Annotated in this window: 102 protein-coding genes and 2 tRNA genes (1 of these 104 running past the window's edge); 60 read left to right on the forward strand and 44 right to left on the reverse strand. The window is 66.6% G+C overall.

From position 1 onward, the window contains the following. The first annotated feature begins 344 nt into the window (after positions 1–344). The 3 genes from metG to DB354_RS10480 all read left to right on the forward strand — a co-directional run bounded on the left by metG (position 345) and on the right by DB354_RS10480 (position 4663). On the forward strand, positions 345–1979 hold the full coding sequence (gene metG / locus DB354_RS10470) for a methionine--tRNA ligase (protein ID WP_233256608.1): 1635 nt from the start codon (positions 345–347) through the stop codon (positions 1977–1979). Positions 1980–2158: 179 nt separating this feature from the next. Then, positions 2159–3589 (forward strand): isochorismate synthase, encoded by a 1431-nt coding sequence (locus tag DB354_RS10475; RefSeq protein WP_107835582.1) that lies wholly within the window; start codon positions 2159–2161, stop codon positions 3587–3589. 537 nt (positions 3590–4126) lie between these two features. Beyond that, the gene (locus DB354_RS10480) at positions 4127–4663 is read left to right on the forward strand and encodes a hypothetical protein (protein WP_146180187.1); all 537 of its coding nucleotides are present in this window, start codon (positions 4127–4129) and stop codon (positions 4661–4663) included. A gap of 313 nt (positions 4664–4976) precedes the next feature. On the opposite strand, the gene DB354_RS10485 is transcribed toward DB354_RS10480, so the two are convergent. The 7 genes from DB354_RS10485 to DB354_RS10515 form a co-directional block, all read right to left on the reverse strand. Then, entirely contained in the window at positions 4977–5837 is an 861-nt protein-coding gene (locus DB354_RS10485; RefSeq protein WP_146180188.1) for a hypothetical protein, read from the reverse strand. Beyond that, a complete protein-coding gene (locus DB354_RS10490) occupies positions 5830–6042 on the reverse strand; it encodes a hypothetical protein (protein WP_107835585.1) in 213 nt (70 codons plus the stop codon). Before DB354_RS10490 ends, DB354_RS10485 begins: the two co-directional genes overlap by 8 nt. 72 nt (positions 6043–6114) lie before the next feature. Then, entirely contained in the window at positions 6115–7155 is a 1041-nt protein-coding gene (locus DB354_RS10495) for a thioredoxin-like domain-containing protein (protein WP_107835586.1), read from the reverse strand. Positions 7156–7450: 295 nt separating this feature from the next. Beyond that, entirely contained in the window at positions 7451–8359 is a 909-nt protein-coding gene (locus DB354_RS10500) for a DUF1573 domain-containing protein (protein ID WP_107835587.1), read from the reverse strand. A gap of 223 nt (positions 8360–8582) precedes the next feature. Beyond that, positions 8583–9572 carry a DNA polymerase III subunit gamma/tau gene (locus tag DB354_RS10505; RefSeq protein ID WP_107835588.1) on the reverse strand — a complete coding sequence of 330 codons (990 nt, stop codon included), beginning with the start codon at positions 9570–9572 and terminating at the stop codon, positions 8583–8585. An 87-nt stretch (positions 9573–9659) separates the two neighbouring features. After that, positions 9660–10307 (reverse strand): dTMP kinase, encoded by a 648-nt coding sequence (tmk, locus tag DB354_RS10510; RefSeq protein ID WP_107835589.1) that lies wholly within the window; start codon positions 10305–10307, stop codon positions 9660–9662. A gap of 19 nt (positions 10308–10326) precedes the next feature. Further along, the gene (locus DB354_RS10515) at positions 10327–11436 is read right to left on the reverse strand and encodes a PfkB family carbohydrate kinase (RefSeq protein WP_107836039.1); all 1110 of its coding nucleotides are present in this window, start codon (positions 11434–11436) and stop codon (positions 10327–10329) included. Between the two features lie 123 nt (positions 11437–11559). Between DB354_RS10515 and DB354_RS10520 the strand changes: the two genes are divergently transcribed. The 4 genes from DB354_RS10520 to DB354_RS10535 all read left to right on the forward strand — a co-directional run bounded on the left by DB354_RS10520 (position 11560) and on the right by DB354_RS10535 (position 13862). Then, positions 11560–12261: a MotA/TolQ/ExbB proton channel family protein gene (locus tag DB354_RS10520; RefSeq protein ID WP_107835590.1), complete on the forward strand. Its 702-nt coding sequence runs from the start codon at positions 11560–11562 to the stop codon at positions 12259–12261. Positions 12262–12273: 12 nt separating this feature from the next. Further along, a complete protein-coding gene (locus tag DB354_RS10525) occupies positions 12274–12711 on the forward strand; it encodes a biopolymer transporter ExbD (protein ID WP_107835591.1) in 438 nt (145 codons plus the stop codon). A gap of 85 nt (positions 12712–12796) precedes the next feature. Next, positions 12797–13729, forward strand: coding sequence for a cell envelope integrity protein TolA (locus tag DB354_RS10530; RefSeq protein ID WP_107835592.1), 933 nt, complete (start codon positions 12797–12799; stop codon positions 13727–13729). Between the two features lie 57 nt (positions 13730–13786). After that, a tRNA-Ala gene (locus tag DB354_RS10535) sits at positions 13787–13862 on the forward strand. A gap of 61 nt (positions 13863–13923) precedes the next feature. Here the strand turns inward: DB354_RS10535 and DB354_RS10540 are convergent. Further along, complete coding sequence (locus tag DB354_RS10540) at positions 13924–14157, reverse strand: hypothetical protein (RefSeq protein ID WP_107835593.1); 234 nt, start codon at positions 14155–14157, stop codon at positions 13924–13926. Positions 14158–14295: 138 nt separating this feature from the next. On the opposite strand from DB354_RS10540, the gene DB354_RS10545 reads away from it, so the two are divergent. The 6 genes from DB354_RS10545 to DB354_RS10570 all read left to right on the forward strand — a co-directional run bounded on the left by DB354_RS10545 (position 14296) and on the right by DB354_RS10570 (position 22018). Then, positions 14296–14937: a hypothetical protein gene (locus tag DB354_RS10545; RefSeq protein WP_107835594.1), complete on the forward strand. Its 642-nt coding sequence runs from the start codon at positions 14296–14298 to the stop codon at positions 14935–14937. A 319-nt stretch (positions 14938–15256) separates the two neighbouring features. Further along, a complete protein-coding gene (locus tag DB354_RS10550; RefSeq protein WP_107835595.1) occupies positions 15257–18004 on the forward strand; it encodes a Tat pathway signal sequence domain protein in 2748 nt (915 codons plus the stop codon). 202 nt (positions 18005–18206) lie between these two features. Then, positions 18207–19259: a hydroxyacid dehydrogenase gene (locus DB354_RS10555; protein WP_107835596.1), complete on the forward strand. Its 1053-nt coding sequence runs from the start codon at positions 18207–18209 to the stop codon at positions 19257–19259. A 13-nt stretch (positions 19260–19272) separates the two neighbouring features. Then, the gene (locus DB354_RS10560; protein WP_107835597.1) at positions 19273–20298 is read left to right on the forward strand and encodes an SDR family oxidoreductase; all 1026 of its coding nucleotides are present in this window, start codon (positions 19273–19275) and stop codon (positions 20296–20298) included. 128 nt (positions 20299–20426) lie between these two features. Then, complete coding sequence (locus tag DB354_RS23000; protein ID WP_107835598.1) at positions 20427–20759, forward strand: helix-turn-helix transcriptional regulator; 333 nt, start codon at positions 20427–20429, stop codon at positions 20757–20759. Next, positions 20756–22018 (forward strand): type II toxin-antitoxin system HipA family toxin, encoded by a 1263-nt coding sequence (locus DB354_RS10570; protein ID WP_107835599.1) that lies wholly within the window; start codon positions 20756–20758, stop codon positions 22016–22018. Before DB354_RS23000 ends, DB354_RS10570 begins: the two co-directional genes overlap by 4 nt. Before the next feature lie 53 nt (positions 22019–22071). On the opposite strand, the gene DB354_RS10575 is transcribed toward DB354_RS10570, so the two are convergent. Beyond that, positions 22072–23487, reverse strand: coding sequence for a PQQ-dependent sugar dehydrogenase (locus tag DB354_RS10575; RefSeq protein ID WP_107835600.1), 1416 nt, complete (start codon positions 23485–23487; stop codon positions 22072–22074). Positions 23488–23788: 301 nt separating this feature from the next. Between DB354_RS10575 and DB354_RS10580 the strand changes: the two genes are divergently transcribed. Further along, the gene (locus DB354_RS10580; protein WP_107835601.1) at positions 23789–24490 is read left to right on the forward strand and encodes a DUF2293 domain-containing protein; all 702 of its coding nucleotides are present in this window, start codon (positions 23789–23791) and stop codon (positions 24488–24490) included. Between the two features lie 20 nt (positions 24491–24510). Here DB354_RS10580 and DB354_RS10585 read toward each other — a convergent pair whose 3' ends face one another. Continuing rightward, entirely contained in the window at positions 24511–24966 is a 456-nt protein-coding gene (locus tag DB354_RS10585) for a response regulator (protein WP_107836040.1), read from the reverse strand. Positions 24967–25139: 173 nt separating this feature from the next. Continuing rightward, positions 25140–25913 carry a site-2 protease family protein gene (locus DB354_RS10590; RefSeq protein WP_233256609.1) on the reverse strand — a complete coding sequence of 258 codons (774 nt, stop codon included), beginning with the start codon at positions 25911–25913 and terminating at the stop codon, positions 25140–25142. Positions 25914–26204: 291 nt separating this feature from the next. On the opposite strand from DB354_RS10590, the gene DB354_RS10595 reads away from it, so the two are divergent. Beyond that, a complete protein-coding gene (locus DB354_RS10595; protein ID WP_107835603.1) occupies positions 26205–27683 on the forward strand; it encodes a sigma-54 dependent transcriptional regulator in 1479 nt (492 codons plus the stop codon). An 8-nt stretch (positions 27684–27691) separates the two neighbouring features. Here the strand turns inward: DB354_RS10595 and DB354_RS10600 are convergent, their stop codons facing one another. From DB354_RS10600 to DB354_RS10630, 7 genes are all read right to left on the reverse strand, one after another. Beyond that, entirely contained in the window at positions 27692–28558 is an 867-nt protein-coding gene (locus DB354_RS10600) for an HDOD domain-containing protein (RefSeq protein ID WP_158277480.1), read from the reverse strand. Continuing rightward, on the reverse strand, positions 28555–28977 hold the full coding sequence (locus DB354_RS10605) for a chemotaxis protein CheD (protein ID WP_158277481.1): 423 nt from the start codon (positions 28975–28977) through the stop codon (positions 28555–28557). Before DB354_RS10605 ends, DB354_RS10600 begins: the two co-directional genes overlap by 4 nt. A 216-nt stretch (positions 28978–29193) precedes the next feature. Continuing rightward, positions 29194–29724 carry a methylated-DNA--[protein]-cysteine S-methyltransferase gene (locus DB354_RS10610; protein ID WP_107835606.1) on the reverse strand — a complete coding sequence of 177 codons (531 nt, stop codon included), beginning with the start codon at positions 29722–29724 and terminating at the stop codon, positions 29194–29196. Next, positions 29721–31142: an Ada metal-binding domain-containing protein gene (locus tag DB354_RS10615; RefSeq protein ID WP_107835607.1), complete on the reverse strand. Its 1422-nt coding sequence runs from the start codon at positions 31140–31142 to the stop codon at positions 29721–29723. Before DB354_RS10615 ends, DB354_RS10610 begins: the two co-directional genes overlap by 4 nt. A gap of 124 nt (positions 31143–31266) precedes the next feature. Next, positions 31267–33183, reverse strand: a complete 1917-nt coding sequence (locus tag DB354_RS10620; RefSeq protein ID WP_107835608.1) for an AI-2E family transporter — start codon at positions 33181–33183, stop codon at positions 31267–31269. Between the two features lies 1 nt (position 33184). Continuing rightward, positions 33185–33343 (reverse strand): DUF3309 family protein, encoded by a 159-nt coding sequence (locus tag DB354_RS10625; protein WP_107835609.1) that lies wholly within the window; start codon positions 33341–33343, stop codon positions 33185–33187. 85 nt (positions 33344–33428) lie between these two features. Beyond that, positions 33429–34769 carry an acetylxylan esterase gene (locus DB354_RS10630; RefSeq protein ID WP_107835610.1) on the reverse strand — a complete coding sequence of 447 codons (1341 nt, stop codon included), beginning with the start codon at positions 34767–34769 and terminating at the stop codon, positions 33429–33431. A gap of 151 nt (positions 34770–34920) precedes the next feature. Here DB354_RS10630 and DB354_RS10635 point away from each other — a divergent pair, with 151 nt between their 5' ends. Together DB354_RS10635 and DB354_RS10640 are read left to right on the forward strand one after the other, a co-directional pair. Next, positions 34921–35370, forward strand: a complete 450-nt coding sequence (locus DB354_RS10635; RefSeq protein WP_107835611.1) for a GatB/YqeY domain-containing protein — start codon at positions 34921–34923, stop codon at positions 35368–35370. Between the two features lie 306 nt (positions 35371–35676). Then, positions 35677–35907, forward strand: a complete 231-nt coding sequence (locus DB354_RS10640; RefSeq protein ID WP_107835612.1) for a ferredoxin — start codon at positions 35677–35679, stop codon at positions 35905–35907. 278 nt (positions 35908–36185) lie between these two features. Here DB354_RS10640 and DB354_RS10645 read toward each other — a convergent pair whose 3' ends face one another. After that, positions 36186–36761, reverse strand: coding sequence for an RQC domain-containing protein (locus DB354_RS10645; RefSeq protein WP_158277482.1), 576 nt, complete (start codon positions 36759–36761; stop codon positions 36186–36188). Here DB354_RS10645 and DB354_RS22315 point away from each other — a divergent pair. From DB354_RS22315 to DB354_RS21970, 6 genes are all read left to right on the forward strand, one after another. Then, entirely contained in the window at positions 36735–38267 is a 1533-nt protein-coding gene (locus tag DB354_RS22315; protein WP_158277483.1) for a colicin D domain-containing protein, read from the forward strand. The two genes, DB354_RS10645 and DB354_RS22315, sit on opposite strands and share 27 nt — an antisense overlap. Position 38268: 1 nt before the next feature. Next, the gene (locus DB354_RS10655) at positions 38269–38562 is read left to right on the forward strand and encodes a colicin immunity domain-containing protein (protein WP_158277484.1); all 294 of its coding nucleotides are present in this window, start codon (positions 38269–38271) and stop codon (positions 38560–38562) included. A 164-nt stretch (positions 38563–38726) separates the two neighbouring features. After that, complete coding sequence (locus DB354_RS10660; RefSeq protein ID WP_107835615.1) at positions 38727–39707, forward strand: transposase; 981 nt, start codon at positions 38727–38729, stop codon at positions 39705–39707. A 396-nt stretch (positions 39708–40103) separates the two neighbouring features. Further along, on the forward strand, positions 40104–42095 hold the full coding sequence (locus tag DB354_RS10665; RefSeq protein ID WP_107835616.1) for an RHS repeat-associated core domain-containing protein: 1992 nt from the start codon (positions 40104–40106) through the stop codon (positions 42093–42095). 432 nt (positions 42096–42527) lie between these two features. Further along, positions 42528–43238, forward strand: coding sequence for a hypothetical protein (locus tag DB354_RS10675; protein WP_146180189.1), 711 nt, complete (start codon positions 42528–42530; stop codon positions 43236–43238). A gap of 50 nt (positions 43239–43288) precedes the next feature. Further along, a complete protein-coding gene (locus DB354_RS21970; RefSeq protein WP_146180190.1) occupies positions 43289–43822 on the forward strand; it encodes a hypothetical protein in 534 nt (177 codons plus the stop codon). A 199-nt stretch (positions 43823–44021) separates the two neighbouring features. On the opposite strand, the gene ffh is transcribed toward DB354_RS21970, so the two are convergent. Together ffh and DB354_RS10690 are read right to left on the reverse strand one after the other, a co-directional pair. Next, positions 44022–45365, reverse strand: a complete 1344-nt coding sequence (gene ffh, locus DB354_RS10685) for a signal recognition particle protein (protein ID WP_107835620.1) — start codon at positions 45363–45365, stop codon at positions 44022–44024. A gap of 583 nt (positions 45366–45948) precedes the next feature. Continuing rightward, positions 45949–46338, reverse strand: a complete 390-nt coding sequence (locus tag DB354_RS10690) for a response regulator (protein WP_107835621.1) — start codon at positions 46336–46338, stop codon at positions 45949–45951. Between the two features lie 308 nt (positions 46339–46646). On the opposite strand from DB354_RS10690, the gene DB354_RS10695 reads away from it, so the two are divergent. The 8 genes from DB354_RS10695 (at position 46647) to DB354_RS10730 (ending at position 56102) form a co-directional block, all read left to right on the forward strand. Then, entirely contained in the window at positions 46647–47135 is a 489-nt protein-coding gene (locus tag DB354_RS10695) for an Lrp/AsnC family transcriptional regulator (protein ID WP_107835622.1), read from the forward strand. 18 nt (positions 47136–47153) lie between these two features. Further along, positions 47154–48335, forward strand: a complete 1182-nt coding sequence (locus DB354_RS10700; RefSeq protein ID WP_107835623.1) for an aminotransferase class I/II-fold pyridoxal phosphate-dependent enzyme — start codon at positions 47154–47156, stop codon at positions 48333–48335. Positions 48336–48437: 102 nt separating this feature from the next. Beyond that, complete coding sequence (gene der, locus DB354_RS10705) at positions 48438–49982, forward strand: ribosome biogenesis GTPase Der (RefSeq protein WP_107835624.1); 1545 nt, start codon at positions 48438–48440, stop codon at positions 49980–49982. A gap of 15 nt (positions 49983–49997) precedes the next feature. After that, complete coding sequence (gene fmt, locus DB354_RS10710; RefSeq protein WP_233256610.1) at positions 49998–51017, forward strand: methionyl-tRNA formyltransferase; 1020 nt, start codon at positions 49998–50000, stop codon at positions 51015–51017. Positions 51018–51117: 100 nt separating this feature from the next. Then, positions 51118–51702 (forward strand): LysM peptidoglycan-binding domain-containing protein, encoded by a 585-nt coding sequence (locus DB354_RS10715; RefSeq protein ID WP_107835626.1) that lies wholly within the window; start codon positions 51118–51120, stop codon positions 51700–51702. Positions 51703–51704: 2 nt separating this feature from the next. Beyond that, complete coding sequence (locus DB354_RS10720; RefSeq protein ID WP_107835627.1) at positions 51705–52664, forward strand: ParB/RepB/Spo0J family partition protein; 960 nt, start codon at positions 51705–51707, stop codon at positions 52662–52664. 183 nt (positions 52665–52847) lie between these two features. Continuing rightward, positions 52848–54632, forward strand: a complete 1785-nt coding sequence (locus tag DB354_RS10725; RefSeq protein ID WP_107835628.1) for a histidine kinase N-terminal 7TM domain-containing protein — start codon at positions 52848–52850, stop codon at positions 54630–54632. A gap of 141 nt (positions 54633–54773) precedes the next feature. Beyond that, positions 54774–56102 (forward strand): hypothetical protein, encoded by a 1329-nt coding sequence (locus DB354_RS10730; protein WP_199226834.1) that lies wholly within the window; start codon positions 54774–54776, stop codon positions 56100–56102. A gap of 100 nt (positions 56103–56202) precedes the next feature. Here the strand turns inward: DB354_RS10730 and DB354_RS10735 are convergent, their stop codons facing one another. The 4 genes from DB354_RS10735 to DB354_RS10750 all read right to left on the reverse strand — a co-directional run bounded on the left by DB354_RS10735 (position 56203) and on the right by DB354_RS10750 (position 58221). Next, the gene (locus DB354_RS10735) at positions 56203–56691 is read right to left on the reverse strand and encodes a zf-HC2 domain-containing protein (RefSeq protein WP_107835630.1); all 489 of its coding nucleotides are present in this window, start codon (positions 56689–56691) and stop codon (positions 56203–56205) included. A 55-nt stretch (positions 56692–56746) separates the two neighbouring features. After that, a complete protein-coding gene (locus tag DB354_RS10740) occupies positions 56747–57124 on the reverse strand; it encodes a hypothetical protein (protein ID WP_107835631.1) in 378 nt (125 codons plus the stop codon). Between the two features lie 93 nt (positions 57125–57217). Continuing rightward, complete coding sequence (locus tag DB354_RS10745; RefSeq protein WP_146180191.1) at positions 57218–57628, reverse strand: hypothetical protein; 411 nt, start codon at positions 57626–57628, stop codon at positions 57218–57220. Then, positions 57619–58221 (reverse strand): sigma-70 family RNA polymerase sigma factor, encoded by a 603-nt coding sequence (locus tag DB354_RS10750; protein WP_158277485.1) that lies wholly within the window; start codon positions 58219–58221, stop codon positions 57619–57621. Before DB354_RS10750 ends, DB354_RS10745 begins: the two co-directional genes overlap by 10 nt. A 194-nt stretch (positions 58222–58415) precedes the next feature. On the opposite strand from DB354_RS10750, the gene DB354_RS10755 reads away from it, so the two are divergent. The 4 genes from DB354_RS10755 to mdoH are packed head-to-tail and all read left to right on the forward strand — an operon-like array spanning position 58416 to position 63661. Beyond that, a complete protein-coding gene (locus tag DB354_RS10755) occupies positions 58416–59366 on the forward strand; it encodes a uracil-DNA glycosylase (RefSeq protein WP_107835634.1) in 951 nt (316 codons plus the stop codon). Further along, a complete protein-coding gene (locus DB354_RS10760) occupies positions 59363–60859 on the forward strand; it encodes a glucan biosynthesis protein (RefSeq protein WP_107835635.1) in 1497 nt (498 codons plus the stop codon). The genes DB354_RS10755 and DB354_RS10760 overlap by 4 nt, the downstream gene beginning before the upstream one ends. Further along, positions 60856–61515: a hypothetical protein gene (locus DB354_RS10765; RefSeq protein ID WP_107835636.1), complete on the forward strand. Its 660-nt coding sequence runs from the start codon at positions 60856–60858 to the stop codon at positions 61513–61515. Before DB354_RS10760 ends, DB354_RS10765 begins: the two co-directional genes overlap by 4 nt. Before the next feature lie 10 nt (positions 61516–61525). Continuing rightward, entirely contained in the window at positions 61526–63661 is a 2136-nt protein-coding gene (gene mdoH, locus DB354_RS10770) for a glucans biosynthesis glucosyltransferase MdoH (protein WP_107835637.1), read from the forward strand. A gap of 82 nt (positions 63662–63743) precedes the next feature. On the opposite strand, the gene DB354_RS10775 is transcribed toward mdoH, so the two are convergent. The 5 genes from DB354_RS10775 to DB354_RS10795 are packed head-to-tail and all read right to left on the reverse strand — an operon-like array spanning position 63744 to position 67575. Continuing rightward, positions 63744–64103, reverse strand: a complete 360-nt coding sequence (locus DB354_RS10775; RefSeq protein ID WP_107835638.1) for an Hpt domain-containing protein — start codon at positions 64101–64103, stop codon at positions 63744–63746. A gap of 44 nt (positions 64104–64147) precedes the next feature. Continuing rightward, positions 64148–65878 carry a GspE/PulE family protein gene (locus DB354_RS10780; RefSeq protein ID WP_107835639.1) on the reverse strand — a complete coding sequence of 577 codons (1731 nt, stop codon included), beginning with the start codon at positions 65876–65878 and terminating at the stop codon, positions 64148–64150. After that, positions 65859–66044, reverse strand: a complete 186-nt coding sequence (locus DB354_RS10785) for a hypothetical protein (protein ID WP_107835640.1) — start codon at positions 66042–66044, stop codon at positions 65859–65861. The genes DB354_RS10780 and DB354_RS10785 overlap by 20 nt, the downstream gene beginning before the upstream one ends. Then, complete coding sequence (locus tag DB354_RS10790) at positions 66041–66436, reverse strand: response regulator transcription factor (protein ID WP_107835641.1); 396 nt, start codon at positions 66434–66436, stop codon at positions 66041–66043. The genes DB354_RS10785 and DB354_RS10790 overlap by 4 nt, the downstream gene beginning before the upstream one ends. After that, a complete protein-coding gene (locus DB354_RS10795) occupies positions 66433–67575 on the reverse strand; it encodes a hybrid sensor histidine kinase/response regulator (protein ID WP_107835642.1) in 1143 nt (380 codons plus the stop codon). The genes DB354_RS10790 and DB354_RS10795 overlap by 4 nt, the downstream gene beginning before the upstream one ends. A 214-nt stretch (positions 67576–67789) precedes the next feature. On the opposite strand from DB354_RS10795, the gene metK reads away from it, so the two are divergent. Next, on the forward strand, positions 67790–68956 hold the full coding sequence (gene metK, locus DB354_RS10800; protein WP_107835643.1) for a methionine adenosyltransferase: 1167 nt from the start codon (positions 67790–67792) through the stop codon (positions 68954–68956). Positions 68957–68989: 33 nt separating this feature from the next. Then, positions 68990–70417 (forward strand): adenosylhomocysteinase, encoded by a 1428-nt coding sequence (ahcY, locus tag DB354_RS10805; protein WP_107835644.1) that lies wholly within the window; start codon positions 68990–68992, stop codon positions 70415–70417. Between the two features lie 41 nt (positions 70418–70458). On the opposite strand, the gene DB354_RS10810 is transcribed toward ahcY, so the two are convergent. The 3 genes from DB354_RS10810 to DB354_RS10820 all read right to left on the reverse strand — a co-directional run bounded on the left by DB354_RS10810 (position 70459) and on the right by DB354_RS10820 (position 75910). After that, entirely contained in the window at positions 70459–71910 is a 1452-nt protein-coding gene (locus DB354_RS10810) for an ATP-binding protein (RefSeq protein WP_107835645.1), read from the reverse strand. A gap of 55 nt (positions 71911–71965) precedes the next feature. Further along, a complete protein-coding gene (locus tag DB354_RS10815; protein WP_107835646.1) occupies positions 71966–72769 on the reverse strand; it encodes an AraC family transcriptional regulator in 804 nt (267 codons plus the stop codon). 144 nt (positions 72770–72913) lie between these two features. Beyond that, entirely contained in the window at positions 72914–75910 is a 2997-nt protein-coding gene (locus DB354_RS10820) for a hypothetical protein (RefSeq protein ID WP_146180192.1), read from the reverse strand. Between the two features lie 173 nt (positions 75911–76083). Between DB354_RS10820 and DB354_RS10825 the strand changes: the two genes are divergently transcribed. Next, a complete protein-coding gene (locus tag DB354_RS10825; RefSeq protein WP_107835648.1) occupies positions 76084–76275 on the forward strand; it encodes a hypothetical protein in 192 nt (63 codons plus the stop codon). An 89-nt stretch (positions 76276–76364) separates the two neighbouring features. Here the strand turns inward: DB354_RS10825 and DB354_RS10830 are convergent, their stop codons facing one another. Together DB354_RS10830 and DB354_RS10835 are read right to left on the reverse strand one after the other, a co-directional pair. Further along, positions 76365–77087: a PP2C family serine/threonine-protein phosphatase gene (locus DB354_RS10830; RefSeq protein ID WP_107835649.1), complete on the reverse strand. Its 723-nt coding sequence runs from the start codon at positions 77085–77087 to the stop codon at positions 76365–76367. Positions 77088–77117: 30 nt separating this feature from the next. Further along, positions 77118–79193 carry a helicase C-terminal domain-containing protein gene (locus DB354_RS10835; protein WP_107835650.1) on the reverse strand — a complete coding sequence of 692 codons (2076 nt, stop codon included), beginning with the start codon at positions 79191–79193 and terminating at the stop codon, positions 77118–77120. Between the two features lie 265 nt (positions 79194–79458). Between DB354_RS10835 and DB354_RS10840 the strand changes: the two genes are divergently transcribed. Next, positions 79459–80271, forward strand: coding sequence for an endonuclease/exonuclease/phosphatase family protein (locus tag DB354_RS10840; protein ID WP_107835651.1), 813 nt, complete (start codon positions 79459–79461; stop codon positions 80269–80271). Positions 80272–80308: 37 nt separating this feature from the next. Here DB354_RS10840 and DB354_RS10845 read toward each other — a convergent pair whose 3' ends face one another. Further along, complete coding sequence (locus tag DB354_RS10845; protein WP_107835652.1) at positions 80309–81316, reverse strand: alpha/beta hydrolase; 1008 nt, start codon at positions 81314–81316, stop codon at positions 80309–80311. Between the two features lie 161 nt (positions 81317–81477). On the opposite strand from DB354_RS10845, the gene DB354_RS10850 reads away from it, so the two are divergent. Next, on the forward strand, positions 81478–83715 hold the full coding sequence (locus DB354_RS10850; RefSeq protein ID WP_107835653.1) for a cation-translocating P-type ATPase: 2238 nt from the start codon (positions 81478–81480) through the stop codon (positions 83713–83715). A 157-nt stretch (positions 83716–83872) separates the two neighbouring features. On the opposite strand, the gene DB354_RS10855 is transcribed toward DB354_RS10850, so the two are convergent. Then, positions 83873–84394: a L,D-transpeptidase gene (locus DB354_RS10855; RefSeq protein WP_107835654.1), complete on the reverse strand. Its 522-nt coding sequence runs from the start codon at positions 84392–84394 to the stop codon at positions 83873–83875. A 13-nt stretch (positions 84395–84407) separates the two neighbouring features. On the opposite strand from DB354_RS10855, the gene DB354_RS10860 reads away from it, so the two are divergent. The 5 genes from DB354_RS10860 to hemC all read left to right on the forward strand — a co-directional run bounded on the left by DB354_RS10860 (position 84408) and on the right by hemC (position 88414). Next, positions 84408–85445, forward strand: a complete 1038-nt coding sequence (locus tag DB354_RS10860; protein ID WP_233256611.1) for an aspartate-semialdehyde dehydrogenase — start codon at positions 84408–84410, stop codon at positions 85443–85445. Positions 85446–85645: 200 nt separating this feature from the next. After that, positions 85646–85719, forward strand: a tRNA-Val gene (locus tag DB354_RS10865). A gap of 134 nt (positions 85720–85853) precedes the next feature. Beyond that, positions 85854–86324 (forward strand): acetolactate synthase small subunit, encoded by a 471-nt coding sequence (ilvN, locus tag DB354_RS10870; RefSeq protein ID WP_107835655.1) that lies wholly within the window; start codon positions 85854–85856, stop codon positions 86322–86324. A 64-nt stretch (positions 86325–86388) separates the two neighbouring features. Then, positions 86389–87417 carry a ketol-acid reductoisomerase gene (gene ilvC / locus DB354_RS10875; RefSeq protein ID WP_107835656.1) on the forward strand — a complete coding sequence of 343 codons (1029 nt, stop codon included), beginning with the start codon at positions 86389–86391 and terminating at the stop codon, positions 87415–87417. A gap of 142 nt (positions 87418–87559) precedes the next feature. Continuing rightward, positions 87560–88414: a hydroxymethylbilane synthase gene (hemC, locus tag DB354_RS10880; RefSeq protein WP_107835657.1), complete on the forward strand. Its 855-nt coding sequence runs from the start codon at positions 87560–87562 to the stop codon at positions 88412–88414. 61 nt (positions 88415–88475) lie between these two features. Here hemC and DB354_RS10885 read toward each other — a convergent pair whose 3' ends face one another. Beyond that, on the reverse strand, positions 88476–89210 hold the full coding sequence (locus DB354_RS10885; RefSeq protein WP_107835658.1) for a hypothetical protein: 735 nt from the start codon (positions 89208–89210) through the stop codon (positions 88476–88478). 302 nt (positions 89211–89512) lie between these two features. Here DB354_RS10885 and DB354_RS10890 point away from each other — a divergent pair, with 302 nt between their 5' ends. The 6 genes from DB354_RS10890 (at position 89513) to DB354_RS10915 (ending at position 94487) form a co-directional block, all read left to right on the forward strand. After that, positions 89513–90292, forward strand: coding sequence for a uroporphyrinogen-III synthase (locus DB354_RS10890; RefSeq protein WP_107835659.1), 780 nt, complete (start codon positions 89513–89515; stop codon positions 90290–90292). A 224-nt stretch (positions 90293–90516) separates the two neighbouring features. Further along, positions 90517–91626 carry a DegT/DnrJ/EryC1/StrS family aminotransferase gene (locus DB354_RS10895; RefSeq protein WP_107835660.1) on the forward strand — a complete coding sequence of 370 codons (1110 nt, stop codon included), beginning with the start codon at positions 90517–90519 and terminating at the stop codon, positions 91624–91626. Between the two features lie 137 nt (positions 91627–91763). Continuing rightward, entirely contained in the window at positions 91764–92879 is a 1116-nt protein-coding gene (locus tag DB354_RS10900; RefSeq protein WP_107835661.1) for an ATP-dependent 6-phosphofructokinase, read from the forward strand. A gap of 33 nt (positions 92880–92912) precedes the next feature. Beyond that, positions 92913–93575 carry a phosphoribosylanthranilate isomerase gene (locus DB354_RS10905; protein ID WP_107835662.1) on the forward strand — a complete coding sequence of 221 codons (663 nt, stop codon included), beginning with the start codon at positions 92913–92915 and terminating at the stop codon, positions 93573–93575. 107 nt (positions 93576–93682) lie between these two features. Then, positions 93683–93913 (forward strand): hypothetical protein, encoded by a 231-nt coding sequence (locus tag DB354_RS10910; protein ID WP_146180193.1) that lies wholly within the window; start codon positions 93683–93685, stop codon positions 93911–93913. Positions 93914–94001: 88 nt separating this feature from the next. Then, positions 94002–94487 carry a response regulator gene (locus DB354_RS10915; protein WP_107835664.1) on the forward strand — a complete coding sequence of 162 codons (486 nt, stop codon included), beginning with the start codon at positions 94002–94004 and terminating at the stop codon, positions 94485–94487. A gap of 123 nt (positions 94488–94610) precedes the next feature. Here DB354_RS10915 and pelA read toward each other — a convergent pair whose 3' ends face one another. Further along, entirely contained in the window at positions 94611–95930 is a 1320-nt protein-coding gene (gene pelA, locus DB354_RS10920; RefSeq protein ID WP_107835665.1) for a pectate lyase, read from the reverse strand. Positions 95931–96172: 242 nt separating this feature from the next. Here pelA and DB354_RS10925 point away from each other — a divergent pair, with 242 nt between their 5' ends. From DB354_RS10925 to DB354_RS10940, 4 genes are all read left to right on the forward strand, one after another. Continuing rightward, positions 96173–96619 carry a response regulator gene (locus tag DB354_RS10925; protein WP_158277486.1) on the forward strand — a complete coding sequence of 149 codons (447 nt, stop codon included), beginning with the start codon at positions 96173–96175 and terminating at the stop codon, positions 96617–96619. A 744-nt stretch (positions 96620–97363) separates the two neighbouring features. After that, positions 97364–99151, forward strand: coding sequence for an aspartate--tRNA ligase (gene aspS, locus DB354_RS10930; protein WP_107835667.1), 1788 nt, complete (start codon positions 97364–97366; stop codon positions 99149–99151). A 289-nt stretch (positions 99152–99440) separates the two neighbouring features. Next, entirely contained in the window at positions 99441–100964 is a 1524-nt protein-coding gene (locus tag DB354_RS10935) for an ATP-binding cassette domain-containing protein (protein WP_107835668.1), read from the forward strand. 144 nt (positions 100965–101108) lie between these two features. Then, entirely contained in the window at positions 101109–101435 is a 327-nt protein-coding gene (locus DB354_RS10940) for a hypothetical protein (protein WP_146180194.1), read from the forward strand. A 72-nt stretch (positions 101436–101507) separates the two neighbouring features. On the opposite strand, the gene DB354_RS10945 is transcribed toward DB354_RS10940, so the two are convergent. Then, positions 101508–101969: a hypothetical protein gene (locus tag DB354_RS10945; RefSeq protein ID WP_107835670.1), complete on the reverse strand. Its 462-nt coding sequence runs from the start codon at positions 101967–101969 to the stop codon at positions 101508–101510. Positions 101970–102136: 167 nt separating this feature from the next. Between DB354_RS10945 and DB354_RS10950 the strand changes: the two genes are divergently transcribed. Continuing rightward, a complete protein-coding gene (locus DB354_RS10950; RefSeq protein ID WP_158277487.1) occupies positions 102137–103111 on the forward strand; it encodes a type II secretion system F family protein in 975 nt (324 codons plus the stop codon). Between the two features lie 83 nt (positions 103112–103194). Here the strand turns inward: DB354_RS10950 and DB354_RS10955 are convergent, their stop codons facing one another. Both DB354_RS10955 and DB354_RS10960 read right to left on the reverse strand, forming a co-directional pair. Further along, entirely contained in the window at positions 103195–104730 is a 1536-nt protein-coding gene (locus DB354_RS10955) for a TonB-dependent receptor (protein ID WP_233256612.1), read from the reverse strand. A 204-nt stretch (positions 104731–104934) separates the two neighbouring features. Continuing rightward, the gene (locus DB354_RS10960; RefSeq protein ID WP_107835672.1) at positions 104935–106209 is read right to left on the reverse strand and encodes a Glu/Leu/Phe/Val dehydrogenase; all 1275 of its coding nucleotides are present in this window, start codon (positions 106207–106209) and stop codon (positions 104935–104937) included. A 242-nt stretch (positions 106210–106451) separates the two neighbouring features. On the opposite strand from DB354_RS10960, the gene DB354_RS10965 reads away from it, so the two are divergent. Then, complete coding sequence (locus DB354_RS10965) at positions 106452–107348, forward strand: DMT family transporter (RefSeq protein WP_107835673.1); 897 nt, start codon at positions 106452–106454, stop codon at positions 107346–107348. A gap of 152 nt (positions 107349–107500) precedes the next feature. Here the strand turns inward: DB354_RS10965 and DB354_RS10970 are convergent, their stop codons facing one another. Further along, on the reverse strand, positions 107501–108598 hold the full coding sequence (locus DB354_RS10970) for a sugar kinase (RefSeq protein WP_107835674.1): 1098 nt from the start codon (positions 108596–108598) through the stop codon (positions 107501–107503). 193 nt (positions 108599–108791) lie between these two features. After that, the gene (locus DB354_RS10975; RefSeq protein ID WP_107835675.1) at positions 108792–110915 is read right to left on the reverse strand and encodes a helicase-related protein; all 2124 of its coding nucleotides are present in this window, start codon (positions 110913–110915) and stop codon (positions 108792–108794) included. Positions 110916–111023: 108 nt separating this feature from the next. Here DB354_RS10975 and DB354_RS10980 point away from each other — a divergent pair, with 108 nt between their 5' ends. The 3 genes from DB354_RS10980 to rapA form a co-directional block, all read left to right on the forward strand. Further along, positions 111024–112385 carry a TAXI family TRAP transporter solute-binding subunit gene (locus DB354_RS10980; RefSeq protein WP_107835676.1) on the forward strand — a complete coding sequence of 454 codons (1362 nt, stop codon included), beginning with the start codon at positions 111024–111026 and terminating at the stop codon, positions 112383–112385. A 155-nt stretch (positions 112386–112540) separates the two neighbouring features. Next, positions 112541–113326 (forward strand): alpha/beta hydrolase, encoded by a 786-nt coding sequence (locus DB354_RS10985; RefSeq protein WP_107835677.1) that lies wholly within the window; start codon positions 112541–112543, stop codon positions 113324–113326. Positions 113327–113531: 205 nt separating this feature from the next. Continuing rightward, positions 113532–113633, forward strand: the beginning of a protein-coding gene (gene rapA, locus DB354_RS10990; RefSeq protein WP_107835678.1) for an RNA polymerase-associated protein RapA. It continues 2739 nt past the right edge of the window; only the first 102 of its 2841 coding nucleotides appear in the window; it begins with the start codon at positions 113532–113534; its stop codon lies beyond the right edge, outside the window.

The following is a 113633-nucleotide window of genomic DNA, read 5'->3' on the forward strand; positions in this document are numbered from 1 at the left end:
TCTTTTTCATTCAACCCCAATCACTTCTCAGACGGTGGCTCCCTTTCAACCGCATCGTTTCGGCTTACTCTTCCTCTTTCTCTTTCTCTCAAACCCCGGCCGGGTGCCATTGGCGCCCGAGCCCAGACCGACGTGTGCAGTGCCCTGCGGTGCTGCGAGGATTGTCCCCACTTCAGTTTTCGCGGAGCGAAAACTGCGCGGAGCGAAGACTGCTCAATCCCTCAATCCGGAGAGTAAGAGGAAGAGAAAGAGTAAGAGGAAGAGGCGGCGGGCCCCGGCCAGGGGCCCGCGGAGCCACGCCTCGACATTTTCCCGGGGGCGCGCTTTCTTGGCGGGCTCGCATCATGAAGAGGTTCTACATCACCACCGCCATCGACTACGTGAACGGTTCGCCGCACCTGGGCCATGCCTATGAGAAGGTGCTGACCGATGTCATCGCCCGGTTCCGGCGGCAGATGGGCGACCAGGTGCATTACCTCACCGGCACCGACGAGCACGGCCAGAAGGTCCAGGCGAGCGCCCGCAAGCTCGGCATCGAGCCGCAGCAGTTCGCCGATCAGGTGAGCGCGGAGTTCCGCAAGCTCATCACGCGGCTCGAAATCTCGAACGACGACTTCATCCGCACCACCGAGGAGCGGCACAAGACGGTCGTCCGCCAGGTGCTTCAGCAGCTCTTCGACAAGGGCGAGATCTACAAGGCCGAGTACAAGGGGTTCTACTCCACGCGGCAGGAGCAGTTCCTGCAGGAGAAGGACCGGCTGCCGGGCGGCGCGTGGCCCGAGATCTACGGCGAAGTGACCGAGATCACGGAGTCGAACTACTTCTTCAAGCTGCGGAATTACCAGGAATGGCTCGTCGAGTTCCTGACGAAGAACGAGAACTTCGTCTTCCCGCGCTACCGGCAGAAGCAGGTGCTCGAGTTCCTCAAGGAGCCGCTCAACGACCTCTGCATCTCGCGGCCGCGCGAGCGGCTGGAGTGGGGCATCCCGCTGCCGTTCGACGAGGGCTACGTGACCTACGTGTGGTTCGACGCGCTGCTGAACTACTACTCGGCGGTGGCCGACAAGCCGGGGGTCTGGCCCGCGACCTACCACGTCATCGGCAAGGACATCCTCGTCCCGCCGCACGCCGTGTACTGGCCGATCATGCTGCACGCGGCCGGCATCCCGCTGCCCGAGGGCATCATCGCGCACGGCTGGTGGCTGCAGAGCGGCGCCAAGATGTCCAAGAGCACGGGCAACGCGCTCAACCCGCTCGACCTGGTCGACGAGTTCGGCGCCGATGCCTTCCGCTACTTCCTGATCCGCGAGATGAACGTCGGCCAGGATAGCGAGTTCACGCGCGAGCAGTTCCTCGTGCGCTACAACAGCGAGCTCGCGAACAACCTCGGCAACCTCGTGAACCGCACGCTCAACATGACCACCCGTTTCGCGGGCGGCGTGCTGCCGGCGGCGGAGATCACCGAGGACCTCGAACGCTCGCTCCAGGAACTCTGGGCGAAGACGCGCGAGGAGGTCATCACTCTTTGCGAAGGCTTCCAGTTCCACACCGCGCTGGAGCGCACGATGGCGTTCCTCACCGAGACCAATGCGTACGTCGAGAAGCGCGCGCCGTGGAAGCTCGGCAAGTCGGCTGAGGCAAAGGATCAGGCTTTGTTGCGCACCTCCCTCGCCACCATGGCCGAGGCGCTTCGGCTGGCGGTCGCGGTGATGCAGCACGTGACGCCGACGGCCACACAGAAGATCAACGCCGTGCTCGGCTACACCCCGGGCGCGCGTTGGCAGGACGAACTCGTCTGGGGCGCCAAGCTCAACGGCGCCAAGGTCGAGGCCGCGCTCGTGCTCTTCCCGCGTCCCACGCCGCCCGCCACGCCCGCGCCGGCCGCCGGCGCGAAGCCGGCGGCGCCCAAGGCGAAAGCCCCGAAGCCGCCCAAGCCTGGCAAACCTGACACCGGCGCCGCGCCGACGGCGGGGCGCTGAGCCGAGACGATCCGCGGCCACGAGGGTGAACCACGAATGGACACGAAGGGACACGAAGGATCGGGCGCAGCGTCGACGATCAGCCGCGGAATGCGGACTAATGTTCGTCGCTCGGCGGCTCGCCGTGTGAGTCGTGGGTCACCTGCGCGCCGCGGACTGGGTTCGGCGGCGACGCACCCATGAAGATCCTGCCGCTGCATCCGGCCGACAACGCGTCGCCCGACGCGCTGCGCGCGTTTCTCGCGCAGTGCCGGGAGGCGGCGCGCCGGGCCGGCCGGCCGCAGTTGGTGAGTATCTCGCTGGCGGTCGAGGCGCTGGATCCGCTGGCGGTGCTGGAGTCGATCTTCGAGTCCACCGAGCCGCACTTCTACGCCGAGCGTCCCTCGACCGAGACGGCCATCGCCGGCGCCGAGGTTGCGCTCCGTTGCGAGGCCGCGGGACCCGAGCGCTTCGCGACCGTGCAGCGCTGGGTGACCGAAACGCTGGAGCACACGATCGCGGTCGGCGACGTCGACGCGCCGTTTGGCGGGCCGCATTTCTTCGCTGGGTTTGGCTTTGCGGACGACGCGGAGCCGGGCCAGCCGTTCGGACCGGCATCGGTGTTCGTGCCGCGCTGGCAGGTCTCGCTCGCAGGGGCGACGACGACCGCGGTGGCGAATCTCGTGGTCGGGCCCGACGAGGCGATCGATCCGCTGACCGAGCGGGTCTGGCGGGCGCACGGCAAGTTTCGCCGCTTCGACTACGCGGCTCCGAGTCCGGCCGGCGCGACGGTGCGATCGCGGTCGCGCAGTGCGCGGCAGAGCACAGAGGTGGGCGATTACCGGGCGGCGGTGGCGAAGGCTCTGACGAGGATCGAGGCCGGTGGGTTGAACAAGATCGTGCTGGCGCGCGCGCGCGACGTGGAGGCCGACCAGCCGTTTCACCCGCTGGAGATGCTGAACGGCCTGCGGCAGCGATTCCCGGACTGCTATGCGTTTTCGTTCACGAACGGCCGCGGCCCGAGCTTCATCGGCGCCACGCCGGAGCGCCTGGTGCGCGTGAGTCAGGGTGTGCTCGAGACCGAGGCGCTCGCGGGCTCGGCGGCGCGCGGGCAGACCGCGACGGAAGACGCCGCGCTCGGGGCGGCGCTGGCGCGGAGCGAGAAGGACCTGCGCGAGCAGCGCCAGGTGCTCGACGACATCGTGGCGCGGCTGAGCGCGCTGGGATTGAAGCCGACCTTTCCGGCGCAGCCGCAAGTGCGGCGGCTGGCGAACGTGCAGCATTTGCAGACACCGATCCGCGCCGAGCTGCCGACGCAGGTGCGGTTGCTCGACGTGGTGGCGGCGATGCACCCGACGCCGGCCGTCGGCGGCAACCCGCGACCCGTGGCGGTGCCGCTCATCCGCGAGCTGGAGGGTTTTCCGCGGGGCCTGTACGCCGGCGCGCTGGGCTGGATGAACGCGCGCGGCGGCGGGGAGTTTTTCGTTGGCATTCGGTCCGCCCTGGTCGAGGGCCCGCATGCCCGGGTCTATGCCGGCGCGGGCATCGTGGCCGGCTCGACTCCGGAAAAGGAATACGCCGAGACCGACCTGAAATTCCGCGCCATGCTCGACGCCTTCGGGCTGACGTAAACGGCAGCCGCGCGCCGCGGCGGCCTAATGGAGAATTAAGAATGCAGAATGTAGAATTCTGCGGGGGGCGGCGCTGCAGCCTAGGACGAAGGGAAGAGGCGGACGTGGGCTGTCGCGGGCCAGGGGGAAGTCAGCTGCCAGTGAAGAAAGTTGGGATGATCGATTTCTTTGGCTCTTCGCTGAAGCGAAGTGTCTAGGAAGCATTTGATATAATTGGATAGAGTCACATCCGCTGCCTTTCACCTTTCGCGGCATCGACCTTTACATCTGTCATAGACCCGGCAGGGTTTCCTAACGGTGCTGAAGGCAATGAGATCAATCGTGGCTAGCGGACTGGTTATCGCAGCATGCGTGGGCGCGGCCATTTGGTGGCTATACGCGCATAGGGCGTCCAAGATTATCCCTGCTGCGAAGGCTCCATCGGTTGCGGTAATTTCAAGCCGACAAACCCCGTCAGGCAAGCCCACCGCTACAACCATCGATGAACTCGTACAGCGGCGGCAAGGCGCAGCCGCTACGGATACGTCGGAACTGCGGATGTACAGCTTCTCAGGATATTCAATACTTGAGAAATTGGGAGGTGAGTTTCCATACGCCGAGAAAGAAGCCTTTGCAGCGACTATCTCCAGGTTTCTTGAAATCAAAGGCGAGTGGGAGGCTACGCTTATTCAACGCGCGTCCTTCGATGGTACGACTCTGAAACTGGTGATTCCTGCGTATGCCGAAGTGGGGCAGAGATTCCGGGAAATGTTGTTCGCGAAGATTCGAGGGAAAGTCTCCCCTGAAAACTATTCGAGGATAGTAAAGGAGGCCTCCGCGGATATCACGGCTCTCTTTGATTCGTTCGGCAAGGTGCCGCAGACTTTTGAGGTTCAACCCACCTCGCCCCAGGCCGGGACCGGGAAGAAGCAATATATGTCAAACCGGGTTGTCTGGGACGTAGATGCAGAGGGGCACTCGGCGGGATGGGGCGGCTGGGAAGTGTTCACTGCCCCTGACGGACGAACCGTGGTGGGCCCCTACTGTGGCGTCGCGCGCGAGATCGCGAAGGCGTATGGAATTGCAGCGCAATGAACCACGCCTACCGGGGTGATCGCATACCTTTATCCTTCGTCGGGGGCCGATCCTCACGCCTCACGGTCTCTTCGTGTTCGCGCAAAGAGGGGGCGGTCGTGCAACGCGGGGGGCATTCGGCCGGCGTCAGTGGCGATCAGCATTTGCGCAGCGGCCAAAGATAAGGCGGCGTGGGCCGCGGCTGCGTCGGAAAGGTGAAAGGTAAGCGATGGCCCTCTGGAACGGGCTCCGGCGGACGGGCTGGGCGGCCGGCAGAGGGCGGCTAGTCCACGCCGGCCTGGGGGTGGCTCGAGGCGGTTGTGTTCGCGGTCGCCTATTCCTGCCTGATCCACGGCACGTCCAGGCGGCGCTTGTCGGGGCCAAGGTTCGCCTCGATCCATGAACGGCATTCGCGGGTCTGTTCGGGCGAGAAGCGGTACACCCGCTTGACCACGCCAACATAGTCATGGCCCGGCGGCAGACCGCGGAACCGGTGCGGCAAAAAGACCACGCCGTGCTCTCCGGCCTTGGGCCAGCCTCCCTTCTGGATGAACCGCTCGTTGGGTTTGATGTACCAGCGGTACGCTTCCTCGACGTACGAAATCGCCAGGTCGCTGAGGGGAACCTCGTGGCCATTCCCATCCCGGACGACCTCGTTGCTCTGCACCGCGCGCAAGATTTCCGCGTAGGGCTGGTAATCGAACTGGCGGTAGCGGTCGTTGATCGCTGCACCCAGGCACGAGCTGAATTCGTCGACAGCGATGTCGCCGTTGAAATCTCCCATCAGGTAGTTGTCGCCCGGGAATGCGACCCGGACTTGGGCGTGATCGGCCGCAAGGAGCAGTGTTCCCGTGAACGGGTACTGTGGGATAATCCACATGTCGTCGCCGTCGGACGCGTAGGGAATCCAGTCCCGCTCGTCGGCCGTCACCCGGCGATCGTGCTTCCGCAGGTACACCCAGCTCTGCTTCTGGTACTTGCCGAGCGGACCGATCTTCTCGTCGGCGTACGCGTTGAGGTGCACGCCTTCCCAGTGCAGCAGCACCGCGTAACCCGGTTCGGTCTGGTACAGCGTGGCGGCGGGTCCGCGGACGGGAATCGGGGCGCACGCGCCGCAGAGCATGGCTGACAACAGCGCCAGCCACAGCTGTAGAGCGGCGTGCAGCCCACGCGTCGGAGCGGTCGCATCACTCATACTCGTACGGCTCACTCCAGTCCCAGAGGTCGTAGTCCCAGTAATCATAATCGTCATCCGGCTGATCATGGGAGTTGTGGTACAGTTCGTTCAGTTCCGCCTGCTTGGCGTACTGTTCGTCGAAGCGCGACAGGTCGTCGTCGGGTGTTTGGATAATATCAAATCCGAAGATCGTCCCGAGAATTCCGTCGGAGCACGCGGACACAACGAGGGGCCGAACGGGTGCAGGCCGCGGCGGCGCAACCGGGTTCGGTCAGCTTTGCTGGCAACCAGATCCTCAGCGGTGGATTGCCAGCGGAACCTGCAGGCGGGTCGCGACCGCGACGCCGTTCTTCACCCTCGGGAGAAAGAGCCAGCGGGAAGTGTCATCGACCAGCTTCTGGTTGATCACTGCGCCTTGGGGCGGGGCGAAGCTGGCATCCGTGACCCGGCCGGCGGCATCCACCTGCAGGGTGGCGGTCAGCGTGCTGGCTTCGAGCGTCTGGTACTCGTCCAGGTTCAGACCCATCGCATAGGGCTTCGGGCTCGCGTTGCCGCCTGCGGCACCCTGCACGTGGTTGTACACGGCGAAGCGGTGCATCGAGCGCTGGTTCTCGGCGGCGTTGGCCATGCTTCGCGCCAGGATCACGAACGAATCCAGCACCTTCTGCGGCCCGACATAGGTCTCGCCTTTATAGCTGTGGAACAGCATCTCGCCGTCCCGATTGAGCAGCACCACGCAGGGGATACCTGGGCCGGCCCAGCGTTCGATGGCAGCGACGGACTCGAGGCGCCGGAACTTCACGGCCGGCCACGGCATTTTGGCCTCCCGCATGTAGGTCAGCTGGTCTTTGTCCGTCTCGTCGCTGCTCACGAAGATGACCTCGAACAGGTCGGGAATGGATTGTTTGAGTGCGTGGTATTGGCGCACGAAGTCGGGACTGAATTGCCGGCAGGGGCCGCACCAGTGAGCGCCGAAATAGATGAGGTAGAACTCGGGTTCCACGCGATTGCCCGGTTCGAAATCCACGAGCCTCTCGCCGGCGAGCACGGCGAGCTTGCCTTTCAAGGTCGCTGCCACCCGGGACTGCGAGTCCGCCCAGCTGACGGTCTGCGGCGGGTGCGCCGCAATGTACGTTGCCACGCGGGGGACCTCGGCCTCTGCCAGCTCATCGAGCGGAATCAGCAGATTGTCTTTCGCGTCGGCGAAGAGGGCGACGCGGCCATAGATGCCGGCGAGTTGACCCTTCACGGTCCCATCCGTGCGCGTTTGCCAAGTCTCGGTGGTGGCGGCGCCGGCGCTGACCGCGAGCAGGAGCAGGAGAGCAATGTGCTTCATGGCAGCGACGATGGATTTTCGCCGCCGAGCGACAAGCCGTGTTTCGGCCGCGCTGCAGCCGCCGCGCGGCCTGATGGAGAAGGAAGAATGCAGAATGTAGAATTTTGCAGGGCTCCTGCCGTCTCCGCGGACGACACTCGGTGGATTGGCCGCGCTACGCGGGCTCTGACTTCCCAGCTCTGGGGCCTCCAAGGTCGGGTCTGATTGCTGACACTGCTTCTGGCTTCTGGCCTCAGGCTTCCGGCCTCTGCCTCTGACCTCCGCCCGCCGGCTTCAGCTTTCCGCGTTCAGTCCTTCAGCCTTTGTCTTCCACGCGCGGTGCCGTCGGCAGCGTGCGGAGCGCGAACTGGATGAGGGACTCGATTTGCTCGTCGGTGAGGGGGCCACCTTGGGCCTTTGACCAGCCGGGCATCATCGTGCCGGGCCTGCCCTCGGTGATCCAGCGGCGCCAGTACGCGTCATCGCGGTGCTGGCGGGCGGTGAGGAGATCGGGAACGGCGGGATCGCGGCGGGTGGCGAAGTGGCACACGCCGCACGCGGCGAGGAAGAGTTGGCCGCCGGAGAGGCCGGTGGCGGGCGTGACGTGGCAGGAGACACAGTCGCCGCGGAACACGGCCTGGCGGTCGGCGCGGGCGATCTCGCGGTGGCGGCGACGGGCGGCTTCCTCGACCACGGGAATGGTGGCGGTGACGCGCAGCACCTGCGTGCCGGCGGTGGAATCGACGTAGATGGCTTTGGTGACTTTACCGTCCATGCCGCGAACGTTCAGCTCGCCGGAGAAGGAGCCGCTGGCGCCAGGTTCGAGCCGCCATGGCAGCGCGGGCAGACTGGGGACGGTGCAATGGCAAGTCGGGCGAACCTCGCGGATCGTCACGACGGCGTCGCTGGCGTTCACGACGGTGAACTGGAAATCAGCGGTCGTCTGGCCCGGGGCGAGGGTGAGCACCTGCTCCATGGCGTCCCAGACCAGCGGATGCGGTGTGGAAGAGACCGCGCCGGCGGCCGGGGCGGGCACGGCAGGCTCGGACGCGGCGGGGGCGTCGGCGGGCAGAAGCGTCACGAAGAACGCGATACAGGCGCACGCTAGGCCGCGCAGCGAGAGGTGCGGCGCGAGGCGGGGCACGTGCAGGTTGGAAAGTGGCAGGTACGCCGATGCGGCGGTTGCAGGTTTGAAAGTTGGAAAGTGGCAGGTTGGGCGAGCCATGGAGGGCGGAGAGACGGAGTCCCGAGAGAACAATTACGAGAATGAGAACGATTTGGGGAGGACCCGGCCGGACCTCAACTTGCCAACTTGTGAACTTGGAACCTGTCAACGTGGCGGTTTCCCAACCTGGAACCTGCCCAACTTGGCGGTGTGCCGGCCCTGAAGTTTGACAACCTGAAACTTTCCAACCTGCGACTTTCAACTCCGCCGGCGCCGCCGCCGGTCAGCGGCGGGTCCAAATGCGGAGGGAGGAGAGTAGAAACTTTTCGAGCGCGGCGGACTCGTTGAGGTTGAGCCGGAGGAGGCTCACGTCGTGTTCGAGTTCCTCGACGGCGGCGGCGATCGCGCGGCGGGCGGTTTCATCACCGGCGTTGAGCCGCGGCAGCGCGAACTCGCGGGTGGAGAGCTCGATCTCGGCGAAGAGGCGGGCGCGGAGGCCGTTGGCGATGCCGGTCTCGATCGCGACCTGTTCGTCGTCGCTCAGATCGGCGGGGAGCTTCTCCTTCTGCTGTTCCCAGACGGCAGTCGTGGCGGCCTCGAGGACGGCGGCGAACCGGGCGACGAGTCCATAGGCCGTGAATACGTGGTCGGCGATGACGTGCTTGTCGCTCGCGGCGGCGTCGCAGAGCCGGCCAAGCCAGGCGCGGTAGTCGTCGCGCCACGGCGCCCAGCCGTCGGCGTTCATGGTCGCGGCGAGCGAGGGAAAACGGAAATGGAGCACGCGGCTGCGGATCGTGGGCAGGAGCGCGTACGGGCGCGTCGTGAGGAGCAGCAGGGTGGTGTGCGCCGGCGGCTCCTCGAGGGTCTTGAGGAAGACGTTGGCGGCGGTGAGGTGCATCCGATCCACCTCGTGGATGATGGCGACCTTGCGCGGGGCGACGGCGGGCGAGACCTGGATCTTGTTGATCAGCGCGCGGGTGGCGTCGGCCGAGATCTGCCGCATCTTGCCGGCGGGCCGCAGGAAGAAGCAGTCGGGGTGCTGCTCGGGGGCGAAGCTCCCCTCGCCGCGGCGCGTTTGGGCTCCGGTCTGCGGATCGATCGTCACGTTGAGCAACCGGTCGGCGATCGCGAGGGCGATGGCGGCGAGCGTGTCATGGTCGTCGCCGTGCAGCAGGACGCTGTGTGACAGCCGCTGGCGGGCGATGGCCTGCTCAATGACGACGATTGCCGGGGTGCCGACGAGGGCTTCGGGCCAGGGAGCGACGGGGGACATGGACGGTGGGATGGGCGCAGGAGCAGCGACGGCGAGAAGGGGTGGAAAAGAACCGCCCCCTCGTGCCGCGCGGACCTGCGGGGCGGGCTACTTGAGCCGCTCCTCGATGGTGCTCCAGATCTTCTTCTCGATGATCTCGGGCGTCTTGGTGCCGTCGACGACGACGAAGCGTTCCGGCATGCCCTTGGCGAGCACGAGATAGCCCTCGCGCACCTTCTTGTAGAAATCGATGTTCTCGCGCTCCATGCGGTCCGGCAGATCGGAGGCGCGCTGCTTCAGGCGGGCGATGCTGACCTCCTCGGGGACGTCGAGCACGATCGTGAGGTCGGGCATGACATTGCCGACGGCGAAGCGGTTGATCTGGGCGACGGGATCGGAGGCCAGGTTGCGGCCGATGCCCTGGTACACGGTGGAGGAATCCAGATACCGGTCGGTGAGCACGATCGCGCCGCGGGTGAGGGCGGGCACGATGACCTCGCGCACGAGTTGGGCGCGGGCGGCGGTGAAGAGCAGGAGTTCGGTCTCGGCGCACATCTCGTCGCCCTTGGAATTGTGGACGATGATGTTGCGGATCTGTTCGCCGATCTCGGTGCCACCCGGCTCGCGGGTCGTGAGCACTTCGCGATTTGCCTTCTGGAGGCGGGCCGCGAGACGCGCGATCTGGGTGGACTTTCCGGCGCCCTCAGATCCCTCGAACGAGATCAATTTGCCGGTCGGTTTCTGTTTCAGAGGCATGGATGGGAGCATGGAGAAATTAGCGCCAGTTGGCGAGGAAGGTTTCGACGGCAGCGAGACTCGGGCTTTCCCCGGTACGCACGTAATGGCCGCTCGTGCAGACGCCTACGCCGAGGCATGCCTCGGGTGACAGGCCGAGGAGCTGGCCGGTGGAGAAGCCGGCGTTGAAGTGGTCGCCGGCGCCCGTGGTGATCTTCGGCGTGGCGGTGTAGGGGCCGGGGACCCACCAGGCGCCCTCGGCGGTGGCGCAGGCGGCGGACTCGCGCGGGTGGATAACGACCGTGGCGACCTCGAGCCGCGCGCGGAGGGTGGTGCAGGCGGCGCGCAGGCTGGCTTCGTCGACGCCCGGAGCCTGGCACCCAACGGCGGCGGCGACCTGCTGGGCCTCCTTGAGGTTCAGGCCGAGGGTGACGCGGCCGAACTGGCCGAAGCGGGCGATCACGGCGAGGGCCTGCTTGAGATCGGCGACGGAGCGCTTTTCCGGATCCGCGAGGTCGAAGAAGAACACGCGCTCGGGGCTGGCGGGTAGGCGCGGCAGGACGCGATCCACGAGCTCGGTGAAGATCGCGGTCATGTTGGGAATCATCGTCCAGTTGACGAGGCCCACGAGGTGGGCGCCGGCAAGTTCGGCCTCGAAGGCGGCGGTGCCCATCACCTCGACGATGCGGTCGTAGGTGATCTCGTCGAAGCTTCGCATCATGCCGAGCATGAGTTTGCCGTCGCCGAACTCGACCGCGGTGGTGTGCGCCGGAGCGCAAAGGGTGAACGCGCGGGCGCGGGCGGCCATGGGACCGAAGACCGGGTGAACCTGGTCGCGGCCGAGAGCGCCGACGTAGGTCACGCGGGCGCCGGAGGCGAGGAGCGAGTTGGCCATGATCGGGCCGTTGCCGCCGAGCTTTTCGATGCGCGGGAACAGCTCGAGGTTGGTGCTCTTGCCGGCGGCGCCGAGGATGCGCTGGCCGAACTCGGTGATCGTGGCGATGGGCTCGAAGTTTTCGCCCTGGCCATTCCGCAACCGGACGGGGGTGACGATCGTGTCGACGAAGCCGTCGAAACCCAGGAGCGCGCTGCGGGCGCCGATGTGTTCACGACGCGCAGCGAGTTGTTGGAGCGTGGTTTGGCGGAACATGAGGGGAGGCCCGAGCAAAAATCCGCAACCGACGACAGCAACCAGAATCAGCAGGTTGGTTGCGGAGGCCTCATTTCCGTTGATCGGCCGCGCCAAACCGGCCAACTGTTGCGCGCATTGCCCATGCCTGCGCTGCCTTTCGCTTCCGTCTTCCTGGCTGCCAACATCGTCGAGATCTTCGAACGCTGCGGCACCATTGATAAAACCATCGTTCTCGGCCTTGGGGTCGCGAGCCTCTTCGCCTGGACGGTGATGTTCGGAAAGTACTTCGAACTGAAGCGACTGCGCATGCTGAACTACAGCTTCGAGTCGCATCTGCAGGACCAGCGCTCGCTGCTGGACCTGCCGGAGTCCTTCCGCAACAAGCGCGCGATCCCGTATGCGGACGTGTTTGCTGACGCGGTCGAGGGGTACTGGCGCGCGGCGGCGATCGAGAAGGAGCAGGGGCTTTCGAACCCCCGCGCCCGGGTCGAGCACGCCGAGAACGCCATTCAGCGCGCGCTCTCGCGGCAGACGCTGCGGTACGAATCCTCGATGATCTTTCTGGCCTCGATCGTCTCGGGCGCGCCGTTCGTCGGCCTGCTCGGCACGGTCTGGGGCGTGATGGAGGCGTTCAGCTCGGTGGCCGGCCAGCAGAGCGCCGGCATCACCCAGCTCGCGCCTGGGGTGTCGGGCGCCATGCTCGCGACCATCGCGGGCCTGATCGTGGCGATTCCGTCCGTGTTCGGCTACAACCTGCTGTTGGGCCACACGAAGGCGATGATCATGGAGCTCGAGAACTACTCCAGTTCGCTGGCGGATCGGATCGAACTGGAAACGCACTAACGCGCGATCTCCATGGCCCGCAATTTTCGCCGCACGCGGTCGGTCCAGCCAATAGCGGACCTGAACGTCACGAACCTGATCGATCTCGGGTTCATGCTGCTGATCATCTTCATGATCGTGGCGAATCCGACGATCCAGAAGGAGCAGACGATCCCGGTGAACCTGCCCGAGGTGTCGAAGGCGCCCGAGCAGAAGAGCGATCCCAACGATGTGTTCATGGCCGTCGGCGTCGATGCACAGGGTCGTTTCTACATCGAGAACAAGAACGCGCCGATCGGGATGGCCGAGCTGCGCAGCCAGTTGCGCGCCTATGCGCTGCAGTCGAAACCGCCGGTGATCCGGATCCGGGGTGACAGCCGCGTGCCGTACCAGAAGGTCGCCGAGCTCTTCAACGAAGTGCAGAAGGCGGGTCTGACGCGTTTCACGATCGACGCGCAGTCGCAGGACTGATCCCACCGTCATGCTCCGGGCCAAGAAAACGCGTCGTGCTGCGTTTAGCCTCGGCTTCGGCCGCGGTCAGCCGCGCTGAGCAACCATGACCGCACGCTCTCCAGGCGCATTCCTCCTCTCCGCGACGTTCCACGCGCTGATCATCGGCGTGGCGGTGTTCTTCGCGATGATGACGGACCAGCGGCTGAAGAAGCCGCCGCAGGTGCTCGAGCTGGTGGCGGGTGAGGGCGATAACTTTGCCGCGACCGAAGCGCCGAAACTGGGCACGCCCGGCGGACTGAAAATCGACGTCCAGCCGATGCCCACTCCGAAGGCGGCGCCGGAGCCCGAGCCTGCGCCGGTCGAGGTCGCACCGGTGCCACCCGCGCCCGTGGTCGAGCCGGCACCGACGCCCAAAGTCACTCCTGCCCCGAAGGAAAAGGCGCCGACGCCGAAACCGACGGAGACAGTGCCCAACTTCAAGAAACAGCTATTGCGCAAAGTTTGGGCAGCCGATGCGAAGGCGAAGAAGGAGGTCGCCAAGCAGCGCGCCGAGGAGGCCAAGCGGCTCAAGAAGGAGGAGTTCGACCGGATGCAGCGCGAGAAGTCGGCCAAGGCGGCGTCGGCCAAAAAGTCGGGCAGCGGCTCCGGCAAGGTTTCGCACATCGACACCGAAGGCATTGCCAAGGGCGTTATCGGCGGCTCGGCGAACAACAAGATTGGTGGCGCTGGCGGCAAGGCGCTGACGTCCAACGGCGGGGCCTTGACCGACCGTTACTTCGCCATGCTGAAGCAGCGCGTGCTCAACGCGCTCGAGAAGCCGCCGGGCGTCAGCGACGACCTGGAGGTTGAGGTGGTCGTGACGATTTCGGCGAGCGGCCGACTGTCGGGTGCGCGCGTGATCAAGTCTTCGGGCAGCGACGAGTTCGATCGCGCGGTCATCGCGGCCTTCGGGCGCGTGACCATGCCGGAGCATCCGGAGAAGCGCACGGAGGAGCTCGAATTGACGTTTCGCACCAAGGATGCCGGAGGAGGTTAAAAAAGGCCTTGCCTTCGGCGCGGGAAGAATGATTTTTCACGACCTCGCACACGCGAAGGGCTCTTAGCTCAGTTGGTAGAGCGCCTCAATGGCATTGAGGAGGTCACCAGTTCGAACCTGGTAGGGTCCACCAATTTACAAAAGCCGTCCCGCAAGGGACGGCTTCTTGTTTTTAGCCCCGGGGGCGGCCTGGTTCAGGCCTGCGGCTGGTCGATGCAGACGACGTAATAGCCGTTGTCGCGCACGACCGGAAAAAGGACCAATCCGCTGCGCAGCTTCTCGTCCGCGGTGCGGGTGCCGGCCCGGACAAGCACCTTGTTTTCGGCGCCATCGATCGGCACGGCCTCGACCTTTGAGGCGGCGAGGCGGGCGGCGGCCTGTGCAATGCAATCATCCAGAAGCGGCAAGACGCGGACATCCATGCTCATAGGCGGGGCGGGGGCTGGAGCGCCCGGGCGGGGCGCAGGGGTGGCCCGGAGTATCCGCGATGCTCGCGCCATTGCAGGCATAAAAATGCGGTGTACCGCGGACTGGCGGCCGGGCGGCGAAGGGGTTCAATGCGTCGCATGAAGGTCCTGGCGTGCGTGGCGTTGCTGGCGGTGGCTGCGGTGGTGAGCGCGGCGGAGACGGAGCCGGCGGAGACGCCGCGGCGGCCGCGGGCGCGGCTGGCGGGCGAGACCGTCCACGTGCGACTGGTGGGGACGACGGCGTATGTGCAGGTGGCGCTGCAGTTCGACGCCTGGCTGACCTCCGACCCCAAGTATGCGTACGTCTGCCTCTTCTCGACGCTGCCGACCGCGGAGGAGGCGCTCAGCAACGCGGGTTTCGAGCTGCGGGCGGGCGGGCGCGTGGTCAGCACGGCCGAGCGCTGCGCACCCCCGCGGCGCGTCGCCAATCTGCCCCGCAACGCGCGCGCCTTCTGGTTTCGCGTCAACCTCGACGAACTCGCCGACGAGACCGACCGGGCGGCGTCCGAGGGGCCGTTCGTCGTGAAGTTTGGCTACTCGGTGTCCCTCGTGGATGGACGTTTCCACTACGTGCCCGTGATCGCCGGCTTCGGCGATGCGCCCGGGCGACGCTGGGAGTATCAGATGCACGCGCGCTCGATCACGCGTCCGGTGAAGGTCGTTTCGGACTCCGACTACGAGCCGCTGGGCGACGCGGTGACCGTGTACCTGCGCGACGCCGCGATCGTGACGCTCGAATAACGCGACACCGCGCGACGGACCGCGCGTCGCGCCGCACGGGGCGCGGGCAAAGTTGCAGGTTGAAGGTTGGAAGGTTGCAGGTTGCGCGCCGGCCATGCCGGCGGCCTGTCGGCCTGTTGCAGGTTGGCAGGTTTGAAGGTTGCGGTTCAGGCCGGACGTGGCGCGACTTCGCGTCGGCAGGCCCGGGCGTTGGCATGTTGGAGGTTGAAGGTGGAAAAGTTCTAGATTGCGGCCCGGAAGTGCCGAACTGTCCGCGCGCGGCGCGGGTCGTGTCGGCGGATCGCCGGCGTACCCTGTGCGTCTTCCCCCAAAACACATCATGTCGAATCTCACCCGTCGGGAATTCGTGCGTCGTACCGCCTTGGCCGCCGCGGCCGCGCAGATCGCCTCCTCGCTGGCGGCGCAACCTTCGGCTCCCGCGGCGGCGCCGACCCCGAAGCGGCAGGCGCGTCCGGGCGTGGCCGAACTGCGCTGGCTCGACGGCAAGGCCCCACGCGTGCAGCCCGGCGCCACGTGTGGCGTGCCGTGGCCGCAGGGTGTGCACCCGGCGGGTACGACCTTCACGCTGCGTGCGGCCAACGGCGCCGAGCTGCCGGTGCAGAGCTGGCCGTTGGCCACCTGGCCGGATGGCTCGCTGAAGTGGACCGCGCACGCGCTGCCGGCGGACGTGAGCGGCGCGCCGGAGTTCGAGCTCGCAGCCGGAAAGCCGATCGCGCCGGCCAAGACGGTGCGCGCGGTCGAGGCGGGCGATGCCATCGAAGTGGATACCGGCGTGATCCAGGTCCGGATCGCGCGCACCGGCCGGGTGCTGGTGCCGCAGATCACGCGTAGCGGTCTGCCGATCCTACAGAATGGCCGGCTGGTGCTGCTGCGGCAGGATACCGCTGAGGCCGAGGCGAAGCCCGAGCCGTTCACTGGCGCGGTCGATCGCGTGACGCTCGAGCAGGCGGGACCCGTCCGCGCGGTGGTGAAGCTCGAGGGCCGGCACGCGGCCGACGGCGGCACGCGCGCGTGGCTGCCCTTCATCGTGCGCCTGTACTTTTATGCCGGCGGCGATGCGGTGCGCGTGCTGCACACGATCGTGCACGACGGCGACGAGAAGAAGGATTTCATTCGCGGGCTCGGCCTGCGGTTCAATGTTCCGCTCCGGGGCGAGCTGTACGATCGCCACGTGCGGTTCTCGGGCCAGGACGACGGCCTGTTCAGCGAGGCGGTGCGCGGGCTGACCGGACTGCGGCGCGACCCGGGCCGGGAGGTCAAGGCGGCGCAACGGGCCGGGCAGCGGACGCCGGCGATCGCGACCTGGCCGGCCGCGGTGAGTGACCGGCTGCAGTACGTCCCGGCGTTTGCGGACTGGACGCTGTTCCAGGCGAACGCGGACGGGTTCGAGATTCGGAAACGCACCAAGCCGGGCTACACCTGGCTGAGCGCCGCGCGCGGGCAGCGGGCGGGCGGCCTGGGTTACGTGGGCACGCCGGAAGGCGGCGTGGCGTTCGGCATTCGCAACTTCTGGCAGAGCCATCCGGCGCAGCTCGATATTCGCGGCGCGACGGGAGAGCAGGCGGAGGTGACGGCGTGGCTTTGGGCACCCAATGCCGGGGCGATGGACCTGCGTGGCTACCATGATGACATGGGACAGGACACCTATCCTGAGCAGCTCGAGGCGATGCAGATCACGTACGAGGACTACGAGCCCGGCTATGATCGTCCCGACGGCGTGGCGCGCACGAGCGAGCTGTACCTCTGGGCGCTGGCGGCGACGCCGAGCCCGGCGCAGTTGGTGACGCTGGCCGAAGTGGTGCGGACGCCCCCGGTGGTCATGGTGCGGCAGGAAACGATCCACGCGGCCGGGGTATTTGGGCGGCTGTGGTCGCCGGCCGATCGATCCACGCCGGAACGCGCTGCGATCGAGGACCAACTGGACTGGTATTTCGATTTCTACCAGCGGCAGCGCGAGGACCGCCGCTGGTATGGGTTCTGGAACTACGGCGACGTGATGCACAGCTACGACGACGACCGTCACGAGTGGAAATACGACGTGGGCGGCTTCGCGTGGGACAACTCGGAGCTTTCGACCGACATCTGGATCTGGCTCTACTTCCTGCACTCCGGCCGGCCAGAGGTGTTCCGCTTTGCCGAGGCGATGACGCGCCACACCGGCGAGGTCGACGTGCACCACCAGGGGCGTTTCGCGCCGCTGGGGTCGCGTCACAACGTCCTGCACTGGGGCTGCAGCGCGAAGCAGCTGCGGATCAGCACCGCGGTCAACCGCCGGTACTACTACTATCTCACCGGCGACGAGCGGGTGGGCGACCTCATGCGCGAGCAGGTGGAGGCGGCGCGGGCGCTGGCGATGATCCAGGCCAACCGCAAGGTGGCCGCGGAGCGGGTGACGCCGCCCGATCCGCACGCGACCGAGGTTTATGCCGGGTTCGGTACCGATTGGGGTTCCATCGCCGGGGCGTGGCTGACCGAGTGGGAGCGGACCGGTGACCCGCGGATGCGGGATCGGCTGGTCGCGAGCATGCGCGGCATCGCCGGGCAGCCGCAGGGCTTCTTCACGGGCGGCGCGCGGCTGCAGTTGGCAAGCGGCGGGTTTGCGCGCAGCGCGGACGACAAGCCGCAGGTGTCGCACCTGAGCGCGGTGTTCGGCCTCGTCGAGGTTTGCGCCGAACTCATCGAGCTGATCGACGTGCCCGAGTTCAAGCAGGCCTGGCTGGAGTACTGCTCGCTCTACAACGCCTCACCCGAGGAGCAGAAGCGCCGCTTCGGCGCGCCGCTGCGGGGCATCAGCCTCACGCAAGGCCACTCGCGCCTCACGGCGTACGCCGCCCGACAAAAGCAGGATCCGACCTTGGCGAAGCGGGCCTGGGCCGAGTTCGTGCGGCCCGAGGGCCCCTGGAGCCGGCGCCGGCCGGAAGAGAAACTCGTGAGCGGTCCGGAGGTGCTCCGGCCGGTGCACGAGGCGACCTTCGTGTCGACCAACGGCACCGCGCAGTGGGGCCTCGCCGCCATCGAGTGCCTCGCGCTCGTGGGCGAGGCGCTACCCGCTGACAGCGGGAAGTAGCGCGGGGATTGGAAGCGCGATTTCGCAGTTCTCGGCCGGTGGTAGCCGGCCGAGAACGAGAACGAGAACGAAGCCCTCGAGAGTAAGAGAAAGAGGAAGAGTAAGAGAAAGAGGAGGGGGGCAGAGCCTAAGATTCGGGTGGCAAAGGGGGAGGGGCTGGGGGCATACACTGGGCGCTTCTTTCGTCACGCTGCACCGCCTCATGGAACCCAACGAAGGCATCATCCTGCTCGACCCGTTTCCGCGCCGCATTGACCGCATCTTCGACGAGCCGACGAAACGCCGGCTCGAGAAACTCGGCCGGGTGCTCTGGCACGACGGTTCGCCGGCGGCGGCCGAGCACATTGACCGGCATCTGCCGCAGACCATCGCGCTGATCGGGCAGTCGCCGCTCGACAAGGCGCGCCTCGACCGCGCGCCGCATCTCCGCGCGGTGTTCAACGTCGAGAGCAACTTTCTGCCCAACGTCGACTACGCCGAGTGCCACCGCCGAGGAATCCCGGTGCTGTCAACGGGGCCGGTGTACGCGCGGCCGGTGGCCGAGATGGTCCTCGGCATGGCGCTGTCGCTGGCGCGGCGCATTCACGAAGCGGATGCGGCGGTCCGGGCCGGACGGGAGTTCAAGGGCGACAACCACGACTCGTTCCTTCTGCACGGGAAGCCGCTCGCGATCGTCGGCTTCGGCAATCTCGGCCGCGCGCTGCTGCCGCTCCTGCGGCCGTTTTCGCGCGAGATCCTCATCCATGATCCGTGGGTGCATCCGTCGGTGCTCCGGGAGAATGACGTCATCCCGGCATCGCTCGACGAGTGTTTTGCCCGGGCGCGCGTGGTCTTCCTCCTGGCGGCGAACACGAGCGAGAACACGGGCCGGATCGGCGCGCGGCATTTCGCGAGCATGCAGCGGGGAAGCGTGGTGATCCTGGCGAGCCGGGCGGAGCTCGTGAACTTCCCGGAACTCCTGGCGGCAGCGGCGAGCGGGCACATCCGCGCGGGCATCGACGTTTGGCCGACCGAGCCGATCCCGAAGGACGAGCTCGGCCGCAACACGCCGAACACGCTCGTGGCGGCCCATCGCGCCGGCAGCATTCCGGAAATCCAGCCGCTCATCGGGCAGCTCGTGGCCGACGATCTCGAAGCCATCCTGGCGGGCCTGCCGCCACAGCGCTGCCAGCGCGCGGCACTCGAGACGGTGGGCAAGTTGCGCAGCAAACCGGTCGGCGCATGGTCGCTGTCCGACACCACGCGAAAACCCTGAGCCTCCTCCTCCCATGAAAATCCTCTTTATCGGCGGCTCGGGCGTGATCAGCCGGGCGGCCACCGAGCTCACGCTCGCGCAGGGCCACGAGCTCTGGTTGCTGAACCGCGGCCAACGCCGGCCGATTCCGGGCGTGCGCTCGCTGGTGGCGGACATAGCGAACCCGGAGGCGGCGCGCGCCGCGCTGCGCGGGCACAGCTGGGATGTCGTGGTGGAGTGGATCGGCTTCACGCCGGCGGACGTCCGGCGCGACCTGGGGCTGTTCCGCGACTGCACGCGGCAGTATGTCTTCATCAGCTCGGCGAGCGTGTACCAGAAGCCCCTCGGGCACTACCTGATCACGGAGTCCACCCCGCGGGCGAATCCGCATTGGGAATACTCGCGCCAGAAGATCGCGTGTGAGCTCGAACTCGAGGCGGCGTACCGTGACACCGGCTTTCCCGCCGTGATCGTCCGTCCCTCGCTGACCTACGGCGAGGACCAGGTGCCGCTCGTGCTCAATGCGTGGAACCAGAGCTGGACGACGATTGACCGGATGCGCCGCGGCGCGCCGGTGATCATTCCGGGCGATGGCTCGTCGCTGTGGACGATCACGCACAACACCGATTTCGCGGCGGGCATCGTGGGGCTCTTCGGCAATCCGGCTACGCTCGGCCACGCGTTTCACATCACCTCGGACGAGGTGCTCACGTGGAACCAGATTTTCCAGCAGGCGGCGGAGGCGGCCGGGGTGAAGACGCCGCGCTTCGTCCACATTCCGTCGGACTTCATCATTTCCTGCGTGCCGGCGGTGGAAGGTACGCTGCTCGGCGACAAGGCGGTGTCGGCGGTGTTCGATAACACGAAGATCAAGCGCTTCGTGCCCGGCTTCACCGCGAAGACGCGCTTTGCGGACGGGATTCGGAAGACGATTGCCTGGTTCGACGCCGATCCCGCGCGGCAGCAGATCGACGCCGCGACCAATGCACGCTGGGACAAACTCGTCGCCGCCTACGAAGCCGGCTGCGCCCTCGCGCGCGAGCGGTTCGCCGCGGCGTAGTTGGTCAGAGCGAGGCCCCGGCGCGCGGCCGCAGAGTACATTGAGGAGGCGTCGAGACGGCCGCTCGCGTCGAAATGTATTATAAAATGGACAAAGAGGCCACGAAATGGCCATTTTATGGCCATTCTATGGCCCGGATCGTGCCCATTCTCTTCCCCGCCCAAGCCCGCCAACTCGAGGCTTTGGGGGAGCGGTTGCGCCTTGCGCGGTTGCGACGGCGGTATTCCGCAGCTGCGGTGGCAACCCGGGCCGGAGTGACGCGGACGACGCTGCACCGAGCCGAACGGGGTGACCCCGGTGTTTCGCTCGGAACCTACGGGGCTGTGCTGCGCGTGCTAGGGCTGCATGGCGATCTGGACACGGTGGCGCGAGATGACGAACTCGGGCGGAAACTACAGGACCTAAACCTGCCGGCGCGTCGGACGGCACCTCGCCGGGCCCAACCCCGTCCGCCATCGTGAAAGCGCGAAATCGCGAGGAAGTTGAGGTTCTGCTTGAGGCCGACTTCCTCGGCGCGGCCTTCCGGGTTGGGACGTTGTTCCACGCCGCGGCGCACGGTCGGGAGATCTTCTCGTTCGCCTATGAGCGGTCCTGGCTCGATCGAGGCGACGCTTTCGCCATCGATCCTGACCTTCAATTGCACGCAGGGGAGAGCTATGCGGCGAACGACACGGGCGTATTCCGCATCTTCTTGGATTCCGCACCGGACCGTTGGGGGCGGTTGCTGCTGGACAGACGTGAAGTCTTGCGGGCGCGTGAAGCCAAGCGTCCGGTGCGGACGCTGGGTGAGTGGGATTACCTGCTCGGCGTTCACGATAGCTGTCGCATGGGCGCATTGCGCTTCCGGACGGGGCCGGACCAACCCTTCCTCGACGATGACGACGGCCTCGCTGCCCCGCCGCTCGCGTCGTTGCGGGAGTTGGAGGCTGCGTCTCTCGCGTTGGAAGCCCCGGGTGCGCCTGAGCGGAAGGAGTTTTCCCGCTGGCTCATGGCACTGCTGGCCCCGGGTAGCTCGCTGGGTGGGGCCCGGCCGAAAGCAAACTTCACCCATCGGGATGGATCGCTGTGGATCGCGAAGTTTCCCAGCCGGGATGATCGGCGTGACATGGGGGCGTGGGAGTTGCTTGTGCACGAATTGGCGGTTGCGGCCGGGGTGGACGTGGCCCGGGCGGAGCTGTTGTCGCTCTCAGGTCGGCACCGCACCTTCGCCACGAGGCGATTCGACCGGGTTTCGGGTGGCAGGCGGTTCTTCGTCTCGGCCATGACGCTGTTGGGGCGGACTGATGGCCAGGGAGGCAGCTATCTCGACCTCGCTGAGTTCCTCACGACGCGGGGCAGCGTGCGGCATCGGGCGGATGATCTTCGCCAGCTTTGGACGCGGGTGGCGTTCAGTGTCTGCGCTGGCAACACCGACGATCATCTTCGCAACCACGGGTTCATCCTGGAGGCGGATGGCTGGCGGCTTGCGCCAGCCTACGATCTCAACGCCAATCCCGAGCGGCGATTGCACACGCTCGCGATCGACGAACGTGACCCGACCCCAGATCCAGCCATCGTGCTTGCAACTGCGCCGTATTATGGGCTGAAGCCGCAGGTTGCCGACGGCATCATGGCCAAAGTTCGCGGCGCGGTGGCGCAGTGGCGCGACGTGGCGCGCCGGCTGCGAATTCCCCGGGACGAAATCGAACTGCTGGCGCCGGCATTCGCCGAGCGGCGTTAAGCGGCGCGGGTTCGGCTGCTCGGCCGCGCCGTTTTCGCGGCAGCGAAAACGGGCTAGTCGGCCGGGACGAGGCGGGCGATCTGGTCGGGATCGTTGAAGGCGATGTAGAGGTAGCCGTCGGGACCGTTGGCGACGTCGCGAATCCGGCCGAGGTCCTTCACGATCAGCTCCTGGCCGGTCACGCGATTGTCCTCGATGACCACGCGCCGGAGTTCCTCGGCGGCGAGCGAGCCGACGAACAGGTTGCCGGTCCAGCGCGGGAACCGGGTGCCGGTGTAGAAATCGAGTCCGCACACCGCGATGGAGGGCGTCCAGTGGATCACCGGCTGCTCCATGCCCTCGTGGGCGGTCTCGCCGGTGATCGGCGTGCCGTCGTAGTTCATGCCGTAGGTGATCACGGGCCAGCCGTAGTTCCGGCCGCGCTCGATCAGGTTGAGTTCGTCGCCGCCGCGCGGCCCGTGCTCGGTTTCCCACAGCCGGCCGGTGCGCGGGTCGAAATCGAGGCCCTGGGGGTTGCGGTTGCCGTAGGCCCAGATCGAGCCGATCGCGCCGGCCTGGCCGGCGAAGGGGTTGTCGGAGGGAATCCGGCCGTCGTCGTGGATGCGATGGATCTTGCCGTTGGGCCGGTGGACGTCCTGCGCGTGCTCCTTCCGACCGCGTTCGCCATGGCTAAAGAAGAGGTAACCCTTGCCATCGAAGGCGAGCCGGCAGCCGTAGTGGACGCCGCCCGCGGGGAGATACGTCTCAAGCGGGGCGGCCCAGATCGGGTGTTCGTCGACCCACGCGCCGTCGCGAATCCGGCCCCGGACGATCTTGGTCATGCTGACGGCCTCGCCGCTGGCGTTGCGGGTCGGATGGCTGAACGAGAGGTAGATCCAGCCGTTGCGGGCAAAGTCGGGATGCACCGCGACGTCGAGGAGTCCGCCCTGGCCGTTCGCGGTCACCTCGGGCGTACCCGAAATCGCGTTACGCTGCAGCCTGCCGTCGCGGGCAATCCGGAGGTGCCCGGCCTTTTCGGTGATCAGCATCTGGCCGTCGGGCAGCCAATCGACGGACCACGGCGTGCGCACGCCATCGACCACGGGCTCAACGCGAAACGAGTGCTGGGAGGACTTAATGACGCGGTTGCGGCTGACGCTCGGGCGGGCGGGCTGGGCCTTGGCGCGGCTTTCGTGAATGAAGATGACGAGCGAGCGGATCTCGGCGTCGGAGAGGCCCGCCTTGAAACTGGGCATTCCGGCGTCGCCGGTGCCGTCGCGAATGATGCGGGCAAGCATGGCGTCCTCGGGGCCGTAGCGCCACTGGTCGTCGAGCATGCTCGGCGCGCTGTCGCTGCCCTGCAGCGCTCGGCCGTGGCACGAAGCGCAGAGCTGGGCGTACAGCGAGGGCGCGTCGCGGCGCTGCGCCAGGCCGAGGGAGACAAACGTGAGTGAGCCGAGGAGGGCGACCGTCAGGTGGGCGGGTTTCATGGGAGCAGTGCGGAGGGGCGGGGGCGCGCGCACCGTTCCATCGCCTGCGCGCAGGGTCAAATGGGGGGCGGGGGGGCCCTGGCCTTTCTCATACTCTTCCTCTTTCTCTTACTCTCATTCGTTCATCCCGGTTCTCGGTCTCGCGCCGCGCATCGCGCGGCGCGAACGGATGAGAGTAAGAGAAAGAGGAAGAGGAAGAGTATGAGAAAGAGTGTCGGGGCGGCCCCCTCTTTGGCCCAAAAACCCGCGCTTGAGGTCATCGGGGGGCGCTGATTGTCGTATCGGCCCCCTCTGATCTTCCATGTCCATTTACGCTCGTGAGGTTCGCCCGGCGCCGATGCCGCGGCACGTCATCAATGAACGCGCCGCACTCGAGCGCGTGCCGGACGATTGGGACCTTCTGCCGCCGGGCGACGCGGCGCTGAGCCGACGGATCAAGGAGGACGGGCCGACGATCACCGTGATCGAGATGAAGGGGCGGAAACGCTTCTCGCGCGGGATCTGGGCGCCGGCGAATCGGATCGCGGCGCTGCGAGCGGAGCGACAGGTGGAGCTGCAGGATCCGAGTTACCAGAAGCGCCTCGATGCCGGACGGGCGCGGCGCGCGGCGGCGGAGGAGGACTACGCGGTGGATTTCACGACGGCGGTATTCCGGTACCTGGCGTTTCACGCCCGGCACGAAGCGGCGGCGCGGGCCCTGGCCGGGCTCATCGCGGCTCACGCCACGCCGGTGGGCAGTGGGACGGTGGCGCGCACGAAACGCATTCCGGTCGAAGCGCGCGCCGAAGCGGCAACCATCGCCTGGCTGCGCCACCAGACCACGGGCTACGATGACATGGTGATCCCGCGCGAGAAGGGGCGCCGCCGCGAGGTCCGCCGCATGCTGGCGCAGCGCTCAGTGCGACTCCTGGAAAAGTACCGATCCGGCGCGCCGTTTGACCCGGCGCAGTGTCCGCTCCACACGGCGCTGGCCCCGCACCTGGCAGTGCGCACGATCGGCTGACCCACCGCGCGCGGCGGGCGTCACTCGGGCTTGGTCATGCCCTCGAACACGACGCCGTCGGCAGGCTGGCCGGCGGGACGAGCCGAGACGGTTTGGACAATGTCACGAAAGACCGGGGCGGCGGGATACTTCACCAAATAGCCGTGGGCGCCGAGTTCGTACGCCCGGCGCACGTCACGGGCCTCGGCCGAGGAGGAGAGCACGATGACGGCGGTGCCGCGCAACGCGGGTTGCGCGCGGATCCACTCCAGCACCTCGAAGCCGCTGCGCAGCGGCAGCTTCAGGTCGAGAAAGACGACGCGCGGCAGCAGCTCGGCCGGCCCTTGCGCCAGTTCCGCGAGCTGGTCGATCGCCGCCTGTCCGTTGGTGGCCACGCCCAGCGGGTTCCGAATGTCCGCTTTCATGAGCAGCCGGCGGAAGAGGAACAGGTCGTCGTCCGAATCCTCGACGACGAAGATGGGAAAGCGGTCAGGCATGGACGACGCGGGCACCTCCATCCGCGCCGGGGAACGGGCGGAAGGCGGAGCGGCCGGAAAGGGTGCGAGGGAAGAGGACAAAGCGGCGTGGAGTGGCGGTTTGAAAGGACGGCGCGATGGACCGCCGAACCGGGCGAAGGCTCCCCGTCAGATGAAAATCCCGTAGGGCGGGCTCAGGAGCGGAGCAGGGGCGGCTCATCGGTCGGTGGGGTTGATTCCGCCTGGTGGATCCGCGCGATGGTCTCGCGCCAGTGGGCGTCGTCGCGCTCGCGGCGGATGGCGGCCCGGTACTCGAGTTCGCCGGCGATCAGGATGAACCCGAGCAGGGCGGCGGTGAGATAAAGCGGGGACTCGCCGTAGAAGAGCGGCACCGCGATCACGCCGATGATGCCGATTCCCGCGAGTACCTTGGCGATGTTGGCGGCGATGCGGGTGGCGCGCAGGTAGGGCAGACGCGAAGCGAGGGCCGCGCGCAGGATACGGCCGCCGTCCATCGGAAATACCGGGACGAGGTTGAACAGGCCCATGATGAGGTTCCAGTGGGCGAGCAGTTGCGCGAAGCCTCTGGCATCGGCGGTGAAACCGTACTGTCCCCACGGCCAGCCGGCGGGGGCGCCGATGAACAGGAAGATCAGGCCGGCGATGGCGAAGTTCACCGCCGGGCCGGCGACGGTGATAAGGAGCTCGCGGGCCGGTTGGCGCGGGATGGTGTCGAACTCCGCCATGCCACCGATCGGCATCAAGAGGATGCGGCGGACGCCCACGCCGAACTGCATCGCGGTCAGGGAATGGCCCAGCTCGTGGAGGACGACGCAGGTGAAGAATGCGAGCAGGATGCCGACGTTCCACGCCATATCCACCCATCCGCCGCCTTGACCCGTTTTCGGATCCGCCTGCCAGCCCTCCCACGCCACGAACCCGAGCAGCAGGAAGAACGAGGAATGCACCGCCAACTGAATCCCGCGCACCCGGAAAAGTTTAAGCGACCAGTTCAGCATCAGGACGTGGCAGGGTCTCGGAGATAGAAGGGAAACGGGCTGGAGACGCCGGCGCGAGCGGCGGTTTCACGGTGCCGTCAAACCGACCGAAAACAAGCCATTGCATCGATTTACTGGCCCGAAGTTTGCTACGGAACCCGTGGACGGCCGCCTTCCGGTCAGGAGCCGAACGCCCGCAGTTCGCGCTTTGCGGCTGCGGCAATCGGTTCCAGTGTGGGCGCTCCGTCCCGAACCTCTCGCATGCCCGACACCACCGCCAAGTCACCCACGATCCTGGTCATCGATGACGATGCCGAGATCCGCTACTCGCTCTCCCGCGTCCTGTCCTCGCGCCATTTCCAGGTGCTCGAGGCGGCGAGCGGCGAGCAGGGCGTGGCAGCGGTGAAGAAGGGCCCGGCGCCAGACCTGATTTTCCTCGATGTGCGCATGGGCGGGATGAGCGGCATCGAGGCGCTGCAGCACATCCGCTCCGCCAATCCGCGGCAGCTCGTGATCCTGATGACGGCCTTTGGCACGGCGCAGACCGCGATCGAAGCGATGAAGTATGGCGCCTTCGACTACGTCATGAAGCCCTTCGACCCCGCGAAGGTGCTGGCGCTCGCGGACAAGGCGCTCAAGGCCCACGCCGACCTGCGCGCGGTGAGCGACTACAAGCCGAGCATCAACCTCGAGGACTACCGCGAAGGCATCGTCGGTAGTTCGCCGGTGATGCAGGACGTCTTCAAGATCATCGGCCAGGTCACGGCGAGCGACGTCACGGTGATGATCACGGGCGAGAGCGGCACCGGCAAGGAACTGGTCGCCCGCTCGATTTGGAAGCACAGCCACCGCGCCGGGAAGCCTTTCATCGCGGTCAACTGCGCGGCGATTCCCGACAACCTCATCGAGAGCGAGCTGTTCGGCCATGAGAAGGGCTCGTTCACGGGCGCGACGGCGCAGCGCATCGGCAAGTTCGAGCTGTGCGACGGCGGCACCATCTTCCTCGACGAAATCGGCGACATGGCGCTGCAGACGCAGACGAAGATCCTGCGGGTGCTGCAGGTGGGCGAGATCCAGCGCGTCGGCGGCAGCGAGACGATCCGCGTCGACGTGCGCATCATCGCGGCGACCAACAAGGATCTCGAGGAGATGGTGAAGGCGAAAACCTTCCGCGAGGACCTCTACTATCGGCTCAACGTCGTGCGCATCAAGATGCCGCCCCTGCGGGAGCGGACGGAGGACGTGCCGCAGATTGTCGACTACTGCCTGCAGAGCCTGGTGCGGCAGAAAAAGTCGCGGGTGACGAAGGTGGCGCCGGAGGCGATGGCCGTGCTCACGCGCCACACGTGGCCGGGCAATGTGCGCGAGCTGGAGAACGTGATTTATCGGAGCGCGGTGATCGCCCAGGGCGATGCGATTCTCGTGAAGGACCTGCCTGCGGAGATCTGCGGCGCCGCGGCGGAAGGCCAGCCGGCTGCCACGGCGGCGGAGGTCGAGGAGCGCACGGTCGAACCCGCGACGGCGATCGCGGACGCCGAGCCGGCGCCAGAACTCACCGTCGAGCGCGCGCTGGATTTCCTGTTCACGCAGCTGCGGGCGGAGGGCAAGCCGGTGCTCGCCCGCGTGGAGCGTGAACTGGCCGCCCGGGCCAAGGCGGCCGAGGGCGGCGATGTCGCCAAGGCGGCGAAGCTCCTCGGCATCACCAAGACGGCGCTGCAGAAATTGACGCCCGCCGAATAGGCGGGGACTCAGCGGGCCGGCGACGGATGCAGCAGCCGGCTCGTCAGCTCGACGACGCTCGGCAGCAGCCGCTCGGCAACCTCGGGCGCGATGCCCTCGTTGCGCAACACGGCTTCGTCGAGTTCGGAGGTGAAGCCGTCCTCGCCGACGCCGGTGCCGAGGCAGAGCGCCAAGTGTTTGGCGGCGTGCACGATCGCGACCAGCGGCCGGTGTTGCGGGGAGGCCGCGCCCGGGCGTGGGTAGAAGCCGACGACGTCGACGAGCGATTCCGGAAAGTCCCAGCTCCGCACCAGGCCGGCGGCGACCTGCGTGTGATCGAAGCCGAAAATCTGCAGCTCCGCGACGCGCCACGGGCACTGTTCGCGGGCCTGGTAATCGCGGACGCAGCTGAAGTACTCGCCGCAGGTGTACGCGAGCGCCAGCTTGCCGACGTCGTGCAGGAGGCCGGCGGTGTAGGCGATCTCGGCGTCGACCGTGCCGTAGTGCCGGGCGAGGAGATCGGCGGCGACGGCGGTGGCGAGCGAGTGCGCGTAAAGGTCGCCCGGTTGCCAGCCGTAGCCCTTGACCTCATGGGTCAGCCAGCGCGCGGCGATCTTCGTCGTGGCGAGCCGGTAGATCTCGCGGTAGCCGAGGCGCACGATGGCGTCGGTCAGCGAATCGCAGGGCATGGCCGCGTTGAGGAAGGCGGAGTTGGCGAGGCGCAGAGTTCCCGCGGCGAGCGCGGCGTCGACCTTGATGAGCGCCTCGACCTGGCCCGCGGCCGAGTCGGGATCGGCGAGCTGCTCCATCAGCTTCGGCAAGAGCCAGGGGGCGGAGGGGAGATCAGCGGCCCGGCGAACGACTTCTTCCAGCGATACGCTTTGGTGATTGCTCATACCCATTCGTGCTGTCGGGCCGGCAGGCGCAGGAGCACGCGGCCGGTGTCGAGATAGAGTTCAATGGAGCGGTTGACCTGACCGGCGACGTCCCAGCCCGAGACGCGCAGGTTGTGGCGCAGGACGAGCTGTTTCATCATTTCGATGTTTTGGCGGCCGATGCTGAAGTACTCGCTGGAATCCAGGATCTGCGCGCCACCGAAGATCTTGAACTCGAGCCGCCGCGGCTCGGCGCCAGCGGCGCGCATGGCCGCAAGCAGCGCGGGCACGCCGAGGTCGAGGTACATGGGCGGATGGGGATTCGGCGAGTGGTGCTTGTTCGAATCCGGCAGCATCGCATGCAGCAGCCCGCCCGTGCGCGTGATCGCGTCGTAGGCGGTGATGCCGAGGCACGAGCCCAACCCGAGCGTCGAGATCACACCACTCGGTGCATTGGAGCAGCGCAAGTCCGCCACCCCGACAAAGAAGAGGTGATTGTGCGGTGGTCGATTCGTGCGCGTAGGCGGTTGGAGCGGTGCCCCCATCAGAGGTTCATAGAACCCTCTGTCCTTCGGACGCGGCGCCCGGATCTTGAGGCAGCGGAGAGGGCTAGCGTGTTTTTGACCGACTGCTGCGGCGACCTTGGGGGAAAGCCCTCAAGCGGCGTGCACCTGACGGCCCGCGCGGCCGGGGGCGGCGCGCTCCAATGCCAGAAGTTGGCGCTTGATGTCCTCGCCGAAAGCAAAGCCGGTGAGAGAGCCGTCGGCGCCGACGACGCGATGACACGGAATCACGAGGCAAAGCGGATTCGTGGCGTTGGCGCGTCCCACGGCGCGGGCGGAGGTGCCGAGGGCGCGCGCGAGTCCGCCGTAGCTGCGCGTCTCGCCGGGCGGGATGCGCAAAAGCTCGCGCCAAACCTGCTGCTGGAACAGCGAACCGAGCGGCCGCAGCGACAGGTCGAAGTCGCGGCGCTTGCCGGCAAAATAGGCCTGCACCTGCTCGCGGACTTCGGCAACGGTGGCGCTGTGGGGAGCCGCGACGAAAGCGTCGTCCCGCACTTCGGCCGGCAAGCGGCGGCGCAGGGCAGCCGCGTTGCCGAAGGCGGTGGCGACGAGGCGGCCGGAATCGTCGTGGGCGGCGGAGAAGTCGCCGACGGGCGTCGCGAACGTGAGATGGAAAACGGTCATGGGATGGGTTGGTTGAGCTGCCACAGATGGGCCGTGGCGAGGCTGCGGTACGGCGAGAAGACGGCCATCAGGCGACGCGTCGCGTCGACGTCGGGACGTTCGGAAAGTTGCAGGAGTGACTGCAGTGAGGAGGTGACGCCGGTGTCGCCCAGCGGCACGCAGTCGGCGAAACCGAGGGCGCGCATCATGAGGTAGTTCACGGACCAGGGGCCGAGTCCGCGCACCGCCAGGAGCGTCCGCTCCGCGCGGGTCGCGGACATGGCGCGCAGGGCGTCGAGATTGAGCCGGCCATCCGCAATGAGCTGCGAGGTGGCGATCAGGTATTCGGCTTTCGAGGACGAAAACTGGAGGGGAGCCAGGTCGGCGGGCACCAGCGCCGCGACGGCGTCGGGCGTGGGCGGGGCGATCAGGCCGTCGCCGACCGGCTCGCCGCAGCGCTCGATGAGCCGGCGCTTGAGGACGCATGCGAAGCCGAAGTTGATCTGCTGGCCGATGATCGACCAGAGGAGGCCATCGAAGATGGACGGCGTCAGGCTGATGCGCATCCCGGGACGACCCGCCACGAGGCGGGCGAGCCCCAGCTTGCGCACGAGCCGGACAAAACCCTCGGCGTCCTGATCGAGGCCAAGGAGGCCGGTGACGATCGCGTGGGCCTCGAGGGCGGAGCCGGTGGAGACCTCGGCGCGCACGGTGGCGGGCGCGAGTTCCAGCTTCAGGAGGGCAGGGCCGGTCGCGAGCCGGATGGCGGCGGTGTAGGTGTCGCCGGCGAGCCGTTCGCAGACGCTGGCGGTGTCGCGGCTGAGGGCGCGGCGCAGGTAGCCGAGCGCGTAGTCGGCCGGCAGCGCGACGGTGAACGGGCCGCCGTCGCGGAGCGCGCGATACGCGGTCGGCGTGAGGCCAGTGGTGCGGCGGAAGTGCTCGTGGAAGGCGGAGGTGGACTCGAAGCCGGAGGCTTCGGCGACGGCGAGCAGACCGTCGTCCGTCTCGATGAGGAGCTGCCGGGCGCGGGCGAGCCGCGCGCGGAACAGGACGTCGGCCGGGCTGGCGTGGAGATGTTGGCGGAACAGTTCGAAGAGTCGGGTGGAGCCAAAGCCGGAGCGGCGCACGATGGCGCGCACGTCGGCGAAGGCGGCGGGCTGGGCGGCGATCTCGGCGGCGAGTGTCTCGACGTCCTGCAGCACGGGATCGGCGCCGCGGGCGAAGTCGTCGGGATGGCACTTGCGGCAGGCGCGGAGGCCGGCGGCGCGGGCGGCCTCGCAGGTGGGGAAGAAGCGGACGTTTTCGCGGCGCGGCTTGCGGGCCTTGCAGGAAGGCAGGCAGTAGATGCCGGTGGTGAGCACGCCGGTGAAAAAGTGCCCGTTGCAGGTCGGGTCGCTGGCGAGCATGCGCTCGTACATGCGTTGGTGGGAAAGGCGCATCGCGGAAGATCCTTACGTTCGCGGGCGACCCGCGGCGTGGCAAATGCCGGAATGAATACGGACGAACATGCCGCGAAGGTAGCAGCCGGCGGGCCGGCGCGCGTCCGGATAATTCCGGTGCAATTCAGGACGCGGGCGCGGGCGACGCGGCGGGCGGTTCGGCCGCGCTGGCGTCGTCGGTTTCGCGCGGGCGGGGCGGCTCCAGGCCGATGCCGGCGGCTTCGACGGCGGCGACGGCTTCGGCGAGGGAGCCGAGGAGCGGGTCGTTGCGGCTGGTGTGCAGGCGGGCCTGCAACTCCACGGCCGACGTGCGATGCCGCCAGATCGCGACAGCGATCGGCAGCGTCGCGAACCCGGCGCGGAGGCGGCGGTAAACCTGCCGGGCGGCGCTGACAGTGGAGGGCGGCAGGCCGGAAATGATGACCAGCTTCACGCGCTGGCGTTCGATGACCTCGAGCGTTTCCCGCAGGCCGCTGCCGGCGGGCTGGACGGCGCACGCGGCACCGCGGCGGCGGAGGAGATGGCTGAGCATGAGGCCCACGACCTCGTCGGCCTCGTCGCGGGCGGGGACGACGAGGATGGCGGGTGGGGCGGGCAGCGGTTGCGGCGCGGCCGCGGCGGCCGGCGGAGCGGTGTTCGGATCAGAGTCGGGGGCGAGTTCGCGGTCGGCGGCTTCGTCCTCACGGGCGAGTTCGTCGATCAACTCGCGGCTCGCCTCGAAAATGAAGCGCTGCCTCATCTCGGTGAGGGCGCCGCGGTGTCGATCCTCCTCGGCGAGCAGGAGCGCGGGAATGAATACCTCGTCGTAGAATGCCTCGAGCGGCTTCGTCTCCAGGTGCTTCTGGGCGACGTCGAGCATGTCGTCGGACTCCATCGAGAGCATGCGTTGGTAGAGCTGCGCGGGGGGCTCGAGGACCGGGTCGCTGCCCAGGAGCATGCGCAGGAAGTTCAGCCCGGGGACGTACTTGCCGAGGACGAGCAGCAGGACCGTGAGCGGCGTGGAGAGCACGAGTCCAGCGGGACCCCAGAGCCAGGTCCAGAAGACGGCGGCGACGAGAAGAGCGAGGTTGGAGATGCCGGTGCTCGCGCCGTAGAGGACCACCTCGATGACGTTGTTGCTGATGAGCTCCATCACGATGAAGAGCCCCAGCACGTACATGACCTTGGTCCAGCCCGGGTCGACGACGACGGCGAGGAGGATGGGGAAGGAGGCGGCGATCCACGGGCCGAGGAACGGAATGAACCGGAGGAGCGTGGCGAGGATGCCCCAGAGCAGGGCGTTGGGGATGCCGATGAAGTAGAGCCCGATGCCGACAGGGATGCCGTAGGTGGCGTTGACCACGAGTTGCATGCCCAGGTAGCGCGAGACGCGGGTGGCGGCGTCGTCGAGCGCCTGGGTGGCGACGTTGAGCTGGCCGGCGCTGACGAACTTGATCACGCGGTCGCGCAGGTCTTCGCGCTGGAAGAGCATAAAGACGACGAACACGACGACCATACCGGCGACGCCGAGCGGGCGCAGGATGGGCATGGCCACGTCGCGTGCGAGCTGCAGGGCGGAGACCTCGGCGGCTTTAACCTGGACCGGGACGGGCTTGGGCTCGTCGTCGGGCCGGGGCGGCGGCTCGGCCCGCTCGGGCTTGGCGCGGAGGTCGCGCTGCAGGTTGCCGAACATGTCGGCGATGCGGGAGAGAAAGGCCGGGCTGTGTGGCTGCTTCAGGCCGGCGATCTTCTGGCGGAGTGTGGCCTCGTGGTCGGGCAATTGGCGCACGACGCCGATGGCCTGCACGCTGACGACCCAGCCGATGCCGCCCAGGACGGCAAAGGCGAACGAGACGGTGACGATGATGGCGGCCGGTTTCGGCAGGCCCCAGCGGCCGAGGCGAACGACGAGCGGCGAGAGCAGAAACGCGAGCAACGCGGCGAACGCGATCGGGATGAGCACGTCCTGGGCGAACCGCATGATCGCCACGACGAGGGTGACGATCGCCAGGCGGATGAACCAGGTGAAGGCCTCGTTGTTCTCTCCGATCGGCGCCGCCACGCTAGACGTAGCCGAGGAGGACGAGGATGAGGACGATCACGAGCACGAGCCCGAGACCGCCGCTGGGGTAGTAGCCCCAGGAGCGACTGTGCGGCCAGCGCGGGAGTGCGCCGATGAGGAGGATCAGCAGCACGAGGAGCAGGAGGGTTCCGATGGGCATGGCGGGGATTGGACACCGCGATCGTGCCGCGGGCTCCCGCCTGCCGCCATGGGGTGCGCGCCCGATGTGGCGCCCGGCGTCCAGATCAGCGCGGGGCGGGCGCACCCGCCGGTGAGCCCGACTCGGGCTGCTGCAGTTGCCGCAGCGCCGCGGCATAAGCCTCGGCGGTGTGCAAGGCGTGCGCGGGAATCGGATACTCGGCGTCGAAAACATGCAGCGCCGTGGCGCGCTCGATCGTGACGGGTGACTCGTCGATGGCGCCGTCGGGACCCTGGACCGCGGCGAGATTGAGCCCGAGACGCTCAGCGAGGAAGCGGGCGGCGGCCGCGCGTTTCGACGGGCCGTAGTCGTGGCCCTCGCGCGGCAGGTGGACGTTGGCGACCGCGTTTTCGGCACCGTAGCGGGCGTAGATGGCCCGCAGGAACGGGAACTCGCTCTCGGGCACGTGTCGTGTCCAGTCGGCACCGTCGGACACGACGAGCATGGGGCGGGGCGCGGCGAGCGCGGCGATCATGGCGTTGCTGGCGAAATGGTCGGCGCTGCGGTGGATGGGGAGTCCGCTCTCGCACGGGCAGCCACCGAAGAAGTAGCTCGAGACCATGACGACCGGCACGCTGACCGCGATGCGTGGGTCGAGCGCGGTGAGGAGGAAGGCCTGCGTGCCGCCGCCGGATTCGCCACTCACGGCGATGCGGGCCGGATCGACCTCGGGCAGCGACTGCAGGAAATCGACCGCGCGCATCGCGTTCCAAAGATGGATGGTGAGCGCGGTGGGCTGACGGTGGGCGGCCTGGCCGACGAGCTGGATGGAGTCACCGCAGCCGAACATGTCGATGGCGAGCACGGTGGCGCCCATGCGGGCGAGCGTGGCGGCGCGCGCCTGGACGCCCGGCGAGAAGCGCGCGTGGTGGTCGTAGTCGGAAGGCTGCGTGATCTTCCCCGTGTGGCCGTGGGTGGCGAGGACGGCGGGCGTGCGACCGGTGGGGTGGAGCGGGCGGTAGAGGTTGCCGGTGACGAAATAGCCGGGAACGGATTCGAACGCGACGTTCTCGACCGAGTAGCCCTGGTGGGTGCGGCGCGCGCGAAGGACGGCGTTGAGCGGGGTGCGGCGCGGCCAAGGGGCGAGGCCGGCGCCCTCCTGGATGCGTTGGCGGACGTGTGCCGCGTAGGCATCCCAGGCTGCGCGGTCGGGAAAGCGGGCGAGGGCGGCGTCGAGGATGGCCTGGCCCTGTTCCGGTTTCAGGTATCCCCCGGGGCACAACGCCGGGCCGGAGGTGGGCGCGGGCGGCAGGATGTCGGACGGTACCCAGGCGACGTTGCGCGCGGCGGAGGCCGTGACGCTGGCCGCAGCGGACGCGCCGACGGCGACGGTCGCGGGAAGGGCAAGTACGAAGGGAAGCAGGGCGACAAAGGCGTATAGTCTCATGGGCGACGCAGCGCGGCGTGATTGGGGTAATGGCAAGACGGCGCGGGACAGGGGAGGTTGCCGGACGGGTGGCGCAAACACCAGTTGCGAAGCGGGGGCTGGGTCTGCTTCACTGGCTCTTTTCCGGAATCCTCAACCTCCCTTTTTCACTATGGCCTCCATCTACGAACAACTCCGGGCAGACATCGTCACCGCCATGAAGGCGCGCGACACCGTGGCGACGACGGCGCTGCGGACGGCGGACGCGGCAATCAAGCGCGCCTCGCTGGACGCGAACAAGGACATCGACGACGCGATGACGATCGCGACGCTGCGCAAGGCGGTGAAGAACCTGACCGATGCGAAGGTGGAGTTCGCCAAGGGCGGACGCGAGGACCTGGTGGCGGCGAACGACGCCGAGATCCGGTTGCTCGAAAAGTACCTGCCGAAGGGCCTCGACGCGGTGAAAGTCGAGGCGCTGGTGGCGGAAGCGATCAAAGAGACGGGGGCGCAATCGAAGAAGGAAATGGGCAAGGTGATCGGCGCGCTGAAGAAGCACCCCGACGCCGCGCTGCTCGACTTCGGCCAGGTGAGCAAGCTGGTCCAGGCGAAGCTGCCGTAGCGCGCGGCGCGCGATGCGCGCCTGCGCTAATGGAGAATGCAGAATGAAGAATGTTGAATGGGACGTGGCGAGTTCGGCTGCCTTCGGCCGACTTCTAGCCAAGCGTTCAAGATTCTGATTCAGATGCCGCATGCCGCGCGGTCCGCGCGCTGGTTGGCATTCTACATTCCTCATTCTCAATTCTGCATTAGCGCCGCATCGGCGGCGCGTAGGTCGCCCCTTCGCAAGAAATGGCCATTTCCGGTCAAGATGTGGTGAGCCGGGGGCGGCAGGGGCGCGTAGAGTCGCGGCGGTAACTTACTTTCTATGGCCAACCTCAGCGATCGTCTTCCCAACAACATTCCGGGGCAGTACTACGTGGACTCCTCGTGCATCGACTGCGACCAGTGCCGGGCCCAGGCGCCCGAGTTCTTCGCGCGCGACGACAACGGTTTTTCGTACGTCATCCGTCAGCCGGCCACGGCTGAGGAAGTGACGCTCATCGAGGAAGTCGTCGCCAGCTGCGCCACGGCCTCGATCGGCAACGACGGCGCCTGAGCCGACGTTTGATTCAACTTTGGTCGCGCCGACCGTAACGGCGCAGGCAGCGCCAGTCCCCTCCGGACTGGCGCTTCTTTTTGGCCCAGGAGGTCTATCGTGGAAGGCAAAGTGGCGTGGCGACTCGATCGGGAGGAAGAGGGCCCCGGCAGTGACGGTTGGCAGTCGATCGGCGCCCGGGGCGTTCGATGCAAACGTCGGCGGCCGAACTGAGATAACTAGCCAGATCTGGCTAGTTACGCCCCGATAACTAGCCAATTCTGGCTAGTTATCTCGGCTCACGACGCCGGGCTTGGCGGGCGTGGCGAGCCGCCGAGCCCAGCGATGACCTGCTGGATCCAGCCTCGAACGCGCTTCGTGTCCGCGGCGGCCCACGCTTCCAGAAGCGGCCGCCAGGAGTCGGTCGCCTCCTGAGCCACGAGGTCGATCAGCTGGCGAACGGTGTCCAGGTTGCGTTGCGGCATCGCCGAGTGGACAAACGGCAGATCGAGACGGGCACCGGTCGCGACCGCCGCGACTTGCCGCCGCACGATCGCGAGCCATTCCTCGGCTACATACCGCTCGGCGCGCTCGAGTCCCCGGCGCGTGTAGCAGAGCAGCGGAAACCCATCGGACGATCGCTCGAGCGCGAGAATGCCAGTCGCGATGAGGTCGTCCACGCGCGCCAGAACCTCCGCCTCGGGGTGCCCGGCAAAGAAGCCATATCCCGTGGTCTGCTCGACGCCGAATTGGAGTGCCCGCTTCGCACGGCTTCCGCGCAGAGCCATGACGAGGGTGGTGCGTCCCGCCCGGCCGACGAGGACGTCGACCACGCTGAGGATCGCCCGTTGCTCGCGATCACTGATCTCCGGCATGCCGGGCATCCAAGCCAAACGCGGTCCGAACTCAACCGCGGTATGTGCGGGCGAAACACCAGCTCGAAGAAGGTGGGGACGACGACGGTGGGTTTGGAGTTTCTGTATGACGCGCGTCGGTCTCGGACCGTGCAATTGGAGTATGATCAAACGAGCGCTACCCACGAGCCGAGCCACTATGTGCGCAAGCGGCTCTATGCGGTCGGCCCTGCGCTGGAGGTGAACTATGACAATACCGCCGCGAATGGCGCGCCCACGGCGTGGCATATGAACCTGGTACGGGTTTACGTTCCAGGGCCGGAAGGCGTGATCGGCACACGGGAACTGACACCGGATACGTCGGCAGAGAAGGCGCTAGTTTATCACTACGACCACCTGGGGTCGATTGAGGCGATCACGCCGTTTGGGTCGACGGATGGGAGCCTGGCGGCGGATGGCGGCGGGAAGGCGGGGCGGTTCAGCGAGGATGCCTGGGGGCAGCGGCGCAATCCGCTGACCTGGAGCGGCGCGCCGACGACGACCGACAACGGCGGCGCCGACAGCCTGTCCCCGCGCGGCTTCACCGGCCACGAAATGCTCGACGACCTCGGCCTCATTCACATGAACGGGCGAATCTACGATCCCTTGCTGGGGCGGATGTTGAGTGCGGATATTATTATCCAGGCGCCGCTGAATCTGCAGAGCTACAATCGGTATAGCTACGTGATGAACAACCCGCTGACGCTGGTTGATCCGTCCGGGTTTTCGTGGGCCGACAACCTGAAGAACGCCATTAAGGAGGCCGGCCAGTTGATGGCCAATCTGCTCACCTCAAATCGAGTGAAGGAGGACCACGGAGTGCCTACTGTATCCGAGGAGCAGCAAGGCAACCGGGAACTCCTGAAGGGTGCGTTGGCAGAGCAGGGCAAACATCTTGAAAAGGCAGCTGAAATAACAAACACGGTCGTAAAATCCACACCAGTGCTTGGGCAGGTCGTTACGGCAACGGAAGCCGTGACCGGGAAGAATCCACTGGACGTTACGGGTAACACCAAGGCAAGCCGTGTAGAAGCAAGCACCGAACTACTTGCTAGCATAGTTGTAGGAGCAGCTGCCAACAAACTCGCGCCGAGCCTCACAAGGGGTGGTGGAGAGATTGCAGCGGCATTGAAGCCTGGGGTTGAAAATGTAGCACCTGGTATGGAGAAGGCCGCGTCGCAAATATTGCGTACACCCATTCAACAACTGCAAAGTAAGTTCAAGCACGCTGCCGATTTTGGCCTCTCGGGAGACTTCAGCTTGACGCAGGCAGCAAAATTCCGATCAGTGATTAACCAACATATCAACTCACCGTCTGTTCAGGCGATACAAGGTACCTATCGTAAGATGCCAGCTGTCCATTACTTGGATGGTAAGACACGCCTGAATGTAATCTCTACGCCGTCGGGTGAGTTCTGGACTGGGTGGAGGCTTTCTGATCAACAATTCAGGCATGTCTCGACCACTGGGAATCTTGGAGGAGGGTAAGATGAAGAAAATACATAAGGATTGTATTAAAAAGTATATCGAACTCATTGGTCAGTATGATTCCGGGGATATTGACGCCTCGGCGTTTGAGGTTTTGTACATTAGAAAATTCAAGCGTGAGAGCATTGATTTACCTAAGGATGTGTTTGAGGAACTTGATCGGCTATTTGGCGATGTAGATGCGTATTCACCAGATGATCGCGATCGCGTTATTGGTAGCATTGATGAAGGTGCGCTGCGGATGAGTGCAAAACGGACGCTATCTGCCTTGCGGCTCGTGTGCGGTATAACCTAATATGTTTCGATTAAATCATAATTACATGTCAGAATGTATAAATAGTCGGAGATTCCTGAAAAGTTTCCGCGATGGCGCGATGATCGCGCTGCTCTGGGGAGAGCCGAGGGGGACAGACACGCAAATGGATTGACTAGGAGGTAAAAAACAATTGTCGGTAGCGCATGCGGCGCGCACGGATCAAAGTGAACTCGGAGCGGGAGCCGGGCGTGTACCACTTGATCAGCCGGACGGTGAACGGGGAGTGGATGTTTGGCACGACGGCCAAGGAGATCCTGCGGCGGCAGATGTGGCAGGTGGCAGACTTCGCCGGGGTTGAGATCCTCACCTACGCCATCATGTCGAATCACTTCCATCTGCTGGTGCGGGTGCCGCAGCGACCGGAGCTCTCGGACGCGGAACTGCTGCGGCGCTACGCGGTGCTTTATCCGAAACCGACCAAGTACCAAGTTGCGCGGCTGGAGGTGATCCAGGCTGGGCTGGCGGCGAACACCCCCGCCGCGCAAGCGTGGCGCGAGCGGCAGCGGGCGTTGATGTACGATGTATCTCAGTACATGAAGCTGCTGAAGGAGCGTTTCTCGATCTGGTACAACGCCCGACATCGGCGGTTTGGACCCGTGTGGGCGGATCGGTTCAAGAGTCAGTTGCTCGAGGGCAAAGAGCGGGTCGTCCAGACGGTGGCGGCGTACATCGATCTGAACTGCGTCCGGTCCGGAATCTCGAAGGATCCGAAGGACTACCGGTTCTGCGGGTATGCCGAGGCGGTGAGCGGTCATGTCCCCGCGCGCCAAGGCCTGCAGTCGGTGGTGGGTGGAAACTGGGAGCAGGCGCAGTGCAGTTATCGGCTGCTGCTGTTCACGAGCGGCGGCGCGCCGCGCGAGGGCAAGGCATCGCTCCCCGCCGAACAGGTGCGGGCCGCGGTGGAGGCCGGCGGGAAACTGAGCCTGCCCGACGTGCTCCGCTGCCGGATCCGGTATTTCAGCGAGGGGCTCGTCCTGGGTGGGCGGGAATTCGTCGACGGGCACGTCGCCGCGTACCGGACGAAGCACAGCCTGACCCACCGCGTGAAGCGTCATGACCTGCCGGACCCCGGCTGGGGTGAAATCGCCGGCTTGCGACCGCTTCGCGGAGCCTTGTTGAGCTGACCGACCTTGCGGGCGAACGCGGCGGGGTGCTGCGCACGGGGCGGAGCTGCCCTTCGGCGTTCGGCATGGGGGCAATGTCGGACCCGCGGCGCCGATGAGAACGCCGACGAGCGCGCCGAGAGCTCTCGGCTGAGGCTGAAGCCCTTTAATGTCGGCCAATCCCCGAAATCGGTGGACCACGGGCGATCCCTGCGCAGTTTCATGTGGCGAACATGTCCGTCCCCTTTAGTTAGTCTTGTGGCGAACATGTCCGTCCCCTTTAGTTAGTCTTACGATACCAAAGGCCGGTCGTGGATCGACCTGACGACGATTGATGGAAAGTGGTTCTACAACTACTTGAAGTATGACGCGTATAGCCGGGTCCAGGAACGGCGCCAATATTGGCGGCCAACGGGAGTGAACGCGCAGACATCGACCAATTGGCAGGACTTCGGCGTCAGCTATGAGTACGACGACGAGAGTTACCTGCTCTCGGTTAAGGACACCACGAGCGAAGCGAGGGAGTGGTGGAAGGCGGATCTTCAGGAGGGCTATGACTATCGGGACCGGCCGGTGCTGGTGCAAAAGGGCAGCGGATACTGGACGAAACGGACCTACCGGGACACGGACGGGGTGCTGACGGGGATTGCGACCGGCAAGAATGCCGGCGACTCGGAGTTGCAGAGGTTGAACTTCAAATACGACGGGCTCGGCAATCTGCGGGAGCGCGGCAACCCATTGGCTGGACCGGTCGGCGTAACCGAGGCGCTTGGGTATGATGTCCTCAATCGGCTGACGAGCAGCGCCCAAGGGACCATATCCTATTTCGAGAATGGGAATATCAAACGTAAGCCAAACACGAGTGGGGCCAGCCCGACGGTTGATTTCGGGTATGATGTCGTGCACCCACATGCCGTAACCGACGCGTGGGGCTATAGCATGGGGTACGATGCCGGCGGTAATCTGAACGCCCGCTCGAATTCGGCGACCGGCGAAAGCTGGAACTTCCGCTACACGGGATTTGATAAGCCGAGGTGGATGACGAAGAAGGTGGGGACGACGACGGTGGGTTCGGAGTTTCTGTATGACGCGCGTCGGTCCCGGACCGTGCAATTGGAGTATGATCAAACGAGCGCTACCAACGAGCCGAGCCACTATGTGCGCAAGCGGCTCTATGCGGTCGGCCCTGCGCTGGAGGTGAACTATGACAATACCGCCGCGAATGGCGCGCCCGCGGCGTGGCATATGAACCAGGTACGGGTTTACGTTCCAGGACCGGAAGGCGTGATCGGTACTCGGGAGCTGACGCCGGATACGTCGGCGGAGAAGGCGCTCGTTTATCACTACGACCACCTGGGGTCGATTGAGGCGATCACGCCGTTTGGGTCGACGGATGGGAGCCTGGCGGCGGATGGCGGCGGGAAGGCAGGGCGGTTCAGCGAGGATGCCTGGGGGCAGCGGCGCAATCCGTTGACCTGGAGCGGCGCGCCGACGACGACCGACAACGGCGGCGCCGACAGCCTGTCCCCGCGCGGCTTCACCGGCCACGAGATGCTCGACGACCTCGGCCTCGTTCACATGAACGGGCGGATCTATGATCCGGTGCTGGGCAGATTCTTTTCAGCGGACAGCTTCGTGCAGTTCCCAGGAAACCTTCAGAGCTATAACCGGTACTCGTATGTCCAAAACAACCCGCTAAGCCTCTACGACCCGACCGGGTTCCTTATCAGTTCAGCCGCCGTCGCTGCGAACAGTGCGCGGATGGCGGCGGTGATCAGCCAGGCTGACAGCCCGGCACCTGGGCCAGCCGACATAGCTGGTGCAGTCGTGTTCACCGGCGGGATGTTGATCGCTGATGTCATCAGCATTGTCGAGATCCGCGAAGCGAAGCAACATGAGGAGAGGACCTCGCGCGAATTGAAGGAGACTCAGGAACGGATTCGGCTTGCTCCGACCGTTCCCAATCCCGCGGAAAAGAAGCCACTTATTGCGACACCGGCCGAGGTGCGGATCGACGAAGGGGCGATTCAAAGCAATGGTCAGGGGGACCGGGTTAAGACGAATCAATCACCGACGCAAGAGACCAAGCAGGATGCACCAAAGCAGGACACTCAATCTAGGACGGACGAGGTAAAAAAGACCGACCGAGGTGGCCAGAAAGACCAGAAAGAGGCTGCATCCGACAAAGCGAAAGGCATTCCAGGAAAAGATTTGCCCGGCAAAGGCGAGAGCTGGGTAAAGCTGAAGGGTAATCAGGGATGGAGAGACGCTGACGGTAATACGTGGAAAAAGGACCAGCTTCACAAAGATCACTGGGACGTTTCTGATCGTAAGGAAAACAAGATCCGAGAAGTAGACTACAAGGGCAATGAGCTGTGGCCGAATGGCCCGAAGAACAAAAACAAATGAACGAAAAGAATTTCGCCTATGAACGGTTGCGGAGTGATTTGCTTTGGCCCGCGGTCGACAAGGCAATCAAGAACCTCGTCGCGAATGGTGACCTAATTGAGCAGACGGACCGTGATCACATCGTCGGGTACCTCGTGAAGGTGTTGCGTGCGTCCGTTGGGTCAGTGCCAAAAAAGAAGACAGGCAAAGGCCTTAGCAGAAGGTCAAGTAGGGGCAGGCTTCGTCGCTGATGGTGCGACCGTCAGCCAACCGGTGCGTTTATCGGCGTCCGAAAGGCGTATGGTTCTCGAGTGAGGTGCAGTGTGCGAATTGGATCGTAGGATTTTTGGGCAGACCGCAGTTGCCAGAGAGCGCCTATCGATGTTGTTCTAAATAAACAATTTAGCTAGATCCTTAGGGTTGATGTTCATGAACTTCCATTCTCTGACTGAAATGAGACTTAACGGCGGTGCGAACATGCGGCTGTTGGGCTGCGTGCTGGCTTCGCTGCTTTCGGGGTCTGCTTTTGCCGCTTTGGACAATCCCACCCCGTCCATTCCGACGCCGACATCTTCAACCGCGACGATTAGTGTTCTCAGCGGCGATAACCAGACGGGCACTCCTGTGGAGTTTAACACCACGCCGTTCGACATCGCGGTATGGAACGCGGCGGGGACGGAGCCGCTGGTGGGAACGGAGGTAACGTTTACGGTGGAGTCGGGTGGCGGGTTGCTGGCGGCGACGAAGGATGCGGTGGTGCCGTCGAATACGCTGACGCTGCAGACGGATGAGGACGGGACGGTGCAGGCGTATTACCGGCAGCCGTTGGGGTTTGGCGTGCAGAGCGAAATCAAGGCGTCGGCGGCGGGAGGTGAGATCGTACTGCGGACGACCACGCTGGGATTCGGCGAGACGTTGGATGATGCGGCGAGTGGCTCGGGCAAGGATTCGGGGCGCGGGGACTCGTCTCTGAGTGGTCGCAAGGGCCGGGGTGGCGCGGTTCTGTTTGGCGGTGCCGGCGTCAGCGGCGCCAAGTCATCCAAATCCAAGGCGAAGGTGGCGGCGTTGTCGGTCGCCGCGGGAGAGGTCGTCCTCAAGACGCCCGACGGCAACTACTCCGTCAATACCGACACCTGGGTGATCTCGACCTACAGCGGACAATGAGTGGCCCTAAGAGCGATTCAGGCATGAAACAGACCATGAATCGGCGGGGAATGAAGCGCTTCATAGCGGTGGCGGCCGTTGCCGGCCTTGTGGTCGTGGGACTCGTCCTGGTGTGGCGACACTCACAGCCGCAGTCCGCGGCGGCGCGGCCGGCAAACCCCGCGGTTGCAACGCCGATGGGTGTCACCGCCACCCGGAGCCCGACGGCGGCGCCGGGCAGGGCAGTGACTGCGGTTGCGACACCGTCCTCGGCTCCCGCGGTTCCGGGTGTGCAGGTGGGGGCTTCGGTCTCGTCGGGGTCGGCGCTGGCATCGATGCCGGCGGCGCAACTGGGTGCCGACGAGCCGCCGCTCGAGGCGGCGACGGCCTCAGCCGCCGTGGCGCCGAACGGCGCGGTGGCGGCCAACGTGGATCAATCAGGGCGCGTGCATCCGCGGATCGATGAGGTGACGGCCACCCGGCGGATGATCGCCGCCCACGCGCCGTTGCTCGACCCCAAGGTGGCAGATCCCGACTCGGCCGAAAACCGGCAGGTGCTGCAAACGATGGTGCAGAAGGCGCTCTCGCGGGCGGAGAAGAAGTAGCTTGGCCGGAAGCCAGAGGCCAGAAGCCGGAGGCCGGATGGCCAGATGGCAGAGGTCAGACGTCGGATGTCAGCACCGAGGATCGGAAGCCGGATGGCGGAAGCCAGAAGCCGGATGGCGGAAGCCAGAAGCCGGAAGCCGGAAGCCGGATGGCCGGATGGCCAGATGTCAGAGGTCGGAGGTCAGATGCCTGAGCCGCCTACATGCCTGGGAAGCCACCTCGGCCGCGCATGGCTTCCATCTGGCGCATCATCTTTTTCGCGCCGCCGCCTTTCATCATCTTCATCATCTTCTGCATCTGCTGGAACTGCTTCAGCAGCTGGTTCACCTCGACGATCTTCACACCGGCGCCGTTCGCGATGCGCTGGCGCCGGCTGCCGTTGAGGACCTCCGGCTTGCGGCGCTCCTGCGGGGTCATCGACTTGATGATGGCTTCGGTGCGGTCCATCTGCTTGTCCGCGCCTTCCGGCAGCTCCATCGAGCCCATGCCGGGCATCATCTTCATGATGCTCTGCATCGAGCCGAGTTTCTTCACCTGCTGCAGCTGCGCCAGGAAGTCCTCGAGGTCGAACTCCGCCTTGCGGAGCTTCTCCGCCATCTTCTCGGCGTGCTTCTGGTCGATCGTCTCCTGCGCCTTTTCGACGAGCGAAACGACGTCACCCATGCCGAGGATGCGGGAGGCGAGGCGGTCGGGATAAAATGGCTCGAAGTCGGCGGTCTTTTCACCGGTGCCGACAAACTTGATGGGCACGCCGGTGACCGACTTGATCGAGAGCGCCGCGCCGCCCCGGGTGTCGCCGTCGAGCTTGGTCAGGATCAGGCCGGTGAGCTGCAGCGCCTCGTGGAACGCCTTCGCCACGTTGACCGCCTCCTGGCCGAGGGCGCCGTCGGCGACGAGGAGGACCTCGTCGGGCTGGATGCGCTCGCGGAGGTTCTTCACCTCGGCGATCAGGTTGGCGTCGATCTGGAGCCGGCCGGCGGTGTCGAAAATGATGCAGTCCGCGGTGGCGGCCTGGGCGGCGGCGAGGCCGGCGGTGCCGATGGCGGGCACGTCCTTCGAAACGCGGTCGGCGTAGAACCCGAGTTCCTCCTGCTTCGCGAGGATCTCGAGCTGGTCGATGGCGGCGGGACGGTAAACGTCGACGCCGACGACGAACGGTCGGTAGCCGCGCTTCTTGAGGAGCTTGCCGAGCTTGGCGGACGAGGTCGTCTTGCCGGAGCCGTGCAGGCCGACCATGAGAATCTTCAGCGGGCGGGCGGTCGAAAGCGTGGTGGTGCCCTCGCCGAGGAGCCGGACGAGTTCGTCGTGAATGATCTTCACGATCTGCTGGCCCGGGGCGACGCCCTTCAGGACCTCCTGGCCGACGCATTGCTGCTGCACGCGCTCCACGAACTCGCGGGCGACCTTGAAATGGACGTCGGCCGAGAGCAGGGCGGTGCGCACTTCCTTGAGTGCCTCCGCCATGTTTTCTTCGGACAGACGGCCGACGCCGCGGAGGTTACGCAGGGCCTGGCCGAGTTTGTCGGTGAGGGATTCGAACATGGAAGGGCGACACGGTTGGCGTAAATTGCGGTGCGAAGCAACTACGACTACCGGGGCGTGGCGAGTTGGCCGCGAAGGGGACGAAAACCAAACCGGTGGGTTAACCACCAATGGACACGAGTAATTCGGGACGGAATGCGGAGGCCGTGGCCGCTAAAGCTGCCTGCTCTATTCGTGTCTATTGGTGTCCATTCGTGGTTAACCGTTTTCAGGGGCGTATAGCGAACCGCAGAGGGAGGAGGGAAACCGCGAAAGGCGCGAAAGGACGCGAAAACCTGGGGTGGGCCGGAGCGGGCGGCGAGGACTGCGGGTTTTCGCGGCTGGGTTCGCGGGCGTTCGCGGTGAACCTTGGTTTGGCGGACTGAGCAGTTCGGAACGGGAGTAACCACGAATGGACACCAATGGACACGAATGAACACGAAGGTGGTGACGCCCGATCGGCGGGGCGGAGCGGGGGGCGAGCGGCCGGGGGGGCGGCCGGGTGAGGTCGCGACGGCGCGCAGAAACCGGTCGGCCTCGCGGCGCCCACGTTACCTCCACGTCGAGGGGGGACCGCGGCGGGCGATCGGCAGCGCGGTCCTCCTCAGACCGCCTTCTTCATCTGCGCGATCACTTCCTCGACCTTCTGGGCCATGGCGGTCGGGGAGAACGGCTTCACAACGTAGGAAATCACGTTGTGCTTCACCGCCTCGGTGACGGTCTGGCGATTGCTCGTGCCGGTGCAGAGGATGATCGGCAGATCGAGGAGCTTCGGGTGCTGCCGGATGCGGGCGAGCAGCGCGAGGCCGTTCACGCGGGGCATGCCAATGTCGAGAATGAGGATGTCGAAGGACCGGTCAGGATCCGTCAGGATCCACCAGGCTTCGTCGCCGTCGCTGGCGAAGGCGATGTGCTCGCGCTTGGTGATCGCGGACAGGGCATCGCGCATCAGAAAGCGGTAGGAATCATCATCATCGACCACGAGGATGCGCATGGGGAATAACCCTAGATCGGTCGAAAGCGGGGCGACTTGAACACGTTTCTCTCTCCGAAGCGCCTGTCACGAGCGGGTGATGCGTATCTCTCTTGGGCGGCCGCGCGGCGGCGATCCGGGGTAAACTCCCCGGATTGCGGTTGGGCGGATGCGCGTTGCGGAAGCGGCCGGACGGAGGCATGCCGACGCGCGCCGTCGCGCCGTGATCGACCAACACAATCCGGCGCGGCCCGGGGCCGCGACTGAGCGTGTCAGCGCCAATTTCGTCCTCGTCAACGGATGGCGTTTGCCGGATAACCGCCGCCCCTATGAACCCTGTTCTGCAGCTCTTGATCGACGGCGGCAGCCTTACGACCAGCCAGATGGCGCAGGTCTCCGGGCTGACCGAAGCGGAGGTTAATCAGCATCTGGAACAGTTGAAGAAGGACAAAATCTTCCTCGGCTGGCGCCCGGTGCTCGATCTTTCCCGCGAGGCCGCCGCCGGTGCTGCTGTCCGGGCCGTGATCGAGGTGCGCATCACCCCCGAGCGTGGGGGTGGGTTCAACCGGCATGCGGACCGGATCAGCCGGTTCGACGAGGTGGAGTCCTGCTACCTGATGTCGGGCGGCTACGACCTGCTCGTGTTCGTGAAGGGCGGCTCGCTGCAGAAGGTCGCCTCGTTTGTTTCGGAGAAGCTCTCGACCATCGAGGGCGTGCTGTCGACGTCCACGCACTTCATGCTGCGCTGTTACAAGGAGCAGGGCTTCATGCTGGAGGACGGCGAGCACCACCCGCACCGCCTCAACGTTTCGCCGTAACCTCCGGATCACCGCACCATGAGCACCGATCCGAAACGATGGGTGGCGGGGCATGTGTCCACGCTACCCAAGAGCGGCATTCGCGACTTCTTCGAGCTCGTCGCGAAGATGAAAGGCCAGGACGTGATTTCGCTCGGCGTGGGCGAGCCCGACTTCGTCACGCCGTGGCACATCCGCGAGGCGGCCATCTACGCCCTCGAAAAGGGTAAAACCTACTACACCTCGAACCTGGGCATGCCGGAGCTCCGCAAGGAGATTGCACGCTACGTCGAGGACCACTTCGGGGTGAGTTATCGTCCCGAGGACCAGGTCATTGTCACGGTGGGCGTCAGCGAGGCGCTGGATCTGGCGTTCCGCGCGTTCTGCAATCCCGGCGACAAGGTGATGTTCCACCAGCCGTGCTACGTGAGCTATCACCCGAGTGTGACGCTCGTGCATGGCGTGGGCATCGCGGTGCCGACGTACGCGCAGGACAACTTTGCGCTCACGGCCGAGGCCCTGCGCGCCGCGTGGCAGCCGGGGGCGAAGATCCTGATGCTCAACCTGCCGTGCAACCCGACGGGCGGCACCTGCAGCCGGGAGCAGCTCACGAAGATCGCGGAGTTCTGCCGGGAGAAGGACCTGCTCGTGCTGAGCGACGAGATCTACTCCGAGCTGACGTTTGAGGGCACGCACACCAGCATTGCTTCGCTGCCGGGCATGGCGGAGCGGACGATCTTCCTGCACGGTTTCTCCAAGGCGTTTGCAATGACCGGCTGGCGCATCGGCTACGCTTGCGGGCCGGCACCGCTGATCGACGCGATGATGAAGGTGCACCAGTACGCGATGATGTGTGCCTCGATCATCGCCCAGGAAGGCGCGCTCGATGCGCTGAAGCACGGCTGGGACAACGTGCTCAAGATGCGCGACCAGTACCATCGCCGGCGCGATCTCATTGTGCGTCGTCTCAACGAGATCGGCCTCAAGTGCCACTCGCCGCGCGGCTCGTTCTACGCCTTTCCGGACGTCACCTCGACCGGACTGGGCGAGAAGGAGTTCGCCGTGGGTCTGCTCGAGCAGCAGAAGGTCGCGGTCGTGCCGGGCGCGGCCTTCGGTGAGAACGGGCGGGGGCACGTCCGCGCCTGCTTTGCCACGGCCTACGACCAGATCATCGAGGCCTGCGACCGCATCGAGCGCTACGTCGGCTCACTCCGCCGGTAACCTGCGATCTGCGGCGCCGCCGGTGAATCCGGCCGGCGCGTCGTGCGCAGCCTTGCGCCCGCCGAAGGCAGCCCAAAGCTGTCGCCTCAACGCGTCTTCCTAATGTCCACCGCTTCCCAACGCATCGTTGCCATCGTCGGCCGACCCAATGTCGGCAAGAGTCGGCTTTTCAACCGGCTGGCGCGACGCCGCATCTCGATCGTGCATGACCAGCCCGGCGTCACGCGCGACGTCATCTCCACCGAGATCGAGGAAGGCCAGTACACGCTGCTCGACACGGGCGGCATCGGCTACAAGGGCGTGGACACGCCGGCGGCCCTGACGAAGGCGTCGGAGCAGCAGGTCGATTTCGCGATGGCCACGGCCACGGTGATCCTGTTCGTGGTCGACGGCCTGAGCGGGTTGTCGGGCCTGGACGAGCGGATCGCGCAGAGCCTCCGGCGCAGCAAGAAGAAGGTGCTGTTGGTCGTGAACAAGGCGGACTTCGACGACGACAAGATCGCCCTCGACGAGGCGTATCGCCTCGGGCTGGGGGAACCGCTGCGGGTGTCCGCGGAGCACGGCCGCGGCGAGGCCGAGTTGCGCGATGCGATTGCGGCGGCGCTCGGGCCGGTGCCGGAGGAGGCGTCCGACGCGGCGGTGAAGACCGCCAAGGACCCGTTGTGCATCTGCTTCATCGGCCGGCCAAACGTGGGCAAGTCCTCGCTCAGCAACCGGCTGCTCCGCAGTGACCGGCTGATCGTGAGCGACGTGCCGGGCACGACGCGCGACGCGATCGAGCTGCCCTTCGAGTTCGAAGGGCGCGACGGTCGCATGTATCCCTTCCGGCTGATCGACACGGCGGGCATCAAGGCGGCGGCGAAGCTGGCCTCGCCGGTCGAGTATTTTTCCCGGCTGCGCTCGTTCGACGCCATCAAGAAGACCGACGTGGTGTTCCTCGTGCTCGACGCATTGGAAGGTGTGACGCAGCAGGACAAGGCCATTGCCGGTGAGGCAATCAAGGAGGGGAAGCCCATCGTGATCGTCGTGAACAAGTGGGACCTCGTGCAGAAGGCGTTCAAGGAGCAGGGCGGCTTCGAGCCTTACGAAAGCGAGCGCGACTACCGCGAGAAGTACGAGCACGCGCTGTTCCAGCACCTGTTCTTCACGCCGGGCTCGCCGGTCATCTTCGTGTCGGCGATGAACGGCTACGAAGTCGATCGCATGCTCAACGCCGCGGTGAAACTGAATCGCGTGCTCGATAAGAAGCTGCCGACGGCGAAGCTGAACCAGCAGCTTGCGTTTCTCACCGAGCGCACGCCGCCGCCATCCGTGGGCAGCCAGCGCTTCCGGGTTTACTACGGCACGCAGACGGGAAACCGCCCGTTCCGCATCCGCCTCTTCTGCAATCGCGAGGAGAAGCTGACGGAAAGCTATCGCCGCTACCTCGAGGCGGGGCTGGTGGAGGAGTTCGGTCTGGCGGGCTGCCCGATCTATTTCGACCTGGTCGGCAAACCCCGGCGCGAGCACGAGCCCACGCGTCCGAGCGTGGAAGCCACGCGTCAGGCCCGGGCGGCCGAGCGGCGTCCGGCCTGGAAGAAGACGGACAAGCGCGGGCCGCGCGCGGAGCGCGAGTCCGATGCCGGCCGGGAGACGCTCGAGGACTAGCCGGAGCTTTTCGCGATGGGCACACCCTTGCGGCTAATTTTCATGGGCGCGGACGCCATCGCGCTTCCCCTGCTGAACTGGCTGGGAGGCGAGGGGGCGGCAGTGGGCCAGGTCGTGGGTGTGTTCACGCAGCCCGACCGGGCGACCGGCCGCGGGCAGAAGGTGCAGCCCAACGCGATCAAGAGCTGGGCGGTCGAGCGCGGACTGCCGGTGTTGCAGCCGGAGAAGCTGACGCCGGAGGTGCGGGCGGAACTCGCGGCGCTCGCGCCGGACGTCGCGCTCGTGATGGCCTACGGGCACATCCTGCGCGACGACTTCATCGGCACGCCGCGGCTGGGCACGCTGAACCTGCACACCTCGCTGCTGCCGCGTTACCGCGGGGCGTCGCCGATTCAGACGGCGGTTGCCAGCGGCGACCGCGAGACGGGCGTGACGCTGATGCGCATCGTGCGCCGGTTGGACGCCGGTCCGATGGCGGACGTGGAGCGGGTGCCGATCGGGCCCGCGGAGACGGCGCTGGAGATCGAGGCGAAGCTCGCGGCGGCGTGCGTGCCGCTGCTGGCGCGGGCGCTGCCGAAGCTGGCGGACGGCGCGCTGACGTTCACGGAGCAAGAGGAGGCGGCCGCGACGTATTGCCGAAAGTTGGACAAGGAGGACGGGGCGCTGGATTTCGCGGCGCCGGCGGCGCAACTGGCCGCGCGGTGCAACGGACTTTATCCGTGGCCGAGCTGCAGTGTGGAGCTCGCGGGGCAGCCCGTGAAAATCGGCCTGGCGGAAGCGGAGAGAGCGGTGGAGGCGGCGGCCTCCGCTGGGGTGGCGCCGGGGACGGTCGTCGGCGCGGATGCGGACGCGTTGCGTGTGGCGACCGGCAAGGGCGTGCTGCGCCTGCGGCGCATGCAGCGGCCGGGCGGGCGAATGTTACCCGCGGCCGATTTTCTGCGCGGTTTCCCGGTGCCGGCGGGGACGATCGCGCTCTCGCGTCCGATGTTGCCGCTGGTGGCCAGTACGCCGCCGGCGCCGCGGCGGGGGTCCTAAACCCATGAGCATGCTCGGCCAGTTTCCGGCGCGAGGGGCGCGCGGCTCCGGGGCGACATGTCGCTTGTTTTCGCCGACGCTTTCGGCAAGCTCGGGCGGCATGTGGAAATTTCTCGTGATCGGCGGCGCGACCGCTGCGACGCTCTTCGCCCAAGGCGCTCCGAGTCAGATGGAGATCGCCAATTTGCGGGAAGACGTGCGCGGGTTGACGCAGCGGGTCGGCGACCTGTCGCTGCGCATCGAGCAACTCGAGCGGGAGAACAATGAGCTGCGTTCGCGCGTGGGCGCGGCCGGCCAGAACTATGCGACGGTGGCCCAGTTGAACGACGCGGTCGAAGACCTCAACCGCACGATCCGCAGCGCGGTGGCCACGTCGAAGAACGAGACGCTGCAGCACGTCGCGGCGCAGATGGAGAAACTTGGGCGCCAGACGAATGCCGCCCTGGATTCGCTGGCGAAGACGCAGGCGACGCGGCCCGCGATGCAGACAACGTTCGCCGAAGATTACGCGAAGGAGGGCATGAGCTACACCGTCCAGAAGGGCGATTCGCTCGCCGGCATCGCGAAGAAGACCGGGGCGCGCTTCCAGGACATCATCAACGCGAACAAGATTTCTGACCCATCGCGGATCACGGTCGGACAAGTCCTTTTCATCCCCAATCCGCCTTCGGGCGCAGCGAAATAGCCATGTCGGCAGCTCCCTCCAAATCTCGTCTCGGTCGCGGTCTCGGCGGTCTCATCGCCGCGGCCAAGCCGGTTGTCACTCCGCCGACGGCGCCAGCCGCCGCCACCTCTGCCGCGAGTCATGCGGCATCGCCCGCGCCCGCGCCGGCCCCGGCCACGCCGGGTTACCAGGAGATCCCGGTGCACCTGGTGGAGCCGAGCCCGTACCAGGCGCGGCGGGAGATTCCGCCGGAGCAGCTCAGTGAACTGGCCGAGAGCATTCGCGCGGAAGGCTTGCTGCAGCCGATCGTGGTCAGGAAGACCGGCGAGAAGTTTCAGCTGATCGCGGGCGAGCGCCGCTGGCGTGCGTTCCAGCAACTCAAGATCAAGGCGATCCCGGCCCGCATCGTGGAGGCGAGCAACGCCTCGTCGGCCGCGCTCGGCCTGATCGAAAATCTGCAGCGCGAGGGCCTGAACCCGATCGAAGAGGCGCACGGCTACGCCAGTCTCATCCGCGACTTCGATCTGACGCAGGAGAACGCGGCGGAACGGGTAGGCAAGGGCCGGGCTAGCGTCGCCAACTCGCTGCGGTTGCTCGCGCTGGATGCGGAAATCCAGGGCTACGTCGCGAAGAACCTGCTCAGCGTCGGCCACGCCAAGGTGCTGCTCGGCGTGGAGGATGCGGCGCAGCGGATGGTGCTGGCGCGGCGGATCATCGAGGAGGGCCTCAGCGTGCGCGTCACGGAGAAGCTGGCCGCGTCGGCAAAGAGCGGCGGCAACACCGGCGCGCCGGCGACGCATCGCGCGACGGCGCTGACGCCCAAGGATGCGGCGACGGTCGCGGGCATTGAGAAGAAGCTCACGTCCCATCTCGGGGCGCGCGTGGCGCTCATGCACACGCCGAAGAAGGGCAAGATTGTCATCGAATACCGCGGCAACGAGGACCTGCAGCGCCTGCTGGAGAAGCTCGGCGTCGAGGCCTGAGTGGCCTGCAACCCGCCTCCCAAGCCGGTTGGCGGGCCACGGGCGCCGGCATCGACCGGGCGGGCGGAAAGCGGCAACTTTGCTGCTACTATCTGGATTCAGCCCGTTGCATAACGTCGGCGCCCGGCCGCGTTCCTATCGCCGCCGGAGCGGGGCGGAGTTGAAGTGCCGCCCCCTACCACCATGCCGCTTGTGATCACGCCCTATGCACTCGGCTATGCCTTGGCCGGGCTGTTGGCGGTCGGCTTGCTGCTGGCGGCGCTGCGGCGCCGGCACCTGCCGGGAGCGCGTACGATCGCTTGGCTGTTGGCGGCGGTGGCCTGGTGGGCGCTGGCGGGGGCGGTGGAACTCGCGGCCGTCGAGCCGTCGACGAAAGTGCTCTGGTCGGCGATTTGCTACCCGGGCACCCTGACGGCGCCGGTCTTCCTGTTATGGTTTGCGCTCGAGACGCGGGGCCTCGGGCGGCTCCTGCAGCCGCGGTGGCGGGCGGCAATGCTGGCGGTGCCCGCGCTTACGACGACGCTCGCGGCGACCAATGCGGCGCACCACTGGGTCTGGACGACGTTCGGGCCCGGGCCGTGGGGTACCAATACGATCGTCTATGGCCACGGGCCCGCGTTCTGGGTGGGCGCGGTGGGCTACTCCTACCTGTGCATGACGCTGGCGTCGCTCATCCTGCTTTCGGTGACGCTGCGCTTTTCCGAGCGGCATCGCTGGCGAATGCTGCTGGTGCTGGTCGGCATCTCGCTGCCGTGGCTGGGCAACTTCGCCTACGTGACGGGACTCGCGCCGGTGCCGATGGACTTGGCGCCGTTCACGCTGCTGGTTTCCGGCACGGTTTTCCTCTGGGTGCTCGTGGGGTCGCGGTTGTCGGACCTGGTGCCGCTCGCGCGGATGCGTTTGATCGAGCACCTGTCGAACCCCGTCGTGGTGCTCGACGCCACAGACCGCGTGGCGGAGTTGAACCCGGCGGCGCGATGCTGGTTGGCCGACCTCGGGGGAGACGTGCATGCGGACCGGCTGGGAGCGCTCCTGCCGCGTGATCCCGCGTGGCGGCAACTGACCCAGGCGGGAGTGCGACGGAACGAGCTCGCGCCTGCCTCGGCCGGGGGCCGCACGTTCGAGTGGGAGTGGATCGACCTGCTCAGCGAGGACGGCCGCCCAGCGGGCCGGTTGCTCATCGTCCGCGAGACCACGGCGCGCACGCAGGAGGAGACGCGGCGGCTGCAACTCGAGCGCCGGCTGTTGCGGGCCGAGAAGAACGAGAGCCTGGGCCTGTTTGCGGCCGGGGTGGCGCACGACTTTGACGCGTTGATGCACTCGCTGCTGCGGCGCCTTGAGTCGGCCGGGAACCGACTGGCCGGCGATGCGACGGCGACGCGGGAGATCCGCGAGGCGGAAGCGGCGGTGCGGCGGGCCGCGGAGCTGACGCGGCAGATCCTGCTGTATGCCGGCACCGAGCATGGGGAGCGGGCGCCGCTCGACGTGACGGCACCGGTGCGGGCCGCGGTCGCGCAGCAGCGGCGTGGAATCGATCCGACAATTTCAGTGGAGTTTGCCGCGGCGGTGGGCGTGCCGCCGATCGAGGGCAACGCCGCCGAGATCGAGGCCCTGGCGACGAACCTGTTGCGCAATGCCGTCGAGGCCATCGACGTTCCCGGAGGGAGTGTCACCGTCCGGATCTGGGCGGAGACCATCGGCGCGGCCTTCGACCCGCTGATGCGCTGGGAGCAGGAGGAACCACACGGGCATTGCGTGTGCGTCGAAGTGTGCGACACCGGCCGTGGCATGGACGAGGCCACCCGCGCGCGGGTGTTCGAGCCCTTCTTTACCACGAAGCCCACGGGCCAGGGTATCGGGCTGGCCGCGGTCTGGGGTGTCGTGCGCAGCCACAACGGGTGGATTGGCATCGCGACGGCGCCCGGACTGGGCGCGCGCGTACGCGTGGCGTTCCCGGCGCTTGGGTAGGGCCATGGGGTGGGCCCGGGGGAGCGTCGACGGCGCAACGCCGGGGCGGTCTCCTGCGTCTGGTCATCGGTACCTATGCCGACTCCAGCTTCTACCCCTGCGCCGCGCCGTTGGCGTGCCGCCTTTTCGTTCCACGCCCTCGTGGCGCGCGTTGCCCTTGTGGTGCTGGGTTCGCTGCTGGCCCTGCCGGGTCGGGCGGCTGATGCGCTGGTCGCATTTCCGGGCGCGGAAGGGGGCGGGCGTCTGGCCAAGGGCGGGCGCGGCGGCGAAGTCTACGTGGTGACGAATCTGGAGGATGATGGGCCCGGGTCGTTGCGCGATGCGGTCAGCGCCGGCAACCGCACGGTGGTGTTCGCCGTTTCCGGCACGATCCTGCTCAAGTCGGACCTGTTTGTCAGCCACTCGAATATCACAATCGCCGGCCAGACCGCCCCGGGAGACGGCATCTGCCTCCGTCGCTATCCGCTGCGGATCAAGGGGGCGAACGACGTCGTGGTGCGGTTCCTGCGGGTGCGTCCGGGCGACGAGGAGAAGAAGCCCGTGGACGGCATCGAGGTGAGCGAGGGCGCCAACATCATTCTGGATCACTGCTCGGTGAGTTGGTGGCTCGATGAAGGCATCAACACCTGGCATGGCGCCCGGGACGTGACGGTGCAGTGGTGCCTGATCGCGGAGGGGCTGAATCGAAATATCCACTACGCGCCGCACGCCTTCGGGGCGAGTTGGGGCGGAAAAAACTCATCGTATCACCACAATCTCTTCGCGCATTGCACCGCGCGGAATCCGAGCGTCGCGGGCAATAATCGCTACCGCACCGTGGGCATGGATCACCGGTGTTCGGTCATCTATAACTGGCAGCACCGCAGCTGTGACGGAAAGCCCGAGACCGTCAACGTGGTGAACAATTACTACAAGCCGGGCCCGGCCACGCAGCCGGAGGTCAGGCGCCGGGTGGCGCGCATCGACAACGCGCGGCGCGGGTACGGGTTCGATTCGCGATGGTACATCGAAGGCAACGTCGTCGAGGGGGCGCCGGACGTGAGTGCCGACAACTGGAACGGCGGGGTGGACTTCGATGCGGGCACGAATGCCGCGGCGAACCGCAGTCGGGCGCCATTCCCCTTTACCCCTGTGACGACGCAATCGCCGGAGGAGGCGTACCGCCTGGTGCTGGCCCAGGTGGGGGCGAGGCTGCCGCGGCTGGATGCGCATGACCGACGCGTTTTGCGGGAAGTGGCGACGGGCACGGCGACCTTTGGCGATGGCATCATCGACACCCAGAAGCAGACCGAAGGCTGGCCCGTCTTGAAGTCGGCGCCGGCGCCGGCGGACGCGGATCACGACGGCATGCCGGATGCGTGGGAGCAAGTCCGTGGGCTCAACCCACAGGACCCGGCGGACCGCAACGCGGTCGCCGCCAGCGGCTACACCCAGCTCGAGGAGTACCTGAACAGCCTCGTCACGCTGTAAGGTCTATCTGCGAGGGCCGACGCGTATCCTGTTTTCCGCGTCGTGCCTAAGCGACGTCGCGCACCGTGCCGCGGCAAAGGGAAGAGGCCGAGGCCCGGAGCTAAATATGCCGGGAGCCGGCGGAGGCGTCGGGCGAGAGGACGAACGTCCAGCCGCTTTTGTCGTCGACGAAGACGACCGTGGAAACCGGGGCGGCGGCATCCGTGGCGGGAGCCATGGCGACCGGCGCGGCGACGTTATGCGGGGCGCTGGCGGGCGCCTGATGACCGGGCGTCACGTACAGGCCGATGGCGACGGCGGCCGCGGCTGCGAGGGGCAGCGTCAGCCACGCCGCGAGCGAGCGGGTTGAGCGGGCGGGCTGCTCCGTGCGAATCCGGCGCCGGACCGCGTACCACTCCCGCTCGACGTCGGGCAGTGGCACGGTGGAGGCCTGCTCACGCCAGCCAGCAATCCCGGCGGTGAGTTGCGCCGCGAATTCCCGGCAGGCTGGGCAGGCACCGAGATGCTCTGCCAAGGCGGCCCGCTGCGGTTCGGCGACCGCACCGTCGCGCGCGGCGACGATCTGAAGCTGGGCTTTCTGGCAGTTCATGAGGAGGAGGGAAGACGACGACGGTGAACGTGAGTTTCGGTGTTAGGACGCCGGATCAACCGTGGCGCCCGTCGCCGTGGCGATCATGGCCGCGGTCGTCATGCCGGTCGTACCGATCGTGGTGATAGCGCGGATGCTCGTCGGCGACCCAGACGCGGCGAGTGCGGTATTCCATGTGCGCCGGCTCCATCACCTGCACGAGGTGGCCCCATTGGTTGCGGGTGGTTACCCAGCGGGCGGGCACCCAGACGCGGACGTTGACGTCGCGCCAGTAGCCGCGGGGGCCGTAGTGCGGGCCGCCATAGACCGGGGCGGGAGCGTAGGTGGGCGAGCCAAAGTGGATGCTGCCGTTGACGCTAAGGCGATCGGCGCGGGCAACTGAGGCGGTGGCGAGGCCAGCGAGAGCGAGGAGGGCGAGAGAGAGGCGTTTCATGGTGTCTCCTGGTTGATGTTTGCCCATGAGACGAATCGCGCGCGGTCCATATTCACTCGGGAAGAGGTGCTGTCGGAACGCCGTGGAACTCGGCTAGTTCGCCATGATGATGACACCGGAGACGCCGCCATTGCCCGCGGGGCCGCCCATAAAGACGGCGGGGCGCCCGGGAGAGACGGTCACGACATTGCCATCGCGTTGCACGCGGACATTCCCGGCGTTGTCGCTCTCGAGCTTGACGCTGCCGCCACCCGGCAGGGAGAGGGAGGCGGAGCCCCCGCGCGCGACCGAGGCGGAGGACTCGCCCACGTATTTGAAGCTTTCGAACCGGAGGTTCCGGCGCAGGACGGCTTCATAGGGGGCGAGGCGCGGATCGGTGGCGCCGCGGTCGTTGGACGCGGTGAAGCCGATGGCGCGGACGGACGTGGCGCCGCCGGCGGCGTGGCTGGCGAGGGGCGTGAGGACCAACAGCAGACCGGCGAGGATGGCTTGGACTAATCGCATGGCAGTTCTCCTAGTTTTTGCGCCAGCATCCGGCGCGCATTGAAAAGACGGGACATAACGGTACCGCGGCGGATCGAAAGCGAAGCCGCGATTTCGTCGTAGGAAAGTCCGCTGATTTCGCGCAGCGCGAGCACGGCGCGATGCTTGGGCGGAAGCGACTCGAGCGCACGTTCAAATCTCTCGTTTTGCTCCCGGCGCTCGGCTTCGTCGCGCGGCGTTTCGGTGACCGCGGGTTCGGGGGTGCGCGGGCCGGGCTGGTCGGAGTCGCCGTCGTCGGCGGAAAGGAAGGGAAGAAACCGATCGAGCCAACGCTTGCGGCCGCGGAGATGGTCGATGGCGCGCCGGACGGCAATGGGGTGCACCCAGGTGGAGAATTTGGCGTCGCCGCGAAACTTTGCGAGGTTGCGCCAGACGGTGAGCCAGACCTCCTGGCAGACGTCACGGGCGGCGTGTTCGTCGTGGATCACCGAGCAGACCAGGCGAAACACGGGTTCATAGTGGCTGCGCATCAGCACGCCGAAGGCCTCCTCGTCGCCGGCCTGGGCGCGGCGTAGAAGTTCGGGATCGTCGGGTATCTGGGTGGGCTCGGCCACGTTGGGAGGCGGACGTCCGCCGGGAGGGAGGGTTTCGAAGATGGCTAGGTGCGAGTCAGGTGCAACGTTGTAGGACGCGCAAGGCAGGGCGGCTATTCGCAGTCAAGCGATTGGGGCCGAGACCCGAGCGCGCTTTTGCTTGGCGCGGCGATAATTGGCGATTTGCTCACCGTATCTCTGTTGTTCCACCGCCCATGCGCCAAGCCCTGCAGGCACTGACTGACGAACTGCGCCGCCTCAAAAATGCCGGGGTGAAGAATGTCGCTGTGTCCGCGGAAAGCGTGGCGGCGTTGCGGCACGCGATGGAGTTGCATGGCTGTCTGGCGGACGCCGGGACGGGCGCTGCGTCTTCGGCGTCGGCCGAGGCCTCGCCGCCGATCCGACCGATGGCCCCGCCCCCCAAGGCCTACGAACCTCCGGTGCTGCGGGCGCCGGAACCGGTGGTGCCGAAGGTCGCGACGCCCGCGCTGCCGGCACAACCACCGCCTTTTTCGTTGCCGACGGGAGACAAGGCCGCGCGCTGGGCGGCATTGCGCGAGATCGTCCTGAACGATCCGATCTGCCGCGCCCAGGTCCGCCCGGGAAAGAAGGTGGTGCTCGGGGTCGGCACGCTCGACGCCAAGATCATGTTCGTTGGCGAGGCGCCCGGGGCGGAGGAGGAGATCCAGGGCGAGCCGTTCGTCGGCGCCGCAGGGCAGCTCCTGACCAAGATGATCCAGGCGATGGGGGTGAAGCGGGAGGAGGTCTATATTGGCAACATCATGAACTGGCGCCCGCAGTTGCCGGTTGCGCACGGTGGCGAGCAGGTGGGCAACCGGCCGCCGACCGAGGCGGAGATGCGGTACTGCCTGCCATACCTGCGCGCGCAAATCGAAGTCGTGAATCCCGACCTGCTGGTGGCGCTCGGCGCGACGGCGGCGCAGGGGCTGCTGGGCTTTGGCGCCTTCAAGACGCTCGGCGAAGTGCGCGGGCGCTGGCATGAGTTTTCCGGGAAGCCGCTGATGGTGACTTACCATCCGAGCTACATCCTGCGTAACCAATCCAACCGCTCGAAGCGCATGATCTGGGAGGACCTGCTCAAGGTGATGGAGCGCGCGGGGCTGCCCATCTCGGCGCGGCAGCAGGGCTATTTTTTGGACAAATGAAACGCCTCCTCCTGTTTCTCCTGGCGGTCGGTGCCACGGTGCTCGCGCCGAGCGTGCGCGCGGCCGATGACATCTTCGATTTCGAGGTGTTGCGCTACCAGGCCAAGATGCTGGCGAACCGTCCGTACGCGCTCCCGCCGCCGGTGCCGGACTGGCTGCTCAAGCTGAGCTATGACCAGCACCGGCTCATCCAGTTCAACGCCGGCCGTTCGCTGTGGCGCCGCGAGGCGCTGCCGTTTCAGGTGCAGTTCTTCCATCCCGGCTACATCTTCAACCGTCAGGTCCGCGTGAATACGGTCGAGCGCCGGCACGTGCGGCCGGTGCCGTTTGACCGCGATTTCTTCAACTACGACACGCTCCAGGTTGGCGCGCTGCCGGCGAACATGGGCTTTGCCGGCGTGCGGCTGCTGTATCCGCTGAACCATCCGGGCGACGAACTGGGCGTGTTCCTGGGGGCGAGCTACTTCCGCTTTCTTTGCGAGCGGGCGTTCTACGGCCTCTCGGCGCGCGGGCTCGCGCTCAATACCGGCGTGTCCGGCCCCGAGGAGTTCCCGGTCTTCACCGAGTTCTGGATCGAGCGTCCCACCGAGGACGCGAAGGTGCTGACGGTCTACGCGCTGCTCGACAGCCCGAGTGCGACGGGCGCGTTCCGCTTCGTCATCACGCCGGGGGCGGACACCGTGATGCATGTGCGCACCGCCATCTATTTTCGCGCGGACGTGGGGGTCGTGGGGATGGCGCCGCTGACGAGCATGTTCTGGCGCGGGGAGAACGCGCCGCTGCCCACGCAGGATTTTCGCCCCGAGGTGCACGATTCCGACGGCCTGCAGCTCTTTACCGGCAGCGGCGAGTGGCTGTGGCGTCCGCTGCGCGCCGTGCGGGCACCGCACGTGGCGATGTTCGGCGACGAGAATCCGCGCGGCTTCGGCCTGATGCAGCGCGACCGCAATTTCGAAAACTACCAGGACCTCGAGGCGCATTATCACCTCCGCCCAAGCGCATGGGTGGAGCCCGTGGGCAACTGGGGCCGCGGCGCGGTGCGCCTGCTCGAGCTGCCGACGGAGAACGAGTTCAACGACAACATCGTCGCCTGCTGGGTGCCGGAGAAGCTGCCGCCGCACGGCGAGGCGCTCCTGCTGGAGTATCGCCTGCACTGGTGCCTCGACCAGTTCCGGCCGCCGGCGGGACTCGTGATCGGAACCCGTCATGGCCACTCACCGAATGAGACGGGCCTGGAGCGCTTCGTCGTGGATTTCGATGGCACGTACCTGAGCAACCAGCGCGCCGATCCCGCGATCGAACCCGTGCTCACGGTGGGCGAGGGTGCCAAGCTCGTGCACTCGGCGTTGCACAAGAACATCTACAACGGGAGCTGGCGGGTGTCCTTCGCCTTGCAGCCCGACGGGACCGGGCGGCCGGTGGAGTTGCGGTGCTTCCTCCGGAAGCCGCCCCACGTGCTCACGGAGACCTGGTCGTACCTGTGGCAACCATGAGCGGAGCCGACAGTTCCGGCGCGGCCGGTTCGGAGGCTGACGCGGGTCCCGGTTGGGACGCCGTCGGTCTGGGCGGGGCGCTGGATACGCTGGCCGGCTTTCGGCCGAAGACGGGGAATATGGAGGCCTGGAATGCCGCCTATGTGCGCGTTGAGGATTACCTGCGCGCCCATCGGATTCACAATCGGCTCCACCAGAGCCGTCTGATCCAGACGGTGCTCGAACGCGCGGCCCGCCGCCACGAGGCCAACCCGGCGCTCAATCCGACCCAGCTCGCGGTCGAGGAATTGGAGCTCTGGATGCAGCGCTGGTTTACGTCGGTCCTCGGCGCGACGGAGAACAGCGCGGACCGCGTCGCGGCGCAGGGGCGTCTCGCCATGCTGCTGTGCGATGGCCCGCAGAAATGGCCGTACGTGTTCCTGGATAACCGGACGCAGCCGACCGATTTCGTGACGGCGATGCGGACCGGCGCGATTGACGCCGGCCCGGACATGTCGCTCTCGAGCATGGTGCCCCGGCCGATCGACCTTGGGCCCATCCCGGAGGCTGCGGGCGAGACCATCGAGCGCATCGAGGACTGGCCGATCGTGCGCACGCTGCTGCTGTGGCTCGTGTTTGCCGGCTGCCTGGCGGTCATCTTCCGCATGACCCGCTGAACCGCACGCCATGCGCCTTTTTCTCACCGAGACCATGGACCAGGGCCGGCTCAACCGGCGCCGATTCCTCTTTTTCACGGGAATCTTCGGCGTCACGAGCATCGCCACGTGGTTCATGGCCGACCTCCTCTGGCGCAACGGGCTCAGCATGGTGGAGGGAATCGTCCTCCTGTTGTTCGTCGTGCTGTTCGCGCACGTGGCGGTGGGGTTCTGCACGGCGCTGGTCGGCTTCTATGTGATCAACCGCGGCGGCGACAGTTCGCGGATCGTCCCGCCGAAGCCGGGCGCGCCGCTCGCTTCGACGGCGATCATCATGCCGGTGTTCAACGAGGACGTGAGCCGCGTGTTCGAAGCCCTGCGCGTGATTTATCGCTCGGTGCAGGAGACGGGCGAACTGGAGCACTTCGACTTCTTTGTCCTGAGCGATTCCAACCAGCCGAACCAGTGGATCCAGGAGGAGGTGGCCTGGCTCGAGCTCTGCAAGCAGGTGAACGGTTTCGGGAAGATCTTTTACCGGAAGCGCCGCATTTCGATTAACAAGAAGGCCGGCAACGTCGCCGACTTCCTGCGCCGCTGGGGCCGGCGCTACCGCTACATGGTCGTGCTCGACGCCGACTCGATCATGACCGGCCGGAGCCTCGTGCAGCTCGTGGCGACGATGGAGAAGCACCCGTCGATCGGCATCCTGCAGACCGCGCCGCGGATCGTGAATGGCACGACCCTGTTTGCGCGCGTGCAGTCGTTCGCCAATCGGCTCTACAGCCCGCTGTTCCTGGCCGGCCTCAATTACTGGCAGCAGCACGAGGGCAATTACTGGGGGCACAACGCGGTGATCCGCGTGCAGCCGTTCATCGACCACTGCGCGCTGCCCGACCTGCCCGGCAGCGAACCCTTCGGCGGCCGCATCCTTTCGCACGACTTCGTGGAGGCGGCGCTGATGCGCAAGGCCGGCTGGGGCGTGTGGTTGGCGGGCGACATCGAGGGCACCTTCGAGGAGGGCCCGCCGACGCTGATCGATTCCGCGAAGCGCGACCGCCGCTGGTGCCAGGGCAACATGCAGCATACCTGGCTGCTCACCGCCCGCGGTTTCCGGCCGGCCAATCGCTTCCACATGCTCATGGGCGTGATGGGCTACGTGTCCTCGCCGCTCTGGCTGTTCTTCCTGCTCGTCAGCACGATCCACGTCTTTGCGCAGGTGACCTCGCCGGGGAAACTCGGTCCGCGGCCGGAGGATTACACTTCGATCTTCGGCTACGAACTGGAGGTGCCGGAGGCCTTCACGCTGTTCCTGCTGACGATGTTCCTGCTCTTCGTTCCGAAGGTCCTGAGTGTGATCGTCGCTTTCAACCGCGGCCACGCGGACCGATTTGGCGGCCGCCGCGAACTCGTCACCAGCGCCGTGCTCGAGACGGTGCTGTCCGCGCTCATCGCGCCGATCTCGATGGCGTTCAACGCGAAGTTCGTCCTGACGACGCTGCTCGGCCAGGGCGTTTCCTGGGTGACGCAGCGGCGGGACGCCGATGTCGACGGCACCGACTGGCGCGAGGCGATCCTGACCCACGGCGGGCAGACCTGCTTCGGGGTGGTGTGGGGCGTGTCCTCGTTCATCATCTCGCCCGGCTTCTTCTGGTGGCTCAGTCCGGTGATCGCGGGCCTCGTGCTTTCGATCCCGATCTCGATCTTCCTGAGCAAGGCCTCCATCGGCCGCGGGGCGCGCGAGCTCGGATTGTTCATGACGCCGGAGGAGGTTGCGGCGCCGTACGAACTGAGGCGCCTCGAGCAGAACCTCGCGGAGTGCTACCGGCACCTCGCGCCAATCGGCCCGCTGCGGGCGGACTATGGCCTGCTCCAGGCCGTGCTCGACCCGTACGTCAACGCGCTGCACGTCGCGCTGCTGCGGCAGCGGCGGCAGACCGAGGAGTCGCGCGAGTGGTTTGCCCAGTTGCGCGACCGTCTGCTGCATGACGGGCCCGGCAACCTGACGACGAAGGAGAAACTCGCGCTGCTGATGGATGCCGACTCGATGCTCGAACTGCACCGGGAGTTGTGGAATTCGCCGGCTGAGTCGCTGGCCGAGTGGTGGCGGCTGGCAATGCGCCAGTACAACGTGCTCACGGCCGCGCCGACGACGGCGCTTTATCGCTGAGCGGTGCCCGGAGACTGGCGGCAGGGGCGACCATCGAACGCCGGCGCGCCAGACGGCACGCGAGAACCGCCGGCGCAGCGGCTCAGCGCTTGATGATTCGCCTCAGCTCGGCCTCGGCGCGATCGTACTCGGCGCGGAGTTCGGCGATGAGCGGCGCCACGTCGGCGAGCCCGTGCTCGCGGGAGTGGTGTTCGAGTCGCTCGGCGACGGTGCGGACGTCGGTGGCGCCGACGTTGCCGGAGCTGCCCTTGATGCTGTGGGCGGCACGGGTGAATGTCGGGATGTCGCCGGCGGCGAGGCTGCGGTCCAGTTCGGCCAGCCGGACCGGCGTATCGTCGAGGTAGATTCCGGCGATTTCGCGCAGGAACTCATCGTTGTCGCCGGGATTGAGGGCGCGCAGGCTTTCGATGGCCTGCGGGTCGATGGGGGTGGTCGCGGGCATGCTGGAGTGAGAAATGAGGTATCTGGGCGAGGTGCGCGGGGCAATTACGATTGCGCCGCGCCGCTGTCGGGGGTGGCCCACTCAAACGAGCTGTTCTGCTCGATTTCCTCGATGGTGGTCAGCCCGAGGAGCACCTTCTTGAGGCCGTCGTAGCGCAGCGGTTTGTAGCCGACCTTGGCCGCGGCGCGGGTGATTTCCTGCACGCTGCGACCTTCGCTGATCATGGTGCGGATCTCGTCGGTGATCAGCACGAGTTCATGAAACGCGATGCGGCCCTTGTATCCGGTGTGGCGGCACGCCGGACAGCCGCGGCCGCGGAAGAACGGCACCTCCGGGAGGTCCTCGTCGTGGAAGTACTGCCGCAGGACGTCCTCGGAGGGGTAGTACGCCTCCTTGCAGGCATCGCAGATGCGCGCGGCGAGCCGCTGGGCCAGGACGCCGATGACAGACGGCGCGACCATGTACGGCGCGACACCGATCTCGAGCAGACGGACGATCGCCTGGGGGGCGTTGTTGGTGTGCAGCGTGGCGAGCACGAGGTGTCCGGTGAGGGCCGCCTCCGTCGCGATCTTGGCGGTCTCGAGGTCGCGGATTTCGCCGATCAGGATCACGTCGGGGTCCTGGCGCATGAGGGCGCGCAGCACCGTGGCGAACTTGAGGTCGATGTTGCTGTTGACCTGGCTCTGGGTGACGCCCGGCAGCTGGATTTCGATCGGGTCCTCGATCGTCGAGATGTTGATGTCGGGCGTGTTGATCTCCTGGAGCGCAGCGTAGAGCGTCGTCGTCTTGCCGGAACCGGTCGGACCGGTGACGAAGATGATGCCGTTGGGATTCTGCACCAGCCGCTTGAACGGCTCCAGAATCGGTTTCGAGATCATCATCTTGTCCAGCGTGAGCATCGTCTTGCGGCCGGTGGCAGCGAGGATGCGCACGACGGATTTTTCGCCGTAGGCGCTGGGGATGGTCGAGACGCGGAAGTTCGCCAACTGGCTGCCGACCGCCATCGAGAACCGGCCGTCCTGGGGGAAGCGGGTCTCGGCGATATTCAGGTTGGAGAGAATCTTGATGCGCGAGATGAGCGCGCGATGGAGCTTGCGCGAGTAGGTGAGAATTTCGCGGAGGTTGCCGTCGATGCGATACCGGATGCGCCCCATGGTCTCCTGGGGCTCGACATGAATGTCCGTCGCCCGCTCCCGCATCGCGTAGAAGATGATCTCGTCGAGGATCTGCGCCAACGCGTTGTTTTCGGCGAGGACGGCGAGTTTCTCGCCGGCGATGTCGGGTCGGTCGAACAGGCTGGAGCGCTCGAGTTCCTGCAGGCTCTCCTCGAGGCCCTTCTCGTTGCTGTAGTGGACGGCGATCGCGTCCTCGACTTCCCGCGGCAGCGCGAACACCGGGCTGATGGGGACCTGGGCGATCTGGCTCAGCCGGCGGACCAGCTCGGCATCGGAGGGCGACGCCATGGCCACGGTGAGGACGCCATTGAGCTGGTAGAGACCGATCGCCTTGGCTTTTCGGGCCACCTCCAGGGGCAGGCGTTCAATGGCTTCGTCGGTGATGACCGAAGCGAACGGGTCGACGTAGGCGACGTACATCGAGTCGGCCCAGTACCGGCACGCTTCATCCTTCGCCAGCAGCTTGGCGTCGATGATGGCCTGCACGAGCTGGGGCCCGTCGCCGTGCTTGGCGACGAGGGCGTCGAGTTCGGTGCCGTAGTCGAAATGGGGGAGCGCGCGGACCCGCTCCAGGAAGGCGCTACTTCTTGGGTTTGGCACGGCGGGTGGTCTTGTTCTTGAAGAGTTTTCCAATCTCCTGCTGGTCCAGTTTTTCCATGGCCATGGAACTCGAGTTACGCTCGGCGTCCAACTCGGCCATCAGATCAGCGAGCGAGTATCGCACTTCGGCCACTGGGCCGCGGGGTCTGGGTTTGACGGAGGTCATGGGGTGGATGCGTCGGGAAAGCAGTCGGTGATCGTCTCGCGCAGCGCGTCGACCATCTCGGCCTTGGGGGTGTCTTTGCGGACGTAGTTCGCGGCGCCAAGTTCAAGTGCCTGTTCGACGGTGTGGCGGTTGGCGACGGACGTGAGCATGATCACCACGCAGTCGGGATCGACGGCCATCAGTTGCTCGAGCGCCTTCAGGCCGTCGACCTGGGGCATGTTGACGTCGAGGAGAACCAGCGCGGGATGCTCCCGCTGGAAAACCGTCACCGCCTCGGCGCCGTCCGCCGCCTCGAGAATGGCGGTGATGCCAAGCGAGCGGAGAATGAGGGAAACGTATTTCCGGATGTGGGACTCGTCGTCGACGATGAGGACGCTGCCGGGGAGTTTCATGAGGAGGGGAGAATGACGCGGAACTCGCAGCCGCGTTCGGGGAGATTGTGCGCTTCGATGGTACCGTGGTGGGCTTCGACGATCTTGCGGCAGATCGCCAGGCCGAGCCCGGTGCTCTTCTCGCCGCCGGTGGGACGGACGGAGAGACGGCCGAAATCCTTGAAGAGCTTGTCGCGTTCATCGGCCGGAATCCCCGGCCCCTCGTCGCGGACGGACAGGATGATGCCTTGGGCGTCCGAGGAAACTCTGACGGCCACGGTGACGGTGGCTCCGGGCGGGGAGAACTTCACCGCGTTGGTGAGAAGATTGTCGACGACCTGCTTGATCTTTGCCGGGTCGATCATGGCCACGACTTGCGTGTCGTGGGGTTGGAACACCACGTGCGTCCGTTTTCGGGCGGCCTCCATATTGGTCAGCGCGACGGCCTTGGCCACGACCTCGATCAGGTTGTGTCGTCCCGGGGAGACGTTGAGTTCGCCGGCCTCGATTGTCGCCACATCGAGCAGGTCATTGACCATGTCGAGCATCGAGTGGCTTGCCTCCCGGATGGTCGCGACAAGGTCGAGTTGCTCGGGGTTGAGCGGCCCGACCGTGCCCTCGCCGAGGAACTCGGCCAGCCCCCGAATCGAGGCGAGCGGGTTGCGCAGGTCGTGCGCGGCCATGCCGAGGAAGCGGTTCTTCGCGGAGTTGGCGCGACTCAACTGCTCGACAAGCTGCAGTTGCTCGTCGAGCAACTGCTGGATCTGCAGGTGGGTGCGGATTCGCGCCAGAACTTCGCTGGGGTTGAATGGTTTCGGAAGATAATCGACGCCCCCGGCATTGAAGCCGGCGAGGACATCTTCCGAGTCGTTCTTGGCCGTGATGAAGATCACCGGGGCCGCCTTCTCGCCATACTGCTGCCGCAGCCGGCGGCAGGTTTCGAGTCCATCGATGCCAGGCATCATCACATCCAGCAGCACGAGATTGGGTTGGAACTCGGCGTACGACGTGAGGGCACGTTCTCCGCTGTCGGCATCCGCAATCTCGTAGCCTTCGCGGCGTAGAATCCCGGCGAGGATGCGGATGTTCAGCCGGTCATCATCGGCGATCAGGATCCTGCGGCCCCGAAGGCTGGAGGGAAGGGTTGGATGCGAATCCATCGAAAGCACCCGTTTCTGACCCCGGGGGTCCCGCAGCGCAATGGCAAGTTGGGCGGCTACCACTTACGCCCCAAGGGGCCGCGAAAGGCCTTTCCCCAAGGTAAGGTGGGGCCGCAATCCCGGACCTTACATCACGCGATCGGAATACGTTGATAATTCGGCTTGCCGGCGCTGTTCCGGCCCCAATTGTCTCGCGCCACATCCAACTACGCCCATGGCCAACTCATTTGTGTTCTCCTCGGAATCGGTCGGTGAAGGTCACCCCGACAAAGTCGCCGACTTTATCTCGGACAGCGTCCTTGACGCCTGCCTCGCCCAGGATCCCCGGAGCCGCGTGGCCTGCGAGACCTTGGTGAAGAGCAATCACGTCGTGATTGCCGGTGAGATCACGACCAAGGCGAAGGCCAACTATGAGACCATCGTGCGCGACGCGATTCGCGAGATCGGCTACACGCATGAGGATGACGTCTTTCACGCCGACACGGTCTTTATCACGAACCTTCTGACGAAGCAGTCGCCGGATATCGCCCAGGGCGTCGATGATCGCGCCGCCATCGGCAAGGAGACCGCCGAGCAGGGCGCCGGCGACCAGGGCCTCATGTTCGGGTACGCGTGCAACGAGACGCCCGAGATGATGCCGACCGCGATCATGTTTGCGCACCGGCTCGGTCGTGAACTCACCAAGCTCCGCAAGTCCCGCGTCGTCTCGTGGCTCCGGCCGGATGCCAAGTCCCAGGTTTCGATCCGCTACGAGAACGACCGCCCGGTGAAGGTCGAAAACGTCGTCATCTCGACCCAGCACGCGGCCAACGTCGAGCACGCCGCCATCCGCGACTTCCTCGTCGAGAACGTGATCAAGAAGGTCATCCCGGCCGAGCTGATCGACGCCCAGACCAAGTTCCTGATCAATCCGACCGGCCGCTTCGTGGTTGGCGGGCCGCAGGGCGACTCCGGCCTCACCGGCCGCAAGATCATCGTGGACACCTACGGCGGTTGGGGCCGGCACGGCGGCGGCGCCTTCTCCGGCAAGGATCCGTCGAAGGTCGATCGCTCCGCGGCCTACATGTGCCGGTGGGTGGCGAAGAACATCGTCGCCTCCGGCCTCGCCGACATCTGCGAACTTCAGGTCGCCTATGCGATCGGCTATCCCGAGCCCGTTTCGATCTGGGTCGATGCCATGGGCACTGCCAAGGTCCCCGAGGAGAAGATCTCCGCGGCCGTCCGCGAGGTGTTCAGCTTCAAGCCCGCCGCCATCATCCGCCAGCTCGACCTCCTGCGCCCGATCTATCGCGCGACCACCAACTACGGCCACTTCGGCAAGCCGGATCTCCCGTGGGAGCAGACCAACATGGTCGACGCCCTGCGCGCGGCCGTGAAGTAACCGCTCGTCCGTTCACCCTCAACCCGCACTCTCATGTCTTCCGCCACCTCCGCCCCCACCAAGTCAGAGCACGCTGTCCGCGACATCGGTCTCGCCGACTGGGGCCGCAAGGAGATCGCCATCGCCGAGCACGAAATGCCCGGCCTCATGGCCGTCCGCCGCAAATTCGGTCCGCAAAAGCCGCTCGCCGGCGTCCGCGTCACCGGCTCGCTGCACATGACCATCCAGACCGCCGTGCTCATCGAGACCCTGCGGGAACTGGGCGCCGATGTGCGCTGGGCCTCGTGCAACATCTTCTCCACGCAGGATCACGCCGCCGCCGCGATCGCCGCCGGGGGCACGCCGGTGTTCGCCCACAAGGGCGAGTCGCTCGAGGAGTACTGGGACTTCACCCTCCGCGCGATCAGCTTCCCGGGTGGCAAGGGCCCGCAGTTGGTCGTCGATGACGGCGGCGACGTCACGCTCCTCATCCACAAGGGCTGCGAACTCGAAGAGGGCAGCGACTGGGTCAACACGCCGTCGTCCTCCCATGAGGAGCAGGTCATCAAGAATCTGCTCAAGCGCGTGCACCAGACCGACCCGCTCAAGTGGACGACCCTCGCCAAGGAGTGGCGCGGCGTTTCCGAGGAGACCACCACGGGGGTGCACCGGCTCTACCAGATGATGGAGCAGGGCAAGCTCCGCGTGCCGGCGATCAACGTCAACGACTCGGTCACCAAGTCCAAGTTCGACAATCTCTACGGCTGCCGCGAGTCGCTCGCCGACGGCCTTAAGCGCGCCACCGATGTCATGATCGCGGGCAAGGTCGCCTGCGTCTGCGGCTATGGCGACGTGGGCAAGGGCTGCGCGCACTCGTTGCGTGGGTTCGGCGCCCGCGTGATCGTGACCGAGGTCGATCCGATCAACGCGCTGCAAGCCGCGATGGAAGGCTTCGAGGTCAATACCATCGAGTCGACGCTCGGCACCGCCGATATCTACGTCACCTGCACCGGCAACCGGGACATCATCACCTTGGAGCACATGCAGCAGATGAAGGATCAGGCGATCGTTTGTAACATCGGCCACTTCGATAACGAGATCCAGGTCACCCGCCTCAACGAGTCGGGCGCGAAGCGTGAGAACGTGAAGCCGCAGTACGACCGCTACCTCTTCCCGAGCGGCCGCAGCATCTACGTCCTGGCCGAGGGCCGCCTCGTGAACCTGGGGTGCGCGACGGGCCATCCGTCCTTCGTGATGTCGAACAGCTTCACCAACCAGTGCCTGGCGCAGATGGACCTGTGGAAGAACCGGGGCAAGTACGCGGTTGGCGTGTACCGCCTGCCCAAGCACCTCGACGAGGAAGTCGCCCGGCTGCATCTCGAGAAGATTGGCGTCAAGCTCACCGTCCTCAGCCAGGCCCAGGCCGACTACATCGGCGTGCCGGTCGCGGGCCCGTACAAGCCCGAGCACTACCGGTACTGAGACCGGGCTCGGTCTGCGCTTTCCCCGCGCGCCGCGGCGGTTCAACCGTGCGGCGCGCGTTCCGTGCCCAGGGAAAACGGCGCGGCGCTCTGGCCGCGCTCGTACTGCGCCAGGATCGAGAAGTGGAACGTCGTGCCGCGGCCGACTTCGCTCTCCACCGAAATCGTGCCGCCCATCAGCTCGCACAGCCGTTTCGAAATGATCAGCCCGAGGCCGGTGCCGCCGCGCCGCCGGTCCGACGACGTGTCGACCTGACTGAACGGCTTGAAAAGGTGCGATAGTTTCTCGGCGGGAATGCCCACACCGGTGTCGGTCACGGCGAAGTAGAGGCGCAGCGGCCGCTGCCTGGCGCCGTTCGCGCCGGGTTCGACGCGTCCGCAGGACACGCGGAGCTCGATCCCGCCGCACTCGGTGAACTTCAGCGCGTTGCCGATAACGTTGTTCAGCACCTGGCGCAGCCGGGCCTCGTCGGAGGTCACGACCTGCGGCACGTCCGGGTGAATGTGAGCGCTCATCGTCAGCGCGGCCGCCCGGGCCTTCGGGAGGAAAAATGCCATCGTGTCCTCGATGCAGTGGTGCAGCGCGAACGGCGCGTGCTCGATGTCGAGCCGGCCGGCCTCGATCTTCGACAGGTCGAGGATGTCGGAGATCAGCTTCTCCAACGCCAGGGCGCTGGACTTGATGATCGCGACCTGCTCCCGCTGGTCCTCATTCAGCGGCGTGTCCGCGAGCGTCTGCGCGAATCCGAGCACCCCGTTGATCGGCGTGCGGATCTCGTGGCTGACGATGGCCAGAAACTCGCTCTTCGCGCGGTCCGCCGCCTCGGCCGCTTCCTTGGCCTTCATGGCTGCGGCCTCGGCCTCCTTGCGCGCGGTGAAATCATGCCCCACGGCCTGGTACTCGAGCAGGCGTCCGTCGCGGTCGTGGATCGGCCGCACGGTCCAATGCAGCCAGTGCTTGGTGCCGTCGGCGTACTGGACCTCATGTTCCTGGACCGGAGCCTGCCCTTCGACCGCCTCCAGCGGGGCGAGGTGCACGAACCGCTGTCCGATCAATTCGGCGCGCTTCCGGCCCACGGCCTCGGCGTACGCGCGGTTGGCAAAGGTGAGGGTGCCTTCCGGGCGGTAGCGGCAGATGAGATCAACCTGGTCCTCCACGATTCCGCGGTAGCTGGCCTCGCTTTGCTGCAACGCCTGGGCCATGCGCTCGATATTCCGGGCCAGGCCAATGATGTCATCGTGATCCGTCGTGTCATCCGGCGCCGTGGGGATGGTCTTGCGCAGGTGCTTGAGGCGCGCCTGCAGCGTCTGATCCCAAACGTAGCCGGCGAGGACAAGCAGCACGCAGCCGATGATCGAGAGGCTCAGGACATAGTAGCGCGTGCCGAGCCGCTCCCGCATGTCGTCGTCCAGGACGATGGCGATGAGCGATGCCACCAGCGTCGCCGCGAGCGCCATGATGAAGATCGTCTTCCGCTTGGGATAATCGACCATTGGGGCAGGGCGGAGGTTTGCCGCTCCGCTCCTTGAAAGTCTAACCGAAAAAGCGTCAGTTTCGGTCCGGCGCCGGCCCGCCGGCCTGGATCAGCCAGCGCCGCGGAGGCACGCCGAAGCGGTTGCGAAAAAGCCGGTAAAAATGCGAGAGGTCGTTGTAGCCGCTCGCGAGCATCACGCCGGCGACCGAGGTCCCGCCGGCCCGCAGCAGCCGCGCGGCATGCGCCAGCCGGTGTGCGTTGAGAAACTCCCAGAAGGTTCGGCCTGTCGCCGCGCGAAACAAGGCGGTGAACCGCCGCCGCGAGAGCCCCGCGCGCGTCGCCGCCCGGTCCAAGTCCCACGCCTCGAAGAACGTCTCCTCGATCTCGCGCGCGACCCCGCTCACGCGTTGGTCCGCCGGCGAATCGTCGCCCGCCCTCGGCAGCCGCGAAAGCAGGACCAGCACCTGCGCGGCGTGGGCGCGGAGCGCCACCCCGGCGCCGAGCCGCGCCGTCGCTTGCTCGGCCATGCCTCGTCGCCAGAGCGCTTCCAGGGTCTGGCGCGTCGGACGGCTGAGTCGCAGCACGAGCGGTGGTTGTTGGCTCAGCGCGCCCCAAAGCTCCGCGATCCCGGGATCCTCCTTCACGAAGCGTCGGCCAAGCCCGAGCAGGAGCAGCACCGCCGGCTCGATGTCGACCAGGCAATGGCGTGTCCCGGCGGGTACGATCAGCAGGGCCCCGGCCGGCACCACCAGCGGCTGTTCCTGCCCGCGCCAGTGACACCCGATGCGTCCTGCGTACACGTAGACGAGCTTGTGCGCGGCGTCCGCCCGTTCCGCCATCTGGAAGTTGGTGGCATGCGCGCTTTCCGCAAAGCGCACGCCGTCGGGGGGGAGGGGCAGGGGAATGGGGCGGGAGACACGCACGCGACCGCGATGGATTGCCCAATCGGCCAATCGGTCAAGCCTCGGCTCCCCGGTCCCGGGAACCGGCGTCCGGAGCGCGACGCCGCTCCGCGCCGGCTGCTACCGGTTGAGCAGGCCTCCTGCCATCGCCTGCAGGATCAACGTCCAAAGCTCCTTCGCGTCCGGCTTTGCGGGCGTGCCTTTGACGGCGAATTGCCGCGAGAGCGGGTAGAACCCTTGCGCGTCCGGTTGACCGCCGAGCAGCCCTGCCCGGTTCAGCAGGTACGCCATGTTGTCCTTGCCGGCGAGGGCCAGCGTCACCTGCAGCGGCTGGTTTTGGATCGGTGTGCCCGCCTGGTAGGTGATTGCGCCGTTGCCGGTGATCCGCGTGTCCGGTGACAGGAATTCGAGCTGGCTGATCTTGAGGTTGAGGTCCGTGCCGCGCTCGATGCGCATGCTGAAACGGTCGAACGGCAGCTCCGCCAGCTTCTTCGTCAACTCGGCGACAGCCACCGTGCCTTCGGACGACTTCACCGCGCCAAGCACGCCGAGCAGCGTGGACCCAAGATTGACGGCATCGCCACCTTTGCGGGCCAGCGCGCGAAGCACGCCTTTCGAACCGCTGAGGTCGAATACGCCATTGGCGTTCTGGGCGAGGTCGGAGATCGTCGCACCCTGGCCGTTGAGCTTGGCCTCGATGGTCACGCTGGTCTCGATCTGCGGCTTTTCGTCTGGTGCGGCGGCGCGCAGGAATTCGCCGAGGTTGAATTGGGTGACGTTGGCCGAACCCGTCAGCGCGTACGGCTTGGGTTGCTGGGCGTTGAACGTCACGGTCGCGGCCATCCGGAACGGATTTTCCTTCAGCTTTCCCTCAAACCCAGTGAGCGCCAGTTCGCCCGGCGACGCCGCAAGCGTGCCGTGCACGCCGGAGATCGTGTAGTCGCGACCGTACGCAATCTGCTTCAGGTCGACTTCGATCCGGCCGCCAAACGCGTTCCAGAACGGCGTGGCATCGCGCGTCGGGACCGGTGTCCCCACCGGATTGCCCGTCGCCGGGCGCGTGGGCGCGGGTACCGGAGCCGCGACCGGCGTCGCGGAGGTCTTTGGCGCCAGGGCGGCGAGGGTCTGCAGGTCATCGAGGACGAGTCGCTCGCTGGTAACGCGGCCGTCGAAGGCCACCCGATCCGCCGTCCGCGTCAGCTTTCCGTCCACCAGCAGGTCCGACTTGCGCTGGCCATTGGTCAAAGTGAACGGCATGCGCAGGACGCTCGAGCCGTCGGGCTGGACCGTCGCCGTCAGTTTCAGATCCGCATCGCCAAGGGGGGGGCCGCCCTGTTGCGCGAGGAGGTTGCGGACGGTGGCGCTGACGTCCGCTCGCACCGTGTTGGCCACCGTCGCGTCGAAGGCCACCTCGAGGTTGCCTCGGTTCAGAGTCATCGCGGACGCGCCGAGCGGCTGCTGGGTCAGCGCGGCGAGGTCCGCGTGAACCGCTCCTTTCGCCGACACCGCAAGCTTGGGGCTGAGCTGCGCCTCGCCCTGACTCGTGATGGTCAGGAGGGAGGCCGTGCGGCTGCGGGCCTCAAACCGGCGGATCTCGTACTGGATCTTTCTCCCGACGAGGTGCAACGACAGGTCGGCGGCCAAGTCGACGTCGCGCAGCATCGGCTGCTGGTTCAACGTCACGGAAATTGCGTGCAATTGCACAGGCTCGGCGGTGGTCACGGCCACGTCCATCCCCGGGCGCAGGGTCATGGCAAATACGCCGGCGGACACCTCGCCGCCCAGTTTGCCTCCTGGGAGCAGCGTCTCCGCCCAGGTGAGCGGGAGCTGCCCCAGTTCCAGGCGCAGGGCCTCCGCGTCCGGTTTCTCCGGTGCAAAGGTGAAGTCGTCCAGGGCGCAGGCGATCGGTTGCAGCAGGCGAACGTCCGCGAGCTTTCGGCCATCGGCAGCCGTGGCGGCGAGGTTGAGCCGGTCCAACCGCAAGCGGCGATCGGCAATTCCTGCCGCGAAGGCGGCCTGCACGCGAAGCTGCCGCGCCGGGGCGAGCTGGGCGGAAACTCTCTCGAGCTGGGAGATCTCGCTGCGGAACTCGCCGTCCGCGGCGGCCGTGCCGGCATCGGGCCGCGCGGAGAACTTGCCTGATCCTTCGGCGGCGATCTCGGGCAGGCCCAGTCCGGTCAGCAGGGCGCTGAGCTGCTCGGTGCGCACGCTCACCTTCCACGCGCCGCTCAGCTCGTGCGTGCTCGCGGCATACTGCCCCGCGAGGGTGACGAGTGGGGTGGTGGTGGCGCCTTGCAGGAGTGAAATGTTCGCCGCGTAACCTTCATCGCCGCCGAGCGTGGGCTGTTCCGCTTTCGCTTCGAATTTGATGCGGTCGGTCGGGAGCTTCGGGCCCTTGGCCGTGCCGAGGGCGTTCAGCTCAATCAAGTCGATGCGCCGCTCGGTGGTGAGGTGAAGGTGGGCCGTGCCGCTGAGCTGGGCCGCATTGAGGGCCGCGCCCGGGGTGGTATTGGCCAGATCCACCGTCCAGTCGATGGTGCCGCGCTTGCCGTTGCTGATGTCACTTCCGCGCACGTCGAACTGGGCCGTCATGCCGTCGGGCAGGAGGACGCGTCCGGGCACGGCGAAGCGGGCAATTTGAAGATCCACCGGCAGCTCGAGCTGGTTCAGGACACCGCGGAACGCGTCGCGGTCGCCGGCGGCGCGGCTGGCAGGGGCGGGGACCGGCGAGTTCGGGCGCGGGGCGGGTTGGGCCGAGGCCGCGGCGGCGCTGGCCGGCGCGGCGGTCATCCCGCGGGCATCGATTTCGAGCCCTTCGACCGTGAGGTCGTGCACGGTGACGCGGCGATGGGTGACGAAGTCCCACGCTGAGTACTTGGCTACGACGCGCGCGGCGCGGACCACCAGGCCATCCTTCTCCCAAAGGACGCCGTCAATCGCAGCTGACGACGTGCCGGCGGCAACCCGCGCGAGTTCGGTGCGGGTTCCGGGCTGGCCGCCGAGGGCCTTGCGTGCGGCCCACGTCTGGATCGGGGGCAGGAGGGCAAGCGCGACCAGCACCCCGATCAAGACCAGGGCGGAAATCAAAACGATGGCAGTTACTCGCAACGCTTTCATGGCAATGGCTCCTTCCCAAAAGCAACGTGGTACCTGAATGGCGACGTTTGTTCGGGTACGCCACTGACGAACAACGATCCGAAAAGTTCCGATGACCTGTACCGGCAAATCCGCCGCCGTCGATTGGGACGGCGCCGAGGAGGCGGTCCCAGGTGACGAGGGTCTATCGGCGGATGGGCTACATCATCACCATCGTCGTCCTGCTGATTGTCCTCCCGTTGCTCTTTCTCGTGCTCAGCCGACGCGGCATGCGCGGAGGCGGTATCGGGTCACCGGATCACGGCGTCACGCCCGACCGGCCGTATTCCGACGAGCCAACCCCACGTCCCGGACCGGGGGTCGACCGGCGGATTCCGCCGAGCTGAACATCGCCATCCGCTGGGGTGTGGCCCGCGGGTGCCGGCAACGCGTGGGCTTTCCCTCCTGAGGCTTTCGGCGCCTGGCCGTTGCGCGCCTACGCTTGGTCGACGAACACGACGACGCCGGTGGCATTGTCCGGACCACCGCGGGTGACCGCCTGGGACACGATCTGTCGGAGGACCAGATCGGGAGCATCGAACTCCTGGAGAAAATCCGCGAGTTCCTCGTCCGAAATCATCCGGGTGACGCCGTCGGTGCAGAACAGGAAACGGTCGCCGGCCTGCAGGGAATGGTTGATCAGGTCGATCTCAAGGAGCGTCGGCTGGCCCACGCAGCGGGTCAGCGCCTGGCGGTTGATCTCGTGGTAGAAGACAACCTCGCCCCGCGCGCGCCGCAGCCGGGCCTCGTTCTCGACGGAATGATCCTCGGTCAGGCGGCGAAACTCGCCGCGGTGCGCAAGGTAGCAGCGCGAGTCGCCCACGTGCGCCAGCCGCATCTGCGCTCCGCGGATGCAGCCGACGGTGAGGGTGGTACCGATACCCATGGCCGGACTGAGCTGGACGCCCAGTCGACCCACCGCGGTATTGGCCCGGCGAACAATCGTGGCCAGATCAGGTTCCGCCCCGGGCGCGAGCTGGGCAAAGGCCGCCTGCACTTCCCCGATCGCGAGCTCCGCGGCTTCGCCGCCGCCGGGCAGACCGCCGACGCCGTCAGCCACGCCAAAGAGCAGCGCGTTCTCGTCACACACCAGCCGGTCCTCGTTCTCGCGGCGAACGCGACCGATGTCTGAGAGCGCGGCGGCACGAATCGATGGCATGGAAGGCGCGGACGCTACCGGGGCGGCTGGTCAGGCGAAAGGAAGAAATTGGTCCTCGCGGGTGGCCCGGGTGAGGCGGGTGAACTCCGGCCGGGGCAGGGAGTCGATGAACAGCCGGCCATAGCTCTTCGCCAGCACCCGCGAGTCGAGAATCGTGATCAGTCCGCGGTCGGTTGCCGTGCGAATGAGGCGGCCGACGCCCTGCCGGAACTTCATCAACGCATCCGGCAAGGTGAGCTCATTGAAGGGGCTGCCGCCGCGGGCGCGGATGAAATCGCAGCGCGCTTCCGTGATCGGGTGGGTGGGCGGATCGAAAGGCAGCCGCGTGATGATGACCTGCGCCAGCGCGTCGCCGGGCACGTCGACCCCGGTCCAGAAGCTGTCGGTGCCGAAGAGCACGGCGTTGCCGAGCTGGCGCATCTGCCGGGTGAGCTCCGTGCGCGACAGCTCGCCGCCCTGCAGCAGGAAGGGGCGGCCTGCCGCCCGGTACTCGGGTTCGAGATCCGCCGCGATCGCCCGCATGTCGCTGTAGCTCGTGAACAACACGAGCGTGCCCCCGGTGACGCGCCCCGTGCTGAATCGGATGTAGTCCCTCAGCGTATCGAGAGCCAGGCGCGCCTCCTGCGGCGAGGGCAGGGGGACGTCGGCCGCGACGTACACGCGCATGTTGCGGTCGAAATCGAACGGGGACCGGACGATCACCGCCTCCGCGTGGTCCGCGCCGATCCGCGCGGCAAAGGGCTCGATCTGGCCGCCCATCGCGAGGGTGGCGCTCGCGCAGATCACGCTCGTCCCGCAGCCGAAGAGATGTCGCCGCAGCTCGGGCGCGACGTCGATCGGCGCACTGCGCAGCGTCACAATCGTCTGCTGCCGCCCGCTGCGCTCCGCCCAGTAGACATGCCCCTTGTCGCCCAGCGTGAGCCACTCGTTCACCGTGGCCTGCAGGCCCTTTACGCGCTGCACCTGTTCGAGGAGTTCGTCACGCTCGCGGCCGTCCTCGAGCCGGTCTGCCGCCTTGTGCAACTGGCGGTGCAGCGCGCCGAGCGGGCCGTCGAGCGTCGCTTCGGCCACGCCTTCCTCGCGGACGCGGACGATCGCCCGTTGCGCGAGCAGGGTGTTGCCGAGGAAGCCGAAGAACTGCTTCGAGGCGTCGAGCGCGTCGATGACCAGCTGCTGCATGCCCGCGTCGCCATGCTTGCGCAGCAGACCGCGACTCGTGCGGGGATTGAAGAGGTACTTCAGCGCGCGATCCACGCCGTAGCTCGAGAGCGACAGCCCGAAGTTGTCGGTGGCGACGTCGGGCACCGTGTGCGCCTCGTCGAGGATGACGAAGTCGTCGGCGAACAGCACGCCCCTGGCATCGGCGTCGGCGCCGTGCGCGCGCGCCCCGCCGGCGTTGATCAGGGCGAACAGGAGCGCGTGGTTGACGATGATGACGTGCGCTGACCGCAGGCGCGCGCGGGCCCGCTGATAGAAGCACTTGTTGCAGTCGCAGTGCTTGCGCGAGCAGGACGACGAATCGGCGTTGACGAGATCCCAAATCTCCGGCCGCGGCGGCGGCTTCAACTCGTGCCGCAGGCCGGTGGCCGAGCCTTCCGCCCATTTCGCAATCCGCTGCAACTCGTCGAAGTCGGCATCCGCGAAGAGCGTCGTGCGTTCCGCGAGGGCGTGCCCCAGCCGCGTTGTGCAGAGGTAGTTCGACTTGCCGACCAGCACCGTCGCGCGGAAGTCGACGTACGGCTGGAGCGAAGGGTCGGATTGAAAAAGCCGCCGGCACTTGGGCAGGTCGCTGGTCTCAAGCTGCTCCTGCAGCGAGATCGTGTGGGTCGACACGATCATCTGCCGCTTCTGGTCCATCGCGTGGATGATCCCGGGCACCAGGTAGGCGAGCGATTTGCCGACGCCGGTGCCGGCCTCGAATAGCAGTGGCTGGTCGTCGCGCATCGCGGCGGCCACGGCATTGGCCATCTGCTCCTGCTGCGGCCGGTGCTCCAGCTGGAGCGCACGCTGGAGGATGCCGCCCTCCGCAAACACGTCCGCGGCCAGCGCGGGCGCGCGGCTGAGCGGCGGCGGCGGGCCTTCCGAATCGTCCCGTAGTCCGATCATGGGCAACTTGCCGCCGCGGCGCGGCCGCGGGACCGGCCGGGCCGAAGCTGCCGCTGGAGGAAGGTGAAGCGCAGAGTGATCACGGGAGCCGGAAACCGTGGCCGGGAGTTTCCCGCATTTCAACCGGAAGAATCTCCCGGGCCGGTGCTGGCGCAAAAGGACAGCCGACTGACGCATTTGGCCTCTGGTCCGCAACGCCCGCGTGCGCCTAGCGTGCCACCATCGGGACGCGGGTGCCGTCCCGGCCATTCACCCCATTTCCACCATGAAAACCTCCGCACTGGTCGCGACCTGTCTCACTGCCCTCGTCACCCTCCTGGGTGTTTCGTCCGCCCGTGCGGCCGAGCCCTTCCGGCTTCGGGTCCTCACGTACAACATCAAGAACTGCAAGGGCAACGATGGCGTCGTCGATGTCGCCCGCGTGGCGGCGGTCATCAAGCAGGCGCAACCCGATGTCGTGCTGCTGCAGGAGGTGGACAAGGGTGTGGCGCGCTCGAAGTGGGTCGACCAGCCCGCGGAACTCGGGCGGCTCACGGGGCTGAAGTCCGGTTTCGCGCGGCTGAAGAAGTGGGGCGACGGCGACTACGGCAACGCGATGCTCTCACGGTTCCCCGCGAAGGGCGTGAAGGGCGTCCGGACGCTGCTCGGACCCGATGCGCTGACGCCGTCGGTGATCGGTTTCGAGATTCGTCCCGGTGCCGGAGTCCCACCCATCTTTGTGATTGGCGCGCACCTTAATGTGGAACACGCCGACCTGCGGCTGGCCCAGGCGCAGGAACTGACCAATTTTGCGGTCCAGCGGGGAGGCTTGGTGATCCTGGGCGGTGATATGAATGCGAAGCCCGGCAGTCCCCCCATCGCGCTGTTGCGCTCCGCCTGGACTGATGCCACGGCGGCGGGCGAGGCGCCGACGTTTCCCGCGACCAAGCCGCGGATAAAGATCGACTACATCTTCTGCCGGCCGGCGGACGCGTGGCGCGTGGTCGAAACGCGCGTGATCGAGGAGCCGATGGCGGCGGATCACTGCCCGGTGCTCGTGGTGCTGGAGTACCGAGGAGAACCGGCAAAGGCGGAGTGACGGGGGCCTTGGTCCGTCGGGCGCCGGAGGTGCGACCTTACTTCTTCGCCGCCGGCGGCGGCATCACGGCCGGCATGGACACCCGCATCGCGGCGGGCCATTGCGCGGCCACGGTCTGCTTTCCCTTCAGGTGCAGGTCGAGAAAGTCGCGGCGTGCCTGCTCGATGTCGGGGCCGGCGATGCCCGGGCCGTGCAGGGCGCCGTTCACGAGGGTGAAGCGGACGGGCACGCCGGCCTGGCGGAGCGCGGCGAACAGGAGTTCGCTCTGGTGCACGGGCACGATCGGATCGTGGTCTCCGTGCTCGATCAGGAAGGGTGTGTCTCCGGGGGAGACATACGCGATCGGGTTGGCGCGCTGCACCTTGGCGGCGTTGGCCGGCTCGTTGATGGGGCCGCCAATGAGGGCCGCGGGCGCGGCGGCATCCTTCGGGTCCGGCGGGGGCCGGGCCGGGTCCGCTTTCCAGACGGCCTCGAGTTGGGCGAAATCGGTCGGGCCATAATCATCGATGACGGCCTGCACGCGACTGGAGAATCCGCGGTTTGGGCCCATGTCGAAGTCGGAAACGTCGCCGGTGGTCCCGAGCAGCGCCACGAGGTGGCCGCCCGCCGAACTGCCCCAGGCGGCGATGTGGCCGGCGTCGAGCCGGTACTCCTTCGCATGGGCGCAGAGCCAGCGAATCGCCGCCTTGCAGTCCTCGAGTTGCGCCGGGAAGAGCGCGTGCTGGCTCAGGCGGTAGTTGATGCTGGCCACCGCGTAGCCCTGTTCGACGAACCCGCGGCGGAGCGGCAGGCAACTGCGTTTGTCGCCGGTCCGCCACGCGCCGCCGTGCACCCAGACGATCACGGGGAACGGGCCGTCACCGTTGGCGGGCAGGTAAAGATCGAGCGCCTGCCGCACGTGACCGCCTTCGACGTAGGCCAGGTCGCGCACAGCCTTGATGCTGTCCGGCAGCGGGGCGGGTTGGGTCTGGGCCGGGGCGGCGAAGGGCAGGAGCGTTAGTCCGGCCGCGAGCAGCGCGCCGCGCAGGAGATGCCGTGGTGTCATGGAAAGAGGCGAGGGCGCCAACGGGGGTGGGGCGACTCGCGCGCCGATGAGGAACTACCTGGGACACAAGGGCAAACCCGAACCCGAGCCACCGGCCGCCGTAATCCATGCGCACGAAATCCGTTTGCCGGAAAGCACCGGCTCGGCTCAGTTTCTCGGCCATGGATGCTTCCGCCAAGACCAGCGCCGCCTGGGTTGACGCCCTCATCGATTTCCTCCGCCAGCAACCTGAGATCAGTGCCGTCCGGATCGATCCTGCCGCCCATCGGGTCGCGGTGGCGACGGTCGGCAACGTGGCCGTCGCCGGACTCGAGCAGCGACTCGCCGAGACGATCGCCGCGATCGACGCCGAGCTGGCCCGGGGCGCCGAGGCCGCCGCGCCGCGTGGGTATTCAGTCCGCCGTGACGGCGAGTCCGTGGTGATCGGAAGGGAAACGTGCGAGACCGCCGAGAAACTCTGGCTGTGGCGTGAGATGGAGTGGCCCGCCATCGAGCACGAGGAGGGACATGGCGAACAGGAATGGAAGACGCTTTCGGTCCTCGCGGCCGTCTGTGGCGTCGCCGGCATCACCGGGGCGCTCGTGGCGCATTTCGTGCCTGGCACGCCCGCGCTGGCCAAGGCGTTCTACCTGGTGGCGATCATCGCCGGTGGCTGGGACGCGGCCGTCGACACGTGGGAAAACATCAAAAAGCGCGAGATCGACATTCACTTCCTGATGCTGGCGGTCGCGTTTGGCGCGATGGCCATCAACCACTGGAGCGAGGCTGTCCTGCTGCTGTTCCTGTTCTCGGCCTCGGGGGCGATGGAGGAGTACGCCCTCGACCGGACGCAGCGTGAGGTGAGCGCGCTCCTCAAGAGCTCGCCGAAACGTGCCACCGTCGTGCTGCCCAACGGCAACGAGCAGGAAGTGGGCGTCGAGGAACTCCAGCTCGGCCAGCGCGTGCGCGTGAAGCCGGGCGAGGCGTTTGCCGCCGACGGCGTCGTGGCGCATGGCGCCAGCGCGAGCGATGAATCCGCCCTCACCGGCGAAGCGACGCCGGTCGAAAAGAAGGTCGGTGACCAGGTCTTCAGCGGCACGATCAACCTCTGGGGCGCGGTCGACTTCGATGTCGCGCGCCTGCCTGCGGAAAGCACGCTGCAGAAGATCATCCGGCTGATTCAGACGGCGCAGAAACTGAAGGCGCCGAGCGAGCGGTTCACCGACAAGTTCGGTACCGGCTATACGTATGCCGTCATCGGCGGCGCGGCGGCGATGTTCCTCGTGTGGTGGCTGGTGCTCGGGCTGCCCGCGTTCACCAACACCGACGAGACGCGTTCGGCCTTCTACCGTGCAATGACGCTCATGGTCGTCGCGAGTCCCTGCGCCCTCGTGCTGTCGATCCCGTCCGCCATCCTGGCGGCCATTGCCTGGGGCGCGCGCCATGGCGTCCTGTTCCGGGGCGGCGCCGCGATCGAGAAGCTAGCGGATGTCACCACGGTCGCGCTGGACAAGACGGGCACCCTCACCACGGGCGAACTCGCCGTCGTGGGCTATGAGAGCTATCCGCAGGGCCGCGAGCGCGAGGTGCTCGAGTTGGCCTACGCGCTCGAGGCCAAATCCCATCACCCACTTGCGCGAGCGATCGTGCGCCACGCCCGCGCCGAGGGCGTCAGCGAACTCAAGGTCGACGATTTCCAGTCCATCACCGGCCAGGGATTGCGCGGCAAGGTCGCCGGCTCCTCGCTCCTCCTCGGGCGCCGCGAGCTGCTCGAGGTCGGACCGCTCGCCGACTGGGCCAAGCAGCTTCCCGTCGCTCCCGCCGATCTCAGCGAGGTGTGGGTCATCGGCCCGAACGTGGTCGGGCGCGTCCTGCTGCGCGACCAGGTGCGCAAGGAATCGCAAGGCGTGCTCGCCGCGTTGAAGCGGATGGGCATCCGCACTGTGATGCTCACCGGTGACCGCCGGCATGCCGCCGAAGCCGTGGCCCGTGAGCTCGGCGTCGATGAGGTGCGCGCGGGCCTCAAGCCCGAGGATAAGGTCACCGCCATCGTCAGCCTCCGCGAACAGGGCCAGAAGGTTGCGATGGTCGGCGATGGGGTGAACGACGCGCCGTGTCTCGCCGCGTCCGATGTCAGCGTCGCCATGGGCGCGCGTGGCAGTGACGCTGCGCTCGAGCAGGCGGAGGTCATCTTGATGCATGACCGTATCGAGAACTTCCTGGCGGCCCAGCGCCTCAGCCGGCGCGCCCGTGCGATCATCCGGCAAAACCTCACGCTCTCGCTGGGCGTCGTGGTGGTGATGGTGATTGCGACGGCGTTCGGCGCGGTCCCGCTCGCCGTTGGCGTCGCGGCGCACGAGGGCAGCACCCTCGTCGTTTGCATCAACTCGCTGCGCCTCCTGTTCGGCCGCAACGCGTAGCAGACTGCCGGACCGAGTCCGACAGTCTGCTGATCAAAATGGCTGCGCCATGTTGGTGGACAGGGGAGAGCCGAGTCAGACGGGAAGATTGGCCCGGCCCGCAGTGGACGCCGACCGGTTGCCGCTTTGCCGGGGGGGGAGAACCCGTTCCGGCTGGCTATTCGATCCACACCAGGTCGCCGACGCGCACCTCGTCGTAGAGTTCGATGACGTCGTGGTTGCGCATCTCGACGCAGCCCGCGCTCATCGGCTCGCCGAGCCGCTCCTCGTGGTTGGTGCCGTGGATGTAAACGTAGCGATCGTACGTATCGACTTCGCCTCCGCGGTTCACCCCAGGCTCAAGCCCGCGCAACCACAGAATCCGGCTGGTGATGAGCTGCCGCGCGGCCTCGGAGTCGGGGAATTCAGAGAAGTGACGACCAGTCGGCAGGCGTGACTTGAAGACCATCCCGGCGGGCTGGCCGCCGCCGATGCGTTCGGCGATCTCATGCAGTCCGCGCGGCGTCCCCATCGAACCCTTGATGTTGGACGGCGGTTTTAGCGAGGTGGAGACCACGTAGCTCTTCACCAGTGCACCTTTGCGGAAGAATTGGAGGGTAGCTGTGCTGATCCGCACGATCAGCACCCGTTCTCCGGGCTTGATGCCCAGCTGGGCGCAGGCTTTGGTTACCCGCTCCATTGGAGTCTCACTCGTGAACAACGTATCCATCAATGTCGGCATCGTCGGCGCCACGGGCGCCGTCGGTCAAGAGCTCCTACAGCTCTTGCATGATCGGAATTTCCCCATGGCCCAGCTGCGGCTCTTCGCCTCGGCTCGGTCGGCGGGCAAGGTCGTTACGTGTGCGGGCAAAAAATACACCGTGGAGGAAGCGAAGCCCGGCGTCTTCAAGGACCTCGATGTGGCGTTCTTCGCCGTCGAGGGCGCGACGACCAAGGCGCTTGCGCCTGACGCCGTCGCGGCCGGCTGCCTCGTGATCGACAAGAGCTCGGCCTACCGCATGGACCCCGCGGTGCCGCTCGTCATTCCGGAGATCAACCCGGAGCAGCTCACCCAGCACAAGGGCATCATTGCCAACCCGAACTGCTCGACGGCGGTCACGCTCATGGCGCTGTGGCCGCTGCACAAGGCCTTCGGTCTGAAGCGCTACATCGCGTCGACATACCAGTCCGTCTCCGGCACGGGGACCGACGCGATCGAGGAGCTCGACCAGCAGGTGCACGCCTACGCCAAAGGCGAACCGCTGACTCGCAAGGTCTATCCCTACCAGATCGCGTTCAATGTTATCCCCCAGGTCGATTCGTTTGGCCCCAACGGTTACACCGGGGAGGAGACCAAAATGGAGCTCGAGAGCCGCAAGATCATGGGGCTGCCGGCGCTCAAGGTGTCGTCCACCACCGTTCGCGTGCCAGTCGTCCGGGCGCATTCGGTGGCGGTCAACGCCGAGTTCGAACGTCCTGTCAGCGTTGAGGCCGCGCGTGCCGCCGTCGCCGCCTTCGAGGGCGCCGAACTCGTCGATGATCCGGCAAACAAGGTTTACCCGACGCCCCTGGACTTCAGCCGCAAGGTGAAGTGCGGCGTCGGCCGTATCCGCATCGACACCGCCCTCGACAACGCCCTGGCGCTGTGGGTGAGCGGCGACAACCTCTGGAAGGGTGCCGCCCTCAATGCCTTGCAGAACGCCGAGCTCATGGTGCGCAAGGGTTGGCTCAAACCCAAGGGCCAGCGCTGAGCATCCGCCGTCGCGGCCGACGCTGCGTTCTCCCCCAAGCCCAAGGTGCCGAACCCGCCGGGGGGCTTGTGCGACTTATCGGTTGCCCGCGCGTTTTCGCCTCGGGCAGTGCCCCGGTGCCCTCGTGGCCGGGGTGTCATACCCTCGAATAATTCCTTGTCTTGGCGGTTTACCGGCGGCTTTCATCAACCTTTCGACTCGGACGCCTAGCTCAGTTGGTTAGAGCACCTCGTTTACACCGAGGGGGTCAGGGGTTCGAGTCCCTTGGCGTCCAGTCTACGTTCGAGCGCAGCGGCGAGCGTAGGCTGTCCGTTCGAGTTCCGCCTCCGCGGAACGACGACGGACCTGCTGCTGCGAACCCGGCCGGCGGCTGGCCAGGTTAAGCCTGCATCTCCATTTCTCTTTCCCATGCGACACACGATCTCCGTCCTCGTTGAGAACAAGTTCGGCGTTCTGACCCGAATCGCCGGCATGTTTTCCGGCCGCGGGTTCAACATCGACTCCCTCAACGTCGCGCCGACCCACGATCCGTCGCTCTCCCGGATCACCGTCGCGCTCAAGGGCGACGAGGGGCAGCTCGACCTTTGCATCAAGCAGCTCCGCAAGCTGGTGAACGTCGTCGAGGTGCTCGACTTCAAGGAAGGCCAGGCCGTCGCCCGCGAACTCATCCTCGTCAAGGTCAAGGCCGACGCCGCGTCGCGTCCCGCCATCCTCCAGATTGGCGAGATCTTCCGCGCCAAGATCGTTCACCTCGCCGCCGAGTCGCTGATCATCGAGGCCACCGGCGATGACGACAAAATCACCGCGCTGCTCGGTCTGCTCGAGCCGTTTGGCATCATCGAACTCGCCCGCACCGGCCGGCTTGCCTTGAAACGCTGAGTCGCCCCGCCCACGCGCGCCTCCTTCCACTTTCTCCACCCGCAACCTGAACCGAACACATTCCATGCCCGCGAAAGTCTACACCGACAAAGACGCCGACCTCGGCGTGTTCCAAAACAAAACCCTCGCCATCCTCGGCTACGGTTCCCAGGGCCATGCCCACGCGCTGAACCTCAAGGACAGCGGCTGCAAGGTCATCATCGGCCTCTATCCCGGTTCCAAGTCGCGCGAGGTCGCGCAGCAGCACGGGTTCGAGGTGTACGACACCGCTGAGGCGGTGCGTCGCGCTGATGTCATCATGGTCGGCCTCCCCGACATGAAGCAGGCTTCGGTTTACGAGGCGGACATCCTTCCGAATCTCGCCAAGGGCAAGACGCTGCTCTTCTCCCACGGCCTCGCGATCCACTTCGGCCTGATCAAGCTGCCGAAGGACGTCGACTGTATCATGGTCGCCCCGAAGGGCCCGGGCCACATGGTCCGCCGCCTCTACGCCGAAGGGAAGGGCATGCCCGCCCTCATCGCCGTTGCGCAGGACAAGTCGAAGACCGCCAAGAAGCAGGCGCTCGCCTGGGCCAAGGGCATCGGCTCCACCCGCGCCGGTGTGCTCCAGACCACCTTCAAGGAAGAGACCGAGACCGATCTGTTCGGCGAGCAGGCCGTCCTCTGCGGCGGTGCCAGCGCGTTGGTTCAGGCCGGATTCGAGACGCTCGTCGAGGCGGGCTATCAGCCTGAGATGGCGTACTTCGAGTGCCTCCATGAGCTGAAGCTGATCTGCGACCTCATGTACGAGAGCGGCATCGCCGGCATGCGTTTCTCGATTTCCGAGACCGCCAAGTACGGCGACATCACCCGCGGCCCCCGCGTCGTGAACAAGAAGACCAAGGCCGAGATGAAGAAGATCCTGAAGGAGATTCAGACCGGCAAGTTCACGAAAGAGTGGGTCAAGGAGTACAAGGGCGGCCTCAAGAAGTACAACGCGCTGCTCAAGGCCGGCGAAAAGCACCAGATCGAGAAGACCGGTGCCTACCTTCGCAGCATGATGCCCTGGATGACCAAGAAGAACATCAAGGGCGTGCAGGCTTCCTACTCCTGAGCCAGGCTTGCCTGATTTGACCGCGCAGGGCTGAACCGGGGCATCCCGTTTCAGCCCTTGCTGTCTTTGCCCGGGCGCGCGGCTTGAGTTTCGCGGCCCAAGGCGTTCAGTCTCTCCCTTTCCCCACCTCCGCTTCTCCCACGTGAAACTCGTCCTCGCGACCCGCAAGAGTCCTCTCGCCCTGGCCCAGACTGAAATGGTCGCCGCCCATCTGCGCACCGCGCTGGGCGTCGAAACCGAGCTGCTCAAGATCGTCACCACGGGCGACAAGCAGACCGAGTGGTCGCTCGAACAGCGCGGCGGCAAGGGGCTCTTCACGAGCGAACTCGAGGCGGCGTTGCAGCGGGGGGAGGCCGATGTGGCCGTCCACAGCACCAAGGACCTGCCCGGCGACATGCCCGCCGGCCTGGCCATCGGTGGCTACATGCCGCGCGCCGACACCCGGGACGTCCTGGTGCTCCGTGCCGGTGTCGAGGAGCCGAAGTTGATCGCCACCGGCAGCCCGCGGCGCCGCCTGCAGGTGAAGCTGATGTTCCCGGCCGTCGAGTTCACCGAAATCCGCGGCAACGTCGACACGCGCCTCCGCAAGATCGGCCAGCAGCACGTCGCCGACGGCACGATCCTGGCCGCCGCCGGCATGAAGCGGCTGGGCATCGACGCGTGGCCCGACGTCGAGTTTGCCCCGCTCGATTTCGCCCAGATGGTTCCCGCGGTGGGGCAGGGCGCGATTGCCGTGCAGTGCCGCGAGGCTGACGCCGCCAAGTTCGCCGCGGTGTTCGATGCGCCGACCATGCGCACGGTGAACGTCGAGCGCGCGTTCCAGACCGCGCTCGGCGGCGGTTGCCACACCGCCTTCGCCGCCCACGTCGCGGGCGAAACGCTCTACCTCTTCCACGAGCAGATCGGCCAGCGCAGCCTCCCGCTCACCGCCGCCGACTTCGCCGCGCCGACCGAGACCGCCGCCCGCATCCTCAAGGATCTCGGGCTGAAGGCCTGAGCACCGCGGTAGTCCAGGAGACGGGGGCCGACCGGCGGGAGAGATCGGTCGTAGCTTGGGGTCACCTCTTCAGCCCTTCAGCGTTCAGCTCTTCAGCCCTTTTCTCCCCGACCGTCTTCACCACGAGCGTCGGTTGGTTCGTGCCGAAATAGGGCCCCGCCACCGCGCACATCTCCTTCAGTGCCGCGGCGAAATCGCGCCCCCGTGCGTTGATCGTCATCTGCACCGTCCAAACCGGCGTCGGCCGGCCCACGACGCCCGCGCGCGGATCGAAGGCCAGCACGGCCACAAAATAGCGGGGCTCATTCATCAAGTCGGCCAGGGTGAAGGGCGCATCTCCCGGCGCAGGTGGCGGGAGCACTGCCCCGCGGAGACCGAGCATGTCCTGGCGGCGCATCACTTGCGCCATGTCCTGCCGGTTGATCCCGCCGAGCTGCGACATCGCCGCCCGGCGACTTCCTTCCGCCGCCGCAGCCACGCCCGCAACCCGCGCACTGAGATCGCCCTTTTCGGTCGCTTGCGCTGACTCAACCGCTTCGTCCGCCTGCCGGATCGAGTCCATGTCCATACCCGCCTCTGCGCCGGCGCTCTGTTCGGGCGAGATTAACCCCCAGTGCACGGCGAGCACCAACGCGGACCGCCGGCGCGAGGTGAGCCGTTCAAAGCGCGTCGTGCCCATCGCCGTGGCCACCTCCTGGGTCAGGGTGTCGAAATCGAAGCTCCGCACGCCGTTGTCGCTGTCGTTCGCGTAGCTTTCGCCGCGCGTGAAGAGGTAGCGTTCGGCGGGTACCTCCATGCCGGCATGCTGCTGTACGTACGCCGGAGTCGCGATGGCCCGGACGGTGACCGCCTGTACTTCGGCTCCCGCGGAGCCTCCGCTTTGACATCCGGCGGCAGCCGCGAGAGACGCGGCGGCGACGGTACGGGAGAAAACGCGGAAGATTCCAGAGGGGCTCATGCAGGTTGAAGTTGCACGACATTGGCGTCTGCCGGTCCGGCGTGTCAACGGACCGGCCCCGGGCGGCCTCACCCGTGAGGTCCCGAAATGGGCGCTTTCATTGCCGGGAATTCGCTGCAATCGTGTCCGGTTTCCCGCCCATGAAATCACCTCTCTCCGGCAAACGCATCGCCGTCACCCGCGCGCGCGATCAGGCGCCCGAACTCACCGGCAAACTCACTGCACTCGGCGCGGAGGTCGTCGAACTGCCGCTGATCCAGGTGGTGAAGGACATCGACAAGCAGACGCTCGCCGACGTGCTCCTCGAACTCGGTGGCTATGACTGGATCGTGTTCACGAGCGCCAACGGCGTCCGCTTCTTCTTCGAGGAGTTCCACCGAATCTTTGACGACATCCGCTCGCTGGGCCTGCTGCGCTTCGCCTGTGTGGGCGACGCCACCGCGCGCGCGATCAGGGAGCAGCACCTCAAGGTGGAGTGCCAGCCGGAGGTCGCAACGGGCGAGGCGCTCGCCGACGCCCTCATCGCCACCGGCAGTCTCGACAGCGCGAAGGTCCTGGTGATCACGGGCAATCTCAACCGCGACGAACTCGTCAAGAGGCTCGAGGAGGCCCGCGCCATCGTCGACCGGCTCCCCGTGTATCGGACCGAGACGACGGACGTGACCCACGATCCGGCCGCGGTGGACTTTCGCGCGCACGGCGCGGACGCGATTCTCTTTGCCAGTTCTTCCGCCGTGCAGTCGTACGCCGACCAGGCACGCGCCTTGAAACTCGGCCAGAACGCCCGCAAGCCGATCGCCGGCAGCATTGGGTCGCAGACGAGCGAAACGATGAAGAAGGTCGGAATTCCGATCGCGTTCGAAGCGAAGAAGCCGGGCCTCGACGAACTCGTCGCCGCGCTCGTCAAGACGCTCGGATAAGGACCTGGACAACGCCGCAGCCGGCGAGCAACCGCACGGCCGGGCTCGGCAGAGCAGGGTGGTGCGCCGCCGCGCCGCCCCATCGTCTGATGCGCGGTGCGGTGTCCCGGCCACGTTGCCAACGGCCTGCGGCTGCCGTTCGCGTGACGTCAGCCGCGCCGGACCGGGCGAAAAATCTGGTTTGGTATTCGGGCCCCAAGTGTGTTTCGTCGTCGGCTCCGAACATGAAGGTCCCGTTCCTCGATCTGTCGCTGCAACATCGTGCGCTGCGTGAACCGGCGCTGGCGGCCCTCACCGCCACCTATGACGCCACGCGCTTCTGCCTCGGCAAGGACGTCGAGGACTTCGAGCGGAATTTTGGCGCCACGCTCGGCTACCCGCGCGTCCTCGGCATGAACAGCGGCACCGCCCCGCTGCACGTCGCGTGCATGATCGCGGGCTTCGGCCCGGGCGATGAGGTCATCACGTCTCCGTTCACGTTCATCTCGTCCGCCTGGGGCATCAACTACGTCGGCGCCAAGCCCGTCTTCGCCGACATCGACGAGGGCACGTTCAACCTCGATCCCGCGAAGGTCGCCGCCGCCATCACGCCCCGCACCAAGGGCATCATCGTTGTGCATCTGTTCGGCCAGCCGGCGCGGATGGACGAAATCATGGCCATTGCCCGGCAGCACAACCTTTTCGTCATCGAGGACTGCGCGCAGGCGGTCGGCGCGAGTCACCTCTCCGCCAGCGGTTCGGCCACGCCCGTCGGCCTCATCGGCGACGCCGGCACGTTCAGCTTCTATCCGACCAAGAATCTCGGCGGTTGCGGTGAAGGCGGCGCCTTCGTCTCGCGCCGCGAGGAAATTCAGACGCGGGCGCGCCACGTTCGCGTCCACGGCTCCGACCGCCGCTACTATCACGACATCGTGGGCGGCAACTTCCGCATGGATGGTTTCCAGGGCGCGCTCCTCAACGTGAAACTTCCGCACCTCGCCGGATGGACGGCCCGCCGCCGTGCGATCGCGGGCCGCTACCTCAGTGAGATCAAGCTCGGCGATGTGCGCCTGCCGGAGCAGCCGGCGTATGGAAAGTCCGTCTTCCACCAGTTCACGATCCGGCACCCGCGGCGCGATGCGCTGCGCGAGCACCTGACGAAGCAGGAGGTCGGCACCGATCTCATCTATCCCGTGCCGCTGCATCTCCAGAAGTGCTACGCCAACCTCGGTCGCGGTCCGGGCTCGTATCCGGTGGCCGAGCGTGCGGCTGCGAACTGTGTCAGCCTCCCCATCTTCCCCGAACTCACCGACGCGCAGGTCGACCAAGTCATTCGCGCGGTGAACTCGTTCTGAGCCGGATCGCCGTCGCTCTGCCCCGCCGTGGTGCTCGCACCGCTGCGGCACGCGGTTCGGCGCCGGCGTGACGGTCTGGTGACGGAATCCGCTCTGGCGCCGATCGGCCGACCGCGTAAGCTTCCGTCTTCTTTTCTATGGCCAAGAAAACTAACGGCACGATCGGGATCCTGACCGCGGGTGGCGACTGCCCCGGCCTGAACGCGGTGATTCGTGGCGTCGCCAAGGCCGCGCTCCACTACGGCATTCGCGTGATCGGCATCCGGGACGGATTTCGCGGGCTGATCGAGAACCGGACCCTGCCGCTGGATAGCCAGGCGGTCAGCGGCATCCTGACGCAGGGCGGCACGTTTCTCGGGAGCAGTCGCGACAAGCCGCACAAGATGCCGGTGGGCGGCAAGGTCGTGGACATGACCAACGTCGCGGTGCGCAACTACAAGAAACTCAAGCTCGACTGCCTGGTGTGCCTCGGCGGCAACGGGACGCAAAAGACGGCGTTTCGCCTGCACCAGCGCGGCGGCCTCAACGTGCTCACGTTGCCCAAGACGATCGACAACGACGTCGCCGAGACGGACATCACGTTCGGCTTTGACTCGGCAATGGCGATTGCCACCGAGGCGATCGACCGGCTGCACACGACGGCCACGAGCCACCAGCGGATCATCGTGGTGGAAATCATGGGGCACGACGCCGGCTGGCTTTGCCTCGGCGCCGGCATTGCGGGCGGCGCGGATGTCATTCTGATTCCCGAGATCCCGTACGACCTCGAGGCGGTGGCGCGTCATCTCACGCGACGTCGCAAGGCGGGGAAGCGCTTCTCTCTTATCGCGGTGGCCGAGGGCATCATCTCACGCGAGGAGGCCAAGGCCCGCGAGGCGGCCAAGCGCATTGAGTCCCCCTTCATCGCCGAGAGCGGCGGCACCCGGCTCGTGCAGGAACCCGTGGCGAGCCGGCTCGCCCGCCAACTCCAGCAGCTCACCGGCGTCGAGGCGCGGGTCACGTCCCTCGGCCATGTTCAGCGGGGCGGCACGCCGACGCCGTTTGACCGGCTGCTCTGCACCCGGCTGGGAACCAAGGCTGGCGAACTTCTCGCGCAGGGCCGCTACAACATCATGGTGGGCGTCCGCGGCACCGAATGCGTGCCCGTGCCACTTGCAAAGGTCGCCGGCATCAAGCGTGTCGTTCCCACCAACCACCCGTGGATCAAAACCGCCCGCCTGGTCGAAACCTGCCTCGGTGATGACTGTGAGTGACGCCGTCATGCGCCTCGCTTGCGCCGTACGCCCATGATCCAGGGACTGCGCCTCAAAGTCTGCGGGCTGACCTCGCTCGTCGATGCCCAACTGGCCGACAACTCCGGGGCGGACTTCCTCGGTTTTATCCTGCACCCGGCGTCGCCGCGCCACGTCACGCTCGCGCAGTACGATGCGATGGCCGAACGTCTCCCGGATCGGCGGCGGGTGGCGGTGCTGGTGGAGCCGGAACCCGCGCAGCTCCGCGCCGTGCGGGAGCGCTTCGACTATTTTCAGATTCACTTCTGCGCCGATCTACCGGTCGCGATCGTCGCCGGTTGGACTGAGATCGTCGGTCGCGAGCGGCTCTGGCTGGCCCCCAAGGTCAAGCCGGGCGAATCCGTGCCCGAGTACCTTCTACCCCAGGCGAAGTATTTCTTGTTGGACACCTTCCGGGCGGACGGATTCGGCGGTACGGGCCGCGCGGGAGACTGGCCGCAGTTCGCGCGGGAGCAACGCGCCCATCCCGAGCACACCTGGATCCTTGCGGGAGGTCTGGGACCGGACAACGTGCTCGCGGCACTCGAGTCTTCCGGCGCGCGTTTCATCGACGTAAACAGTGGCGTCGAGGCTGCGCCTGGGGTGAAGGATCCGGAGAAGTTGCGCCGGCTGGTCGCGGCGCTGCGCGCTCGTGGCGGGGTGGCTCCCGGCCGGTGAGAGCATCGCGTCATTTCCGCCCGCGCCACCGACCCCCGGCGGGGAAAAGATTTGTCATCGACGATGGTGGAAAGGAACCGGCGCACTGTCGTGAGGGACAAATGCGCATGCCCTTGTCCCACGCCCCCGCCGATTCCGAGTCCCTCGTGCGCACGTTTGCGCTGCGCGTCAGCCAAGGCGCGGTATGGGTGCTCGTCGCCGGGTTGTTCTCGTTGGTCGAGGCGGCGGTGCTGGTGACGGAGCATGTGCCGGGCCGGTTCCTTCGGCCGCGGCGCGTTAACCGCGGCGAGCGACTGGCGGGCACGGCGGGCGACCGTGGCGGCGCCATCGCCGCCTGAGCCGCGAATTTTCCGGCCACACGAGCCTTGGTTTCCCCGATGGGTCGCGGCCTTGTCGTGACGCGGCGCGCCGGCATTAACGAAGGCCATGCTTCCCGCTTCACCCTTGATCGTCGCCGTCGACGACGAGCCGGACGACGTGTTCTTCCTGCGCCGTACCCTCGACAAAACCGGCATCCCGCATCGCTTTCAGCCGTATAGCAATGGCGAGGCCGCTCAGGCGGCCTTGGCGACGGTGGCCGCGGCGGCGACGCCCGCCGACGCGCCGATCATCGTCTTTCTCGACATCAAGATGGTGGGGATGTCCGGCTTTGACGTGCTGCGGTGGATTCGGGCGCACCGCGCGCTCGATGACCTGCCGGTCATGATGTATTCATCTTCTGATCACCCGTCCGACGTGAGCCTGGCGCGGGAGCTTGGCGCCCAGGGGTACCTGAAGAAGTATCCGTCGGTGGACGCGATGACGACCGTGCTGCAAGAGGCGCTCGCGTTCGCGCAGACCCCACCGCCGCGTTCGACGTTCGTGCAGTGGAGTTACCGCTTCATCGACTCCGTGCCGGTCCCGGCCAAGTAGCGACCGGCGGCTGAGGAGAGCGCGAAGAGTGTGCGGACGTTCCGCGGTCGTGGAGCGCGCCTGAGCGCCAGCGTGCGGCGTGAGTCCGGCGCGGTCGAGGCGGCTCGCCGACGACGTACCCGCTTAGCGTTTCGTCCGCGCCTGCCAGGCGGCGTAGTCGGCATCAAGTCCGGCCGCGCGCGTGTTGTACCAGCCGTAGCCGAGGCGGCGTTCGGCCGAGAGTTCGGTGACAGCGTAGTGCACGGTGCGGTCGCGTTCTCCGAAGATGGGCCGGCTGGTGCCGAGCTCGTAGAAGCGGGCCCACAACCATGGCGCGCCCGGGCGCGCGACGAGGCCCGTGCCTTGGTCGGCTTTGCGATCCCAGGCGGTGTCCCGGATCGCGGTGGCGTGGAGCCAGCGCACGGCGCTGTCGATGGCCGACCGCACCGCCGGGGTGGGCTGGGGCAGCGTCATGAGAAACTGCACGAGTCCCGTGGACTCGCTGGTGCACCCGGAGATCGGCTCGAAGTTGCGCGCGGCGCAGGGCTGCAGGGTGAGCGGATCGTGCTGCTGGCCCCAGAGGGTCAATTGCCCGGCGGGCGTGCGGAGCTGCGCCGCCAGCACGCAGGCGATCCCGCGTTCAAGGGCGCGGCCCGCCTGGGTAGCCTCGCCGCCGCTGACAAAGGCGTATTCCGGGCGCCTTTGGCTTACGTCGCGCAGGAACTCGAGGATGTGCACCATCGCGTCGTCATTGAAGGTGATGGCGTCGTGGTAGCCGCCAACGAGCGGGTAGATCTGCGGGAATCCGCCGTTCGGATACTGGGCGGCGAGCACGTACGCGAGACCGCGCTCGAACGCCGTGCGCCAGGCGTTGACGCGGGGATCACCCTCCGCCGCGGCGGCAACACGGGCGAGGAACCGAAGTTCGGTGATGGTGGAGTCGTTGTCGAAGGTGCCGGCGCTCCAGACGTCGTGGTGGTCGTCGGCTGGCACGCGGTCACGCGTGTAGTCGCCGCTCTTGGTCCAGGCTCCCATGGCCGTCTGCCAGTTCACCACGTGATCGGCGACGGCCCGGGCTTCCGGCGAGGCAAAATAGGCGGCCGGGGCGTTGAGGCGCACGCCGCGACTGTAGGAAGCGCCGATCGGGGCTCCAGCGATTGGCTTGGTGGCGGAATGATCGGCGAGGTCGCGGCCCTTGAGTTGGGCGATGCGACGTTCCGACTCTGCCCAATAGGCGCGCCAGGCGGGTTGCTCGACCGCGGGGAGGGCGTTGATTCGGTCCGCGGTCAGCGGCAGAAATGCGTTCGCCGGCCAGGATGCCGGTGCCGTGTGTCCGCGGGCGACCGGTGGCACTGCTTGCGCGGGCAGGTCGACGGCCAGTTCGACGGCATGGAGCGTCGCCGCAACGGTCGCGGCCAGGCTGATAAACAACACACGCGGGCGGACGGAGAGTTGGAGCGTCATGGATACGATCGCGCTGCCGCGGTCGATACGCGCAAGACGCGGACCTGCGGGAAAGGATGTTCTGCAGCGACGAACCGACCAATCTTGGGCCGTACCCGCTGACGCGCAGGGTTTTACCGGGTTTCGAGAGGCGGGCCCGCGCTCCTGAGTCGGCTCCCTGCAACACCGGGGACTACCGGAATTCCGGTAGTTTGGGTGCTTCCGGTTCGGTGATCACAAGGCAACGCTTCGCCTATCCCGCCATGATTCCCAACTCAACACAGGCGCACCCGCCTGAGGCACGGACGCACACTGTCGTGGTTGCAGACCACATCGTTGCCGATGCTTCGATCCTGCGTTCCTGGCTGGAGCAGATGGGCGTAAGTCCCATCTGCGTGGCGAGCGGACGCGAGGCAATCCGGTTGATCCGCCAACAGCCCATTGATCTCGTCATCACCGAAGTCATCATGCCCAACGGCGACGGACTTGAGGTTATCCTCGAGTTGAAGAAGCAGCAGCCAGGAGCACCCGTGATCGCGATGTCGGGCGGCGGGCGGTATCTTCCCGCGGCCGACTGCCTGCGGGTCGCCAAGGGCCTCGGTGCCCACGAGATCATGATGAAGCCGCTCCGCCACGCCGACTTCTTGCGCGCCGCCCGCCAGTTGCTGCCAGCCTTGGCCGAGGCCGCGATCTCGCAGGTGCAGCCATGAGGGTTCGGCGCTTGCGCCAACGACGCAGCGCCGGATAGCGACTCGGTGCGCTGCGTCTCGTTGCTGCAGCGATGAATGCCATCGACTGAAGTGTCGCTCAAGTGGCTTTGGAATAGCTGCTTACATTTGCACGTCCGCCCTCGGAGCGCGCCTGTCGCCTCTCTGGGGCGCGAGGGTGGAACCATCTCGCGCGGCGCAACCCAAGCGGGAAGAGGCCTGTCCCCTGATCGAGGGGAGGCTCCACCGTGGTCGAGGTCTTTCCCAAAATGGCCAAGCACGCGAGGGGCCTGTCCCCTAAAACTGCGGGACCTGTTCCCCCGATGACCGGTGCTGCGAGCTGCGATCCCAATGAGAGGTCTGTCCTCAACCCGCACCCAACCTGCAGGGGAGGCTGCTTTGAGGCCTGTCCCCTGATCCTGATCCCAAACCGATGAGGGGTCTGTCCCCAATTGCTCGACTGCGTATCCCGGCCCGCCGGAAGGGGCGGCCCCCTGACGCCTAATGTCGGCGCCCGCCGAGGGCACTTGTGGGGCCTGCGTCCTGAGGCTGCGGGGCTCGTCCCCTGAAACCCTGAACGTGAGAGGTCTGTCCCTCGAGGTTGGAGGCGTGACGCGATTAGGGCCTGTCCCCTGACAGGCAGCGCGTTGGCGACGGGATAGGCGAGGGTGGCGGGCGGGGCTAAGACGGAGAATCTGGTTGCCCTCCAATGGGGCGGTGGGTTGTTCTCGCCAGCTCTACACCGACATGAAGCGCACCCACCATTGTGCCCAGCTCACCTCTGCCGATCTCGGCGCCACCGCGTCGCTCGTTGGCTGGGTGGACACGATCCGCGACCAGGGCGGCATCATCTTCATCGACCTGCGTGATCGCAAAGGCATCACCCAGGTGAAGCTGGAACCGACCACCAATGCGGCGCTCGCGGAACAGCTCAAGCACCTGAAGCCGGAGTCGGTGATCGGCATTTCGGGCACCGTCGCCCGCCGTCCCGAGGGCACTGCCAACCCGTCACTGCCGACGGGTGAGGTTGAGGTCGATGCGACCTCGCTCGAAATCCACAATATCGCCGATACGCCGCCGTTCCCGCTGGACGATGTCGGCGGTGACAAGGTCAACGAGGACCTCCGCCTCACGTACCGCTATCTCGACCTCCGCCGGCCGAAGATGAGGAAGAACCTCCTCGTCCGCCATCGTGCCGCGAAGTCCATCCGCGATTACTTCGACGCCCAAGAGTTCATCGAGGTCGAGACGCCCGCCCTGTTCAAGAGCACGCCCGAGGGCGCCCGCGAGTACCTCGTGCCGTCGCGCATCCACGCGGGCCAGTTCTATGCGCTTTCGCAGTCCCCGCAGCAGTTCAAACAGATCCTCATGGTCGCCGGGGTGGAAAAGTACTTCCAGATCGCCCGGTGCTTCCGCGACGAGGACCTCCGCGCCGACCGCCAGATGGAGTTCACCCAAGTGGACGTCGAGGCGTCGTTCGTCACGCGCGAGGACATCTACGCGCTCTTCGAAGGCATGCTGAAGAAGGTTTGGAAGGACGTCCTCGACGTCGACATCCCAACCCCGTTCCTCCGGATGCCCTTCGTAGATGCGATGAACCGCTTTGGCGTCGACAAGCCCGACCTGCGCTTCGGCCTCGAGCTCGTCGACTTCTCGGACACCTTCAAGAACTCCGCCTTCAAGGTCTTCCAGGCGACGGTTGCCGGCGGCGGCGTCATCAAGGCGCTCAATGCCAAGGGCCTCTCCGACATCACCCAGGGCGAGACCAAGAGCTTCGAGGATATCGCGAAATCCCTCGGCGCCAAGGGCCTGGCCTACATCAAGGTTGAGGGCGGCGAGTGGAAGTCGCCGATCGTGAAGTTCTTCACCGACGCCGAGAAGGCCGAGCTCACCAAGCGCCTCAACGTTGAGGACGGTGACATCATCTTCTTCGCCGCCGCTCCTTGGGAAAAGGCCTGTGCAATTCTCGGCCGACTCCGGCTCGAATCCGCGGCGCTGCTCCAGAAGCGGGGCAAGCTCACGCTCCGATCCGACGACTGGAAGTTCCTCTGGGTGGTGGATTTCCCGCTGATGACGTACGATGAGGCGGAGAACCGCTACGTCGCCACGCACCATCCGTTCACCGCGCCGGTCGCCGAGGACGCTCAGTTCCTGGACTCGAACCCGAAGGCCGTGCGCGGCCAGCACTACGACGTTGTGCTCAATGGTATGGAACTCGGTGGCGGCTCGATCCGCATTCACCAGCCGGCGCTGCAGAAGAAGGTTTTCGAGGATGTCCTCAAGATCCCGCAGGACGTCGTCGAGAGCCGCTTCGGCTACATGCTCAAAGCATTCACCTACGGTGCGCCGCCGCATGGTGGCATCGCCTTCGGTCTCGACCGCATGGTCGCGCTGCTCTGCGGCACGACGAGCATCCGTGACGTCATCGCCTTCCCGAAAACCCAAAAGGGCCAGGATCTCATGGCTCAGAGCCCGACGCCGGTCACCGAGCGCCAGCTCAAGGAGCTCCACATCGGCGTCGTGATGCCGGAGTAAGGGCGTCCGCCCTGAGACCTCGCTATTCTCTGAAGCGCGGCGGCCCTTGGTCGTCGCGCTTTTCTTCGTCCACCGCGGGGCACCGGGAGGAGCGCCAACCACGGCGACGGAACGCCCCATTCTTTCCGCTGATCCCCGATTTGACAGGCCGCCGCCAAGCGGCAGTGTGGTCGTGACGCTTGCTTCGCCGGGCGTCATTCCATGACCAACCAGTAAGAGATTCCCATCGGTTCGCTTTGTCTGCGCCGCGCGTGCGCGCGCGGTGCGCAACCTTTGCCCCTCTTTTGGTATGCTGTCTCTGCATGATGTTGTCGTGGAGTTTTCCGGCCGCGCCCTGTTCGCGCCGCTGACGTTTTCCTTTTCCTCACCGCGTTGCGGTCTCGTTGGCGCGTCGGGCTCCGGCAAATCGACGCTGGCCCGCCTGCTCGTCGGCGACCTCGAACCGACGTCAGGCCAAGTGAGGCGTGATACCCCGGTGCATCTTTTCGCCCAACACACGGCTCGCCCGGCGGGCCGGGTGGACGACTTTTTGGCGGATCTCTGGGCCACCGAGGCACCGGCTTCGCCGCTCTGGCACGCGTGGCTGCCCGCGCTCGATCCAGCCGCCGAGCTCAACGCGCTCAGCGGCGGCGACTGGATGCGGGTGCGCCTCCTGCGGCTGCTCGCGATCAAGGGCGAGCAAATCATCCTGGATGAACCGACCAATCATCTCGATCAGGCGGGGCGCGCCGCCGTCGTCGCGTTCGTCGAGGGTTTTGGCCGCGGGCTGATCGTGATCAGTCACGACCGCGAACTGCTGCGGCACGTCGACGAGATCGTTGAGCTCACCCCGATCGGGCTGCAGCGGTTCGGCGGCAACTTTGAATTCTACTGGCAGGCGCGGGCGGAGCAGCGGCAACGACAGACCGAGGCGCTCGAGGATGCGGAGCGGGCGCGCAGACTCGTCGCGCGCGAACAGGCCGAGCAACTCGCCGCCCAGGACCGGCGCATGCAGGTTGGTCGCCGTCGCGCCGCCCAAGGTGGCCAGCCCCGCATCGTCGCGCACGCAATGCGCCGTCGCGCGGAGGAGACGCACGGCCGTCTGGTCCGGCACGGCAGGGCCGAGATCAGCGCCGCCGAGCAGGCTTGGCGGCAGGCGGTCGCCGTGCGCCAGACGGATCCGTTCCTGCGGCTCGATTTCGCCAGCGCCGCTCCGCCGGCCGGAGCCGTGTTCTTCGCGGCGCGTGGCGTGCAGGTGCGGTTCGAGGGCGCCGCCGCGCCGCTTTGGCCGGAGCCACTCGAGTTCACGATGTGCGGCCGGGAACGCTGGCAGATCGGCGGCGCAAACGGGACCGGCAAGAGCACGCTATTGCAGGTGATGACCGGGCGTGCGCACGGCGCCCTCGTGGACGGGGAATTGCGGCGGACCGGGCGTCCGTATGTCTGCCTGGATCAGAATCAGAGTCTGCTGCCGACAACGGGGTCGCTGCTGGAGGCCCTCACCGGGCACACGCGTTTCACCCCGGTCGAACTCAGGAACGAACTCGCCTTCTACGGCTTCACCGGCGCGAAGGTGAGTCAGTCGCTCGCTACGCTGAGCGGCGGCGAGCGACTCCGGGCCGCACTCGCCGTGATCCTGCTGGGCGATTGCCTCCCTGAGGCCGTGCTGCTCGACGAGCCCACCAACAACCTCGATTTCCAGAGCCAGGAACTGCTGCTCCATGCACTGGAGCGCTTCACCGGACTCCTCGTCGTCGCGAGCCACGACACTTGGTTCACCTCCCGTCTGCACCTGACGCACACGCTTCACCTCGCTCGCCGCCTCCCTGCGTGAATCGTCGTGGGCACGAAAAGGTGCAGTAGGGCGCTGTTGTCTTCGCCGCGAACCGGCTTCCAGAGCCGGCTCAAACCGCGCGGTGGGTTAGTTTCACGTTGCATTCAAGCGACTTGCGCGGCTCCGTTGAGGTCCTCCTCGACCATGCAATCGTCCACGCCTCTTGCTGAGGTGCCGTTGGGCCCGCTCCTCGGGTACCTTGCCCTCTGGTTCTGCATTTCGCTGTTCATCCTGCTGCTGGCGAAACGCAAAGGACGTTCGCCTTGGGTCGCGGTCTTCGGCTTCGTGCCGGTGGTGAACGTCTTCTATGCCGTGTGGCTGGCATCACAGCCGGATCGCGCGCTCATCGACCGTCTCGTGGAACTCGAGCGCCGGGCCTTCTTCGGTCACGTGCCGGACGAGGCCCGCCGCACCAATCCCCAGATGCCGCCGGTGGCAGAAACGCCACGAGCCGTTTTCCGCGACCGCTGACGCCTCGACGGACGGCGAAGGGCAGGGGAGCGCGGCAAACGGCTCGGGAGGGGCGCGAAGCGCGCGACAGACTTACTTCTTGGCCTTGGCCTGCTCGGCCTTGACCGCCTGCTCGATCTTGGCGGCCTCTTCGTCGGAGACCTGAATGTAGATGTTGGCCGTCTCGATCTCCATCGTGTAGTTGCGCGTCAGCGAGAAGCCGTAGGTCTTCGCCATGAGGGCGTTGTTCTCATTGAGCTTTGCGAGCTGCGCGTCGAAGTCGGACTTCATCTTCGCCTTCTTCTTGGCGTCCTTCTCCTTGTTCATCGCCGCTTCGAGATCGACGAGCGCCTGGCGCTGGTTCTGGAGAACCTGCACGTTGTTTTGGAACTCACGGACGGCCTGCGCACCCTTGATGGTGGCGACGAGCGCGAACTTCTGCTGAGCGGGCGCGGCGGCGCCGACGCCAATCTTGGGCGTGGTCTGACCCACGGCGAAGCCGGCGGCCAGGAGGACGGCGCTGAGTGACAGGACTGAGAGAGTCGTACGTTTCATTTGGAAGGGTGAAGCAATAGGTCGGATAGCAGGACAATTTCGCCGCTCCGTGGCTAGCTGATTTTGTATCCCCGCCGGGCGCCCGATCGAGCCTCCGATGCAAATGACTGGGCGCCACGGCGTATTTCGCCATGGCCAGAGGCGGCTGGTGTGGGCAGGAAGGTCGCATGCCGCTTCGTCATCAGGTTCTCGGCGCGTGGTACACGCAGTTGGCACAGGCCCTCGACGCCGGATTGACGTTGCGCGACGCGCTTGCCCTGCCGGTGGCTGGCGGGGGCGTCCAACGCACGGCGGGCGAGATGTGGGCGGCGATCGAGCAGGGCGGGTCGGTTGACGATGCGTTGCGCGCCGCCGGGAATGCGCTGCCTGAGGCCGACCGGCTGACACTGTCCGCGGCGGCCGAGATCGGCACGCTACCGGTAATGCTGCGGCGCCTGTCCGACCGGCATCAGCGCGTTGCGGTGGCGCAGACGAGGATGCTGCTGGCCTGCGCTTACCCGATCGGCGTCCTGCACCTCGGCGTGCTGCTCGCACCGGTGCTGCGAATGATCGACTGGAACCAAGGCTTTCGCTGGAGCACGGGCGTTTACGTCGAAACGGTGCTGGCGCTGCTCGTGCCCTTCTGGACGGTCGTCGCGGTGGCTTTCGCGCTGGCGCGGCGCCGTCCCGAGATCGTGCGCGCGATCAGCGTGCGCCTGCCCGGGCTGGGACGGCATCTGCAGGCGCAGGCCTTGTCCGATCTCGCGTTCTTGCTGGGCAGTTTCGTTGGCGCCGGCGTGCGGGTCAGCGATGCCTGGGCGGCCGTCGGTCTGGTCACGACCGCGCCTGAACTCAGGACGGCGGCAAACGCGCTTTCCGAGGTGGCCGAGCGCGGCCAGCCGCCCGGGACCGAGCTCGCGCGGTGGCGCTGTTTCCCGACGGACTTTGTCGCCGCCTATCGCACGGGTGAGACCAGCGGCCAGCTCGATGTCGCGCTCCTGAAGGTGAGCGAACAACAGCAGCAGCGGGCCGAGCACGGGCTCACGCTCGTGATGATCCTTTACCCGGCGCTGGTCTTTCTCGCCGTCGCGTGTCTCGTCGGCTCGCAGGTGCTGTCGGTCTACGGCGGCTACCTCCGGATGCTGACGAAGATGGCTGAGTGACGGCTCACCTGCGGCGTGCGCGGAAGCGACCGCGAGTCGGAGGCGGTTGCCGGAAGACGATAAGGCCGTAGCGCGGGCCCAGGCTAGCGCGCGGGAGCCTCGCCGGCCGCAGCCGGCGCCGCGGCGACGGGGAGCGCGGCCGGAGCATCGCCGGCGCCGTAGCCGAAGAGATGCCGCTGCTTGATCGCGGTTGCCACCGAGACGGGTACCATCGTCTCCCAGGTCTCGTCGCCCTCCTTCAGGCGGCGCAGCACGTCGCGGGAAAAGATGCCGAGGATCTGCGGGTCAAAGCCGGTGATGCAGGCGATGTAGTGGTTCTCGAGCAGGTGCGCGTAGAGATTCCGGAGGTGGTCGGTCACCTGCACGTTGCGGGCGGTGATCAGCACCGTCGTGGCAAACACGTGATTCGGCATCGCACTCGGCGTGGGCTTGCCGGTGCTGAGATACCGCTCGTACGCGTCCTGCCGCATGGGATACACGTACAGCTTCACGGCGTGCCGGAACATCCGGCCGAACGATTCCAGAATTCCGCCCTCCAGGTGCTCGTAGTACTTCTCGTTGAAGATCTCCAGGAGGTTGTCGATGCCCATGGCCACGCCGATCATCTCCTTCGTGTAGCGGCGGAAATAGGACGTCAGCCGGTAGTATTCGGAGTAGTTGGACACCATCGTGGTGAAGCCCAGCTCGCCGAGCACGTCCACGCGGGAGAGGAAGTCCTGGGCGTCGAGTTCGCCCGCGGCCAGGAGGTTGTTCATCGTGATCTCCATCAACACCATCACGTCCTTCCCCTTCACCAGCGGCTCCTGGACGAACTGCGCCGTCGCGCAGCTCAGCATGTCGACGTTCACGTGCGTGACCGGTCGGAAGCTGCCGCGCTCCACGAGCACGGCCTTCTTGTAGAGAACCTCCGACGGCTGCAGGACGTCGCCGGACGAGCTGAACATCACCGCGTTGGTGAGGCCGTGCTGGACCAGGTAAAGCGACATCAGCCGGTTGTCCAGGTGGGCAAAGGCGGGGCCGGAGAACTTGATCATGTCGACCTCGACGCGTGCGGTGCCGACGTTGTCGACGAGCGACTCAATGAAGCGGGTGGGGTTGTCGCGGTAATAGAACGCCGCATACATCAGGTTCGTGCCGGCGATGCCGAGCGCCTCCTGCTGCTGGACCGCCCCCTTGTCCCACATGCGCACGTGCAGCACGATATCGCTCGGCTCGACCCCGGGCTCGGTCTGGAAGCGGATGCCCATCCAGCCGTGCGCGTCATTGCCACCTTTGAAGCTCCGCGTGGTGACGGTGTCCGCGAACACGAAGAAGGCGGTGCGCTCGCCCCGTTGCTCGGCCAGCCGCTCGATGAGCAACTGGTACTCGTGGTCGAGCATGGTCGTGAGCCGTTCGCGGGAAACGTAGCGCGGCGCCTTCCCGTAGATGGCGTCGCTGAACGTCATGTCATATGCCGAGATCGTCTTCGCGACGGTGCCGGACGCGCCGCCGGCCTGGAAGAAGACCCGCGCGACCTCCTGGCCGGCGCCGATCTCGGCGAACGTGCCGTACTTCCGCTCGTCGAGATTGATGGTGAGCGCTTTGCGGTTGGTGGTGAGCAGTTCCTTCTTTTCGGCCATGTGGGAGCGCGAATATGCGCAGCGAGCGCGGCTTGCGCAAATGGGCGGGCGCAAAAGCCGGGCGCGACCGGACACCCGGATGACGCTGGCGGCCGAGGACGGCGGCGCCGACCAGGCGGGGCCGCAGGCGACGGCGCGGGCAACAAAAACGCCGCGCGGTGAGGCGCGGCGGGAAGAGGGAAGCGAACCGGTGTTCGCCGACGCTTACGGGAAGAGCCCGCGGCTCTGCTTGGCGTCGGCCACGCGCTGGATGCCCAGCGTGAGCGCCGCGAGGCGGCGGCTGAACTTGAACTTCCGCTTCTGGTAGTCGACGGCGTCCTTTGCCTTGTCCAGGATCGCGAAGAGCTTCTGCATGACCTCGTCGCGGCCCCAGTAGAAGTTCGAGAGGTTCTGCAGCCACTCAAAGTAGGAGACAACGACACCGCCGGAGTTGCAGAGGACGTCGGGGATGATCTCCAGATCCTCCCGCTGATCGAGGATCTTGTCGGCGGCGTTGGTCGTCGGGCCGTTGGCGGCCTCGGCGAGCAGGCGGCACTTCAGCTTCGGCGCATTCTTCTCGGTGATCACGCGCTCGAGGGCCGCGGGGATCAGGACGGTGCACTTAAGCTCGAGCAATTGCTCGTTGGTGATCGGCTCGCCGCCGTCAAAGTCGCGCAGCACGCGCTGGTAGCGGATGTACGTCAGGGCCTTCTGGATATCGATGCCCTTCGGGTTGTAGACCGCGCCGGTGTAGTCGGAGATCGCGATGATTTTCGCGCCGTACTCGGCCAGCGCGAGCGCCGCCTCGCTGCCCACGTTGCCGAAGCCCTGGATGGCGACGGTGGCCTTGGTGATCGGCAGGTTGAGGTCGGACAGGTACTTTTTGACCAGATACGCGACGCCGGCGCCGGTGGCCTCCCGGCGGCCCTGCGAGCCGCCGAGCGCGATCGGCTTGCCGGTCACGACGCCGGGCTCCACATGGCCGACGTGGTTCGAGTAGGTGTCCATCATCCAGCCCATGATCCGCTCGTTGGTGCCGACATCCGGGGCGGGGACATCGACCTGCGGGCCGACGAAATTCACCAGCTCCTGCATGTAGCGCCGGGAAAGATGCTCGAGTTCGCCGGCCGTGAGGAGATTCGGATCGACGATCACGCCGCCCTTGGCGCCGCCATAGGGCAGGCCCACGAGCGAGCATTTCCAGCTCATCCACATCGCCAGCGCGGCGACTTCACCAATGGTGACGTTCTGGTGGAAACGGACGCCGCCCTTGGACGGTCCGGTCGAGAGGTGATGCTGGACGCGGTAGCCTTCGAAAACTGTGACGCTGCCGTCCTCGCGCTTGATCGGGAGCGCCACAGCGAGGCACCGCTTAGGGTACTTGGTGCGATCACGGATGGCTTCCGGCAGGTTGATGGCGTCGGCGGCCTTGTCGAACTGCCGGCACGCCATGCGGAACACGTCGGAATCGTAGAGAGCCGAAACAACTGCTTTGGACATGAGAACTTGGGATATCGTTAACGGTTTGGGAGCCCGCCGTTCGCGACCGCTCAGTGGGTTTCCCAACGGCAAAGGAGACGGGGGAACGGCGGTATGGGGATCATGGATTGGCGTGGAGCGTGGGTGAACATGGGGCTTTTAGCAAACGGGTTATGACACCCCGGCCCGCTGCCACTGAGTTGCCGGATTCGAGGTTGTTGTTGCGGGTGGCCACCGCGGCAGGGCAGGCTGGGCCCCTTTTGATGTCCTGGATTCTCGCCAGTCTGGTGTCCGCCGTGTTCCTCGGCTGCTACGACCTTTGCATCAAGCACTCGGTCCGCGAGAACGCCGTGCTGCCCGTGCTGTTCCTGGCGAATGTCTGCAGCGCCCTCGTCTGGTTGACGCTGATGGCGGCGGCGGCGGTCGCGCCCGATCTCGTCCCGTCGACGTTTGCGGTCCCATCCCTCACGGGGCTGCAGCACCTGCAGATGCTGCTCAAGTCGGTGATCGTGGCCTCGTCGTGGTGCTGCTCGTACTTTGCCGTGAAGCATCTCCCCGTGTCGCTCGCGGCACCGATCCGTGCGACCGGTCCGGTGTGGACGCTGGTGGGCGCGCTGCTGGTGCTCGGCGAACGTCCGACCTGGCTCGAGATGCTCGGCGTCGTGGTGACGCTCGCATCGTTTCTCGGCCTGTCGCTGGCCGGCGCGCGCGAGGGCATCGTCTTCCATCGCAACAAATGGATCTGGTGGATGTGCGCCGGCACCCTGCTGGGCGGCGTGAGCGGGCTGTACGACAAGTTCCTGCTCGGCCGCGAGGGCTTCACCGCCGCCACCGTGCAGGCGTGGTTCTCGATCTATCTCGCGCTGCTGTTCCTCCCGCTCGCGCTCGGCTGGAAGCTGCGGCTGTGGACGCGCAACGAGTTCCACTGGCGCTGGAGCATCCTGGGTGTGTCGTTTGCCCTCTTGTTGGCGGACTTCGTGTATTTCAGCGCGCTGCGCGATCCGGATGCGCTCGTGTCCCTCGTCTCCAGCCTGCGCCGCGGCAGCATCCTCATCGCGTTCGCGGGTGGCATCCTGCTCTTCAAAGAAAAACACGGACGCCAGAAACTCCCCGCCGTCATCGGCGTGCTGATCGGCATCGTGCTCACCCTCGTCGGCTGACCTGCCAGTGTCGCGCAATACGTGACACTTTCCGGCGTCGCCGCGCTGCGCCGCTGTCACGTATCGCGTGACACTTTCGTGCGGCCGGTGCGGGCATCAAAAAGCCCGGGCGGTGAAGCCCGGGCGCGAGAGTTGAGCGGACGCGATGCGGGTCACCGCACCACGCGGGCGCCGCCGCCCTTGATCTGCTTCTCGACTTCCTTGCGGGTCGCCATGGAGGTGTCGCCCGGGGTGGTCGAGGCGAGCGCGCCATGCGCCGCGCCATACTCAACGGCCTTCTGCGGGTCGTTGAACTCGAGGAAGCCGAACTGCAGGCCGGACGCGAAGCTGTCGCCGCCGCCGACGCGGTCGAGGATCTCGAGCTCCGGATACTTGCGGCTCTCGTAGAACTTGCCGTCGTGCCAGAGGATCGCGCTCCAGTCGTTCTTCGTGGCGGTGATCACGCGGCGCAGCGTCGTGGCGGCCACCTTGAAGTTCGGATACGTCTTCACGGCCGTCGCGATCATGTCCTTGAACGCGTCGAGCTCGATCTTGCTGATGTTGTGGTCGGCACCCTTGACCTCGAAGCCGAGCGAGGCGGTGAAATCCTCCTCGTTGCCGATCATGACATCGACGTATTTCGCGATCTCGCGGTTGACCTCTTGGGCCTTCTGCAGGCCGCCGATGGTCTTCCAGAGCGAGGGGCGGTAGTTCAGGTCGTAGCTGACGATGGTGCCGTGCTTGTTCGCGGCCTTCACCGCCTCGATCGTGAGGGCGGCGGTCGTCTCGGAGAGGGCGGCAAAGATGCCGCCGGTGTGGAACCAGCGCACGCCGAGCTTGCCGAAGATGTGCTCCCAGTCGAAGTCACCCGGCTTGAGTTGCGAAGCGGCGGTGTTGCCGCGGTCAGGAGCGCCGACGGCACCGCGGATGCCAAAGCCGCGCTCGGTGAAGTTGAGGCCGTTGCGGACGTTGCGGCCGATGCCGTCATCCTCGCGCCACTTGATGAAATCCGTGGCGACGCCGCCCTGCATGATGAAGTCCTCGACGAGGTGGCCGACCTCGTTGTCGACGAAAGCCGTCGCCACAGCGGTCTTGTAACCAAAGCACTTCCGGAGACCGCGCGAGGTATTGTACTCGCCACCGCCCTCCCAAACTTTGAATTCGCGCGCGGTGCGAATCCGGCCCTCGCCGGGGTCAAGGCGCAGCATGACTTCGCCCAGAGACAGCTGGTCGAACGCGCAGGATTTGGCAGGCTTGATATTAAGGCTCATAGAAAAAACCGTGGTTGAGGTTCGATAGGCGGCTGAGAGGGAAGAAAAGCGCGGTTCCCGGGTCAAGCGTGCTGGGCGGCTGGGAAACTCCCCAAGACCCTCAAGGCCGGTCAGGCGCCCCGGCCTCCCGGTCGCCACCCCGCGTGCCAGCAGCCCCAGGCTGGACGCCCGCCGCGTCGGCGCGGCCGCGCGGCTACTCCGACCCGCCGGCGTAGCAGTCGCGGCAGGTGCGGTAGGGCGACGAGGGTAGGAGGGCACGGCCGCATTGCCGGCACTCCCGGCGGGTCAGCCCCTGCTTTCCCCAGTTACGGCGTAGGATGGCCTGCGTCTGCTCGGTGGCCTCGCGGCGGAGTTCCTCCACGTAACGGCCATCGTTGAACGCCTCGGGAAACTTCAGCGCGAGCCAGCGGTAGACGGTCGTGAGCTTCAGCGTTTCTTCGAGCGACTCGAGTCCGCCGGCCGCGTCCATCCGGCGGGGAAAAGCGACCGTCTTCTCCGCGTCGAGCAGTTCGAGCCACTCCGCAAACGTGCTGCGGAAAAGGTGCTCGTCGAGGTCGAGCGGGGTGCATGCCAGGGTGTACCGCTGCTCGACCGAAAGGGAGGAGGCGTAGGTGTCGACGAGTCCTGCCGCGGCAAACACGTCGTCCTGCACGTCTGGAAAGAACGTGCCGGCGGGAAACGTGAGCCGGGTGCGAAAGAACTCCAGAATGGGCACGAGCCGTTCGAGCTTCAGCAGGTCGGCGATGGCCCGCACGTGCATCGTCGTGGGTGCCGCCGGGAGCACGTTGAGCGGCGGCATCTGCTGCGCCTCGGCGAGTGCGGCTTCGATCCGGCGGCCGTCACGCGCCGAGAAAGCCGCGACCCAGCCCGTTGCGCCCGGGCCGCGCCCCGCCCGGCCGGCGATCTGCATGATCTCAGCGGGGTCGAGCCGGCGGTTGATCTCCCCGTCGAATTTGTCGGTTTCGTAGAACGCCACGCGGTCGAGCGGCAGGTTAAGACCGAGCCCGATCGCGTCCGTCGCGCAGACGATGTCGGCTTCGCCCTCGCGGAAACGGCGTGCCTCGTTGCGTCGCACCTCGGGCGAGAGACCGCCGTAGATGACGGCGACGCGCTGGCCGCGCGACTCGAACATCGCCTTCAGTTCGAGCACCATGGTGCGCGAGAACCCGATGACGGCCGTTCGCGGCGGCAGGTGATGCCAATCGATCAGGCCCTCGTACTTGAGGGCGCCCTGCCGTTGGCGGTGGTGCACCTCGAGTTGGTCGCCACAGAGTTCGGCGAGGCGGCGGATCACCGGCTCGGTCGCGTCAGGCCCGGTGACGATCAGGGTGTCCGCCGCCACGCCGCAGTACGCAGCGACCCACGCCCAGCCGCGGTCGCGATCGAACGCGAGCTGGATCTCGTCGATCACGGCGACGGCGAAGCGCCGCGAAAAGTCTGTCATCTCCACCGTGCGCGCCGAGTGCGTATCTGAGGTGATGTCACGTTCTTCGCCGGTGATCAGCGAACACGGACGGCCCAGTTCCACGAGGCGGTCGCGCTGCTCGAGGGCGAGCAGCCGCAGCGGGCCCAGGTACATGCCGGTCGGGGCGTCACGCAACGCGAGCACCGCGTGGTGGGTCTTGCCGGAGTTCGTGGGCCCGAGCCAGGCGACGACCTTGCGCTTCAACCCGCGCGCGACCGGGAAGCATTGCAGATAGTCGAGAAACCCCGGGTTTCGCTCGGCGAGGCCGTCGAGGAGCGTGCGATCGACGGCGTGCGTGCAGGCGAGGCGGATGCGGTGAAACACGTCCTTGCGATCCGTGAGCAGGGGAGGCTGCGGCTCCGCGGCGCGGTTCACGTCGACCTGGCGGAGCACGCCCCAGCCTTCGTAACGCGGCGGGGTCTCGCGCAGCCGGCGCTCGACCTCGGCCGTGCCGCCGGGCTTGCGGCGCCGCAGGTCGGCCGCGACCGCCGCCGGGCCGCGCGTGACGACGTCGATGGCAAGCACGGCCAGCTTGAGCAACACCGGCGAGAGCACGGGCAGCGCGACGCCCGGCTGGAGCGTCACCGTCGCCGGCAGCAGGACGGTGATCTCGTCGCTCGGCTCGAGGTAATTGCCGAAGCGCAGGCCGGCATCGGGCGCGGCGGCGGCGAGTTGTTCCACCGTCAGCCGGGCCAGACTGGAGCGCACGCCGCCGACGCGCACGCGCGGTCCGATCGGCGCGCGCAAGAAGGCGTCCGCCAACTCGGTGTCCTCAAGCCCGAGCTCCGCCAGCAGCGACTGGCGTGCGCCCGTCACCACTTCCTCATGCGTCCACTCGCGTTCGAGATCCATGGGCGGCACTGTCCCGGGCGGCTGGCGGATGTCAAAGCCCCGGGGGGCGGGCCGCCGGAAAACGAGGTGGATATCCCGCCGGAGGGATGGTTCGCTGCGTCTCCGTCCATGGACACCACCTCCCCGAAGACCACCCGGCCGCGCATGATCGTCGCGTTGATGGAGACCTTTGGCCTGCGCCTGTGGGCGGCGGTCCTTGTCGCCTCGCTCCTCGCGCTGCTCGGCGTGGCCGCGATCATCTGGATCGTGCTCTCGTCGCCGCCGCGCGTGATCACAATCACCAGCGGGCCGCCGGGGAGTTCGTTCCAGCGCAACGCCGAGCGCTACAAGGCCGAACTCGCCAAGCACGGGGTGGAGCTGCGGATCCTGAGTTCGGGCGGCTCACTGGAGAACCTGAAGCGGCTCCAGGCGCCCGAGTCGGGGGTGGACATCGGCTTCGTGCAAGGTGGGCTCACCGAGGGGGTGCCGCCGCCGAATCTCGTCTCGCTCGGCAGCATCGCTTACCAGCCGCTCTGGCTCTTCTACCGCGGCGCGCCGATCAGCCGGTTGTCGGAACTCGCCAGCCGGCGCATCGCGGTCGGGGCTGTCGGCAGCGGCACGCGCGCGCTCGCGATGACGTTGCTCCTGGCCAACGGCGTGACGCCGCAGCAGGCGACGCTGGTAGAGGACGATGCCGAAAGGGCGTCGGGCGGGCTGATCGAGGGGCGGCTCGATGCGGTATTTCTCATGGGCGACTCGGCGCCAACGCAGGTGTTGCGCACGCTGCTGCGGACGCCGGAGGTGCAGCTGTATGATTTCACCCAGGCCGACGCGTACGTGCGACGGTACCCGTATCTCAACAAGACGGTGCTGCCGCAGGGCTCGTTTGACCTCGGGAAGAACCTGCCGGCGCGCAACGTCACCCTGCTCAGTCCGACCGTGGAACTGGTGGCGAAGAAAGGGCTACATCCGGCGCTCACCGACCTCGTGCTCGGGGTGGCGCAAGGCATCCACCGGCGGGCGAGCCTGTTGCAGAAGCAGGGTGAGTTTCCGGCGCCGCTGGAGCACGAGTTCACGCTGAGCGAGGATGCGCTGCGGTACTACAAGTCGGGCAAAGGCGTGGTGTACCGGCTGGTGGGCTCGTTCTGGGTGGCAAACCTGATCAATCGCGTGCTCCTCGCGCTGGTGCCGCTGATCTTGGTGCTGGTCCCGGCGATGCGGGTGCTGCCGTTGATCTACCGCTGGAGCATCCAGCTGCGACTGTACCGGTGTTACCGACCGCTGATGCTGCTCGAGCGCGATGCGGCGGGACCGCTGACGAAGGCGCGCGGCGAAGAACTGCTGGCGCGGCTCGATATCGTGGAGCAGGCGGTGAACCGGCTGCGCGTGCCGGCGTCGTTCGCGGACCAGTTCTACGAGTTGCGGCAGCACATCGTTTTCGTGCGCCGGCGCATCCGGCTGGCGATGCTCTCCGCGTCGTCTGCGCACTGAGGTCCGCGCCCGGCAGCACGCGGAGGCGAAGGCGTAAGGAGCAAGGCTTAAGGTTCGGACCGCGGTTGGGAGGTGGGGCGGCCATCGGCACCGCTGGCCGGGGAAAGGACGGTCCAGGCGGAGAAAGTTGCGGCAGGTCATAACTACATCGCGACATGGCGAAGACGTACGTATCCAAATCAGAGGGCGCCCGCGGGCGCACTGAGCAGCTCAATGGCTTCGAAATGTACTTCGAGGAGTACGGCGCCGGGGAGCCGCTGGTACTCCTGCATGGCTTCGGCGGTTGCACGCAGAACTGGCACCCGTTCATCGCGCCGCTGGCCGAGCGGTACCGACTCATCGTCGTGGATCTGCGGGGACACGGGTTCTCGACGAATCCGGAGAACACCTTTACCCACCGACAGGCGGCGCGGGACGTGTTCGCGCTGCTCGACAGACTCGACGTCGGCCGATTTTCCGCGATGGGCATGAGCACCGGCGGAATGACGCTCCTGCACATGGCGACGACCCAGCCTGAGCGCGTCGCGGCGATGGTCTTGATCAGCGCGACGTCTCACTTCCCGGACGAGGCCCGGGCCATCATGCAACGGGCTTCGTTCGCCACGATGCCGCGGGAAGTGCAGGCGATGTACCGTGAGTGCGCCAAGCGCGGCGACGCGCAGATCCGGGAGCTGATCGCCCAATTCAATGCCTTCCACGACAACCATGACGACATGGCCTTCACCGCGGCGACGCTGGCGACGATCACGGCCCGCACGCTCGTGGTGCACGGTGATCGCGACCGGTTCTTCCCGGCGGAAATCGCCCTCGACCTCCACCGCTCGATCCCTGGCGCGGCGCTCTGGATCATCCCTGGCGGCGAGCACGTGCCCATCTTCGATCGCGACGTTCCCTTCACCACCACCGCGCTGCGGTTCCTCGCCGCACCCCATGCCGCGTAGCGAGCGCGAAGCGGGCTCGCACGTGACGTGCGTCGGCGGCGGCGACCAACTCGCGCCACCTTCGCGTCGGCGCCGCTATGGTTTACCTGCCCCGAGGCGTCCCCACCGCGACCAGAGTCGCCGCCTCCGGGCGGCGCCAATCGTTAACCACCGGCGTCACGGCGCGTAGCTTGAAATGGCGGCGAAGGGGCGTCCTCATGGTGCGATGGAGAATGCCGTCAAAGGACAACGCTGCGTGAGCGAACGCGAACCCGAGCTGGGGCTCGGCGTGGTGGCGAGCGTGGACGTCGCCGCCAAGCGCGTGGGC

Source organism: Opitutus sp. ER46 (assembly GCF_003054705.1).
In the GTDB taxonomy this organism is placed as follows: Bacteria; Verrucomicrobiota; Verrucomicrobiia; order Opitutales; family Opitutaceae; genus ER46.

What these genes read in the sequence shown, in the direction of transcription:
- DB354_RS10915 (WP_107835664.1), top strand. Translation starts at nt 94,002, where the DNA reads ATGCTTCCCGCTTCACCCTTGATCGTCGCCGTCGACGACGAGCCGGAC.
- DB354_RS10560 (WP_107835597.1), top strand. Translation starts at nt 19,273, where the DNA reads ATGAAAATCCTCTTTATCGGCGGCTCGGGCGTGATCAGCCGGGCGGCC.
- DB354_RS10760 (WP_107835635.1), top strand. Translation starts at nt 59,363, where the DNA reads ATGAAACGCCTCCTCCTGTTTCTCCTGGCGGTCGGTGCCACGGTGCTC.
- DB354_RS10890 (WP_107835659.1), top strand. Translation starts at nt 89,513, where the DNA reads ATGAAATCACCTCTCTCCGGCAAACGCATCGCCGTCACCCGCGCGCGC.
- DB354_RS10735 (WP_107835630.1), bottom strand. Translation starts at nt 56,691, where the DNA reads ATGAACTGCCAGAAAGCCCAGCTTCAGATCGTCGCCGCGCGCGACGGT.
- DB354_RS10755 (WP_107835634.1), top strand. Translation starts at nt 58,416, where the DNA reads ATGCGCCAAGCCCTGCAGGCACTGACTGACGAACTGCGCCGCCTCAAA.
- DB354_RS10980 (WP_107835676.1), top strand. Translation starts at nt 111,024, where the DNA reads ATGGACACCACCTCCCCGAAGACCACCCGGCCGCGCATGATCGTCGCG.
- DB354_RS10630 (WP_107835610.1), bottom strand. Translation starts at nt 34,769, where the DNA reads ATGAGACTATACGCCTTTGTCGCCCTGCTTCCCTTCGTACTTGCCCTT.
- mdoH (WP_107835637.1), top strand. Translation starts at nt 61,526, where the DNA reads ATGCGCCTTTTTCTCACCGAGACCATGGACCAGGGCCGGCTCAACCGG.
- DB354_RS10530 (WP_107835592.1), top strand. Translation starts at nt 12,797, where the DNA reads ATGACCGCACGCTCTCCAGGCGCATTCCTCCTCTCCGCGACGTTCCAC.
- DB354_RS10525 (WP_107835591.1), top strand. Translation starts at nt 12,274, where the DNA reads ATGGCCCGCAATTTTCGCCGCACGCGGTCGGTCCAGCCAATAGCGGAC.
- DB354_RS10895 (WP_107835660.1), top strand. Translation starts at nt 90,517, where the DNA reads ATGAAGGTCCCGTTCCTCGATCTGTCGCTGCAACATCGTGCGCTGCGT.
- DB354_RS10845 (WP_107835652.1), bottom strand. Translation starts at nt 81,316, where the DNA reads ATGACACCACGGCATCTCCTGCGCGGCGCGCTGCTCGCGGCCGGACTA.
- DB354_RS10700 (WP_107835623.1), top strand. Translation starts at nt 47,154, where the DNA reads ATGAGCACCGATCCGAAACGATGGGTGGCGGGGCATGTGTCCACGCTA.
- metK (WP_107835643.1), top strand. Translation starts at nt 67,790, where the DNA reads ATGGCCAACTCATTTGTGTTCTCCTCGGAATCGGTCGGTGAAGGTCAC.
- DB354_RS10940 (WP_146180194.1), top strand. Translation starts at nt 101,109, where the DNA reads ATGCAATCGTCCACGCCTCTTGCTGAGGTGCCGTTGGGCCCGCTCCTC.
- DB354_RS23000 (WP_107835598.1), top strand. Translation starts at nt 20,427, where the DNA reads ATGGCCCGGATCGTGCCCATTCTCTTCCCCGCCCAAGCCCGCCAACTC.
- DB354_RS10505 (WP_107835588.1), bottom strand. Translation starts at nt 9,572, where the DNA reads ATGTCCCCCGTCGCTCCCTGGCCCGAAGCCCTCGTCGGCACCCCGGCA.
- DB354_RS10965 (WP_107835673.1), top strand. Translation starts at nt 106,452, where the DNA reads ATGTCCTGGATTCTCGCCAGTCTGGTGTCCGCCGTGTTCCTCGGCTGC.
- DB354_RS10485 (WP_146180188.1), bottom strand. Translation starts at nt 5,837, where the DNA reads ATGAGTGATGCGACCGCTCCGACGCGTGGGCTGCACGCCGCTCTACAG.
- DB354_RS10480 (WP_146180187.1), top strand. Translation starts at nt 4,127, where the DNA reads ATGTACAGCTTCTCAGGATATTCAATACTTGAGAAATTGGGAGGTGAG.
- DB354_RS10785 (WP_107835640.1), bottom strand. Translation starts at nt 66,044, where the DNA reads ATGACCTCCGTCAAACCCAGACCCCGCGGCCCAGTGGCCGAAGTGCGA.
- DB354_RS10900 (WP_107835661.1), top strand. Translation starts at nt 91,764, where the DNA reads ATGGCCAAGAAAACTAACGGCACGATCGGGATCCTGACCGCGGGTGGC.
- DB354_RS10985 (WP_107835677.1), top strand. Translation starts at nt 112,541, where the DNA reads ATGGCGAAGACGTACGTATCCAAATCAGAGGGCGCCCGCGGGCGCACT.
- DB354_RS10960 (WP_107835672.1), bottom strand. Translation starts at nt 106,209, where the DNA reads ATGTCCAAAGCAGTTGTTTCGGCTCTCTACGATTCCGACGTGTTCCGC.
- DB354_RS10635 (WP_107835611.1), top strand. Translation starts at nt 34,921, where the DNA reads ATGGCCTCCATCTACGAACAACTCCGGGCAGACATCGTCACCGCCATG.
- aspS (WP_107835667.1), top strand. Translation starts at nt 97,364, where the DNA reads ATGAAGCGCACCCACCATTGTGCCCAGCTCACCTCTGCCGATCTCGGC.
- DB354_RS10645 (WP_158277482.1), bottom strand. Translation starts at nt 36,761, where the DNA reads ATGCCGGAGATCAGTGATCGCGAGCAACGGGCGATCCTCAGCGTGGTC.
- DB354_RS10950 (WP_158277487.1), top strand. Translation starts at nt 102,137, where the DNA reads ATGCCGCTTCGTCATCAGGTTCTCGGCGCGTGGTACACGCAGTTGGCA.
- DB354_RS10600 (WP_158277480.1), bottom strand. Translation starts at nt 28,558, where the DNA reads ATGAGCAATCACCAAAGCGTATCGCTGGAAGAAGTCGTTCGCCGGGCC.
- DB354_RS10615 (WP_107835607.1), bottom strand. Translation starts at nt 31,142, where the DNA reads ATGCGCCTTTCCCACCAACGCATGTACGAGCGCATGCTCGCCAGCGAC.
- DB354_RS10655 (WP_158277484.1), top strand. Translation starts at nt 38,269, where the DNA reads ATGAAGAAAATACATAAGGATTGTATTAAAAAGTATATCGAACTCATT.
- DB354_RS10795 (WP_107835642.1), bottom strand. Translation starts at nt 67,575, where the DNA reads ATGGATTCGCATCCAACCCTTCCCTCCAGCCTTCGGGGCCGCAGGATC.
- fmt (WP_233256610.1), top strand. Translation starts at nt 49,998, where the DNA reads ATGGGCACACCCTTGCGGCTAATTTTCATGGGCGCGGACGCCATCGCG.
- DB354_RS10935 (WP_107835668.1), top strand. Translation starts at nt 99,441, where the DNA reads ATGCTGTCTCTGCATGATGTTGTCGTGGAGTTTTCCGGCCGCGCCCTG.
- ahcY (WP_107835644.1), top strand. Translation starts at nt 68,990, where the DNA reads ATGTCTTCCGCCACCTCCGCCCCCACCAAGTCAGAGCACGCTGTCCGC.
- ilvC (WP_107835656.1), top strand. Translation starts at nt 86,389, where the DNA reads ATGCCCGCGAAAGTCTACACCGACAAAGACGCCGACCTCGGCGTGTTC.
- DB354_RS10970 (WP_107835674.1), bottom strand. Translation starts at nt 108,598, where the DNA reads ATGAGCCTTAATATCAAGCCTGCCAAATCCTGCGCGTTCGACCAGCTG.
- der (WP_107835624.1), top strand. Translation starts at nt 48,438, where the DNA reads ATGTCCACCGCTTCCCAACGCATCGTTGCCATCGTCGGCCGACCCAAT.
- DB354_RS10955 (WP_233256612.1), bottom strand. Translation starts at nt 104,730, where the DNA reads ATGGCCGAAAAGAAGGAACTGCTCACCACCAACCGCAAAGCGCTCACC.
- DB354_RS10690 (WP_107835621.1), bottom strand. Translation starts at nt 46,338, where the DNA reads ATGCGCATCCTCGTGGTCGATGATGATGATTCCTACCGCTTTCTGATG.
- DB354_RS10550 (WP_107835595.1), top strand. Translation starts at nt 15,257, where the DNA reads ATGTCGAATCTCACCCGTCGGGAATTCGTGCGTCGTACCGCCTTGGCC.
- DB354_RS10885 (WP_107835658.1), bottom strand. Translation starts at nt 89,210, where the DNA reads ATGGAGGTACCCGCCGAACGCTACCTCTTCACGCGCGGCGAAAGCTAC.
- DB354_RS10740 (WP_107835631.1), bottom strand. Translation starts at nt 57,124, where the DNA reads ATGAAACGCCTCTCTCTCGCCCTCCTCGCTCTCGCTGGCCTCGCCACC.
- DB354_RS10715 (WP_107835626.1), top strand. Translation starts at nt 51,118, where the DNA reads ATGTGGAAATTTCTCGTGATCGGCGGCGCGACCGCTGCGACGCTCTTC.
- DB354_RS10625 (WP_107835609.1), bottom strand. Translation starts at nt 33,343, where the DNA reads ATGCCCATCGGAACCCTCCTGCTCCTCGTGCTGCTGATCCTCCTCATC.
- DB354_RS10495 (WP_107835586.1), bottom strand. Translation starts at nt 7,155, where the DNA reads ATGAAGCACATTGCTCTCCTGCTCCTGCTCGCGGTCAGCGCCGGCGCC.
- DB354_RS10975 (WP_107835675.1), bottom strand. Translation starts at nt 110,915, where the DNA reads ATGGATCTCGAACGCGAGTGGACGCATGAGGAAGTGGTGACGGGCGCA.
- DB354_RS10595 (WP_107835603.1), top strand. Translation starts at nt 26,205, where the DNA reads ATGCCCGACACCACCGCCAAGTCACCCACGATCCTGGTCATCGATGAC.
- DB354_RS10695 (WP_107835622.1), top strand. Translation starts at nt 46,647, where the DNA reads ATGAACCCTGTTCTGCAGCTCTTGATCGACGGCGGCAGCCTTACGACC.
- DB354_RS10720 (WP_107835627.1), top strand. Translation starts at nt 51,705, where the DNA reads ATGTCGGCAGCTCCCTCCAAATCTCGTCTCGGTCGCGGTCTCGGCGGT.
- DB354_RS10775 (WP_107835638.1), bottom strand. Translation starts at nt 64,103, where the DNA reads ATGCCCGCGACCACCCCCATCGACCCGCAGGCCATCGAAAGCCTGCGC.
- DB354_RS10660 (WP_107835615.1), top strand. Translation starts at nt 38,727, where the DNA reads ATGCGGCGCGCACGGATCAAAGTGAACTCGGAGCGGGAGCCGGGCGTG.
- DB354_RS10765 (WP_107835636.1), top strand. Translation starts at nt 60,856, where the DNA reads ATGAGCGGAGCCGACAGTTCCGGCGCGGCCGGTTCGGAGGCTGACGCG.
- DB354_RS10790 (WP_107835641.1), bottom strand. Translation starts at nt 66,436, where the DNA reads ATGAAACTCCCCGGCAGCGTCCTCATCGTCGACGACGAGTCCCACATC.
- DB354_RS10925 (WP_158277486.1), top strand. Translation starts at nt 96,173, where the DNA reads ATGATTCCCAACTCAACACAGGCGCACCCGCCTGAGGCACGGACGCAC.
- DB354_RS10500 (WP_107835587.1), bottom strand. Translation starts at nt 8,359, where the DNA reads ATGGCTCGCCCAACCTGCCACTTTCCAACTTTCAAACCTGCAACCGCC.
- DB354_RS10610 (WP_107835606.1), bottom strand. Translation starts at nt 29,724, where the DNA reads ATGACCGTTTTCCATCTCACGTTCGCGACGCCCGTCGGCGACTTCTCC.
- DB354_RS21970 (WP_146180190.1), top strand. Translation starts at nt 43,289, where the DNA reads ATGAAGCGCTTCATAGCGGTGGCGGCCGTTGCCGGCCTTGTGGTCGTG.
- DB354_RS10475 (WP_107835582.1), top strand. Translation starts at nt 2,159, where the DNA reads ATGAAGATCCTGCCGCTGCATCCGGCCGACAACGCGTCGCCCGACGCG.
- DB354_RS10855 (WP_107835654.1), bottom strand. Translation starts at nt 84,394, where the DNA reads ATGGAGCGGGTAACCAAAGCCTGCGCCCAGCTGGGCATCAAGCCCGGA.
- DB354_RS10745 (WP_146180191.1), bottom strand. Translation starts at nt 57,628, where the DNA reads ATGCGATTAGTCCAAGCCATCCTCGCCGGTCTGCTGTTGGTCCTCACG.
- DB354_RS10725 (WP_107835628.1), top strand. Translation starts at nt 52,848, where the DNA reads ATGCCGCTTGTGATCACGCCCTATGCACTCGGCTATGCCTTGGCCGGG.
- DB354_RS10830 (WP_107835649.1), bottom strand. Translation starts at nt 77,087, where the DNA reads ATGCCATCGATTCGTGCCGCCGCGCTCTCAGACATCGGTCGCGTTCGC.
- DB354_RS10945 (WP_107835670.1), bottom strand. Translation starts at nt 101,969, where the DNA reads ATGAAACGTACGACTCTCTCAGTCCTGTCACTCAGCGCCGTCCTCCTG.
- DB354_RS10675 (WP_146180189.1), top strand. Translation starts at nt 42,528, where the DNA reads ATGAGACTTAACGGCGGTGCGAACATGCGGCTGTTGGGCTGCGTGCTG.
- DB354_RS10835 (WP_107835650.1), bottom strand. Translation starts at nt 79,193, where the DNA reads ATGATCGGACTACGGGACGATTCGGAAGGCCCGCCGCCGCCGCTCAGC.
- DB354_RS10515 (WP_107836039.1), bottom strand. Translation starts at nt 11,436, where the DNA reads ATGTTCCGCCAAACCACGCTCCAACAACTCGCTGCGCGTCGTGAACAC.
- DB354_RS10840 (WP_107835651.1), top strand. Translation starts at nt 79,459, where the DNA reads ATGAAAACCTCCGCACTGGTCGCGACCTGTCTCACTGCCCTCGTCACC.
- pelA (WP_107835665.1), bottom strand. Translation starts at nt 95,930, where the DNA reads ATGACGCTCCAACTCTCCGTCCGCCCGCGTGTGTTGTTTATCAGCCTG.
- DB354_RS10520 (WP_107835590.1), top strand. Translation starts at nt 11,560, where the DNA reads ATGCCTGCGCTGCCTTTCGCTTCCGTCTTCCTGGCTGCCAACATCGTC.
- DB354_RS10850 (WP_107835653.1), top strand. Translation starts at nt 81,478, where the DNA reads ATGGATGCTTCCGCCAAGACCAGCGCCGCCTGGGTTGACGCCCTCATC.
- metG (WP_233256608.1), top strand. Translation starts at nt 345, where the DNA reads ATGAAGAGGTTCTACATCACCACCGCCATCGACTACGTGAACGGTTCG.
- DB354_RS10555 (WP_107835596.1), top strand. Translation starts at nt 18,207, where the DNA reads ATGGAACCCAACGAAGGCATCATCCTGCTCGACCCGTTTCCGCGCCGC.
- DB354_RS10580 (WP_107835601.1), top strand. Translation starts at nt 23,789, where the DNA reads ATGTCCATTTACGCTCGTGAGGTTCGCCCGGCGCCGATGCCGCGGCAC.
- DB354_RS10810 (WP_107835645.1), bottom strand. Translation starts at nt 71,910, where the DNA reads ATGGTCGATTATCCCAAGCGGAAGACGATCTTCATCATGGCGCTCGCG.
- DB354_RS10825 (WP_107835648.1), top strand. Translation starts at nt 76,084, where the DNA reads ATGGGCTACATCATCACCATCGTCGTCCTGCTGATTGTCCTCCCGTTG.
- DB354_RS10545 (WP_107835594.1), top strand. Translation starts at nt 14,296, where the DNA reads ATGAAGGTCCTGGCGTGCGTGGCGTTGCTGGCGGTGGCTGCGGTGGTG.
- DB354_RS10575 (WP_107835600.1), bottom strand. Translation starts at nt 23,487, where the DNA reads ATGAAACCCGCCCACCTGACGGTCGCCCTCCTCGGCTCACTCACGTTT.
- ilvN (WP_107835655.1), top strand. Translation starts at nt 85,854, where the DNA reads ATGCGACACACGATCTCCGTCCTCGTTGAGAACAAGTTCGGCGTTCTG.
- DB354_RS10540 (WP_107835593.1), bottom strand. Translation starts at nt 14,157, where the DNA reads ATGAGCATGGATGTCCGCGTCTTGCCGCTTCTGGATGATTGCATTGCA.
- DB354_RS10640 (WP_107835612.1), top strand. Translation starts at nt 35,677, where the DNA reads ATGGCCAACCTCAGCGATCGTCTTCCCAACAACATTCCGGGGCAGTAC.
- DB354_RS10585 (WP_107836040.1), bottom strand. Translation starts at nt 24,966, where the DNA reads ATGCCTGACCGCTTTCCCATCTTCGTCGTCGAGGATTCGGACGACGAC.
- DB354_RS10905 (WP_107835662.1), top strand. Translation starts at nt 92,913, where the DNA reads ATGATCCAGGGACTGCGCCTCAAAGTCTGCGGGCTGACCTCGCTCGTC.
- ffh (WP_107835620.1), bottom strand. Translation starts at nt 45,365, where the DNA reads ATGTTCGAATCCCTCACCGACAAACTCGGCCAGGCCCTGCGTAACCTC.
- DB354_RS10910 (WP_146180193.1), top strand. Translation starts at nt 93,683, where the DNA reads ATGCCCTTGTCCCACGCCCCCGCCGATTCCGAGTCCCTCGTGCGCACG.
- tmk (WP_107835589.1), bottom strand. Translation starts at nt 10,307, where the DNA reads ATGCCTCTGAAACAGAAACCGACCGGCAAATTGATCTCGTTCGAGGGA.
- DB354_RS10820 (WP_146180192.1), bottom strand. Translation starts at nt 75,910, where the DNA reads ATGAAAGCGTTGCGAGTAACTGCCATCGTTTTGATTTCCGCCCTGGTC.